Annotated in this window: 77 protein-coding genes and 1 pseudogene (1 of these 78 running past the window's edge); 39 read left to right on the top strand and 39 right to left on the bottom strand. The window is 40.5% G+C overall.

Annotated elements, in window-relative coordinates; all coding sequences use genetic code 11:
* The 3 genes from RI561_RS01965 to RI561_RS01955 form a co-directional block, all read left to right on the top strand.
* Window positions 1-356: transposase (locus RI561_RS01965; RefSeq protein ID WP_395078536.1), on the top strand; the 356-nt coding region annotated here is incomplete at its 5' end.
* 151 nt (window positions 357-507) lie between these two features.
* Window positions 508-2,370, top strand: coding sequence for a glycoside hydrolase family 13 protein (locus tag RI561_RS01960; RefSeq protein WP_395078535.1), 1,863 nt, complete (start codon window positions 508-510; stop codon window positions 2,368-2,370).
* A gap of 294 nt (window positions 2,371-2,664) precedes the next feature.
* Window positions 2,665-4,272 carry a peptide chain release factor 3 gene (locus RI561_RS01955; protein WP_395078534.1) on the top strand — a complete coding sequence of 536 codons (1,608 nt, stop codon included), beginning with the start codon at window positions 2,665-2,667 and terminating at the stop codon, window positions 4,270-4,272.
* 98 nt (window positions 4,273-4,370) lie between these two features.
* On the opposite strand, the gene RI561_RS01950 is transcribed toward RI561_RS01955, so the two are convergent.
* On the bottom strand, window positions 4,371-4,907 hold the full coding sequence (locus RI561_RS01950) for a gamma-glutamylcyclotransferase family protein (protein WP_395078533.1): 537 nt from the start codon (window positions 4,905-4,907) through the stop codon (window positions 4,371-4,373).
* A gap of 124 nt (window positions 4,908-5,031) precedes the next feature.
* On the opposite strand from RI561_RS01950, the gene dinB reads away from it, so the two are divergent.
* Window positions 5,032-6,117, top strand: coding sequence for a DNA polymerase IV (gene dinB, locus RI561_RS01945; protein WP_395078532.1), 1,086 nt, complete (start codon window positions 5,032-5,034; stop codon window positions 6,115-6,117).
* A 34-nt stretch (window positions 6,118-6,151) separates the two neighbouring features.
* On the opposite strand, the gene RI561_RS01940 is transcribed toward dinB, so the two are convergent.
* Window positions 6,152-6,559 (bottom strand): four helix bundle protein, encoded by a 408-nt coding sequence (locus tag RI561_RS01940; protein ID WP_395078531.1) that lies wholly within the window; start codon window positions 6,557-6,559, stop codon window positions 6,152-6,154.
* 168 nt (window positions 6,560-6,727) lie between these two features.
* Between RI561_RS01940 and RI561_RS01935 the strand changes: the two genes are divergently transcribed.
* The 3 genes from RI561_RS01935 (at window position 6,728) to ruvA (ending at window position 9,107) form a co-directional block, all read left to right on the top strand.
* Entirely contained in the window at window positions 6,728-7,564 is an 837-nt protein-coding gene (locus RI561_RS01935; RefSeq protein WP_395078530.1) for an enoyl-ACP reductase, read from the top strand.
* A 58-nt stretch (window positions 7,565-7,622) separates the two neighbouring features.
* A complete protein-coding gene (gene ruvC / locus RI561_RS01930; protein ID WP_395078529.1) occupies window positions 7,623-8,198 on the top strand; it encodes a crossover junction endodeoxyribonuclease RuvC in 576 nt (191 codons plus the stop codon).
* Window positions 8,199-8,510: 312 nt separating this feature from the next.
* Window positions 8,511-9,107 (top strand): Holliday junction branch migration protein RuvA, encoded by a 597-nt coding sequence (ruvA, locus tag RI561_RS01925; RefSeq protein WP_395078528.1) that lies wholly within the window; start codon window positions 8,511-8,513, stop codon window positions 9,105-9,107.
* A gap of 130 nt (window positions 9,108-9,237) precedes the next feature.
* On the opposite strand, the gene RI561_RS01920 is transcribed toward ruvA, so the two are convergent.
* Together RI561_RS01920 and RI561_RS01915 are read right to left on the bottom strand one after the other, a co-directional pair.
* Entirely contained in the window at window positions 9,238-9,702 is a 465-nt protein-coding gene (locus tag RI561_RS01920) for a PH domain-containing protein (protein ID WP_395078527.1), read from the bottom strand.
* A 116-nt stretch (window positions 9,703-9,818) separates the two neighbouring features.
* Entirely contained in the window at window positions 9,819-10,823 is a 1,005-nt protein-coding gene (locus tag RI561_RS01915; RefSeq protein WP_395078526.1) for a sugar phosphate nucleotidyltransferase, read from the bottom strand.
* Between the two features lie 218 nt (window positions 10,824-11,041).
* Between RI561_RS01915 and murF the strand changes: the two genes are divergently transcribed.
* Window positions 11,042-12,652, top strand: a complete 1,611-nt coding sequence (gene murF / locus RI561_RS01910) for a UDP-N-acetylmuramoyl-tripeptide--D-alanyl-D-alanine ligase (RefSeq protein WP_395078525.1) — start codon at window positions 11,042-11,044, stop codon at window positions 12,650-12,652.
* A gap of 50 nt (window positions 12,653-12,702) precedes the next feature.
* On the opposite strand, the gene RI561_RS01905 is transcribed toward murF, so the two are convergent.
* Complete coding sequence (locus RI561_RS01905) at window positions 12,703-13,929, bottom strand: FtsX-like permease family protein (RefSeq protein ID WP_395078524.1); 1,227 nt, start codon at window positions 13,927-13,929, stop codon at window positions 12,703-12,705.
* 104 nt (window positions 13,930-14,033) lie between these two features.
* On the opposite strand from RI561_RS01905, the gene glgB reads away from it, so the two are divergent.
* The 8 genes from glgB to rho all read left to right on the top strand — a co-directional run bounded on the left by glgB (window position 14,034) and on the right by rho (window position 24,811).
* A complete protein-coding gene (glgB, locus tag RI561_RS01900; protein WP_395078523.1) occupies window positions 14,034-16,235 on the top strand; it encodes a 1,4-alpha-glucan branching protein GlgB in 2,202 nt (733 codons plus the stop codon).
* A gap of 7 nt (window positions 16,236-16,242) precedes the next feature.
* A complete protein-coding gene (malQ, locus tag RI561_RS01895) occupies window positions 16,243-17,748 on the top strand; it encodes a 4-alpha-glucanotransferase (RefSeq protein ID WP_395078522.1) in 1,506 nt (501 codons plus the stop codon).
* Between the two features lie 74 nt (window positions 17,749-17,822).
* Window positions 17,823-18,635, top strand: coding sequence for a phosphosulfolactate synthase (locus RI561_RS01890; protein WP_395078521.1), 813 nt, complete (start codon window positions 17,823-17,825; stop codon window positions 18,633-18,635).
* Between the two features lie 29 nt (window positions 18,636-18,664).
* Window positions 18,665-19,468 (top strand): glycogen/starch synthase, encoded by an 804-nt coding sequence (locus tag RI561_RS01885; protein ID WP_395078520.1) that lies wholly within the window; start codon window positions 18,665-18,667, stop codon window positions 19,466-19,468.
* Between the two features lie 33 nt (window positions 19,469-19,501).
* On the top strand, window positions 19,502-20,722 hold the full coding sequence (locus tag RI561_RS01880) for a hypothetical protein (RefSeq protein ID WP_395078519.1): 1,221 nt from the start codon (window positions 19,502-19,504) through the stop codon (window positions 20,720-20,722).
* Window positions 20,709-22,025 (top strand): hypothetical protein, encoded by a 1,317-nt coding sequence (locus tag RI561_RS01875; protein WP_395078518.1) that lies wholly within the window; start codon window positions 20,709-20,711, stop codon window positions 22,023-22,025. The genes RI561_RS01880 and RI561_RS01875 overlap by 14 nt, the downstream gene beginning before the upstream one ends.
* A 76-nt stretch (window positions 22,026-22,101) precedes the next feature.
* Entirely contained in the window at window positions 22,102-23,436 is a 1,335-nt protein-coding gene (locus RI561_RS01870) for a tetratricopeptide repeat protein (RefSeq protein ID WP_395078517.1), read from the top strand.
* 169 nt (window positions 23,437-23,605) lie between these two features.
* Window positions 23,606-24,811, top strand: a complete 1,206-nt coding sequence (gene rho, locus RI561_RS01865; protein WP_395078516.1) for a transcription termination factor Rho — start codon at window positions 23,606-23,608, stop codon at window positions 24,809-24,811.
* A 29-nt stretch (window positions 24,812-24,840) separates the two neighbouring features.
* Here rho and RI561_RS01860 read toward each other — a convergent pair whose 3' ends face one another.
* The 7 genes from RI561_RS01860 to miaA all read right to left on the bottom strand — a co-directional run bounded on the left by RI561_RS01860 (window position 24,841) and on the right by miaA (window position 30,036).
* A complete protein-coding gene (locus RI561_RS01860) occupies window positions 24,841-26,574 on the bottom strand; it encodes an amidohydrolase family protein (protein ID WP_395078515.1) in 1,734 nt (577 codons plus the stop codon).
* Window positions 26,575-26,592: 18 nt separating this feature from the next.
* Complete coding sequence (locus RI561_RS01855; RefSeq protein ID WP_395078514.1) at window positions 26,593-26,913, bottom strand: rhodanese-like domain-containing protein; 321 nt, start codon at window positions 26,911-26,913, stop codon at window positions 26,593-26,595.
* A gap of 9 nt (window positions 26,914-26,922) precedes the next feature.
* Window positions 26,923-27,687: an LPS export ABC transporter ATP-binding protein gene (gene lptB / locus RI561_RS01850; protein WP_395078513.1), complete on the bottom strand. Its 765-nt coding sequence runs from the start codon at window positions 27,685-27,687 to the stop codon at window positions 26,923-26,925.
* A 7-nt stretch (window positions 27,688-27,694) separates the two neighbouring features.
* Window positions 27,695-28,393 carry a phosphoribosylformylglycinamidine synthase subunit PurQ gene (gene purQ, locus RI561_RS01845; protein ID WP_395078512.1) on the bottom strand — a complete coding sequence of 233 codons (699 nt, stop codon included), beginning with the start codon at window positions 28,391-28,393 and terminating at the stop codon, window positions 27,695-27,697.
* A 4-nt stretch (window positions 28,394-28,397) separates the two neighbouring features.
* On the bottom strand, window positions 28,398-28,691 hold the full coding sequence (locus RI561_RS01840; RefSeq protein WP_395078511.1) for an ATP-dependent Clp protease adaptor ClpS: 294 nt from the start codon (window positions 28,689-28,691) through the stop codon (window positions 28,398-28,400).
* Between the two features lie 39 nt (window positions 28,692-28,730).
* The gene (gene purS, locus RI561_RS01835; RefSeq protein WP_395078510.1) at window positions 28,731-28,976 is read right to left on the bottom strand and encodes a phosphoribosylformylglycinamidine synthase subunit PurS; all 246 of its coding nucleotides are present in this window, start codon (window positions 28,974-28,976) and stop codon (window positions 28,731-28,733) included.
* Window positions 28,977-29,127: 151 nt separating this feature from the next.
* Window positions 29,128-30,036, bottom strand: a complete 909-nt coding sequence (gene miaA, locus RI561_RS01830) for a tRNA (adenosine(37)-N6)-dimethylallyltransferase MiaA (RefSeq protein WP_395078509.1) — start codon at window positions 30,034-30,036, stop codon at window positions 29,128-29,130.
* 416 nt (window positions 30,037-30,452) lie between these two features.
* Between miaA and RI561_RS01825 the strand changes: the two genes are divergently transcribed.
* Window positions 30,453-31,430 carry a 6-bladed beta-propeller gene (locus tag RI561_RS01825; protein WP_395078508.1) on the top strand — a complete coding sequence of 326 codons (978 nt, stop codon included), beginning with the start codon at window positions 30,453-30,455 and terminating at the stop codon, window positions 31,428-31,430.
* Window positions 31,431-31,481: 51 nt separating this feature from the next.
* Here RI561_RS01825 and RI561_RS01820 read toward each other — a convergent pair whose 3' ends face one another.
* Window positions 31,482-32,555 (bottom strand): PorV/PorQ family protein, encoded by a 1,074-nt coding sequence (locus RI561_RS01820; RefSeq protein ID WP_395078507.1) that lies wholly within the window; start codon window positions 32,553-32,555, stop codon window positions 31,482-31,484.
* 190 nt (window positions 32,556-32,745) lie between these two features.
* Between RI561_RS01820 and dnaN the strand changes: the two genes are divergently transcribed.
* The 3 genes from dnaN (at window position 32,746) to RI561_RS01805 (ending at window position 35,567) form a co-directional block, all read left to right on the top strand.
* Window positions 32,746-33,861: a DNA polymerase III subunit beta gene (gene dnaN, locus RI561_RS01815; RefSeq protein WP_395078506.1), complete on the top strand. Its 1,116-nt coding sequence runs from the start codon at window positions 32,746-32,748 to the stop codon at window positions 33,859-33,861.
* Window positions 33,861-34,649, top strand: coding sequence for an S-adenosyl-l-methionine hydroxide adenosyltransferase family protein (locus RI561_RS01810; RefSeq protein WP_395078505.1), 789 nt, complete (start codon window positions 33,861-33,863; stop codon window positions 34,647-34,649). The genes dnaN and RI561_RS01810 overlap by 1 nt, the downstream gene beginning before the upstream one ends.
* 111 nt (window positions 34,650-34,760) lie before the next feature.
* Window positions 34,761-35,567, top strand: coding sequence for a class I SAM-dependent methyltransferase (locus tag RI561_RS01805; protein WP_395078504.1), 807 nt, complete (start codon window positions 34,761-34,763; stop codon window positions 35,565-35,567).
* An 83-nt stretch (window positions 35,568-35,650) separates the two neighbouring features.
* On the opposite strand, the gene argS is transcribed toward RI561_RS01805, so the two are convergent.
* The 3 genes from argS to RI561_RS01790 all read right to left on the bottom strand — a co-directional run bounded on the left by argS (window position 35,651) and on the right by RI561_RS01790 (window position 39,281).
* Entirely contained in the window at window positions 35,651-37,285 is a 1,635-nt protein-coding gene (argS, locus tag RI561_RS01800; RefSeq protein ID WP_395078503.1) for an arginine--tRNA ligase, read from the bottom strand.
* A 269-nt stretch (window positions 37,286-37,554) separates the two neighbouring features.
* Window positions 37,555-38,124, bottom strand: a complete 570-nt coding sequence (locus RI561_RS01795) for a DsbA family protein (RefSeq protein WP_395078502.1) — start codon at window positions 38,122-38,124, stop codon at window positions 37,555-37,557.
* 8 nt (window positions 38,125-38,132) lie between these two features.
* A complete protein-coding gene (locus RI561_RS01790) occupies window positions 38,133-39,281 on the bottom strand; it encodes an IscS subfamily cysteine desulfurase (RefSeq protein WP_395078501.1) in 1,149 nt (382 codons plus the stop codon).
* Window positions 39,282-39,546: 265 nt separating this feature from the next.
* Between RI561_RS01790 and nadC the strand changes: the two genes are divergently transcribed.
* From nadC to RI561_RS01745, 9 genes are all read left to right on the top strand, one after another.
* The gene (nadC, locus tag RI561_RS01785; RefSeq protein ID WP_395078500.1) at window positions 39,547-40,377 is read left to right on the top strand and encodes a carboxylating nicotinate-nucleotide diphosphorylase; all 831 of its coding nucleotides are present in this window, start codon (window positions 39,547-39,549) and stop codon (window positions 40,375-40,377) included.
* 91 nt (window positions 40,378-40,468) lie between these two features.
* A complete protein-coding gene (gene nadA / locus RI561_RS01780) occupies window positions 40,469-41,578 on the top strand; it encodes a quinolinate synthase NadA (protein WP_395078499.1) in 1,110 nt (369 codons plus the stop codon).
* A 145-nt stretch (window positions 41,579-41,723) separates the two neighbouring features.
* Window positions 41,724-43,460 (top strand): hypothetical protein, encoded by a 1,737-nt coding sequence (locus RI561_RS01775; protein WP_395078498.1) that lies wholly within the window; start codon window positions 41,724-41,726, stop codon window positions 43,458-43,460.
* A gap of 4 nt (window positions 43,461-43,464) precedes the next feature.
* Window positions 43,465-43,662, top strand: coding sequence for an HU family DNA-binding protein (locus RI561_RS01770; RefSeq protein ID WP_395078497.1), 198 nt, complete (start codon window positions 43,465-43,467; stop codon window positions 43,660-43,662).
* Between the two features lie 3 nt (window positions 43,663-43,665).
* Entirely contained in the window at window positions 43,666-45,432 is a 1,767-nt protein-coding gene (locus RI561_RS01765; protein ID WP_395078496.1) for an SPOR domain-containing protein, read from the top strand.
* Window positions 45,433-45,445: 13 nt separating this feature from the next.
* Window positions 45,446-46,153, top strand: coding sequence for a MotA/TolQ/ExbB proton channel family protein (locus tag RI561_RS01760; protein ID WP_395078495.1), 708 nt, complete (start codon window positions 45,446-45,448; stop codon window positions 46,151-46,153).
* 2 nt (window positions 46,154-46,155) lie between these two features.
* Window positions 46,156-46,569, top strand: coding sequence for an ExbD/TolR family protein (locus RI561_RS01755; RefSeq protein ID WP_395078494.1), 414 nt, complete (start codon window positions 46,156-46,158; stop codon window positions 46,567-46,569).
* Between the two features lie 6 nt (window positions 46,570-46,575).
* On the top strand, window positions 46,576-47,397 hold the full coding sequence (locus RI561_RS01750; RefSeq protein WP_395078493.1) for an energy transducer TonB: 822 nt from the start codon (window positions 46,576-46,578) through the stop codon (window positions 47,395-47,397).
* A 12-nt stretch (window positions 47,398-47,409) separates the two neighbouring features.
* On the top strand, window positions 47,410-48,825 hold the full coding sequence (locus RI561_RS01745; protein ID WP_395078492.1) for a S41 family peptidase: 1,416 nt from the start codon (window positions 47,410-47,412) through the stop codon (window positions 48,823-48,825).
* On the opposite strand, the gene RI561_RS01740 is transcribed toward RI561_RS01745, so the two are convergent.
* The 6 genes from RI561_RS01740 to RI561_RS01715 form a co-directional block, all read right to left on the bottom strand.
* On the bottom strand, window positions 48,822-49,817 hold the full coding sequence (locus tag RI561_RS01740; RefSeq protein WP_395078491.1) for a mechanosensitive ion channel family protein: 996 nt from the start codon (window positions 49,815-49,817) through the stop codon (window positions 48,822-48,824). The genes RI561_RS01745 and RI561_RS01740 overlap by 4 nt on opposite strands.
* 61 nt (window positions 49,818-49,878) lie before the next feature.
* Window positions 49,879-52,356, bottom strand: coding sequence for a glycogen/starch/alpha-glucan phosphorylase (locus RI561_RS01735; RefSeq protein ID WP_395078490.1), 2,478 nt, complete (start codon window positions 52,354-52,356; stop codon window positions 49,879-49,881).
* 117 nt (window positions 52,357-52,473) lie between these two features.
* Entirely contained in the window at window positions 52,474-53,346 is an 873-nt protein-coding gene (gene ispE / locus RI561_RS01730) for a 4-(cytidine 5'-diphospho)-2-C-methyl-D-erythritol kinase (protein WP_395078489.1), read from the bottom strand.
* On the bottom strand, window positions 53,339-54,754 hold the full coding sequence (locus RI561_RS01725) for a CCA tRNA nucleotidyltransferase (protein WP_395078488.1): 1,416 nt from the start codon (window positions 54,752-54,754) through the stop codon (window positions 53,339-53,341). The genes ispE and RI561_RS01725 overlap by 8 nt, the downstream gene beginning before the upstream one ends.
* Window positions 54,755-54,823: 69 nt before the next feature.
* Complete coding sequence (locus RI561_RS01720) at window positions 54,824-55,147, bottom strand: VOC family protein (protein WP_395078487.1); 324 nt, start codon at window positions 55,145-55,147, stop codon at window positions 54,824-54,826.
* A gap of 101 nt (window positions 55,148-55,248) precedes the next feature.
* The gene (locus RI561_RS01715) at window positions 55,249-56,133 is read right to left on the bottom strand and encodes a TlpA family protein disulfide reductase (protein ID WP_395078486.1); all 885 of its coding nucleotides are present in this window, start codon (window positions 56,131-56,133) and stop codon (window positions 55,249-55,251) included.
* Between the two features lie 472 nt (window positions 56,134-56,605).
* Here RI561_RS01715 and RI561_RS01710 point away from each other — a divergent pair, with 472 nt between their 5' ends.
* Window positions 56,606-57,442 carry a GIY-YIG nuclease family protein gene (locus tag RI561_RS01710; protein ID WP_395078485.1) on the top strand — a complete coding sequence of 279 codons (837 nt, stop codon included), beginning with the start codon at window positions 56,606-56,608 and terminating at the stop codon, window positions 57,440-57,442.
* A 404-nt stretch (window positions 57,443-57,846) separates the two neighbouring features.
* Here RI561_RS01710 and RI561_RS01705 read toward each other — a convergent pair whose 3' ends face one another.
* The 8 genes and pseudogenes from RI561_RS01705 to RI561_RS01670 form a co-directional block, all read right to left on the bottom strand.
* The gene (locus RI561_RS01705; protein ID WP_395078484.1) at window positions 57,847-58,500 is read right to left on the bottom strand and encodes a nitroreductase family protein; all 654 of its coding nucleotides are present in this window, start codon (window positions 58,498-58,500) and stop codon (window positions 57,847-57,849) included.
* A 652-nt stretch (window positions 58,501-59,152) separates the two neighbouring features.
* Window positions 59,153-59,803 (bottom strand): response regulator, encoded by a 651-nt coding sequence (locus RI561_RS01700; protein WP_395078483.1) that lies wholly within the window; start codon window positions 59,801-59,803, stop codon window positions 59,153-59,155.
* Window positions 59,804-59,812: 9 nt separating this feature from the next.
* Window positions 59,813-60,469 (bottom strand): sensor histidine kinase, encoded by a 657-nt coding sequence (locus RI561_RS01695; RefSeq protein ID WP_395078482.1) that lies wholly within the window; start codon window positions 60,467-60,469, stop codon window positions 59,813-59,815.
* A gap of 108 nt (window positions 60,470-60,577) precedes the next feature.
* Window positions 60,578-60,724 (bottom strand): annotated as a pseudogene (locus RI561_RS01690) (triple tyrosine motif-containing protein); the annotation flags it as partial.
* Between the two features lie 15 nt (window positions 60,725-60,739).
* Window positions 60,740-61,000 (bottom strand): hypothetical protein, encoded by a 261-nt coding sequence (locus RI561_RS01685; RefSeq protein ID WP_395078481.1) that lies wholly within the window; start codon window positions 60,998-61,000, stop codon window positions 60,740-60,742.
* A gap of 4 nt (window positions 61,001-61,004) precedes the next feature.
* Entirely contained in the window at window positions 61,005-62,798 is a 1,794-nt protein-coding gene (locus RI561_RS01680) for a two-component regulator propeller domain-containing protein (RefSeq protein ID WP_395078480.1), read from the bottom strand.
* Between the two features lie 92 nt (window positions 62,799-62,890).
* On the bottom strand, window positions 62,891-64,453 hold the full coding sequence (locus RI561_RS01675) for a glycerol-3-phosphate dehydrogenase/oxidase (RefSeq protein WP_395078479.1): 1,563 nt from the start codon (window positions 64,451-64,453) through the stop codon (window positions 62,891-62,893).
* A 71-nt stretch (window positions 64,454-64,524) separates the two neighbouring features.
* Complete coding sequence (locus RI561_RS01670; RefSeq protein ID WP_395078478.1) at window positions 64,525-65,406, bottom strand: patatin-like phospholipase family protein; 882 nt, start codon at window positions 65,404-65,406, stop codon at window positions 64,525-64,527.
* Window positions 65,407-65,501: 95 nt separating this feature from the next.
* Between RI561_RS01670 and RI561_RS01665 the strand changes: the two genes are divergently transcribed.
* The gene (locus RI561_RS01665) at window positions 65,502-66,113 is read left to right on the top strand and encodes a DUF3365 domain-containing protein (RefSeq protein WP_395078477.1); all 612 of its coding nucleotides are present in this window, start codon (window positions 65,502-65,504) and stop codon (window positions 66,111-66,113) included.
* Window positions 66,114-66,119: 6 nt separating this feature from the next.
* Here RI561_RS01665 and RI561_RS01660 read toward each other — a convergent pair whose 3' ends face one another.
* Both RI561_RS01660 and dtd read right to left on the bottom strand, forming a co-directional pair.
* On the bottom strand, window positions 66,120-67,013 hold the full coding sequence (locus RI561_RS01660; RefSeq protein WP_395078476.1) for a hypothetical protein: 894 nt from the start codon (window positions 67,011-67,013) through the stop codon (window positions 66,120-66,122).
* A 259-nt stretch (window positions 67,014-67,272) separates the two neighbouring features.
* Window positions 67,273-67,713, bottom strand: a complete 441-nt coding sequence (dtd, locus tag RI561_RS01655) for a D-aminoacyl-tRNA deacylase (protein ID WP_395078475.1) — start codon at window positions 67,711-67,713, stop codon at window positions 67,273-67,275.
* A gap of 537 nt (window positions 67,714-68,250) precedes the next feature.
* Between dtd and purM the strand changes: the two genes are divergently transcribed.
* The 3 genes from purM (at window position 68,251) to RI561_RS01640 (ending at window position 70,484) form a co-directional block, all read left to right on the top strand.
* A complete protein-coding gene (gene purM / locus RI561_RS01650) occupies window positions 68,251-69,258 on the top strand; it encodes a phosphoribosylformylglycinamidine cyclo-ligase (protein WP_395078474.1) in 1,008 nt (335 codons plus the stop codon).
* 166 nt (window positions 69,259-69,424) lie between these two features.
* Entirely contained in the window at window positions 69,425-69,631 is a 207-nt protein-coding gene (locus tag RI561_RS01645; RefSeq protein WP_395078473.1) for a hypothetical protein, read from the top strand.
* Window positions 69,632-69,869: 238 nt separating this feature from the next.
* Complete coding sequence (locus RI561_RS01640) at window positions 69,870-70,484, top strand: CPBP family intramembrane glutamic endopeptidase (protein ID WP_395078472.1); 615 nt, start codon at window positions 69,870-69,872, stop codon at window positions 70,482-70,484.
* A 55-nt stretch (window positions 70,485-70,539) separates the two neighbouring features.
* Here RI561_RS01640 and RI561_RS01635 read toward each other — a convergent pair whose 3' ends face one another.
* The 4 genes from RI561_RS01635 to RI561_RS01620 form a co-directional block, all read right to left on the bottom strand.
* Complete coding sequence (locus RI561_RS01635) at window positions 70,540-70,866, bottom strand: hypothetical protein (RefSeq protein WP_395078471.1); 327 nt, start codon at window positions 70,864-70,866, stop codon at window positions 70,540-70,542.
* 93 nt (window positions 70,867-70,959) lie between these two features.
* Window positions 70,960-71,172: a helix-turn-helix transcriptional regulator gene (locus tag RI561_RS01630; protein WP_395078470.1), complete on the bottom strand. Its 213-nt coding sequence runs from the start codon at window positions 71,170-71,172 to the stop codon at window positions 70,960-70,962.
* Window position 71,173: 1 nt separating this feature from the next.
* Window positions 71,174-71,620: a hypothetical protein gene (locus RI561_RS01625; RefSeq protein WP_395078469.1), complete on the bottom strand. Its 447-nt coding sequence runs from the start codon at window positions 71,618-71,620 to the stop codon at window positions 71,174-71,176.
* 103 nt (window positions 71,621-71,723) lie between these two features.
* Window positions 71,724-71,957: a DUF3820 family protein gene (locus RI561_RS01620; protein ID WP_395078468.1), complete on the bottom strand. Its 234-nt coding sequence runs from the start codon at window positions 71,955-71,957 to the stop codon at window positions 71,724-71,726.
* 191 nt (window positions 71,958-72,148) lie between these two features.
* Between RI561_RS01620 and RI561_RS01615 the strand changes: the two genes are divergently transcribed.
* Window positions 72,149-73,882, top strand: coding sequence for a carbon starvation protein A (locus RI561_RS01615; protein WP_395078467.1), 1,734 nt, complete (start codon window positions 72,149-72,151; stop codon window positions 73,880-73,882).
* Here RI561_RS01615 and RI561_RS01610 read toward each other — a convergent pair.
* The 3 genes from RI561_RS01610 to RI561_RS01600 form a co-directional block, all read right to left on the bottom strand.
* Window positions 73,867-75,558, bottom strand: coding sequence for a potassium channel family protein (locus tag RI561_RS01610; protein WP_395078466.1), 1,692 nt, complete (start codon window positions 75,556-75,558; stop codon window positions 73,867-73,869). The genes RI561_RS01615 and RI561_RS01610 overlap by 16 nt on opposite strands.
* Before the next feature lie 77 nt (window positions 75,559-75,635).
* Window positions 75,636-76,349 (bottom strand): NAD-binding protein, encoded by a 714-nt coding sequence (locus RI561_RS01605; protein ID WP_395078465.1) that lies wholly within the window; start codon window positions 76,347-76,349, stop codon window positions 75,636-75,638.
* Between the two features lie 11 nt (window positions 76,350-76,360).
* Window positions 76,361-78,220 (bottom strand): TrkH family potassium uptake protein, encoded by a 1,860-nt coding sequence (locus RI561_RS01600; RefSeq protein WP_395078464.1) that lies wholly within the window; start codon window positions 78,218-78,220, stop codon window positions 76,361-76,363.
* A gap of 106 nt (window positions 78,221-78,326) precedes the next feature.
* Between RI561_RS01600 and RI561_RS01595 the strand changes: the two genes are divergently transcribed.
* From RI561_RS01595 to RI561_RS01580, 4 genes are all read left to right on the top strand, one after another.
* The gene (locus RI561_RS01595) at window positions 78,327-78,587 is read left to right on the top strand and encodes a hypothetical protein (protein ID WP_395078463.1); all 261 of its coding nucleotides are present in this window, start codon (window positions 78,327-78,329) and stop codon (window positions 78,585-78,587) included.
* A gap of 151 nt (window positions 78,588-78,738) precedes the next feature.
* Complete coding sequence (locus RI561_RS01590; protein WP_395078462.1) at window positions 78,739-79,365, top strand: 2OG-Fe(II) oxygenase; 627 nt, start codon at window positions 78,739-78,741, stop codon at window positions 79,363-79,365.
* A 191-nt stretch (window positions 79,366-79,556) separates the two neighbouring features.
* A complete protein-coding gene (locus RI561_RS01585; protein WP_395078461.1) occupies window positions 79,557-80,234 on the top strand; it encodes a response regulator transcription factor in 678 nt (225 codons plus the stop codon).
* Window positions 80,231-80,982, top strand: the 5' portion of a protein-coding gene (locus RI561_RS01580) for a sensor histidine kinase (protein ID WP_395078460.1). 334 nt of this gene lie beyond the right edge of the window; 752 of the gene's 1,086 nt are visible here — the first part of the coding sequence; it begins with the start codon at window positions 80,231-80,233; the stop codon falls past the right edge of the window. The genes RI561_RS01585 and RI561_RS01580 overlap by 4 nt, the downstream gene beginning before the upstream one ends.

Genomic DNA, 80,982 nt, shown 5'->3' with positions numbered 1-80,982 from the left:
GGTGGCTGCATGAAGGGATCATAGAGGCACAGAAAGAACGGGTGAGGCAGAACCCGGAGAAGATAAAACTGCGTGGACAACTGGCCGAGCACCCCTTTGGGACCCTCAAACGAGCGATGGGAAGCGGTTATTTTTTAACCAAAGGGCTGGAGAAGGTTTCCGCTGAAATGAGCCTGAGCGTACTAGCCTACAATATGAAGCGAGTACTCAACATTATGGGCATCGAGAAGCTAATGGAGGTGGTAAAGGCTATGGAAAAATCTGTGTTGTTTTTTATGAGCTATTTTTGCCACCTATGGCAACAAAAATATACGGGACCTGACCCTAATGCCTCCATTACCATAAAATCTCTTTGATAAGGTTTTTACACAGGCTGACCCCGTTGGGAATGCCAGGCGGGACCTCCCGGTCCCAGTGAAAAACAAAGGACGCTGTAAGCATTTACATAAGAAAAAGTCTTGGCTGATCTTTATTATCCATCTCGTTGGAATTAAATTTAAGATCCCCATGAAAAGACTCTTCTCACTCGTTCTTGTACTTTTACTTTTGTCACCGGCTCTACAAGCTCAGCTGCCGGATGAAGTTCAGGTTATTGATCCCCCATTTTGGTGGGTTGAAATGCCGGTTAATGAACTTCAGCTTCAACTTTACGGAGATGAGCTGGGATTGTATCGTGCCACTACAGATTACCCCGGCGTCAAAATCACCAAACAATATGCCGTCGATTCTCCCAACTATTTATTTCTCTATTTTGATATATCGGATGAAGCTGAGGCCGGGGAAATGGAGATCACCCTTACCCATCACAATAAAGAAATTGTATTCAACTACGAGTTGAAAACCCGGGAATCCATGGAAGGTCGCAATCAAGGTTTTGATCCCTCTGATGTTATATACCTGATTATGCCCGACCGCTTTGACAACGGCGATCCCTCCAACGACACCATCGAGGGAATGCTGGAATCGGCTGACCGATCCGATCCCCAACGCCGGCAAGGTGGAGATATTCAGGGAGTGATTGATAACCTGGATTACATTGAAGATCTCGGCATGACCGCCATTTGGTTCACCCCTATGTTTGAAAATGATATGAGCATAGAATACGGTGCTTATCACGGATATGCCGCAACCGATCTCTATAAAGTGGATCGCCGTTTTGGCTCTAATGAATTGTACAAAGAACTGGTTTCCAAAGTTCAGGATCGCGGAATGAAAGTAATCATGGATATGATCCACAACCACATTGGGGATAACCACTGGTGGATGGATGACTTACCCACCAACGACTGGGTTTTTGATTTTGAAGAAGTTGGCCAAACGAATTTCCGAGGGGTCGTTCAATCCGATCCTTATGCTTCCGACTATGATTCTACCAAGCTCACCGATGGGTGGTTTGTACCCGAAATGCCGGACCTGAATCAAGACAATGAACTGCTGGCCGATTATCTCATTCAGAACACGCTTTGGTGGATTGAGTATTCCGGAATCGACGGGATTCGCATGGATACCTATGTCTATCCCGATCGCCATTATATGGCACGCTGGGCAAAAGAAGTCCTCGCAGCATATCCTGATTTCAATATCGTGGGGGAATCGTGGGTTGAAAATGTACCCGCTGAAGCTTTTTGGCAATATGATAAACCCGGAGTAGATGACGGTTACCAATCTCACTTGCCTAGCCTGACCGACTTCCAATTTGCCTTTGCCATACGGGATGCCTTCACCGAAGACTTTGGCTGGACCACCGGATTGAGTCAGCTTTATTATGTGTTATCTCAAGACTTTCTTTACTCCGACCCAATGGGCAATGTCATCTTTTTGGATAATCACGATATGAGCCGCTATTTCGAGCACATTGGCAAGGATGAGGACTACTTCAAAATGGCCTACGCCTTCCTGATGACCACACGCGGAATCCCACAGGTGTATTACGGAACCGAATTGATGATGGAACACGAATACCGAGGCGGCGATGATGAAGCCTGGCGACAAACCATGCCCGGCGGCTGGCCCGAAGACGAGCGAAGCGTGTTTACCGAAGAAGGTCGCACGGACAAAGAAAATGAGATTATTGAATATGTCACCAAACTAACCCAATGGCGCAAAGATGCCGTAGCAACACATGAAGGTGAGCTGGTGCACTTCATCCCTGAAAATAACACCTACGTATATTTCCGCCTCCATGAAGACCAAACCATCATGATAGCCATGAATGCGAATGAAGAAACCGTAACGTTAGATCGAGATCGCTTTGCGGAAATTCTGGATAATTTTGAAGTTGGGGTTGATGTGCTTTCCGGAGGGGAAATTAATGTTCAAAATGATTTTAAGGTACCCGGGAAAACGGCTGGTGTTTGGGAGTTGGAATAATCATCAATCCTGGTTACTAACCACACCGACCTGTGTGAAAAGTCGAAAACCTCATCCACGGAAACTCGCTCCTGACGCTCCGCGTCGGAGCGTACTTCGACTTCGAGCCCCGAATATCATTCATGCCGACACAGAGCGTTTGCACAAGGCTTAACTTCAACTTTGATCTCAGTTCAAAGATAAACGACTCAGCGAGTCGTTCTACGTTCACTTTTTCACCCCTTACTCTCCACTACAAACTTCACGAAAAAGGCTGTATCTTTAAGGCTTCAATCAAGCTGAACGAGACATTATATGAGCACGGCCACTGCCGAAACTGAAATTATTAAAGAGGCGAAAAAACGACGCACTTTCGCTATTATATCTCACCCCGATGCGGGTAAGACCACCCTCACTGAGAAACTATTGCTGTATGGTGGAGCGCTTCACGAGGCGGGGTCTATTCGTGCCCGTAAAGCTACTCGTCACGCCGCCTCCGACTGGATGTCGATTGAACAGGAACGTGGGATCTCCGTAACCTCCTCTGTGCTCCGATTCGAAAAAGACGGCATCAAATATAATTTACTGGACACTCCTGGTCACAAAGATTTTTCTGAAGATACACTCCGCACGCTCGTAGCTGCTGATAGCGGACTCATGGTTATCGACGTGGCCAAGGGCGTGGAGGAACAAACCGAGAAATTATTTGAAGTTTGTAAGCTCCGTGAAGTTCCGGTTATCACCTTTGTGAATAAGTGTGACCGCCCCGGTATGGAGCCGCTGGAAATCCTTAGTAATGTTGAAAGTAAATTGGGTATCGAGGCCGTCCCTGCAAGTTGGCCGATGGGCTATGGACAAAAATTTCAGGGCATTTATGATGCCATTGCCAAGAAGGTTCACATGTATCAAAAGACAGAGCACGGGGCTAAGAAGGCGGTAACAGAAGTGCTGGATCTGGAAGATGCGCTTGCAAAATCATCCATGTCTGATCAGGAAAAAGAAGCTTTTGAAGAAGAAGTGATGCTTATCGATGACATGTATGAGAATATGGACCGCGAAGCTTATGCTACCGGAAAAGTGACCCCGGTTTTCTTTGGTTCAGCCTTACACAACTTTGGCCTGGATGTATTTTTAAACTATTTCCACCAGTTGGCTCCACATCCGCAGCAGTATAGCACTCCTGATGGTGTGGCTCGCGATTTAAATGACAGTTTCTCTGGCTTTATTTTCAAGATGCAGGCCAACATGAATCCCGATCACCGTGATTGTGCGGCATTTATTCGTGTAGCATCCGGGAAGTTTGAACGGGGGCAACAGGTCACGATAGCCGGCATCGACAAAAAAGTGAAAATGTCTACTCCCCATACCCTCATGGGAGATGACCGACAGCTTATGGAAGAAGCCTATCCCGGTGACATCGTTTCGATCTTCAATCCCGGTTCATTCCGCATTGGAAGCACTATCTATGAATCGAATGAGATAAAGTTCGATGTGATCCCACTTTTTACACCTGAACATTTTCAAAAGGTGGCGACCAAAGATCCGTTCAAGCGAAAGCAATTACGGGAAGGATTGAGGCAGCTTTCTGAGGAAGGAGTGGTTCATGTTTTTGAAGTTCCACAAGGAGTGGGAAATGAATTACTGCTTGGAACCGTAGGAGTGCTTCAGTTTGAAGTAGTGGAGCATCGTATGTTAACAGAATATGGGGTAGAACTTATCAAAACACCGGTTTCTTATCACTGTGCCCGCTGGCTGCCCAACGATCGCGATGATGTGATTGAAAAGCTGGACTCAAGTTATTCAACCCACGTTACTAAAGACATGGAAGAAAACCCCATCGTGCTCTTTGATTCACAGTATGCATTAAGTCAGGGCGAAGATAAAGTAGGAGCCGAAAACCTATTCAAGTTTAAGCAAGGCTAATCTCCCTAAAGAAAGCCATTCATCAATGTGAATGTAATGGAAGACCCAACCTACAAACTTGCCTTAGATAAAATCTAAATGAAGTCCGGCTGACAGGCTTATTTTATATGACTGTCTACATTTTTTTCTTCCATAAGCTTTATGAGTCGCTGATTGGTAGCAACTCTTTTGGGATTAGAGTCTTTTTCGGATTGTATGCTCTTGAGGAATTCAACGTATTTATCAGGGAACTTCAAATGAAGACTACCCAAAACCACCAACTTTTTATACCAGTGAAAGGGCAGAGAAGTGTAATCAACATACTCCCTCATTCCTTCATAGTTGAAGCAAGGCACTTTACCCCCATTCTTCATTTCTATTTCGATTTGAGTTTTGTGATACCCGGCTCCCAACGACTCATATTTGTCAAGTAAATTTTCTTGTGATTTTGAAAGATCATAAACAGCTCCCCAAACAACGTTCTGAGGATCAGAAGAACTTTGGACGGTAGCTTTTCCGGAGCCATCGCCACCGAGTTTATGGAAATGAATTTCTGAGGAATGAAGCTTTCCCTTCCCCAAAAAATCAGCTTCCCCCAACCTGCTTTCTAATCGAATTTGATGAAGGTTTGAACCATAAGCAAAGTATAAATTCATTGATTGGTAATTAATTTCAATAGCTGTTTATCACATTATTTCAATGTGTTTCCAATTTCAAATGTTCCAAAAAGGATTTCGTTTTCCGGGTTTTTAATATGGTGTTATATGTGTAATTTATGTTATGAAATCAAATTTCCCCATACGCAAAATTATCCATGTTGATATGGATGCCTTTTATGCCGCTGTTGAGCAACGGGATAATCCGGATTTGCGGGGGAAACCGGTGATTGTGGGAGGATCGCCCAGTGGCCGTGGTGTTGTAGCTACTGCCAGTTATGAAGCACGTAAATTTGGAGTGCACTCGGCAATGCCTGCCTCTAAAGCCGTGCGACTTTGTCCTCATGGTATTTTTGTAAAAGCCCGCTTTGATGCCTATAAAAAAGCATCTCAACAAATCCGCGAAATCTTTTTCGAATATACCGACCTGGTTGAACCACTATCACTGGACGAAGCCTTTCTCGATGTCACCGAAAATCACAAAAATATTCCATCTGCCACCCTTATAGCTAAGGAAATTCGGGAAAAAATTTATGAAGAAACAAAACTGACGGCCTCAGCCGGTGTTGCTCATAACAAGTTCTTGGCGAAGGTGGCTTCGGATCTCAACAAACCAAACGGTCTCACCCTAATCACCCCTGAAAAAGCAGAGGCTTTCTTGGAAGAACTGCCTATAGAAGATTTTTATGGTGTGGGGAAGGCCACTCAAAAAAAGATGCACGCGGTTGGGATAAAATCAGGTGCAGATTTAAAGGAATGGACTGAAATTGATTTGGTGAAAGCCTTCGGGAAATCGGGCAGGTTCTATTATAGAATCGTTAGGGGAATTGACCACCGGGAAGTGAAGCCGCATCGGGTTCGGAAATCCTATGGGAAAGAGCGGACATTTTCTGAGGATATCGAGAGCCTGGAATGGATTCATAATTTCCTGGATGAGCTCGCTCAAACCATTGCCGAGGGGATGAAAAAGATCAATGCGGCCGGTAAAACCATCACCCTAAAAGTACGCTACGATGATTTTGACACCATCACCCGAAGTTATTCCCTTCCTCATTATACCAACCGCTATCGGGATATCACGGACGTAGTTCGGAAATTACTGGAAGAGACGGAGGTCGGAAAACGACCGGTGCGTTTGTTGGGAATTACGTTATCTAATCTAAACCTTAATGAAGAGAAGGTGTATGAACAACTTGAATTGGCATTTTAGTGATGAATGAAAGTTGAAAGTTGATAGGGCGACTTTAGCTGTTTTTACTCTTTAAGCGCTGATCGGATATCATTCTTTGTAATAATTTTATGATTGAAGTCAGTAATTTTATTCTCGAATAAGCACGTTCATAATTTATTGCATGTCTACTTTTAAAATACCAATCTCTTGCCTCCCTGGCTGATCCAAGTGAAATTTCATAAAACCGTGCTTTCTCCTTTTTTGATATTCTTGAATATCCTTCAATTATATTCGCACTTATTGATCCTACTGAACGATACAATTGGTCTGCCAATGCAAACCTCTTTAGTTGAATTATTTTTTCAGTGTCTTTCCAACAAGCATCTGATAAAAACAATCCTAGTCGATAGGCCTCCAATCTCCAAGATATATCTTCTTTCATTTCCTTTGGTACAATCTCTAACCATTTTTCATATTTCATATCCCTTAAGTTTATTTGTTTTTCATAAGTAAGAGGGGTTTCAAACCAATTCCTTACAAAAATCACCCTATCAACTTTCAACTATCACTTTATCCACACACAACTATCATTTTACCAAGATAATCGTGAATTTCCCACATACTATTTAACTATAAGAAATTGACAACTATGAGTGACGGTTACGGATTATTAAAAGGAAAAAAAGGAATTATTTTTGGCGCTTTAGACGAGCGCAGTATTGCTTGGAGAATTGCCCTGGCCTGCAAAAGGGAAGGAGCTGATTTTGTGCTCACCAATGCTCCGGTAGCTTTACGTCTTGGTGCCCTTGATGCTTTAGGCGAAGAAACAGGCGCTCCCATCATCCCTTGCGATGTCACCAAAGATGATGAGATCGAAGACTTGATGAATCAAACCAAAGAACATTTGGGCGGTGGCGTTGATTTTATTTTACATGCAGTCGGGATGTCGCCCAATGTGCGAAAGAAAAAGGAATACACCAACCTCAACTACAACTGGCTGCAACAAACACTGGATATTTCAGCTATTTCTTTACACCGTGTTCTTCACCACGCAGACAACATGAATATGCTGAATGACGGCGGAAGTGTGGTTGCCCTGTCTTACATTGGCGCACAACGCATATTTTCCAAGTACTCTGACATGAACGACGCCAAAGCTTTACTGGAAAGCATCGCCAGAAACTATGGAAGTCGATTGGCTGACCGGGGAATTCGGGTGAATACTGTTTCTCAGGCTCCCACCAAAACTTCAGCCGGAACTGGCATTAAAGGCTTTGATGGCATGTATACTTTTGCCGATATGATTGCTCCAATGGGTAATCCTTCAGCCGATGAATGCGCTGATTACTGCGTGACTTTATTTTCAGACCTTACCCGTAAAGTAACTATGCAAAATCTGTTTCACGATGGCGGATTTGTAAACTCCGGTATTTCTGAAGAGATGATTGATGATCTTGCTAAATTGTATTCAGAAGACGAAGATTAATTTATTTCAGACTTAGCCGGTCTTTTTTCAAGATTAGAATAAAATAAACCTAAATATTATGCCTGAAGTCATACTCGGTATTGATCCCGGCTCCCGAAATACCGGTTACGCCCTGTTGACGGAAGAAAACGGACAACTGATCGCTTTAAGATGTGATGTGATTCGCATGGCCGATATCGATGATCATTCCGAACGATTGCAGGTTATTTTTGATAAAGTATCAAGTATAATACGCTCCAATAACCCCACATCTTGCGCTGTTGAAACACCTATTTACGGCGTAGATCCCATGGCTATGCTAAAATTGGGAAGAGCGCAAGCAGCTGCTATGTTGGCTATCACCAATAATGGTTTATCTGTAGCAGAATACTATCCAAAGTCGGTAAAGAAATCTATTACCGGAAATGGTAATGCAAGCAAAAAGCAGGTGGCTTTTATGCTGAATAAAATGGTGAAACTGCCCGATGAAAAGTTATCAAATGATGCAACAGATGCCCTGGCGGTAGCATGGTGCCATTTAATGAAAGGCAAAGGAATCCCCGGTTCAGCCAAGAAGAAAACGCATCAAAATAATAAGAAAAGTGATTGGGCCAGTTTTGTTGCCGATAATCCCGATAGGGTAAAGGGGACGTAATTTGAGGCAGTGCACCGAAAAAAAATTCAATTTGGAGTGACATCCTCACGGGATTGGAAATCTAATTAGCTTGAGTTCGGAATAAAATAGTAATTTGTTGTCACCCTGAGCGATTAGCATTTTTAATAATGTTTCATTTGTATCCCGCGAAGGGTCCCAAAATTTGAGTTGGCTGATTAGTATTAAAGGTTGAGATCCTTCGCGTTTAACAAGTTTGCTTAGATAGTTTTTTAAAGCGCTCAGGATGACAACTTCAGAGAGCTTTTCTTTATCTCAAATTAATTATTGAAATAAGAATTAATTGCTGGAACTATGATCGCATTTTTAAAGGGTTTTATTGAAGAGAAAAAAGAAGGTGCTGTAATCCTTGATGTACAGGGGGTGGGCTATGAGGTCGAAATCTCATCCATCACCCAAGAACAACTGGAGAGCGCCGGTTCGGAAGTAAAACTGCTTATCTACCACCATATCACTGACAGCGATCAGCGACTGTTTGGATTCTTCTCTTCGGATGAAAAGGCACTATTTGAAAAACTTATCACCGTGAAGGGAGTAGGCCCCAAACTTGGACTTACTATTCTATCGGGGCTTCCCGCAGATCAACTTATTGGGGCAATTACCAATGAAGAACATGCTACATTATCGAAAGTGCCGGGTATCGGGAAGAAAACTTCACAGCGTATTATCGTAGAGCTAAAAGATAAACTGGCTGAATATGCCGCATCTGCCGGTGTTACTCCAACCAGTTCCGCTGACTCAAGTGTGACCGGTGAAGCTATCTCTGCGCTGGAATCGCTTGGCTTCAAGAAAAAAGAATCGGAGCAAGCGGTTATGAAAGCCCTCAAAGATACCGGCAGTGATGATGCTTCCATAGTTATCAAAAAGGCCCTGGCGAGTTTAAATAAATAGCACTTTTCCCGGTTTTAAGATTCAGTTGCCATTGTAAAAAGTGAGCGACTTAAGATGAGGTTCCAAAAAGTTATAGGGCAATTCTTATTACATTTTACTAAAAGCTAAGCTATAGGATGATTAGCTATCTTTATTTTTGAGTTTCTACTACTGCTTCAATAAAGGCTGCAGGATCGTCCGGGGAAATTACAATTTGCTCTGTTCCAACATCTAAGACTACCGTTCTTTTTGTATGAGTTGCATATGCTTTATACCGCCCCAAAATACTATTGCTGAAATTCCCGATATAACCGAAAAGCCCTCCTATGCCAAACCTTCTCAGTGAGCCCATCATGGCATTGGGCTTATTTTCGATGTTTGATATCTCAGACAAGCTTATGTCTGTAGACCAGCCAAGCCGCAGAATTTTAAGTTTTCCATCCTGAATGCTGTACCCATACACTCCAAATGCCGCACAACCAAGAACAATGCTCCATAGGAGTATTGCCACAAAAAGATTTGGTGTGGCATAATTCAGCACTGCAAAAAGTAATATTACACCACCGGTAATACCTCTTAACAACCAATCCCAAGGTGCTCTGAACTGATATCTCATAATTAGACCTACATGGTTTATAACATTCACTTCTAATGTATTCAAAGAATTTCACAACAAAAAAAGGCTTCGGAAAACCGAAGCCTTTGGACTAAATGTAAAATGTGGACTTAAAATTATTTTATGTCCAGTTTACTATGGTCACCAACATCAACCTTCCCTTTCACATTTTTCAGGGAAGTAAAAGCTCCAACCGTTGAACCGGAAATTTCAGAATCTAAAATCTCAGCATTATCCCGAATGATGGTATTTTCAACTTTGGAATTTTTGATTACCGAATCGTTTTCAATACTAACTTTGGGGCCTACTGTACTGTTTTCAATCTGAACACCTTCTCCTATATAAACAGGCGAAATAATGGTAGCATTGGGATATTTGCTTTCATCGGCTCCATCAAATTCTTTTTCGGTGATGATGCCGGTTGTTTCCAGCCACGCAGGCAGAGTTCCGCAATCCAACCACTCATCAACGGTTGCTGTTTTAAATATTTTGCCGTCTTTGATCATTTTATCGAGGGCATCTGTTAGGAAATACTCTCCACCCGGACCTTTCATATCATTTTCAAGCACCCACTCAATCTGCTTTTTAAAATAATTTCCATCCTTGAAGTAGTACACACCAATGATGGCCAGGTCAGATATAAATTCCTTTGGCTTCTCAACGAATCCGGTGATGGTATCGCCTTCATGTACAGCCACTCCAAATCGTGATGGGTCTTCCACCTTTTTTAACCAAATTACGCTATCTGCATCGCCCAACTCAAAAGGTTCCTGACTGTCAAAAATCGTATCTGCAAAAGCGATTATAACTTCGCCATCTAAGTGCTCTTTGGCCATAGCTACAGCATGAGCTGTGCCCAGAGCTTCTGCTTGCACCTCAAATAACGCCTTTGCATTATGACGCTCACTCATATCGCGCAGTGGCTGTTTGATGTCTTCTCCAAAATCCGGACCCAAAATATACACTACATCCGTGATATCTCGATCCAGTGTTCGGTTAAAAGTCTCAATAATTCTTTCTACAATCATAGTACCTGCTACAGGCAGTAGAGGCTTAGGAACTGTGTGCGAGTGCGGACGAACACGAGTACCCCGCCCGGCCATTGGGATAACTAATTTCATATATTTCTTTTCGTTTTTTTGAAACAATTTTATTGATTGTCTGGTGAATATAGCAAGGTTCTTTACCGATTTCGAATAGCAGTTAATTTCATAACTTATACTTTACACAGATCGCTTATAATTTTTAAATCCCACATAAATTGAACTGGTATTATTTGCTTCTCGACGGAGCTGCAATTTTATTTTGCCTAATAATGATTCGATACACATGGTATCGAATGCGCTTTTTCGTTCATATCTATCAACAGGTCGGCTACAAAAATAACTTGTTTTGGCAATGGCTTAAGGCTCACTGGGATGAAAAAGTGATTACCGGCAATATCTCATTGCTGATGGTTTTCATTTTCATTTTGATGCTGTTCAGCAACTGGATTTTTGATACCCTCACCTACACCTCCGTTAGCTTAATCGTTTTGCTTTCTTGCATATGGTGGTTTAGGGGCGTATCAAAGTACCGCCCAGAAAAAGTAAAAAAACCTCTTGTTTTTACTCCGCGAGTTCTTCGGCTGATGGTACCCTACACTATCCTTAATGTTTTTTTACCGCTCTATTTCACCTATACCAGTTTTACAGGATTTCTGCCTTTTATTGAACTGCCCCTACCTAACTACTTCAGCGGGTTACTCTCTTTTGATTTGATCTTACTGATTACAGGATGGGCTTTTGGAATCGCCTTACTCCCGTTTTTTATTTTGCTGGCAGGGCTCATAACTAAACCGGTTGAAAAGTACATTCAAAATGGATTTAAAAAACAAGCCCGAAAAAAGCTGGCCTCCATGCCCGACTTAAAGGTGATTGCTATCACTGGCAGCTATGGAAAAACCAGTACCAAGTTTATGATTCGTGACTTGCTAAAAGAGCGGTTTAATGTCTGCTCAACCCCCGGCAGCTATAACACCCCAATGGGCATTTGTAAAGTGATCAATAATGACCTTCAATCCCATCACCAAATACTTATACTTGAAATGGGAGCGCGTTATGAAGGCAACATTGAGGAACTTTGTGATATCGCCAACCCGGATGTTTCTGTAGTCACGAATGTAGGGGTTGCGCACCTGGAAACTTTTGGCTCCCGGGAAGTGATTGCCTATGAAAAAGGCACCCTGGTTCGGAGGCTCGAAGAAGGCGGTGTAGCCGTGTTGAATGCCGACGATATACGGGTCTCGAAAATGGGCGAACACCGGGATGATATTCAGCGAATCTTGGTTGGCTTAAACAATGGGAGTATTCGCGGTTCTAATGTTTCTTACAGCACGTCCGGCATGTCATTTAATGTTTCTATTGGGGATGTATCGGAAACCTTTGAAACAAAATTGCTCGGTGCTCATAATGCTCAAAACCTATTACTGGCGGTAGGTGTTGCTAATCATTTCGATATTCGTCTCAAAACCATGGCCCTTGCAGCTGCAAATATTGAACCTATTGAACACCGGTTAGAGCTTAAAAAAAGAGGGGAGCTCACCATTATAGATGATGCTTTTAACTCAAATCCAGTCGGGGCCAAGAATGCTGTTGAAATCTTGGCTCAATTTAATTCGGGGCAACGTATGATCATCACTCCGGGGATGATTGAGTTGGGAGATATTGAGGAGGAAGAAAACTTTAAATTTGGAAAAACTATTGCCAAAGCGAATCTTGATTTAGTGGTACTGGTAGGAGAGGAAAGAGCAAAACCTATTCTGGAAGGCATAAAATCAAAAGACTCGGCAGCACTTAATGTTCGTGTTGTAAACTCTCTGTTTGAGGCCAACGAGTTGGTGCAAAAGCACGCCCGGGAAGGAGATATCGTACTTTATGAAAACGACCTTCCGGATGTATATAATGAATAAGTAATGTTAAATGAACCCTTCATTTAACATTTAAAACTCAACATTAATACCTATTCATATCGTACGGCATCGGCGGGTTGAACCTGTCCGGCCCGGTGGGCAGGATACCAACTTGCCAGTATACAAAGACCCAAACTGGCTACTAAAATAATGGATACATCTAATGGACTTATCAGTACGGGATAAGCATCAATAATAAATGCTGATGATAGTTTTACAAAGCCGAATTTCATTTGAGCCCAGCTTAGGGCAAGGCCAAGAGTACCTCCAATTCCACATCCTATTAAGCCAATGTACAGTCCCTGTTTCCTGAAAATGGATTTAATACCTTTTCGGCTATATCCCATCGACATTAAAATGCCAATGTCTCTTTGTTTTTGAATGACAATCATTGTTAATGACCCAATAATATTCAGAACAGCTACTATCACAATCAGGATTAATACTAAAAATGATCCCCACTTTTCCAGGTACATCACATCATACAGCGGCTTCTGTAAATCGTACCAAGTCGAAATTTTGAAATCCGTTCCCAGAATGACCGAAAGCTTTTCTTTCACTTCCTCTGCCTGCTCATTGTTGGATAACTTTATATCCATTCCGGTGATTTCACCCCGAACCCTAAATAATCGTTTAGCCGCTTCAATGTCTACAAAAACTTTTGGCGAACCTGTTATCTGTTGTAAATAATAGGCCCCCCGTAAATCAAAACGGAAAGATTGAGGGACGGTAATTTGGGTGAGTGCATTTTTCATGCCGGCCGCACTTAGCAGGGCTAAATCATCTTCAACATTAAGGCGTAGTCGGTTTTTAAGATCTTCATGCACTATGATGCCTGGTGTTCTGTTGCGGACTGAGAGGTCGAAAACCCCTGTAGTCACACTTTCTTCAATATCAACAAGCTGAAAAAAGGAATCTCGCTCAACCCCCTTAACATCAACTACCTCATTTTGTGATCCTTCAATCGCCAATAATGCTTTTCCTTCTACATAGGGAGAGATAATTTGTACTTCCGGTAATGAACGAATCTGCGACATTATTTCTTCGTTTTGTGCGAATGTTTGAGCCCCGGAAGCCTCGATCCGCAAATCAGGGTCGTACGACAACAAAAAGCTTTTAATCACATCAAAAAAACCATTAAACACGGAAAGAACCACAATCAGCAGGGCCGTACCAATGGTAATGCCGGTAATACTGATAAAAGTTAGGGTAGAAATAAGGGAGATATGCTTGCGCGAAAACAAGTATCTCTTTGCAATAAAGCCGGAATTCTTCATGTACCTAAAATATAGAATCGTTGAATCGAAAGCACTTTAAATGGATACACAAAATTTTGTGAAATTTTAGTATCTTTATCGTCCTTTCAAATCCAAAAATGGTGATGAGTTTTACACTATCAAAAGAAACAATTGCTTCCATATCTGACGGGTCACATGGGGACCCTTTTTCAGTTTTAGGGTTACATGAAACAGACATAGATGACAAAAAGAAATTAGTCCTGCGAACATTTAGACCGGAAGCAAAATCCGTAACAGCCATAATTGGTAGTAAGAAGTATGAACTTGATCTGGTTTCCAAAGAAGGATTATTTGAAAAAGTATTTGCCCGCCGAAAGAACCGTTTTAACTACGAGCTACAAATTACGCCCCATAAAGGCGAGCCATTTACTATAAAAGATGCTTATCAATTTAATTCTCTTATCAGCGATTTTGATTTACAGCTTTGGGGTGAAGGCAATCATAACCAGGCTTATGAGTTCATGGGAGCTCATCCACGCGAGATTGAAGGCGTAAAAGGAACCCATTTTGTAGTTACGGCACCCAGCGCAACACGAGCCAGCGTGGTTGGTGAGTTTAACAGCTGGGATGGACGTGTTCACCGTATGCGAAAATTTCACGATCAGGGTATTTGGGAAATTTTTATTCCACATGTTCAGGAAGGGGATTATTATAAATATGAAATTATTACCCCGGTTCAGGATTCTCCTCTAAAAAAAGCTGACCCTTTTGCCTTTTATTCTGAATTGCGTCCGGGCACAGCTTCCATTGTAAAGGGTATTGATAACTATGCATGGGAAGATGCTGACTGGATTAAAAACAGACAGGAAAAACAAGGATACGATCAACCCATTTCAATTTATGAAATGCATCTGGGTTCCTGGAGACGTAAAGTTGGCGAAGAGCCCGGTTTTTTAAGTTATCGTGAAACGGCCGACCAGCTGGTGCCTTACTTAAAAAATTTGGGATATACTCACGTAGAACTAATGCCCATAGCCGAACATCCGTATGATCCCTCATGGGGATATCAGATTACCGGATATTATGCGCCCACCAGTCGCTTTGGTACCCCGGAAGATTTTATGTACTTCGTAGATCAATGTCATCAAGCCGGTATTGGGGTGATTGTGGATTGGGTACCTGCTCACTTTGCAAAAGACGAACATGGACTACGGCGTTTTGACGGAACCGGACTTTTTGAGCATGACGACCCCCGAAAGGGCGAACACAAAGATTGGGGAACTTGTATTTTTAATTTTGGGCGTACTGAAGTTCAAAATTTTCTCGTCTCAAACGCAATTTATTGGTGTGATAAATTTCATATAGATGGGCTTAGGGTTGATGCCGTAGCCTCGATGCTATACCTGGATTATTCCCGCGATGAAGGTGAATGGATTCCAAACAAGTATGGTGGTCGTGAAAACATCGAAGCCATCGACTTTTTAAGGAAATTCAACGATTCGGTACATCATCACTTTCCTGGAGTTATCACTTTTGCTGAAGAATCAACTTCCTGGGGAGGGGTATCCCGTCCTACAGAAACCGGGGGCTTAGGATTTGATTTTAAATGGAATATGGGGTGGATGAATGACACGTTAACCTATATTCAAAAAGATCCTATTTATAGAAAATATCATCAGGATCAGCTTACCTTTTCTCTGATATATGCTTTTTCAGAGCATTTTATGCTTCCGTTTTCTCATGATGAAGTGGTACATATGAAGGAATCTATGCTTTCAAAAATGCCCGGCGATGATTGGCAAAAGTTTGCGAATCTACGGCTCATTTATTTATACATGTACACCCATCCCGGAAAAAATTTACTTTTTATGGGATGCGAATTTGGACAGTGGTCAGAATGGGATGAATCACATTCTCTTGACTGGCATCTATTGGAATGGGAAACTCATCAAGGAGTACAACAACTTGTTAAAGATTTAAACTCGATAAACAACCGGGAAAAACCACTGCACGAAATTGATTTTGACTGGCGCGGCTTTGAATGGATTGATGCCAGTGATGCTGATAACAGTATTATTTCTTATATCCGCAGAGCCAGGGACCCGGAAGATTTTGTAGTTGTAATTCTGAATTTTACACCTAATGTTCACTACGGCTATAAGGTAGGCGTACCCCATGCAGGTGAATATGAAATTTTATTGAACAGCGATTCGGAATACTATGGTGGAAGTAATGCCGGAGATAGTAAAATTCATGCTGAATGGGGAGAGTGGCATAATCAAAAAGCCAATATCTCTGTTACCATACCTCCGCTGGCAGGGCTAATTTTAAAACCAAAGGAATAGATACTACATGCGCTTTCCACGTTCTTGCGGCTGTTTAGTTCACCCAACATCCTTTCCCGGTAAATATGGAATGGGAGATTTTGGGTTTGAGGCCCGAAAATTTATTGATTTTTTAGATCGAACAAATCAATCCATCTGGCAGGTTTTACCCCTTACCCCAACCGGATATGGAAACTCTCCCTATGCCAGTTATTCTGCTTTTGCGGGGAATGTATATCTAATCAGCCCAGACATCCTTCACAAAAAAGGGTTACTGACTCAGGATGAGATTGATGACATTCAATTACCCTATTCTACTGAAGCTGACTATGAAGCATCTTTTAAAAATAAAGATCGTGTGTACCAATTGGCCTTTAAGCGTTTTTTCGATTCCATAAAAAAAGAAGAAAAAGAAGCCTTCAATGCGTTCAAAAAGCAAAATAAACACTGGCTCGATGATTTTGTGCTTTTTATGGCCTGTTCTCTCTATTACAACAGGCAACCCTGGAATACCTGGGATGAAGACATAGCTCAGCGTAAACCGGAAGCACTTAAAAAATATCGGGAGAAATTTAAAGAACAGATTGAATATCAATACTGGCTTCAGTTTGAATTTAACAACCAGTGGATTGCCCTAAAAAATTATGCCAACCAAAAAGGTATTCGTGTAATTGGCGATATTCCTATTTTTGTTGACCATAACAGTGCTGATGTTTGGGCTAATCCCGAATATTTTGAAGTGGACGAAAAGGGAAACCGAATGTTAGTAGCCGGGGTACCACCTGATTATTTTAGTAAAACCGGCCAACTTTGGGGAAACCCTCTCTATAAATGGGATAAGCTTGAAGAGGATGGTTTCTCTTGGTGGGTAGATCGCTTCAAACAAATGTTTTACGCCTTTGATGCTATTCGTGTAGACCACTTCCGTGGTTTTAATGCTTACTGGGAAATTAAAGCCTCAGAAAAAACAGCTGAAAATGGACGCTGGGTTAAAGGTCCCGGTAAAAAACTTTTTGATACTATACTTGAACAATGCGGAGAACTGCCCATTATCGCGGAAGATCTAGGATTTATGACGGAAGGTGTTGAAAAACTGAGAGATAAATACAATTTTCCGGGCATGAAAATCATTCAATTTGCCTTCGACTCAGACTCTGCCAACGATTTCTTACCCCATAATTATACACCAAATAGCGTTGTCTACTCAGGCACCCACGATAATGACACCGCTATAGGGTGGTATAACTCAACCAACGAAACCGAACAACACAAAGCGCGCACATATACCCGCTCAAGTGGCGAAAATATTCACTGGGAATTCATCCGGCTGGGCATGCTTTCAGTAGCAGATCAGGCTATCTTCCCATTACAGGACTACATGGGTTTGGATGAGTCACACAGAATGAATATCCCCGGCACATCGTCGGGTAATTGGCTGTGGAGATACACTTACGAAATGTTCAAAAATGTAGATGAACAACACATTCAGCACCTTGTTGAAATAAGTAATCGTCAAATTCATAGAAATACATAACTCAATAAATGCTTGATTTCATATACAGACTGTGTTTTTGTATATTCCAAGCTTAGAATTTTTAACTGAAATATATGGCATTTACACTAAATCACTTACCTAAGCGAACTGATAAACCACGCAAAAGGGGGTTAACCCTTGCCTTAGATAAAGGATATAGCGTGCGGCAAGCTCAGGATTTCGTTGAATCCAGTTCCAACTATATAGACGTTGTAAAATTGGGTTGGGGAACAGCATATGTTACCCAAAACCTTGAAGAAAAAATTGAAGTCTATCAAAGTGCCGATATTCCGGTTTATTTTGGAGGCACTTTATTTGAAGCCTATGTACTCCGCGATCAGCTTGACGCCTATGTTCAGTTGATGAAAAACTACAACATACAGCATGTGGAAGTTTCCAACGGCACCATATGGTTATCCGATGAAAGGAAACAGGCGATCATTAAAGAACTGAGCCAAGAGTTTTACGTGTACTCCGAAGTTGGCAGTAAAAACCCTAACGATATCATTCCTCCCTACAAATGGGTTCGAATTATAGAAGAAGAACTTAAAGCCGGAGCACAAAAAGTTATTTGTGAAGCCCGCGAAAGTGGAACTGTTGGAGTATTTAGACCCAATGGCGAAGTTCGCTCCGGATTGATAGAAGAAATCACCGATCAAATATCACAAGACAAACTTATTTTTGAAGCCCCTCAAAAAGAGCAGCAGGTTTGGTTCATTCGGAAGTTTGGCAGTAATGTCAATCTTGGAAATATTGTACCAGCAGATGTAATTGCCGTTGAAACACTCCGGCTGGGCCTTAGAGGAGACACCCTTTTAGACTTTTACTCATTGGATGACGATGAGGATCTAAATAGTGTTATGAAAAATAATACAGCACCAAATTAAACCAGAGTAATCACTGAGAGCACATATCTATGAAAATTCTTTACGTTGCCGCAGAAATTTCCCCATTTGCACGCATGACTTATACAGCCGATTTACTTCGGTTTTTGCCTGCTTCACTTCAAGACAAAGGGTTTGAGATCCGCATCTTACTTCCCAAGTATGGATCCATTAATGACCGCAGAAATCGATTACATGAAGTAATTCGACTTTCCGGTATAGAGGTTAAAGTGGGGGATACAATCGAGACGATGAAAATTAAAGTGGCAAGTATCCCCAATGCTAAACTGCAGGTTTATTTCTTAGACAACGACACTTATTTCAAGAGAAAAGGACTATTCAGAAAACCAGATTCAGAAGAATTTTATGAAGATAACGATGAGCGGTTGGCATTCTACAATAAAGGAGTGCTCGAAACAGTTATTAAGCTCGGCTGGGAACCGGACATTATTCATTGTCACGACTGGCCGGCCGGATTGACTCCGCTTTTAGTGAAAACTTTATATAAAGATGAGAAGATTTTTCAGAATACTAAGATTGTGTACAATCTGCATCACCCTATTAACGAGGGAGATTCAGACTCTGCACGGGTATTAGAACTTCTCGGATTACCCGCTGATACTGATATCGACAATTTGACTGAGGAGGGCAAAGTTGATTTGCTCAAACTCGGGCTCAAATACAGTGATCATGTGGTTACGGGTAATTATCTAAAAGATGAATTCGATGATATCTTTGATGAACTGGGAATTAAGCCTGAGAAAATTCAAGGCTCCCCGGAAGATGTCTCCGATAAATTTGCCGAATATTATCGGACGATATCCGACGCTGAATAATAGATAGATAGAGAACATTTTAAATATATTTTAATGACCAGAAGAAATAAGGGCCTCACTTCCTTATACACGGCGCTATTTGCACTAATTTTAATTTTTAACGGCTGTGAAAACCCGGGGAGCGTTGGTGATGATTTCACAAACTCTCCTGTTGTTACCTTCGATACCTTAGAGGTTAAAAACACCTCTGTATTAAATTTTGAGGATGGGTACTCAGGAAATTTTCCTTTTATGGCAATGGGAAAATATAATGATCAAATATTTGGTGATATTGATGCCACAACTTTCGTTAGACCTATTAGAAACCCCAATATTCCTGATAGTTTAGAAATAGAGGGAAACAACTTTTCTATGAAGCTTGAAGTTGGACTTGACAGCGCTCAAACTTACGGAGACACACTCGGTACTGCCTCATTTTCAGTGTATGAGATTACCTCTCTTTGGAGAGGAACTTCACATCGGGTAAATGATGAATTAGATTACAATGAAGCAAATTTAATAGGTCAGTTCCAGGTTGGCAGTGAAAAAAACATCCTTATTGATCTTGCTGATTCATGGAAAGATAAGTATGCCTCATATTTAAATAACGAAGAAGACAATGCGGATTCTTTATACCAATATGAATTTCATGGTTTAGCCATTGTGCCGACGGGTAGCTCAGGCAAAATTGATTTCCCCAACGCTTCAGAAACTCGTTTTCTAATTTTGAATGAGGATCAAACTGATACTGCTTCTGTGCCTCTTAATAATTGGGCTTATAGCATAAATCGTTCTAATGTACCTCAAACCGAGGGTGCTTTCCCTTTACATACCACTATGGAAAGTGCCATGAGAATTGTTTTTCCTACAGAAGAGTTAAAACAGAAACATTCTTCCTCTAATATTATAAAATCAGAATTGATTTTTTATTCAGCTGAAGAAAATCTTCAAAACTCTTTGCCGGTTAATCATTACAGGCCTAATATAAACTTATTGGGTTTAAACCAGCGAACCGTCGACGATGATGTCTTTGAATATCAGCTTACCGACCCCGACTTTATTGCCCCCATTATTGAAGACAGTGCTTACTTTAAAGCACCTGTCAATACTTTCGTAAACAATGCTTTGTATGGCGAAGAAGAACAGAACGAAATGATTGTTGGGATAGGTTCAAGTTCAGGCATTCTCCGTTCAACTTTAATATTCAATTCTGAAGCACCTTCACATAAAAAACCAAAATTAATAATTACCTATATAGTGAATGAAGAAAATTAACATTCATAGCTTTTTAAGTTTAGCAATTGTAATCTCAATCTTTGCTGCATCATCAGTATTTGCACAAGACGACTCCAGCAGTAAAAGTAAAGGGGGGTCCTTTTACTCACTCTTTGGCCTTGGTTTCCCAACTGATAACAATACAGCCAGAGAGTTGGGTTTAGGTATTCCAGGTGTTTCATTAGATAACTCTCAATCAAATAGCTTATACAATCCGGCTCTGTGGGGGAAAAATGTGCTGACTACAACATCATCAGGTTTTTTGTTTTCGAAGTTTAATTCTTCGGACAATAATACTGCTAACGAAAACTCTTCTCTTCAAGCAAACTACCTACAATTAACGTTGCCTATTTATAGAGAAAAATTTGGTATATCAGCCTCTTTATACCCTGTAACACGCTCCAATTATCAGTTCACAAATACCACCAACACTATCGTAACTCCGGAAGACGACACTATAAACTACAGAACTGAAACAACCGGATCTGGTGGGGTAAACAAGTTAGAAATTGGTTTTGGCTGGACTATTAATAAAAACTTTGCCTTTGGTTATGCTCCGTCATTAGCATTTGTTTCTCAAAAAACAATAAATAATGCTTTTTTCGACCGAATTGACTACGGTAACACCACCATCAGTAATAAAATAACCGGTTCATCTTTTAGCCATCGTTTTGGAGCTTTGCTTTCATTTCAAAATATCATTAGCTCTGACGACAGAATTACTATTGGGTCTTCTTTTATTTTACCGGTAGAAATTTCTGTTGATGAAAAGATTGTAAGTACTAAACAAGTTAATGGCCGAGACCGCGAAGTGACACTCAACGAACAATCCGGATTAGGGGCTAAATTACCTGCTGAATGGACCGGTGGAGTTACATATTATCCTTCAAACCTTTTCAATATATCGTTAGAAGGTAAGTTACAAACGTGGAGCGAAGCTGAATCTTCCATAAACTCTAATACTCAATCTCTTGAACTATCAGATCGTACCAAATTAGGCCTTGGTGCTGAGTATCACCCCTACAAAACGAACTCAACGAGTTTTTTATCTAATTTCAGATATAGTGGTGGGGTTTCATTTGACTCGGGTCATCTGAGTTTTCAGGGAGATGATATTAATACCCTTTGGTTTTCTGCCGGTTTAGGAATAATTTCCCCCTTTTCTAATTCAACTATTGACATCAGTGCCCAATACGGATTACGTGGCACTACCTCTAATAACCTTGTTAGAGAAAAAATTTGGGCCCTTAACTTATCTGTTAACTTGACTGAACTCATGTTTTTCAGACCCAAATTGAATTAACAAAAACTATTAAAACATAATAAATCAATATTCTGCTGAGTTTTATAGACCAACAGGATTAATAATATCAAGACCGATGAAAAAAATAATAACGCTTTTGTGGATATTTTTTGTTAGCGTCCCCCTTGCTTTTGCTCAATTTGATGATTGCCAGGAAGAGCCGCCCAGTGGGTTAGGTCAATTACCTGCCTATTCTATTTTTCAAGAAAATTATAAAAACGGGGATTATGACTTAGCGCTTAAATATGGTAGGTGGATCATTTGTTCTAACCCTGAGACTATTGAAGGATATTCAGCATTTAAACTGAATACTCAGTACAACAGAATGATTAACATCTATTCTGAAATGGGACGCTCCAAAGAAGACCCTACCGAAAAAGCCGCTTATATAGATACTGCCCGAATTTTGATAAACCGGGCTTTAGACCTTTTTGGAGATGACCAGGAAGAAGAATTTGATCTTATCTTTAAACGAGGCCGTTTCTTCCAGCAAAATTACAACGAAATTGAAGATGGCCTTCAAAAAGCCTACTCAGATTATGAAACGCTTATTCATCTCAACCCTGAAAGAGCTACAACTATGGGCGATGGGTATTATTTACGTCAAGCTCTTAATAACGCTGTAAGGCAGGATAGAGTTGAAGATGCACAAGAGCTTATTGACTTAACTAAACCACATGCCAGTGGAGATATTTTAAATTTCATCGAGGAGAAACAACAGGAGATTCTCGGTTCTCCGGAAGAGCAAATTGCATACTTCTCTCCAATGGTCGAAGAAGACCCAAATGATATTGATGCATGGAAAGCACTCGAACAAGCTTATGAGGGCACCGGTGACCGTGAAAAGCTGAAGGAGGTAAAAGTTAAGCTCAATGAGCTTGAACCAACCTACGAAAGTGCTTTGGATTTAGGTGATTTAGCCAAGAGTAACGCCAACTATAATGAGGCTATAAAATATTACCAACAAGCATTGGATCGTGCTTCAGATGACTCTCAACGAGAAACTCTATATCTAAGCATGGCAGATATGTATATCAGTTCTGACAGATTAGAAACAGCCAGAGAGTATGTTCGAAGAGCAATAGAGATAGATCCAAACAATGGTACTTCTTATATAAAAATGGGTACCATCTACAGCGAAGCTATTACTAATTGTACAGAAGAATCCAGTTTAGAGCCCAAAGACAGAGTGGTATACTGGCTAATAATTGACTACTTGAATAAAGCCAAACAAGTTGACTCTTCTGTAACAAATACCGTGAACAGTCAGCTCTCATCTTATGAGGCGGTGACTCCATCTACAGAGGATAAGTTTTTAACACTAAATTTAGAAGATGGACAAGAAATTCAAATTGATGGCTCTCTTAAAGCTTGTTACAGCTGGATCAACGAAACAACAACCGTTCGCTAATTTGCTATCAATAAAAACATTTGTATCTTTTCTTATCCACTAATTATTTTAGATGCGGATAATTAATCCGCATCTTTTTTCTCTCCTCTCTCTTTTAATTCACAAACATTTCTGTTTTAACACTTCGATATTCAATCGGGAGAAGGATTTAACAACACGCATCAAGTACATGGCACGCAAAAAAAATTATAAAAAAAACAAGAATCGTAATAGCCGCAGTAAAGGGAATGTCTTTATTCCAAAGTTTCATTGGAAGAATAATCAAGGTGTTGCCGGACGGTATGCCGGAGTTCTTGAGATAAATGAAAAGGGGTGGGGCTTTATCCGGAAATTGGATTATGAGTTTTCCTACAACCCAAAAGATCCCTTTCTAAAACCTGAAGAAGTTAAAGATTTAGAACTCAGACCTGGTCTTGTATTGGAAGGAGAGTTTGAGGAGGATAATCAGGGGCATAAACATGTTTCTTCTGTTGAAATTGTAAATGGCCGGCCTGTTGAAGCCTGGACCAAATCAAGCCGTTTTGAAAGACAAACACCCATCATGCCTGTTGACTGGATAAAACTTGGGTTTAATGCCGATGATGTAGAGATGCGGGTTATGGATTTGGTGGCTCCCATTGGAAAGGGGCAACGCTCGCTTATCGTTGCACCTCCCCGAACCGGAAAAACTGTATTATTGAAAAAAATTGCCCGAACTCTTAAAGATAATTATGATGACATTCATGTAAGCGTATTACTTGTTGATGAGCGTCCTGAAGAGGTCACCGATTTTATCAGATCTACGCAGGCAGAAGTATTTGCCTCTTCAAACGACAAGCAAACACAAAGCCATATCAGAATTACTGAAATGGCTCTTGGTTATGCCAAACGGAAAGCCGAGATGGGTGAAGACTCCGTACTACTCATTGACTCACTTACGCGGTTAGGAAGAGCTTACAATGCCATTCAATCCAATAGCGGGCGCACGCTATCAGGTGGATTAGATATAAGGGCACTTGAAATTCCTAAGAAAATTTTTGGTTCAGCACGGAAAATTGAAGGCGGCGGCTCACTTACCATTATTGCAACTTGCCTGGTTGAAACAAACTCCAGAATGGATGATCTCATTTTTGAAGAGTTCAAAGGAACCGGAAATATGGAGTTGGTTTTGGACCGTGAGTTGGCTAACGACCGAATATATCCTGCTATAAATATTCAAGCTTCAGGTACCCGAAATGAGCACAAATTCATTACTGATTCTTTAGAGGAGCGAAATATGGTGAGAAGGTATCTTCTGAAAAAATCACCCAAAGAATCTATGCTTGGGCTTCTTAAGGTCCTAAAGAATACGGACAGCAACCAAGAGCTTCTAAACCAAATTGCTGCCCTGGCTTAATGATTTCCCTACGTCACTGATACCTTATTTTACTTTTCTAAGGATGAATTTTGAGGAGTCAGAGCCTTGCCTAATAAGGCATTGGTAAATTTTCCACCAGCATAAGCTTGTTCTCCATTAATGAAAACATGCCTAATACCTGTTGAATACTGATGTGGGTCAAAAAATGTTGATCTATCTTGAATGGTATTCATATCAAAAACCACGATATCAGCATAATATCCTTCCTCGATTAATCCTCTGTTTTGTATCCCCATTATTTGAGCGGGAAGTGATGTGGAGGACCTTATGGCATCAGGAACACTGATTGTTCCATCTGTCAAAGCAAATTTATGAATTTTACGTGTGAACGTGCCGTAATATCGTGCATGAATATCCGGGCCATCTTCAGGTAAAGTAATCATGCCATCGGTAGTGGTAGCCGTCCAGTCTGTTTTTGCAATAGCATCAAGGTCGTCTTGGTGCATAGAGAAGCTTCGAAGCCTTACGCCACCGGGTCTGTTTTTAAAGCCATCTTGTTGAAGTTTTAAAACCATCTCTACATTTGAGATCTTATGCATTTGGGACAACTCAGCAATATTTTTACCGATATAAGAAGAATCGGGATATTCGAAAACCACGATTCGTTCAGCCCCACCCCTGTATTTCATGGAGTGAGTAATATCTTTGTATAAGGTCTCTCTCAATTCTTCATCTTGTAGGGCTTCTTTTACCGGCAGACTGAAGTCGGGTTCCTCTTCTCTTTCTATTCCAAATTCATCAAAATCAAAGGCCCATCGGGGAATTAAAACGGTACTACCATCACTGCCACTGGTGTTGTAAGGATATTGATCTGCGTAAATCGGAACCCCTCTTTTCCTTGCCTGCTCAACCAATGATATTGCTGCCCCACTTCCTCCCCAATAATTTGATCCTCGGGACTTTAGGTGAGAAGCTACCACCGTAGCTCCGGTTTTCTCACCTATTTCTATGGTTTCTTCAACCGCATCTAAAAGCGTGGGTGGGTTGGGATTTTCATCACTTGGCAGCCAAAGCATTGGTGTTTTTGCTTCACTTCGTTGATGAGAAATATAAACGCCATTGTAAGGTACTATTTCTTTAACTAAAGCCACAACTTCCTCAGTATTACTCCATCGGCCGGGAACGTATTCAAGTCCGGCAGACATTCCAAAAGCACCTTCTTGCATCGCTTCCCTAACTTGATTCCTCATATCCATAATTTCGCTTTCAGTAGCCAATCGTCGATAATTTTCACCTAATGCTTTTCTGCGAATGGTATTATGGCCCACCAACAACCCGGTATTCACCCCAATTCCCATTGATTCAAGGTTTTCCAGCTGCTGATCAAAAGGTTCATCAACCGACCGTCCATCGTGATTGCCAATTATAGTAGTAATACCTTGCGAAATAAGATTAGGAGCTTGTCGCCTTCTCACATCATCAGAAGCAATACCACCCTCTAATGCAATAGGACCGTAGGCATGGGAATGAATATCAATAAATCCCGGAGAAACGTATAATCCTTTAAGGTCAATAACTTCTGAAGCTGAAGCACTTTCAAGATCACCTATACGGTCTATTTTTCCATCTTTTATTGCGATATCAGCTTTAAACCATGGGTTCCCTGTGCCGTCAAAAATGCGGCCGTTTTTCAGTATTACATCGTAAGAATTACTCTGTGCCAAAACCAATCCTCCCCAAGCAATAAATAAGGTTAACAGAAAAAGGATTTTCGCATTTATTTTTGGTGAGAAGGACGCCATGGTTTCATGTTTTTGATTTTAAATCACAGGCAAAGTAGGATCTATCTCTTTTGCCCAGCGTTTCATTCCGCCTTTTAAACTATATACATGCTTAAAGCCCGAGTTTTCAAGAATTTCAGTTGCATCTTGGCTTGTATTCCCTGAACGACACATCACAACCACTTCAGACTCTTTATGCTCTTCAATTTCATCTAAGCGACTTTCAAGATTTTCGTAAGGAATGTGTAAACCGTCAATATTAGATACCAAATACTCATGATGTTCCCGGACATCAAGTAAAAGAAATGATTCTTGGTTTTCCCTTTTTTCTTTTAGCTCATGAACTGTTATCAATTCCATAGGATTATTTTATTCTTCTGAAGTATATCGATCTAATTTAAATTGTTTTCCAAGATATAAACTCTTCGCTTTTTCATCTTCAGCTAAGCGATCGGCTGAGCCTTCCATCAAAATTCTTCCTTCAAACATAAGATACGCCCGGTCGGTAATTGCCAGTGTTTCATGTACATTGTGATCTGTAATAAGGATCCCAATATTCTGATGGCGTAGGCCGGATACTATTTCCTGTATATCTTCAACCGCTATAGGATCTACTCCGGCAAATGGTTCATCCAATAAGATAAATTTTGGATCGGTAACAAGGGCGCGGGCGATCTCGGTTCGCCGTCTTTCCCCCCCGGAAAGGCTATACCCTTTGCTATCAACTACCTTATGAAGCCCAAATTCTTCTACAAGCTTATCAACCCGACGATTAATTTCTTTTTGAGGCACGGTAAGAAATTGCAGTACCGATTCCAGGTTTTCACGTACCGTCAGGTTTCTGAAAACACTCGCCTCCTGCGCCAAATAACCAATTCCCATACGTGCTCTTTTATACATGGGCTCGCGAGTAAGATTTCTTTCATTAAGAAAGATTTTCCCGGCATTGGGCTTAACCAATCCAACCATCATATAAAAAGTCGTTGTTTTACCTGCCCCATTAGGACCAAGAAGCCCCACCACTTCTCCTTGTTTCACATTGATAGAAACATCATCTACAACCGTTCTTTTGCGATAACGCTTTACCAAGCCTTCGCTGTGCAGCTTAAGATCCGGTTGTGATTCTGTGCTCATAAAATAATCAGGCTATGGAAAGTGAATTCAGGATAGATTTAAAAATAGGCTTTCCATCTTCAGATCCAAGAATTTTTTCCATGGCTCGCTCGGGGTGCGGCATCATGCCCAGGACATTTCGTCCTTTATTGCAAATGCCAGCAATATGATCTACCGATCCGTTGAAGTTGGCTTCTTCTGTGAACTGACCATCTGCATCACAATAACGAAATAAGATTTGATCGTTATCCTGAAGTGATTTCAGCCCGTCTTCTTCAATAAAATAATTTCCTTCTCCGTGAGAGACCGGTATATCGAGCACCTGTCCTTTTTCTAATCCTGAGGTAAAAAGACTATCCGTTGATTCCGTTCGGATATATACATTTTTGCACACAAACTTTAGCTTCTCGTTGTGCATCATAGCCCCGGGAATGAGTCCTGCCTCAAGCAATATTTGAAATCCGTTGCAAATCCCCATCACAGGGCCTCCATTTTCGGCAAACTTTATGACTTCCTGCATTATGGGAGAAAAGCGAGCTATAGCACCTGACCTGAGATAATCACCATAAGAAAAGCCCCCCGGTACAATTAAAAAGTCGATTCCGGAAAGGTCGGTATCCTTATGCCATAAAAACTTGACTTCGGAATTCATTACGTGTTTCATGGCATGGTATGCGTCGTGATCGCAATTGGAGCCGGGGAATACTACTACGCCAAATGTGGCCATTTTTTTATCCTTTTATTTCAGTAACCAGTTGAATTTCTTTTAGCACACTGTCGATTTTCAGGCACTCTTCGAACTCGCCCTCATGAACAAGTGCTTTGCCTTCGTTATGCACCTTCCAGGTTTTGTCTTCCGCTTCCGAAAGGCTGCATCCGGTAGCTTTCATGAGCTGTGAAATCACCTCATCAAAAGTATGGATGTCGTCGTCATAAAGAATAAGTCGCCACGGCGTATTTACCGATTCCTCAACTTCTTCTTCAGTCTTTGTTTCTGTGAGTTCTTCTGTTTCCGACTCAGACATCACGAGCACGTCGATATGTTGAGTATTGGAAACCATGGATCAAGATTCGATTGTTATTTCGAAATCTTCCATAACTTCATTCGCCAGCAGTTGCGCACAGGCTGACTCTACAATTTCTTTGGCGGCATTTTCATCTTTGGCATCCACATCAAGTTCAATAAATTTACCGATGCGAACCTGCTGAACTTCATTTAGTCCAAGGTTTTGCAAGGCATGATGAGCCGCTTTTCCTTTAGGGTCCAAAATTGATGGACGGAGCGTTACATTTACTTTCGCTTTGTACATATTCAGGCTTGTTTAAAGTGAGTGCCAAAGTTAAGCTTTCTGCGACTTAGCTGCTAACTTCTCTTTAAGAATACAGGAGTCAGGACTCAGGATTCAGATTTTTTCTGAGTACTAAATCCTGAGTCCTGACTCCTTTTTGGTTTCTAATTCTTCAGTTCAATCTATTTAATACTTTTTCCTTCATTTCCTCAGCACTCATCTTATCCGCCTCCAGCCAGTTAATAAACTCCCAACGCTTATACCAAGTAATTTGCCGTTTTGCATAACGCCGGGTACTTGTTTTGATTTTTTCAACCGCCTTTTCCAGTGTCCATTCCCCATCCAGGTATTTGATAATCTCTTTGTACCCAACCGTATTCAATGATTGAAGTTCCTTTGAATGCCCGGCTTCTAAAATAGCTTTCAGTTCCTCCACCAAACCGGATTCAATCATGTTGTCCACCCGGCGATTGATACGATCATATAGTATTGGCCTTGGCCACTTTAGCCCAAAGACCATGGTGTTCTCATCCGGTTGAATTTCACCTTGCTGATGGAAGCTGCTAAAAGGCTTCCCGGTTTGCATCCACACATCCAGGGCCCGAATAATTCGTTGTCGGTTCATTCCATCCATATTGTCAGCATATTCCGGATCAACTTCTTCCAGCTTTTGGTACAGGGATTTTAATCCTTCTTCCTTAATCTGTATCTCAAGTTGTACGATGTTTTGCTCATCCGCTTCCGGCATTTCGTTAAATGGTTGTATCAAGCTTTGAATATGAAGGGTACTTCCGCCGGCATAAATCACATGCTCAGATTCTTGGAGAATGTCCTTTTCCCACTTCGCCGCCCGCCTTTGAAAGGCCATTGCATTATCTTCTTCCTCTAATTCAAGCAAAGAAATGTTGTAGTGCGCAACTCGGGTTAAGTCTTCTTGAGAAGGCTTTGCCGTCCCTATATCAATATGCTTGTAACATTGGCGGGAATCTGCGGAAATGATTGCGGTATTCAGCTGTTCAGCAAGCTGAATGGCAAGCTCGGTTTTTCCGGATGCGGTAGGGCCTAAAATGATGATGCGCAAAATACTGTGATTTTAAATTTATATTAGTATAAGACAGAAAATTTACTATTAAATTAATAATTATTTGCTTTTAACTATATATATATATTGTTTTTGTTAACAATAATTAACTAATGAGGTACAGTATGAAATTTTTAATTTTAAGTTTAGGGTTTCTGTTTATGGGGTCTGTCGATTCAAAAATAACAGTAGAGAACACAACATGTATGGTAGATCCTTGTGTCGAGCTTGTGGATAATTGTAGAAATACCGCAACAGAGGCATATATCAGCGGGGATTATACATACGCAGTATATATAATGTTCTATGATAGTATTTGTCCAAATGCAGGATTAGAATGCATCTTTGATACAATGTAATCCCTTAAAACAATAAAGTAAGCAACGATTTGTTGCTTACTTTTTAATTCTTCTGTAATGCGATTATTAATACTGATCATTTTTGGTTTACTAGTTCAAGATATTAGTCCAAATCAGGAATACAAATTCTATAATGAATATCCTCTCAATGACTTAAACCGAACAAAATTTAATCAAATCATTGACTTTAAAATTTTAAAAGAAAATATTTTTATTTCAGATTTTAAAGGATCTAAAATTTACAAGTTCTCTCTTGATGGTCAGCTACTTAACAGTAGTGGGTCTCAAGGAAGAGGCCCTGGGGAATTTGAATATGGGCCAAGACATCTTTCCTCAAATAATGGTTTTCTTTATGTATCAACAATGATGCCTTTTTTTCAGATCTATGATTTTGATTTAAACTACATTGAAAATAAAAGGATTATAGAATTTGCTTCAAATATTTATGGATTACATACTGATTCTGATAATCTAATAATTGTACCGACTCAATTTTACGAAGAAAATATATTTACCTATAATACTAAAAGTGAAGAAATAGATAGCATCTTTCTTGACTTTGAAATAGCTCCTGGGCTTTTATCAAAGTATGATGTATTTAAATTTGAAAAGAAATGGCTCTTTGCTTGGGAGTTTCAAAACCGATTTGAGCTCTATGATTCTACCTTTTCTAAAGTTAACTCATTTAAACTTCCTAATATACCAGAGAAGGCAGATGGGAAATATTCTGATTATCCGGTGATCCCCAAAGAGGCAAATAGCTATCAAGCTAAAGTGTTTACTAAAGGATCTTTTTTCCCTTTTGGCACATTCTTTACTTCATTTACAAAACTTGACGAAGAAAATTTTTTGGTTCAATTTGGTGTACAAACAGGTGGTGATAAACAAGCTGTAATTGTTGATTTAAAAGGTAATTTAAAGCAACAATTAGAATTACCCGAAAAAGGAACCATTATCTTAGGTTACCATAACAATATACTGTATATGCAAGAGAGGAAAAGCCAATCTATTATTGCTTATGAATTCAGAAATTAATCTTTTCTATTTAAAATTTGCCTTGAGTATGGGGGACGGCTAAAAAACTATCTAAAAATCAAACCGAAGAGAAATACGGTGGGTAAAACCTAAATCACTGGAAGCACCAGCAAAACTGGTGAACCCGTAATCAAGCACGAATGAAGAGAGTTGTAATCCCATACCTAAGGTTGGTGAAACTGAAAAGCCTGAAATAGGATCTGTTATAAAGTCCGTAACACCGGCTCTCAATGCAACCACGTCTTTGTAATTTGCCTCTGCTCCCAAATGGGGTTCAATACTCATTTCTCCTACATTTATGTAATACGCCCGACGGTTTTCAAATAAAAGATCTACATCCGCCGCTGCGCTTACCACAAAATCTGTATTCACCTTAAATAGCTTAGATGCTCCAAGTTTTACCGAGGGAAGTACATATTCATTTTGTCCCGTAGGCAATGTGGCTCCCAAGCTGTCGAACTGTGCTTCATAATCTCCAAAAGCAGACTCATTCACATCCCACATTTTTTGCATGGTGGTAATATCGTGAATGGTCAATCCAACATCAGCAAACTCGGTTTTAACCTTCACTCCAACATCAAGACTGTAGCCCCAAGCCTGGGCAAAAGGCCCTAATTTATGGTGAATGATTTTAGCTGAAGCGCCATACGAAATTCGCTCATTTTGCTGCCTCGCATAAGAAAAGAATACCGCCATGTCGGCTGCGCTAAATCGGGTTATATAATCTTCTACATTTCCTTTAGGAGCATCTCTCTCCCGATCCCAGGCATTTAAGGTGTTGGCAATATTATCAACTCCCTGTCGAAAAAAGCTAATCGACACAACTCCATCCTGTGTTTTTAGCGGCAAGGCAGCTGCTCCATAATCATACCCAACAATGCCACTGAAACGCTCAGAATGCATATACATGATTTGTGGCGTTTGAACTTCAGCAAGACCGGCCACATTCCAATAGGCAGCGGTTACATCATTGGCGAGGGCAACATGGGCACTTCCCATTCCCAGGGCTCGAGCTCCGCTTCCGGTTCTTAGAAAATCATTCCCATACTTAGCCTGAGCCGATTGTGCATTGCTTAAAAGCGGAAATGAGGAAAAGAATAAAAGCGCTAATAGAAGGCGGTTCATCAAAAATTGCTAAAATAAATATTACAAGTTACTGTAGCGCTTAAACGATATATAAGGAGACTTATTGAGGTTGAAAATTGCACTTTCTGCGGTTGCAGAGAGACCCAGTATTTCTTAGTATAAGCACACTCCAATGAAAGGGCAACTTTGGGAAAAATTAAGCCCTTTAACCATTTTAAATAAAACGTTTATGAAATTTTCTGTATCGAGTAATGAATTGAACAAAGGACTTTCGGCCGTTATTGGAGCCGTCCCCTCCAAAGCAACTCTTCCCATTCTGGAAACCATCCTTTTTGAGAGTGAAGATGGGAAATTAAAACTCACTGCCACCGACCTTGAAATATCTATCATTGAATATATCAACGCAGATATTGAAGAAGACGGAGCAGTAGCGATACCTGCCCGCCGCTTGCTGGAGACGCTCAGACAACTTCCCAACATTCCCGTATTTTTTGATGTGGATGAACGAAAGAACATCAATTTCCGCACCGATAAAGGTTCATATAAGCTGGTAGGAGATGATGCGGATGAATTCCCTGAGGTTCCTAACCTGGATGAAGGAACAACTATCAGTACTACCACGGAATTGATGAATAACGCTATCCATAAAACACTATTCGCTGTTTCGAGTGATGATTTACGGCCTGCTATGATGGGGGTTTACTTTCAGCTTGGCACCGATGAAAGTAAGTTTGTGGCAACGGATGGTCACCGCCTGGTTAAATATACCAACCGGGAAATTAAAGCCGATACAGATGTAAATTTCATCGTTCCCGATAAAGCTTTAAATCTCATCCAAAAAACGATTGATGGGGAAACTTGCGATCTCACCGTTACGGAAGATCATGCCCGCTTCAAGAGTGAGAGCACTATTGTAATAACCCGACTTATTAACGAGCAGTATCCAAATTATGATTCGGTTATTCCGCGAGACAACGACAAGTTCCTAACCATCAGTAAAGACCAAATGCTTTCCACGGTTAAGCGGGTAGCTATTTTCTCAAGTTCTACTACGCGACAAATCCGTCTCCAGCTTGGATCCGATAAACTCACCATTCGCGCTGAAGATCTTGATATGAGCAGCGAAGCTAAAGAAACCATTGGCTGTGAATATTCTGATGAGGAAATGGAAATCGGCTTTAACGCTAAATATCTCGGTGATGTGTTAAGTAATATTGACGATGATGAAGTAACGTTTGAATTTTCATCTCCAAATCGTGCCGGTATAGTCAAGCCATCTGAAGAAGGCGAACATGAAGACATCTTGATGCTTGTGATGCCGGTTATGCTCAACAGCTATGCTTGATGAGTCAAATAATTACTCTTACAACTGATTTTGGTTTACAAGACTATTATGTAAGTGCCATGAAAGCGGTGATGTTGGGTATATCGCCCGATGTCCGCTTCGTTGATATTTCTCACGAAATCCCCCCTCAGGACATCATGGCCGGGGCTTGGGTAATCCGAAACACCGCTTTTCTTTATCCCCCCGGAACGGTCCATTTAGTGGTTGTTGATCCCGGTGTTGGGACTTCACGAAATCCCGTGGCTCTGAAGATCAAAGACCAATATTTTGTGGGGCCGGATAACGGAATCTTCTCTTTGTTCTTCAATGAATTTGAGTACGAAGCCTGTAAGTTGAGTAATCCTGAATTTTGGCGGAAAGGAGTCTCCAATACCTTTCACGGGCGTGATATTTTTGCGCCGGTTTCAGCCCACCTCAGTAATGGAGTTTCTTTAACGGAAATTGGCGAACCTATTGATGAACTGGTTACCTACCATTGGGCAGTGCCTATTGCCGATAAAGATGGGTTGCAGGGCTGGGTGGTTCATATCGACCGCTTTGGTAATCTTATCACCAATATTTCCGAAGAACTCATCGAAAAACAGCTGGAAAAAAAGAACGTCAAAATCTATGTCGGCAATACTATGTTGAACAAAATTGTCTCAACTTTTGGGGATGTGGAGGAAGGAGAACCTGCCGCATTCATCGGCAGTTCAGGCATGCTGGAAATTGGCATTAATAAAGGAAATGCCGGACGGATGTTAAGTGTTGATAAGGGAGCACAAATCTCTATTGTTTTGCAAAAGTAATTTTTGTCGAGTAACTCTGCTCTAAAGCAGTTCATTTGCTTAAACTTTCCAAAGAATTAGCCCTGTAACACAATACAAATCTAAGCGTACCCCTTTAAAAAATGGTTCACTATGAAATTAGAATTACGTTCTCCTATTGACGAGCGCGCTGGAATCCACGTTCCGGATGAAGTGGCAAACCTTGAGATGCCTTTTAACGGAACGGTTGGCTCCAAAGAGGGCGATGAGTACCAGGTTAAGAACAACATCATCGACTTGTTGGGCAAAGAACCTGAATTTACCTCCATAGCTCAAAGCACCAATCATTGGAAAATTACCGCAGCCATTTATGAAGATCTATGGCGAAAACGATCGCTATCCTTACTTTCCGGTGAAGAGTTCCCCATCGAAAAAGAACACGAATTACTTATCGACTGGACCGCTCCAAAAGCAGATGGCTGGTATCTGGACCTGGGATGCTCCACAGCACTCTATGGTCGCGCACTCAAAGCTGCACAGAAAAAAGCTAATATTGTAGCACTCGATTTTTCTTCTCAAATGCTGGAAGAAGCCCGCCTCAAAGCGGAAGCCGATGAAACCAATATGTACTTCCTCCGGGCCGATGGTCGCGAACTTCCGTTCTTCTCCAAAACCTTTGATGGCGTCGTAATGGGAGGGACACTGAATGAACTCACCGAAGAGCTTAAAGTACTTTACGAAGCCAAACGTGTGCTAAAAGAGGACGGGGTCTTTTTTATGATGCACCTCATCAAATCCGATGCCTGGTACGGTCGCTTGCTTCAGGAGTCTGCAACTTTTGGGGGTATCAACTTTTGGACGGTAGATGAAAGCAATAAGCTTTTCAATCAAGCCGGGTTTGAAGTGGAAGATCAGTTGGTTAAAGGCATTGTTTGCTTCACGAAATTAACACCGGCGTAGCCGGAATGATAAATTTTAAATGTTGAATGTTAAATGCGGAGGCCACCCCATTTAACATTTAGCACTTACACATTTAAAATTATCTACATTTGCTCCGGGGCTGTAATCCCTAAAATACCCAATCCATTTCTGAGAACTTGTGCTACCGCTTTAGCCAACGTCGTTCGGGCCTGAACCAGTTTTTCATCTTCCCCTAAGATTCTGCAATCATGATAGAAAGCAGTGAATGCAGAGGCCAAGTCATTCAAGAAAGTAATCACGTGATGGGGTTCCCGAAGTCGGGCTGCACTTGCGATGGTTTCAGGGAATTTCAGCATGGTTTTGATCAGTGTGATTTCACTTGGATGGGTAAGCAAGCTCAGATCAATATCTTTCGAGAAATCGTATTCATCTTCTACCTTTCGCAAAATACTGGAGATACGTGCGTGGGCATATTGCAGGTAAAACACCGGGTTTTTTTCGCCGGCTTCTTTGGCTTGTGCAATATCAAATTCCAAGTGTGTGTTGGGGGAGCGCATCAGGAAGAAGAAACGGGTGACGTCAGCACCTACTTCATCCATCAAATCATCTAATGTTACAAAATTCGCTTTTCGTGTACTCATTTTGAACGGCTTTCCATCTTTCACTAAAGTCACAAACTGGTACACCACTACATCTACTTTTTCCGGATTGTAACCAAGTGATTTAATGCCATTCAGCACATCAGGATATGTGGCAATATGGTCGGCTCCAAATACATCCACACATAGATCGAAACCGCGATCCAGTTTGTTGGCGTGGTAGGCAATATCAGGTAGACGATAGGTAGGCTCACCGGTACTTTTTACCAGAACCGTATCTTTGTCTTTGTCTTTGTCGAATTCGGTGGTCTTAAACCACACGGCGCCGTCTTTGTCATATACCAGATCTTTATCTCTCAGCTTTTGGATGGTCTCTTCAATTTTACCGTCGTCATACAAGCTCTGCTCGTTGAAATAAGAATCCATTTCGATCTTCATCCGCTCCAGCGTACTGCTTATATCTGCAAAAATCTCTTCTTCAGCTTTTTCTTTGAAAGGTGTTTCATCTTCTGCTTCAACAAGTTCGTCGCCTATTTCATCAACCAAAGACTGTGCTATATCGCTTATATATCCACCTTCATATCCACCTTCGGGAAATTCTCCCTCTTTGCCCAACAGCTCAAGATATCGGGCGCGCACACTTTCACCCAAAACGCGCATTTGTCGGCCGGCATCGTTGAAGTAATATTCGCGTTCCACTTCAGCACCGGTCCATTCAAAAAGTCGGGCTACGGTATCTCCTAAAACAGCATTTCGGCCGTGACCCACAGTTAAAGGCCCGGTGGGATTCGCACTTACAAATTCTACAAGCACCCGTTTTCCTTCATAGGAAGAAGACTTCCCAAAATCAGCTCCCAAACTCAATATTTTACCGAGTTCATCGAACAGATACTCCTCAGTAAAACGGAAATTAATGAATCCCGGTCCGGCTATCTCAACGGAAGAAATTTTCTTTTCATCATAATCTAAACCACCCACAATTTTTTGAGCAATAGCTCGGGGATTATTTTTCAACGGACGTGCCAGCGTCATCGCTATGTTGGAGGAGGCGTCTCCGTGTTCCGGTTGTTTGGGATCTTCAATTTGAATATCGGGCCGCTCATCTAAATCAAACTGCTTGAGCGATTCACCAATGATTTCAACTAAATATTGTTTCATGGAAATAATAGGTTTTCAAATTCACCCCAAAGATAAGGGAAAAGAATCTCGAATATTGAATATGGAATAAGGATTTTTTGAGGGAGGGCTATCAAAGCACAAAGTCACTAAATTTCAAAAAATCCAAAGTGATTCTTTGTGATTTCGTACCTTGATGGCAAATTGACTGTGGAAACAGAATCTGGATTGAGGGTTGAGCAAATCAGGGTACAAAAAAGCCACTAAACCTTTCCAGATTAAATGGCTTACAAATATAAAAAAGTGGTCCGTTACTCTTGCTCCATCATGCCATCGATGATAGACTTAAACTGCTCAAATGTGCGTGGATTTTGTTCCAGCTTTGTTCCATTGATATAAAATGTTGGGGTGGAATTTACATTTAAATCCAAGCCCTCACGCTTATCAGCCATTACAATCCGCTGCATATCCGCTGAGTTCATATCGTTTTGAAATTGTTCAACATCTAAATCAAGTTCACGGGCATATCCTATAAACATCGCCTCAGCGTTTCCACGAGCCCACTGTTCTTGCCCTTCAAAAATGAGATCGTGCATTTCCTGGAATTTACCCTGAGCCCGGGCGGCCTCAGCTGCTCTTGCTGCAACTTGTGCGTGTGGATGTATATTCAGCGGAAAGTGTTTGTATATTATTGCGACATCATCACCATACGCTTCCTTAATCTGTTCTTCTATGCTCACATAATACTTACAGGCCGGGCATTGAAAGTCACTGTACTTAATAATTGTGACCTCAGGCTCAGTTTCCTCTGTCTCTTGTGCCATCAGTGGCATGCTAAATAGCGCAACTAAAAAAGTGAGTAAAAATAATCCTCGTTTCATCTTATATCCTATTCTCTGTATTGATTTACTTTATCAAAATGTCTTTCCAAGATACCATTCATTTTCTGAATTATCTGTGGAATTTGTTCTTCGGAGTTTTCTTTTCCAAAGGATAAACGTATAAACTCCCTCGCTTCTTGTCCATCTTTTCCGATTGCTGTCATTGTTTTATTTGGTTTGTCGGAACCTACCTGACAAGCACTTCCGGTTGAAATCGCCAATCCGGCATGATTGCTTTCCAGCATCAAAAACTGCCCTTCCATTCCCGGAAACCGCAGCCCTAAAATATTGGGGACGGATCGTTTTGGATGTTCAATTATTTCATGGTCAAAAGGAAGTCTTTCTAATTCTGCTATCAGTTTTTTCCGGAATGATGCAATTCGTTCTTGCTCACTGGAAGCGTTTTGGTTTATCTTTTTTGCCGCCGTAGCAAATGCCGCTATTGATGGTACATCCGCCGTGCCGGGCTTGAATTTCTTTTGATTGTCGGAGTCGGGAAATACCGGTTTCCAGTTTACTTTGGGATTCATCCAAACAGCCCCGATTCCTTTGGGGCCATAAATTTTATGTCCTGAAATAGAAATCGAATCCACATTCAGCAATTGAACATTCAGCGGAATACGCCCATAACTTTGCACACAATCGCTATGTAAAAGAATCTTCTTGGAATGAAGGAATTCCCCAATGGTTTCTAAATCCTGAATAGTCCCTATTTCCGAATTCACGTGCTGAATGGAAGCCAAGGCAGTATCATCCCGAACAAGCGACTTTAATTCATCAACATCAACCCGTCCATATTTATCTACCGAAACTACAGACACTTCATATCCTTCTTGCTCAAGCTTAATAAAAATATTCCGAACTGAGGAGTGTTCAATAGGCGTGGTGATTATATGCTTGCCCTCACAAGCTTTCAGTAAAGAATAGATTGCGAGAAAACTGGATTCTGAGGCTCCTGAGGTAAAAAATATATCTTTTGGCCGTGCATTTAGCGTAGAAGCTATCGTTTTTTTGGAAGCCTCGAGAATTTGTTCTGCACCCGAACCTTTGTCATGCATACTGCTGGCGTTACCAAAATAATTTTTAGCCACTTTTTGATACACTTCAAGTGCTTCATCACTGATAGAGGTAGTTGCGGCATGGTCCAGATATATCATTGAAAAACTCTAAAAAAAGGGTTAAAAACGGTATCTTGTTTTCTGTGTGATAGTTGTCACTCTGAGCGCCCAAAGGTTTTGATTGACCTCTCATGCTTAACGCGAAGAGTCTCAATAATTGATGCATCATAGATTGTTAAATCTTTGAAGTCCTTAGTGAAATACAATTTATTAAATATTTCTGACAGAGCGTTCTGGATGACAATCTTCATAGTTAATCACTCTTCACCCGAAAAATAGACAAATAATTCCCGCTAATCACCTTATGAATCAACTTGAGCTAACGGAACTTCTGAAAAAAGCTTTTGCCGAAGATATTGGCATGGGCGACCTTACTACCAATGCTATTTTTCCTGATTCAAAGCTCGGAAAAGGTACTTATACCGCTAAAGCCGATGGAATTGTGGCCGGACTTCAAATCATCAGAACCGGCTACACACTATTAGACCCGGACGCTAAGGTAACATTTCATAAGCAGGATGGAGATACGGTAAAAAGAGGAGATACCATTGCCGAAGTTAAAGCCTCGGTACGGGCACTCTTAACGGGCGAACGTGTAATTTTAAATTTGATTCAGCACTTGGGTGGAATTGCTACGGCTACCCAAGAAGTCATTATCCTGCTGAATGACGATTCCATTTCTGTCACCGATACCCGAAAAACATTGCCGGGACTGCGTTCACTCCAAAAATATGCGGTTCGTTCTGGAGGGGGATCAAACCATCGATTTCGTTTGGATGATGGGGTAATGATCAAAGACAATCATATAAAAGCGGCCGGGAGTATCACTAAAGCCGTTGAAAGAGTGCGAGCTGAAATCGGACATATGGTAAAAATAGAAGTGGAGACCGAATCTAAACATCAAGTACAGGAAGCAATAAAAGCAGGCGTTGACGTTATTATGCTGGATAATCGTACTCCTGATGAGGTGAAAGAACTTACCGCCATAATCCCGGATAATATTATTGTTGAGGTTTCTGGGGGCATCACTCCGGATACTATAAACGGATATAAAGACTGCGGAGCTGATGTCATTTCACTGGGATGGCTCACACACTCCGTTAAGGCTCTTGATATCAGTTTTAACCTAAAATAATTCTTGCGCCTTGGGAAACGATTTCTTCAATATAATTCTTACCTTTACTGGGCTGAAACCATACAATTTTTGACTACGCAATATTTGCATTATGGAAGTTTTAGACATTCTGGAAATTGACTCAGAAGTAACATTGCCTGACCGCTACAATCAGCTCTCCACTCAAGAGATGGAAGATCGTATCAGGGAGATAAAAGCAAAATTTGGTGAGCGGTTATTTATCCCGGGACATCATTATCAAAAGGATGAAGTCATCCAATTTGCAGATGTCCGTGGCGATTCTCTAAAACTTGCCCAAATCTGTACCGCTAAACCGGAGGCGGACTTCATCCCGTTTTGCGGCGTGCATTTTATGGCAGAAACAGCAGATATGTTAACTCGTCCTGACCAAAAGGTGATTTTACCGGATATGCGTGCCGGTTGTTCTATGGCGGATATGGCGGATATTGATCAAACGGAATCCGGCTGGGAAGTCATGCAGGAAGTTTTTGGGGATACCATTCTGCCCCTCACCTATGTGAACTCAACGGCATCTATCAAAGGCTTTGTTGGAAAACATGGGGGTGCTACCGTTACATCCTCCAACGCCAAGAAAATGCTGGAATGGGCCTTCACCCAAAAAGAGCGTATTTTGTTTTTACCGGATCAACACCTTGGCCGAAATACCGCTTACGACCTTGGAATCCCTTTGGAACAAATGGCCGTTTGGGCCCCGATTGAAGAAGAGTTTGAATACGAAGGTGATTTTGACGATGTAAAAGTTATTCTCTGGAAAGGACATTGTTCGGTTCATGAGAAGTTTAACGTGAAGCATATCGAGAACCTTCGCAAGCAAGAACCGGATATGAATATTTTGGTTCACCCCGAATGTACTTTTGATGTCGTACAAGCTTCCGATTACGATGGCTCTACCAGTTTCATCATCAATACCATTGAAAGTGCCGACCCCGGAACCAAATGGGCTATTGGAACAGAAATGAATCTCGTTAACCGCTTAGCACAGGAAAACCCGGATAAGAAAATCGTTTCTTTAAATCCTTTTATGTGCCCATGCCTGACGATGAATCGAATTGATTTATCTCATTTATTGTGGTCTCTCGAAAAACTGGAACAGGGTGAAGTAGTAAATCAAATCACCGTACCTGAAGAGGTTGCTGAACATGCCGTTTTGGCCCTGAACCGAATGCTGGATCGTTCTTAATTTTTTTACAGTTCGGTATCTGTAAAAAATGCACATCAAATCCTTGTGTAGCAGGAACATAGTCCTATACTTTCCGGTACATATTTTTCGTTAGGCACCCTTAAACCTTCAGTCATTTTTTAGTACCTTCAGGAAACGCAACTCCATGATGAATCAAAGACTTTTAGTATTTCTTCTTTTTTTGTTGGCAGCCCCCATGGTTGCTACCGCTCAAGATGGTCAGGCTGCAGATAATTCTCTTTTGCCTGAAATTAACCCGCAGGATATTGAGATTCGAAGTGAGTTTCAGGCTCGCTTTCCCGGATTAAGACGACAACCTATTCTTGGTTTCAATCCTAAGCCACGCGTATATCAAATTGATCCAAATCGCATGCCTTTCCTGGAAACCCGAGAAGAGGCTGTAGCTGATATTTCCATTACGCAATTGGGACGTCCTGAACCGCCCGCTCGATACTTTCTTTCCATCCCGGCCCGAACTAATGCATACCTGCGGGCCGGCTTTGGAAGTTATTTAACGCCAGAAGTAAACGGATATGGTTTCTTCGAACCAAATGAAAAAAGTATTTTTTCTGCTAATTTGAATTACCGTGGTTCAGACGGGCACCTTCCTGACCAAAAAAGTGGTTTTCATTTCCTCGATTTAAACACCCAATACCATCAACAAACAAATGATAAATGGTCTTTTTCTTTTAATGCCGGTGCTTTCAGTGATCAACTTTATATGTATGATCTTGCAGGAACAAACGGCGTCCCGGAAAAAGTAAACCAAGGAGCTTCTGCTGAGGTTATCATTAGAAAAAGCAATAATGCTTTCAATGGCATGGAATTTACTCTTGGCGGATCCCTTTTTGATGCGGATCTAAAAATTAGCCCTCCCGGAGCAGGGGCCGGCAATGTTGCTGAAAACATGTACTACTCCAGCATATCCTACTATTGGCCCGGTAAGCGCATGTATGAGACTTTCGATATAACGGCTGAAATTTCAGGGGCTCACTACAACACCAATATTTTTAAGAATACTTTCGGAAACGGTCCTTCAGGTGCTGGGCGTGACTGGATTGATAGTCAACTTTCTGTTACTTATGAACTTTTACTCAATCTTCAAACCCGAATTAAAGGAAAGGTTGGAGTAGCCTACGCCAATGACCCTATTTCTGAAACCTTTTATTTTGCCCCTGACATTGAGATAAAACATAATTTGAACGAAGCTCTTTCAGTTTCAGGTAATATCTACGCAAAACCGGTAAGAACAACTTTTCAAGATCATCAGCAATACAACCCATTTATAAGATCATTTAATCAACTTCTGCGCTCATATAATGTAGACGTAAATGCTGAAGTTAATTATCAACTCATTGAAGGAAACCGAATATTTGGTGGTATGGGGTACCAAAGCATTGACAACTATAGTTACTATCAACGCGTTAGAGCTTTTCACCCGATTAATGATCCCTATGATTACTACCGTATTGTTTACGAAGATGCCAATATCTTCGAGATTTACGGCGGAGCAAGCCATCAATTAGTTCCCTCAAAATTTTGGGCAGATGCGAAAGTTTACGTTCGCAGTCCTAAGTTGAAGGGTGGAGGAACCATCCCCTATGAAGAAAAACTGGGGCTTGAAGCTGCGGTTCACTTCAAACCTATTCAGGATTTAAAAATCAGCGGCTGGGGAGAATACATAGGAAAAAGAGAATCTCCTGAAACTAACAGTGATTTAGGGGCTTTTTTACTGCTGAATTTTGGCACAGAATATCAAATTAATGACACATTTGGTGTTTATGCCAAACTGTTAAATATTATGGATCAGCAATATGAAATTTGGAATGGCTACACCGAACGTCCATTCCAAATATTTGGAGGGTTAACCGTTAAATTCTAAGATTATGACAGACGAATTTTTAGAAGCACTGGAAATAGTGATTCGAGATCAAATCATTATGAAAAATTCTGTGGAGATTAAAGGACTCGGTACATTTAAACCGGTTCATCACAATCAAAAGCAAGAAAAAAGAGCGGATGGTACTAATATGATGATCCCTCCAAAAGATACTCTTGAATTTACAGCTGAGAAAAAGGGGTAAGTCATGCATATCGATCATTCTAAACTTGTTGAACTTTTAACAGAAGCCTCGGGGCTTGATGAAGAACAAGTCAAAACACAGCTGAGTGAATTAATTGATGAAATTCATGATGCTATCGGTGAAGGGGATGCCTATGAAGTTGATGGGCTTGGGGTTTTTAGTGGCATTGGAGATAACATTGTATTCATGCCTTCCGATGACCTTGCCACAGAAATTAATTACAAATACGCCGGAATGGAGCCCATAGAACTTGATGATGCTCCTAAAGAGGAAAAAGACGAATCGGTTGAACAAGAAGCTCAGGAAGACGACGAAGATCCCTTTTCAGGAATATTGGATGATACTGAGGAGCCTGATGCAGATTCTTCTATTGAAGAAGAATCCTCTGAGGATGTCGAAGAATTTGCTGATGCCGAAAATGAAGACTCCATCCCTGAAGAAGTGGAAGAAACGCTGGAAGAAAAGCCCGGCTTTGATGACGTTCCCTATGATCCTGAAAAACCGGAAGAGGAAAAAGACAAGCCATTTTTCTCCGGGCTTTTAGATGATATTGACGAACCGGAGCCTACCGAAGAATCTTCTTCAGAAGAACAAGTTGACAGAGCTGAAGCACAAGAACTTGAAGCTGATGTGGCAACAGAACCTGATTCCCCGGAGCAAGAGTCTTCAGATAAAGAGGATGACTTTCTGGCTATTTTTGATGAAGACGCTGATTTAGAACCCGAAGAAGAACAGGATGAAATTGAGTCAGCTGATTTAGAAGAAAAAACGGAAGAAACAGAAACAGTTGAGGAAGGGCAAACTGAAGATCTTGAGCCTGAAGTAGAGCAAGAAGTTGACGAACAGGAAGAGCCTGAGCCGGTTGAAGAAAAAGTTACTGACGAGGATGAAATAGATTCTGAAGAGGAAATCGATTCCGAAGAAGATGAAGATCCCTTTGAAGCATTAGCGGGAGAAGACGAGGACGATGAGCCGGTTCCAGAATCCATTATGGAAGAGCTTGAAGAGAAGCCTGAAGAAGAAGCTGATGAGGACGAACCCATTCCTGTAATTACTAACTTGGCTTCTGAAGATGCAAAAAAGAAAAAAGAAAAAGCAGAGTCTACAACTAAACAGCCAACCTCATCTCCTGCTGCTAACACATCTTCTCCGCCCGTCATGCTTTGGGTACTTCTCATAATCGTTGTGTTAGCGGGAGGTACCTATGGATTAGGCTATTTTGGAGTTATAAATATTCCGGGTATTACCCCTGAGGAAAGTACCACCACAGTCGCATCTGCTGATTCGCCACAACAGCCGGCTACACAGGAAACGGACGCGGAACCCGAGGTTGAAGAGGACGCAACAGAGACTGGAACCGAAGCTGATACTCAGGATCCTCAACAAGAAGAACCTGAACAATCTGAGGAACAACCACCGATTAGTGAACCTCAACAAGAACAACAACAAACAGAAGCTGATCAGGCACAAACTCAGGCTCCGGAAAATCAACCTACATATGGTTTGAATGGAAATCCGGTTTCTGCGGCAAATGACGGATATACTATTGTTCTTTACTCATTAAGTAATCAAGCCAATGCCCAAGAAGCGCACAATGAACTTAGTGAACAAGGCTACAGAGCACTGCTTGCGGAAATTCCATCTCAACAATATGGAACACTTTGGCGCGTAAGCTTAGGACAGTTCGAAACTATGCGCGATGCGGCTATTGCCGTTGAAAACATGGACGAAGACTTTTTAGAAAATTATTTCATAACCAAAATTCAATAAACAGATCATCTACATGTACCCATTGCTGATATTTTTGCAGGACACCACTGCCGTTGATTCCCTGATGGCTATGCAGGAAGAAACCACCTCATTTTTTGATTTAATGCTTGAGGGCGGAGTTTTAATGATTCCCATTTTCGCTCTTTTTATAATCGGAATGTACGTTATCGTTGAGCGATGGCGTGCCCTGAATCGCTCTCATGTTGAACCGGAAAAGTTTTTAGGGACTATAGAGGGCATGCTAAAATCCGGCAAAGGCGGAGCAAGCGAAGCCATGCGTTATTGCGATGAATTTGATAAACCTATTTCAAGAATTATTAAAGCCGGTATAAAAAGGTTGGGACGCCCCATACGCGATATTGAAGACGCCATCGACAATGCCGGGAAAAAGGAAATCTTTTTTCTCGAAAAACGAATGAACTGGCTGGCTACTATAGCAGGTGTGGCTCCCCTTTTGGGCTTTACCGGAACGGTAACCGGTATGATTGAAGCATTTATGGATATTCAGTCTTTACAGGGAAATGTAAATCCAAGCGTGCTGGCCGGTGGTATTTGGGAGGCTTTAATTACTACCGCAGCCGGTTTGATTGTTGGCCTGATAGCTTATGGATTTTATAATTTTCTGCTCGGTAAAATTAACCGCTCTATCTTTGAGCTTGAAAATGCCACGGCAGATTTTCTTGACCTATTACAATCACCCGCCAAAAAAGAGAATAAATAATCATGGCACGAGATTTCAGAAAAGGAGATAAACGCTTACCGCCTCTTTCGCTGTTTTCACAGTCGTCACTGACTGATATTGTATTGTTGTTGCTTATTTTCTTCCTGCTTACCTCTTCCTTTGTTACCAATTTTGGTATCCGGGTGGAAGTACCGAGAGCGGAAAGCAGTGCAGCTACAGAATCGCAATTTATTTCGGTGGCTGTAACTAAAACCGGAGAGTTTTATGTGGATGGTGAACTTACTGCCCGGGGTTCCTTAGCTTCTGCCATAAGAAACGCCCGAAATAATAAACCCCAGAGTACCGTTGTACTTAGGGCCGATAAAGATGCCAAAGTTGATGATGCCGTACGTGTTATGAACGTAAGCAGGGCTTTAAACCTAAGAATAATAATGGCTACGGAACAAGGATCCTAACCAATTATGGGACGTTATAAATTCACAGAGAATGATCGTTTTGCACTTAAAGTTACTCTAAGTGTGAATACCATTCTTCTAATACTTTCTCTTCTTTATACATTCGATATGAATGCGAACGTACGTCCGTCTTATATTGAAGTAGAGTTTGGAGAATATAAAACCGGGCAGCTTGCTGAATATTCTGAGGTACAAAATGAAGAAGTTGCCCAACGCCCCAATCATTCTGAAACGGAACCGGAAGAACCCGTAGAAGAAGTTCCCGAGCCTGAAGTAACACCACAAACTACTACTGAGGAAGAAACCAAGCCTGTTGATTTGCCGGACCAAGTTGAAGAAATTCAAGAAGAAGAAGTAACTACTCCGGAAACGGACAAAATTGATCCCACTCAGCAAGAAACGGACCCACAAGAGGAAGAAGTTGAAGTCCCTCCTGTTGCCCAAGAAAATGAAACCGTAACAGAGGGAGCGCAAGAAAGCGGAGATGAAGAAGGGGCCCGTGGCGACATGAATTCTGATCAGGGTATCGGTAATGATGAAGATAAAACCTCGCCCTACGAATTAAGCTGGGAAGGCGATATCGACCGATCTCCAATGGTTCAGCTACTTCCCGAAAATTCAGCAAATACAGAGGCCGTAATCACCGTTCGTTTTGAAGTACGGCCTGATGGTACCGTCGGAAGAATCATTCCGCTCAAAAAAATGAACCCTGAGTTGGAAAGAGAAGTTATGAGTACACTAAGAACCTGGCGTTTTTCCAGGTTACCAAGCGGAGTTCCTCAACAAGCCCAGTGGGGAACCATTACATTCCGTTTTGTCTTTGACTAAAATTGTATTCTTATGATTAAAAGATCTGCAATATTACTAATTGTTATAATGTCAGGTATCGCCCTGTCACTGACTTCCTGTAAAAAGGATAATCCCACCAATGATAATGAAGAGGGAATTTATGCCGATATCAATAGTTGGATCCAGGCCAACATGGGTTTCTATTATTTCTGGAATGAGTTTGTGCCCGATGAAGTAAATGAAAGCCAGGTTCCGGAAACTTACTTTGGTAATATGTTAGAGCCCTCTGATAACTTTTCTTACATACGCGATGATGCTGAAGCATTGCTTGACGAGTTGAGTGGCTCCTCGGTTACTGCAGGGTTTTCTCCTGCCTTTAGACGCTTTTTGGATACAGATGAGGTTTTTATTATTATTGAATTTGTATATCCAAATTCTCCAGCTGCCGAAGCTGGTATGAATCGAGGTGATATGATCACAAAAATAAACGGATTTACTTTAACCCTCGACAACTATATCGATCTTTTTTATGAAGAAGGGGAAGTTAGTTATACCCTCCGTAGTTATGACCCTGAAGAAGGTCTGTCAGATGAAGAAATAAATATCGAGCTAACTAAGCAGGAAGTCTCTACCGACCCTGTATTATACACCGATATTATTGAGCGCGATGGCAGCAAAATCGGATATTTATTTTACACCCGTTTTCTTGCAGGAGAAAATGATCAATTCATACAGCGCGTGGACGAAGTGCTAAATGAATTCCAAAATGAGGGGGTTACAGAACTTATCATTGATCTTAGATACAACCCCGGTGGCACCATAAATGCAGCTGAGAACCTTGCAAATTCCATTGCACCACCCTCCGTTACATCCAATGAAGAAGTTTTTGTGCGCTATGAGTACAATGAAGAGTTAGAAGAATTCTATATTGAAAATGACGGGATGGATTCAGAAAATTTAGTGGCTCGGTTTTCAGATGATCCGCTTAATCTCAATTTAGATCGAGCCTTTTTCCTTACTACCTCCAGTTCTGCTTCAGCTAGTGAATTGCTCATCAATGGATTAGAGCCCTACATGGATGTAGTTTCTATAGGTGAGAATACCTTCGGTAAATTTTATGGCTCATTTGTTTTAACCGGACTCAATGCCACCCCTTCTCATGAATATGCAATTGTGCCGGTTACACTAAAATATGCCAATGCCAATGGTGTGACAGATTTTAGAAATGGGTTGAGCCCTGATTATGAGGCTGTTGAAGACCTTTTAGCTTATCGACCCATAGGAGATACTTCTGACCCGTTACTTGCAAAAGCCCTGGAAATTATTACGGGTGAAGAGGGGCCGCCCGCAAAACTTCTATTCGAACTTCCTTATGAAAAATTACCTGATCCGGTAGAACTTAAAAGAGGAAATATATTTACCGATAGGCCCATGACTTTTCCTAAGCCTCATAACAAACCAAATTAGTCTGAATCTGATTTAGGCTTCCCTTTAACCGGAAGATCTACTGAAGAACGTACGTGCAAGTCTCTTTGGGGAAATGGTATTTCGATATTGTATGATGCAAACTTGCGAACGATAGCCTGATTCAGTTCATTTTGTACTGCATATCTTTTCTTTACATCGGGTACCCAAACAAACAGTTTCATGTTCCAGGAAGAATCACCAAAACTTCGAAGCTGAACTTCATACTTCGGGGTTCTTAAGACATTGTCGCTTTCCTCAGCCACTTCGCTTAATGCCTTTAGTACTTTATCAAGATCAGATGAATAGGAGACCCCCACATCAATACTTAAACGATAGGTCGGATCTCCGTGTGAAAAGTTGATTACGTCTTTAGAAACAAATTCCGAATTCGGCACAATGATCGAAATGTTATCAAGGGTTTTTACTTTCGTCGAGCGGATATTTATTTCCTCCACATCTCCCTCAATATTATTTACTGACACTCTATCTCCAACACTTATCGGGCGCTCAAAAAGCACGATCAATCCCGAGATAAAGTTAGAGGTCACATTCTGCAGGCCAAAACCAATACCAACAGAGAGGAAACCAAAAATAACGGCCAACCCGGTCAGGTTAATTCCGAGAAACTGGAAAGAGATAAAAATTCCTATTACCACAATAACGTATTGTGTCATCCGGGCAAGGGTGTAACACAAGCCACTGTCATGGATAAATCCCGGTAAAATTCGATTATTTAAAAGCCTTTTGACGAAGGCCGCAAATAATGAAAAGCCCACGATCAGCAGTATGAAAACAACTAATTTTAAGAAAGTAACAGGAGAGTCCTGTAATGTAAAAAGCTGAACTTGCAATAAATCCCATAGATATTGAAATATCTCCGAGATGGAATAGCCTGTAGGATTTGGCATCACCAGGGAAGAATCCGTGGAAATCATAGAGCTGTCCGGGGCTAAGGAATCAACCTGCGATGTAGGAAGTTGAGTTTGTTTCATAGGGTTAAGATAATGGATAATCCTAAACTTCTATCCATTTTACCGCGAAAATATATTTTCATTATTCCTTCACTTCTATCTTGTCCGCCTGCCAAATTTCATCATTATAATCATTGATCGTACGGTCACTTGAAAATTTACCGATATTGGCCGCATTGATAATTGCTTTACGATTCCACTCATCCTGATCTTTAAATAAGGCAGAAACTTCTTCCTGCTTATTAACATACGCTTCAAAATCAGCCATCACCATAAAATAGTCACCTTCATGGAGGAGGGCATTTATGATCGGCTCAAACAAAGATTTATCTCCATCGCTGAAATAGCCGTCACGAATCTGATCTACGGCCTGCTTTAATTCCTTATTGGCGTTATAGTAATCCCAGGGATTATAACCTTCGAGCCTTAGCTGATCTATTTCTTCTTCCTCAAGACCAAAGATGAAAATGTTTTCATCGCCCACTTCTTCCTTGATCTCTACATTGGCGCCATCCAAAGTACCGATAGTCAGTGCTCCATTGAGGGCAAACTTCATATTGCCGGTTCCTGAAGCTTCCATCCCTGCCGTGGAAATTTGTTCCGACAGGTTAGCTGCAGGTATCAGCTTCTCTGCAAGAGTTACGCTATAGTTTTGCAGGAACACACATTTTAACTTTTGATTTACTTCCGGGTCATTATTTACTACTTCGGCAATACTGTTGATTAACTTAATATGAAGTTTGGCCATGGTATAACCCGGAGCTGCTTTCCCGGCAAATATCACTGTTCTTGGCGTTATATCCAGGTCGGGATTTTCTTTGAGCCGGTTATATAAGGTGACCACATGCAAGGCCGCCATCAGCTGACGCTTATATTCATGGATTCGCTTAATCTGAATATCAAACATGGAGGTTGGCTCTACTTCCAGGTCGTTATGCTCTTGAATATATTCCGCCAACCGCTTTTTATTCTCGAGTTTAATTTCCGCAAATTTCTCACGGAATTTCTCATCATCAGCATACTCGTTGATTTTTTTCAACTCATCCAGGTTCGTAATCCAGTCATCTCCGATTTTATCTGATATTAAATCTGAAAACTCGGGGTTACATTGCTTAAGCCACCGCCGTGGAGTTATTCCATTGGTTTTATTGGTGAATTTATCCTGATACATTTCCGCAAAGTCTTTGAACATCGATTCTTTTAGTAAACGTGAATGCATGGCTGCTACTCCATTTACTTTTCGAGCTCCTACAATCCCCAAATGAGCCATATGCACAACGGGATGCTCACCTTCACTTACAATACTCATGCGGCTTTGGCGCGCCTTGTCATCTCCGAGGTCTACCTTTACTTTATTTAAAAAGCGCCGGTTAATCTCATATATAATATTCAAATGCCGTGGCAGCAAATTTCGGAGCAGGGAAACCGGCCACTTTTCAAGTGCTTCCGGCAGTAAGGTATGATTAGTGTAGGCCATGGTTTCTACCGTGATATCCCAGGCTTTATCCCAATCCATATGCTCCTCATCCAGTAGATAACGCATCAATTCAGGAATGGCCAAATTTGGGTGGGTATCGTTACACTGAATTGATACTTTTTCTGGAAACTTGGTGAAATCGCTCGACTGTTTTTTGAACCGCCGTATGATATCCTGCATGGAAGCCGAAACAAGGAAGTACTCTTGCTTTAGCCGCAATTCCTGCCCCACAAACACCTTATCGTTGGGGTACAGTACACGTGATATATTTTGTTCCAACTGGTTGTCCCGAACCGCATCAATATACTGTCCTTGGTTAAAGCTCTTAAGGTCAATGGCGGAAGAAGACTCAGCCTTCCACAACCGTAGATAATTTACAATCCCATTATCATAACCGGGTATGGGGGTATCATACGCCACCGCTTTTACCCGATGCGTATTTTCCCAAGAATAATGGGTATCTCCCTTACTGGTTTTTACTATGTTCTGATTTCCATAGAATTCAACCGGGTATTGAACTTTAGGTCGAACGGTATCCCACGGGTTGCCATATTTCAACCACAAATCAGGCCGCTCAATTTGATACCCATCCTGAATTTTTTGGTAGAATATTCCATAGTCATACCGAATGCCATGACCAATAGCCGGAATTCCAAGCGTTGCCATCGAATCTAAAAAACAAGCAGCAAGCCTTCCAAGCCCGCCGTTTCCAAGTCCTGCATCCCATTCCTGATCCCGGATATCCTCATACGATAAATCAAGTTCGCCTAATGCTTCGGCTACTAAGTCCCGAACATTTAAGTTGACCAGCATATTATCCAGCAACCGGCCAATCAGATATTCCATAGATAAATAGTACACCCTTTTGGCATTCACCTCATAATAATGCTGTTGCGTTTTCAGGAGCCGGTCATTAAGCCGGTCCATTATTGTTAAGGCAACACTTTGGTATTGATCCCACTTGGTAGTGGAGTACTCATCTTTGGCGAGGGTGTGACGCAGGTGTTGTTTAATATCTTCCCGAAGTGAATCCTTGTCCATGCCGGACCGGATGCTCTTATTTATTGTTTTTTCTTTACTCATAATACTTTTCTCTAATCTAAATAGTTCCTTTAGAAGGATAGTTGAGAGTTGATAGGGTGATTTTGTCCTGATCAAATCTCAGGCAAAATCAACTATCACTTTATCAACTCTCAACTATTAATCCTCTTTTAAATAAATTCCTTGGTCTGGCTTAAAATCAGGCTTGGTTAGGTTGGCCGGAAATCCAAGTTTATGAAACGATTCGTACGCATTAATTGCAACAAAATCCTGCTCAAAAACCCCAAAAACACTGGAACCGCTTCCACTCATACTGGCATACTCTGCTCCGAATTCATAGAATTGATCTTTAATGTTACCAACTAAATGGTGCCTTGGAAATACCGACTTCTCCAAATCATTCATCAGCAAGTAGCGCCATTCGTCCGGTTCTTCCTCAAGCAGTACTTTTTTTAGTGAAAATTCCGGCTCAGACTGTGGCTCACAAAATCGATAGGCTTCTTCAGTGCTGCTTTCAATATTTGGGAATACGGTTACAATCCATGCATTGGGCTGAAGTTCAATAGGCTCAATATCATGGCCTATACCGGTTACAAAAGCTGATTTTCCCTTAATAAAAAATGGGACATCTGCTCCGAGTTTTTTGCCAAGATTTACCAAATCATCTTCTGACAACCCAAGGTTAGCTATTTTATTCATCATTCGGAGAGTGGTGGCGGCATTACTGCTCCCTCCACCCAAGCCGGCTCCGGCAGGTATGTTTTTTTCTACCTTGATGTTAAACTCATCTTTTAAACCCGCTTCTTCCTGAAGCAATTTTACTGCTTTTACAATCAGGTTTGATTCATCTACGGGAATTTTAGGATCACTCATTTCCAAATGCATTCGTCCTGGCTTCACTTCAAACCGATCATTCCATTCAATAAAACAAAACCCTGATTCTATGGTGTGATAGCCATTTTCAAGCTTCTCGAGCACGTTTAACCCGAGATTAATTTTTGCATGTGAATTTGATATCCAAAAATTACTCATTGTCTAAAAACTCATCTTTGTGTTTCATCATATACTCAAACGCAGCGTCGTGATCGTTGGGAATATCTCCGTTTAGAATGGCCTCTTTTACCGCATCTTTCACATCGCCAACCGTCCTTGATGGCTCTATATTAAGTGCTTCCATGATTTCATCTCCGGAAAGCGGATTTTTCCAATTTCGAATGCGGTCCTTTTCTTCCACCTCTTTAAGCCGCTGTTCTACATAATCAAAATTCTTTTGATAACGCTCCTTCTTGTATTCATTTTTGGTGGTAACATCTGCACGACACAGCTTCATTAAATCATCAATGTCATCTCCTGCTTCATAGATCAACCGGCGGATGGCGGAATCTGAAACTTCATCTGATACAAGTGCGATGGGGCGGAGGTGAAGTCGCACCAGTTTACGAACATATCGCATGCGTTCATCCAGCGGAAGCCCCAACCGTCGAAATATTTTCTTGGTCCATTTTGCCCCCAATGCATCATGTCCATGAAAAGTCCAGCCTGCTTTAGGGTGAAATCGTTGCGTAGGAGGCTTAGCGATGTCGTGCATAATGGCCGCCCAGCGTAACCAAAGGTCGGCCCCGAGTTCAATTACATTATCAAGCACCTTTAAGGTATGCCAGAAATTATCTTTATGGCGAACGCCTTCTACCTCTTTTACCCCATGAAGATTATGCATTTCCGGGAAAAACTCTTTCAACAACCCGGTTTTAAATAACATGGTGAAACCAAGGGAGGGATGATCGCTCATAATGATCTTATTGAGCTCATCAATAATGCGTTCTTTGGAAATAATACTGATCCGGCCCGACATCTCCGTGATTGCGTCAAAGCTTTTCTCTTCAATCCTGAAATCAAGTTGGGAGGCAAAGCGAATGGCTCGCATCATCCGCAGAGGATCATCACTAAAGGTTTGATGAGGATCAATCGGGGTTTTTATATTCTCATTTTTTAAATCCTCCATTCCATTGAATGGATCAACGAGTTCACCGTAATTCTCCTTATTGAGCGACCATGAAAGAGCATTGATCGTCAGATCTCTTCGCAATTGATCGTCTTCCAGTGTGCCGTCTTCCACAATAGGTTTGCGAGAGTTTTTGCGATAGCTTTCTTTTCGGGCCCCCACAAATTCCAGCTCCAGGTTTCCGATTTTCACCTGTGCCGTTCCAAATTGTTTGTACACCGCCAAAGAAGAATCCTTCATACGGTCAGAAACTTCCCGGGCTAATTCAATCCCGGAGCCTACCGTCACAAAGTCGATATCAATATCGTCGTTCTTTAATCGGTTGAGGTAATAATCCCGGACGTATCCACCCACTACATAAACAGGTGCATCCAGCTTTTCTGCTGCCTCACTGATTATGGTAAATACGTCTTGGTGGTTTTGGGGTATGTTTTTCATGTGTTCCAAAGCACCGCAAAGATAGGAATGTTAACGGTGGCTTTCAGATACTAAACCGGATAAATTTTACTAATCTTTTGGCTTTTTAAATTCCATGAATTCCACCGGTGCTCCATTCACTTTGATAAACGCTACGGTTAAACCCTCACTGGGTGAATTCGGTTCAATGATAACCTCCTCTCCTGCCAGGGCTTGTTCCAGGTTATCTACTTCGAAAGCAACATGCGGTATAGTTTTGACGATTTCCGGATACGGAGCGTCTTCCCAATATCGCTGCCACTGAATGCCAAAGGCATTGCTTTCGTGATCAGAGACAGTCATCTTCAAATGTGGAAGATCAATTTCTTCCTCAAAAGAGTCTTTCGTTGGTATTCCGATATGATGAAATTTCATAGGTTTTCTGTTTTTTATACTGACTCTGGCCGTAGGCAAATGGACGCTCTTCGTATTCTCTTAATGATAATTATAAAGCCCTTCTTATTTAAATTGCTTAATTATTGAACCGTTTCTTCAAATGCTTTCTGTGCCGTTTCAAGTGAGGCAAAGGCCTTATATCGTCCGTCCGGATTGACAACAAAATGCAGCGGCAATGAACTGATATTCAATGCCCTTCGGGTTTCGTTAACGGTTTTTGAAATCAGCTGTAATCCCTCCGGATTATGCTTTTCTAAGAACGTTCGCCACTTTTCTTCCTCTTCATCAATGGAAAGATCAACAAAAGCCACATCCTGATTATGCCTATAAGCTGCTTTAAGAGAGTCGAGCTGGGGCTTTTTTTCTATACATGGAATACACCAAGTGGCCCAAAGAGCCACAAAGTAGGTTTTCCCTTTAATGGTATTCAAATTATATGGTTCGTCTTTTTCATCATACACAACATGGGCGGGGACTGTTTGCAGACCTCCATCAGAAAAACTCCACAGAACAGTCGCATTTACCAATTCCCCCTCTAAGTTTCTTCCAAATCCCTCATTCTCCATAATTAGAGGCTGACTGAGCAAAAAGTAGATGAAGATTCCGGCTACAGATAAAGTTGAAATAGCTTTTAGCCTTTTTCCGGTTTCTTTACGTGAAATTATGATCGCAAATGTGCCCACCCCAAATAGTATGAGTATAAATGGGAAGTAGAAGTAGTTGAAGAGATCAAAAATTATAAATGGGATAAAGAGTAGCGGCAGGAATTTTACAGGTGTTTCCTGGTTGATCTTTCCGCTTGCATACAGGGCCGCAAAGCATAGCCCTACAGGAATCCACTTCAATATATTAGCTTGGTGAATATTGAGTGGATTAGGGAATAGGAAAAAGTAAAAGCCGCCTCCTAAAATTATTATAGATGATAAAATTCCTGCCAAAAGTCTTAAGCCGTTTCTTTTAAACATGGTTTGATACCTATTTTGCTACATTGAAGCCCCTTACCCATCTTTTTATAAGCGGCCTGTTTTACTAATAAATTGGAGCTTAATAATTTAGACACGATATAACAAAGATAAAGTAAGCTGAAGTTTCCCTCTTTTAAAAATTATCTCTTCGTTAACTACACTGTCTAAGTTGAGACTATTCAGTAAGAATAAACGTAAGAGAGCAATTGTTTTGATCAAAAAAAGATGTGGATAATTTTACGCATTAAATGTTGCTACAAAAACTCTAAGTCACAATGGATCACAAAGAAATAACTATAAGGACCTATTCTAACTTGTGCACTTGGTAATATTTAGTGGGTTTATGACTTCATGACCGAACTAAATAACAATTTGATTTTCAAATAACATATAATCAGTTCCCCATTGGATATTGATTCTCCCTTTGCCCTATTTTAGAAATTGTTGTTAGCAATCTTAGAAATTTTATTCCGTGACTTTAGACCTGTTTGAACCGGCCGCACTTACCCAAAAGCAACGGGTAAATTCTGCAATGGGAGAGGAGCTTCCACCTCACCATCCCGGCGTGTACACCATGTACGATCGGCATGACCAGGTTTTATATATTGGCAAGACCAAAGACTTGCAACAGCGCATCACCTCATACCGCTATACAAAATCTAAAAAGTCACAGCGGATGATCGCACACCTTGAGCGTATTTCTTATGAAGTATGCAACACGGAAACGGATGCTATTCTCTTGGAAAACCTGCTGATTCGTTCGCTGCGCCCGCCATTCAATCACGCCAACAAAAAGCCAGAAACCTATTACTACATATCCACGGCCCGAAGGGGTAATCATCGGGAATTCAGGCTTTCCATGCGTGTGCCGGAAGATTATCCAAATGTGTATGGTTGTTTTAAAGGACACCTGAAAACACGGAAGGGACTGGGGGCAATGCTCAAATTATTGTACCTGCTAAACCGGCCGGTGAAAAGTGCTGCTTACCTGCCGAATCAACTCTTGAACCGGATCACTCCTCAAAAATTTAAGCTTCGGCTGGATACTCAAACCGGCGTTCTGGTGGATAATTTTTTGCGTGGATCTTCAGGATTGCTTGCGGATGAACTTGAAGCACATGTAATGGATATCAAATTCAAAGATCGGTTCACTGAAAATTATTTCGATAATGAGCTTGAGCAGCTTCGTATGTTTTACACGCTTGGGCCAAATCGTAATTTCCGCATGAAGAAAGAACTGGGGTTGGAATCAGTGCTCATCAATCAAGATGAAATTGATGATTTGATGGCAGTGATGAAACGAAAGTAGCAAGCATTCATATGTTCCGACGCAGAGCGATCGGAACAAGGTGGCGGGGATGATCCAGTGAGGCCTTGGGTGTTGGTTATTGGGTAGTCGGTAATGGGTATTGGTTATTGAATATTCATCATTGGATATTCTCACTAACCACCCTCGCTCCTGACGCTCTGCGTCGGAGCGAATTACTAAGCTAAAATTCAACCCAATCCATATAATCCCCAAGTTCTCCTCTCTTATCTGCATTTTTACCGGTTAGAAAATGGCTTGAAACAATCTCTGAGTGAAGTAACCTCGAAGCGTCCGAAGGACCTGCGAGCGTTACGGGCAATAAAGCTGAAAAGGCGAACGCTGCGAGGACCTACGGACGCTCGAAGGTTCTCTGGTCTACCCTTCCAACCAGTAAATGCGTTATTTTAGTCTATCTTAACCCAATCCATAAAGTCCTCAAGCTCTCCTCTTTGATCTGCATTTTTGCCGGTTTTGGTATGAGCTGATTCGGGAATATCCGCTGGAAAAATAAAAATAGCTCCGAGCAGAATCTCATGTTTGGGGATCCCTAAAAAGTCGAGCACTTTGGGTTTCCGCAAGCAGCCCCCCGACGACCAATATGCATTAAGGCCACGATCGGTAGCCGCCAGCAGCAGGTTTTGGATGGCCGCACCGGTGGCCGCAATGTGCTCCATATTTTTCACGTTGGGGTGAAATTTTCGGCCCGGCCTTCGGTTGCGTTCCGGTAGCCAGGTTCCGAGGATCAATGCATCAGCGGCAGCCAGCATTTGCTTTATCCCATCACTGGATTTCATGGGCCTTTCATCTTTCAGGGCTTCCAATAACTCTCGGCAATTGAAGCCGTCAATGGCATGGAACCGCCAGGGTTCAGCACCGGACAGCTTCTCGGATCGTTGCTTTTCAGGGCTGGTATAATGGAAGGGGGCCTGCCCGGCTAACTCAATCAACTGCTCAATGGTTCTTTTGAATTCATCTCCCTTGGTCACCGGCAGAGGATTTTGTGGATCCACGCGTACTTTCAAGGTTTTGCGGGTGCGAATAGACTGGTCAGTGTGCATGAGATGGAGACGGATTGAAGTTTTTTAAGAAGATAAGAAATTGGGGCTGTTTTTTTACAGAGGTTCCCAAGAGTTGTCACCCTGAGCAGGAAATGAATCAGGGAGGACAAAGCAGTAGTACGCGAAGGGTATCAAAACCTGCTCTGGCAAGTAGTATTAACGATTGAGATCCCTCGTGATTCACGGCTTTGCCTTCCAAGGCTTGGAATGCACTCGGGATGACAAGCCAAAAATATAATATCCCTAAGAGTTGTCTCCCTGAGCGGGAATGAGTTGGACAGGGTGAGTTGTATTACGCGAAGGGTCTCAATGTCCGTACTGACTGCCATGTATAACATTGAGATTCCTCGTGTTCTACCTGGTTGCCCTTTGCTGTTTAACGGGCACTCGGAATGACAACTTTTTGGGTGATATCAACCTCCTCTAATTATCACCCTTTTAATGGGGGAGGGAATAATTTTCATTGCCTATTTTCAATTATATTTTCGCAGCGGGTTTTAAGCCTGTAAGCAAACTTGTATCACTGTTTGAATATTCATCATTCGCCCATCATTTTGATATGATATAGACCGATTTGTGATATACGATCTGCGGAATTATCGGCTAATTTTGAAGGAGGGTTGGGCAGGAAATTTTTCCTCGGGCTTATAAATTATAGTTTTGTGCTATGTTCTACCGCATACTTAAGAAGAGCATGTGTGCCGGTCAGCTTGAGCTTGTTACACATATTGTTGCGGTGATTTTGAACGGTCTTGATGCTAATATTCAGGTCATCGGCAATATCCTGATTGGTCTTCATTTCGGCTAAAAGTTTAAGAATAGTTAGTTCAGATGAAGTTAAGAGATTTATTCCTTCGTTGTCGGAAGCGGGCTCCATCAATTTGGTATTTCGGTTCACTAAAAAGTCAGAAATGGCGGGACTTAGATAATGCTTTCCTTTTATAACTGCTTTAAGACAATCTAAAATATCGGATACCGTATTTTCTTTCAGCACATAACCTTTGACCCCAATATCCATGGCTTTATTGAAAATTGATTCGTCTTTATACATGGTTAAAAATATGATTTCTATCTTAATGCTTTCCTTATGAACTTTTTGAGCGACTTCAAATCCTGTCATGCCCGGCATTTCGATATCAAGAATAGCGATATCAGGTTTTTGTTCCCTGATAATTTCTAATGCGCTTTCACCTTCGTCGGTCTCAATGATACTGTACTTTCCCTGTTTCTCAATCACTTGCCGCAGCCCATTTCTAATGAGTACATGATCATCAGCCAGCAATAAGGTTTTCTTAATATCCATAACTTGATATTACTTCGGAATTATGATTTTGATGGTGGTTCCCTGCCCATGGCTTGATGCCATAGTTATTGTTCCTCCAAGCGTTCCAATTCTTTCTTTCATTCCCGAAAATCCTAAACCCTGATCATATTTTTCGTTTGTCATATCGAATCCTTTTCCATCATCCCAAATGGTTGCTTTTACGTCAGTTTCAGACTTTCTGATCATAACTGATGCTTCTTTAGCCTTTGAATGCTTTTGGATATTATTGGTAGCTTCCTGAATCACCCGATAGAAATTGATCTCCTTATTTTCAGGAAAAGTCTCATCTATATCGTCAATATGGTAACTCCATTCAATTTTGGATGTTCGCTGCAATTGATCGCAAAGATTTTCAATAGCTTCTGTTAATCCGAATTTTTCTAAATGAACCGGGCGTAAGTTATGGGAAATATTGCGAACATCTCTTATTGATACCACGGAACTTTGCATAATCTCATCAAGTTGTTTTCGGGTTTCTTCAGGATCATCGGCTTGCTGTTGTGCTAATTCGGCTCTGTTCTTTATCACCAAAATCTGCTGGCCTAATCCATCATGCAGTTCGGAAGCTATGCGCCGGCGTTCTTGCTCCTGTGATTCAATGAGTTTTTCCGTAAATCTTTTTTTCCGTTCATTTTCTTTCTTCAAATTATTAACTCTTACATAATAAATAGTTGGCCCGATACTGACAAAAAGAATGATAAGTAACGTATATAACCAGGGTTTTTGCCAGAAAGGGGGAACCACCGTAATAGCTAATGATGCGCCTTCTTCGTTCCATATTCCATCACCATTACTTGCTATAACCTGAAACGTATATTCGCCCGGTGGGATACTTGAAAAGATGGCTTCACGACTTCCACCAACTTCAATCCAGTCGTTATTAAGCCCGGTAATTTTATGCTTAAACTCGACTTTTTAGGGATCCGTGAAATTTAATGCGGTGTATTGTATCTGAAGATAAGGGGTATTGTAGGGAATGGTAATATTTTCTTCACCTGTATAAACAGCTTCATTTGATCTAACATTTTCAATATATACCGGGGGAGATACTTCATTAACGTCAGCCTTCGTGGAAGAGACGACCGCAACTCCATCAACGGTTGGAAAATATATTTTCCCAAAAGAATCCATAAAAGCACTGGGCTGGAATCCTCCATTGGTTTCAGATGAATTCATTCCATCACCGGTTCCATAGGAGTATGCCCGCAACTTCAATTTTTCCAGCAATAACTGCATCTAAATCTGATTTACTGACGCGGGATATTCCCCTGTTACTGCCCATCCAGAAATACCCGTTTTCATCCTCAATAATATGAGATACGATATTATCAAAAAGTCCCTGGGCGGTTGTTACATTATCAATATTTCCATCTTTCAACCGAAAAATACCATGTCCATAAGTTCCAACCCACATAACACCTTCATCATCTTTATGAATAGCTCTTACGTAAGGCTGCTGAATTATTGGACTATCATCTTCTGAAACCAATAAATCAACTTTATATACTGTATCATCTTTAATTTTGTTTAACCCTTGACCCGTTCCTGCCCACATGGTTCCATCTTCATCCTCGAAAAGAATTCGTGCATCGTTATAGTAGAGGCCGTCTTCTGTGGTAAAGCGCCGGATTATGCCTTCATTATAAATGACTAAAAAGTCGGAGGTGGCAATCCACATATTTCCTTTGCTGTCTTCCGTGATGGCAAATATTTCTGCTGATGAGAAACCTTCTTCTACACCTAAAAATGTACCCGGTTCATCCAGAGATTCAGTCACATAAACCCCCCTTGCCCCAAACCAAAAACGCCCTTGTGAATCCTCATACATTGACCAAAAACAACCATTTTCAGCTATAAAATCATCCTTCGGGATACTCAATTGCCCGTCTTTCCAGTGATATATGCCCCCGCAGTTGGTTGAAAATAGAGCCGAACCATCTTTTAACTGCATCAGAGCTAACATTTTTTCATTTTGCAATCCATCTTCTTCATCAATCATGGTAATGATGGATTTATTCAGTTTAAAAAGCCCGTCGGCTGCCGTACCAATCCAATAATTTCCTTCGTTATCTTCTAATATTTGTTGAAAACGGATGTCCCCGGAATCCTCAAAAGGTTGAAATCTTTCAAAGTTTGTTCCATTCCAAATTGATAAAGCACCAAAAACCTGGGCATATAAATTTCCTTTTTTGTCTTTTTTAAAATCAATAAAATTATCGGAGGGTAACCCGTTACTGCCATTGAAAAAAGTTATTTCTTCATTTTCATACTTGATAATACCATCACTCATGGTGCCTATAAATAAGGTTCCTGACCCTTCCGGAAATTCAGTACTGTTCAGCAGTGAACTGCCGACATAGTTTTTGAAATTTTTAACTACAACAACGGAATCACCTATAGTTTTGTAAAGATTTTCATCATTTACCAGCCATACCCCTCCGGCTTCTTCTTTTGCCTGTTGGGTCAATTTCGGGTCGGCACTTACAGGAACTTCAATGAAATCCTCGCCACTATACCTGTACACTTTTCCAAAAATGGTGGCCCAAAGCACGTCATTTTCATCTTCTTTCATTTCTCGTGGTGATTCTCTTATTGAGCCCTCATTGAAAATGTAGGCTTTAAAAACTCCATCTTTTAATCTTAATAAACCGTTCTCAGTTGTTACCCAAAGGACTCCTTTTCTGTCTTCATAAATTTTGATAATCCGGTCATAGTGCATATTGGGAGAGTTGGACCGGTTGAAAGTGGTGAAATTTAGCCCATCAAACCGAACTAATCCCCCGTTGGTTGCAATCCAAATGTAGCCATCCTGTGATTGAAGAATATCATTAACTGTGCTTTGGGGAAGACCATCTTCCATCCCGAAATGGGTGACCACATAGTTCTCTTCTCCTATTTCCTGAGAAAAGGCGAATTGAATAAAAAGCAGGGGAATTAATCCCCCTATAATCCATATAAATAACCAACGTATCATGAAGCTTAGATACGCTAAGAACCCCAGAAAATCAACTTATCGGGTGAGTCTTAATCTATTATTAATTCCCGTTATCCCGCCGGATTTTTAGTTCAGTCCAAAATGTAATTTTTTGCTACCTGCTTATACTCCTTTACTTCTTGTTCCACCCAACTTTCATCTTTCCCAAATTCGGCGGCTATCAATCGTCCCACTTCCGGTGCCATTTCTACGCTGGCTTTGGCGTCCAAAAGCAATGCCCGGGTTCGGCGGGCCAGTACATCTTCAATGGTTTGTGCCAGTTCATTACGCACTGCCCATACCACTTCGGCCTTCAGGTAGGGGAGATTTGGATGTAATTTCTCTCCCAACTCCGGGTTTTCGTCAATCAATTTATTTAGGGCTACTTTGTCGGAGCCGTACACAAAAAGATGATCTTCCCGGTCTACGTTTTTAAGCCAACCGTGAATTCGCAATTCTTTGGTTGGGGTTTCTTTAACATCGAGACCTGCAACCATAGCGGCCTGGTCTACCGTATCTTCGGCCATCTTACGATAGGTTGTCCACTTTCCGCCCGCAATAGTGACCAAACCTGATTCTGAAACTTGTATATGATGACTTCTTGAAATCTCGGAGGTATCTTTCACATCGGCGGGTTTTACTAAAGGTCGAATTCCGGCAAATACACTTTTCACATCTGCTCGCTCCGGATCTTTGCTTAGATATTGAGCTGCGTGCCTCAACACAAATTCTATTTCTTCTTCAAGAGCCACCGGTTCCAGGGTTGCTTTATCTACAGGGGTATCAGTGGTTCCTACAATTACTTTATCGTGCCATGGAACGGCAAAAAGTACGCGGCCGTCTTCGGTGTGGGGAACCATAATCGCTGAATCGCCTGGTAAGAATTCCTTATCTAATACTAAATGAATTCCCTGTGCATATTGAATGATTTTGGTGTGCCCTTCCTCATCCATTTCCAAAACTTCATCGGTAAATATTCCTGTGGCATTGATTACAACACGGGAATTGATTTCGTAATCTTTCCCATCTAACATATCACGGACTTTAACGCCTTCCACAAGTCCTTGACTGTTTTTTTCCAGTCCTGTCACTTTCATATAATTTAGTGGAAAACCTCCTTCATCATGCATGGTTTGTGCCAAATTGATGGAAAGGCGGGAATCATCAAACTGACCATCATAATATATTACGCCACCCCGAAGTCCTTCCGGTTCCAGGGTTGGTATCTTCTCTAAGGTTTTTTCTTTAGAAAGGTTTTTTGATTTATTGATACCTAATTTTCCGGCCAGCGCATCATACACCTTCATCCCAACACCATAAAAAGGACCGTTCCACCATTCATAACTGGGTACTATAAAAGACTGATGACTTACCAAATGCGGCGCATTTTGCATTAGCAATCCACGCTCTCTCAAAGCTTCAATAACTAAGGAAACGTCCCCTTGCTGCAAATATCGTACACCGCCATGCACCAGTTTTGTACTTCGGCTGGAGGTACCTTTCGAAAAATCATGCATTTCGAGTAACAGTGTCTTGTAGCCCCTTGCTGCTGCATCCACACCGACTCCCAATCCGGTTGCCCCACCGCCAATTACGACTACATCCCAGTAGTCATTAAAGTTTTTGATGTGATCAAGAAATTCTGCTCTTTTCATATCGGTATAAATTAAATGTTGATCAGTTAATTGTATAATGGTTATTCGGTGATACTAATTCCTAATAACCATTAACTAATAGCACCCTTGCAGGCTTCTTTGCCTATTTCATATACGCGCTCTCCCTGATCAAAATCAAATACACCGCATGCATTTCGGGGAATTTCGATGAGATGATCGGGCTTATACATTTCGACCGTCAATTCTGTAAGTCGGTCTTGGGTAAAACTGAAGGTACTGTCCATCAGCTCGATCAGTGAAAACGATCCTTCCTCCGCCGGTAGTTCAGCTTTGGGCTTCGTTTTTCTTTTTGCTTTAATGGCATCCGGCAACAACTTATCGAACCATTTTTGCATTTCTTCCATCTTATCCGGCTCTGGTGCTTTATCATATTTTGGATCAGGACGCCCATTCAAATTTACAGCTACAATCATGGCTCCTTCTTCTTTTTTTACCAAATTGATGGGCAGTGGATTCAGCACCCCGCCGTCAACAAGTACTTTCCCGTCTTCAACTACCGGAACAAAAAAACCGGGAATAGAAACCGAAGCTCTAAGTGCTTTATACAAATCTCCTTTTTTAAAATGGACTTCTTTGTGGTGGCGCATATCTGTAGCTACAGCTGTGAATGGAATGGAGAAATCCTCAATCTTTTCCTCCCCGGTCACCTCAAGATGCTTAGCAAAAAGTTTTTCACCCTTTACAAATCCTTGTTTGGCAAAAGTGAAATCCAACAAGTCAAATACATCTCTTTTGGAAAGACTTAGAATCCATTTTTTATACTCGGGAAGATGTCCGGCTGCATAAATTCCACCAACAACCGCTCCCATGGAACAACCTATTACTTCAATAATTTCATAGCCGGCTTTTTCCAATTCCTCTATTACAGCGATATGTGCAATCCCTCGTGAACCGCCACTGCCAAGTACTAAGTGGACTTTTTTATTTGGCATATTTCAATAAATATATTTCTTACTTATTACTACATCATTTGAACTATCGAAATGTATTACCATTTTAATACAAATTATAAATGAATTCATTCTGTATGAATATTTATCTCAGATTTACAATTTCTATTTCAGTACTCGTTTTACTGGCTTTCTTTGGATGCAAAAATTCCAATAATAAATTATCTAAAAAATTAAGCAGTGAAGAATTTTCATCATACGAAAGTACAGGAAGCAAATTAGCTACTTCTACACAAAAGGTTTTAGCATCCAATTTAGTTGTAGCTATTGAAGAAAATGGTGTCTCCGAAGCTATTGAGTTTTGTAATATACAGGCGATACCTCTTACAGATAGTATGTCAGTTGAATTAGAAGCACATATTAAAAGAGTTACCGATCAACCAAGGAACCCAAACAATTTGGCAAATGAATCAGAAATGGAATACATCCAATCTGCCAAAACAACTCTTCAAAATGGTCAAGATGTTACCCCGTCGGTGAGACAAACCAATGGTACCGTAACCGGTTACTATCCTATTATTACTAATCAACTTTGTATGCAATGTCACGGAAATGAAGGATCTCAAATCAATGATGAAACATTGACAAAGATCAAAGAACTTTATCCCAATGATAAAGCCACCGGTTATGAGGTTGGTCAGTTACGTGGAATATGGGTTGTAGAAATGAAAAAAGATTCGCTTCAATAACATAGGCTAATTTGACAATATAGATAGAATCGAATCTTTTATGTCAGTCAGGCTTTCAACCGTTTGAAAAGCACTAATGTTTTCTCCTAATACAAAAAGAGGAACTTTATTCCGGGTATGAGTTTTTGTTGATAGATTTTCGAGGTTGCCATGATCGCTGGTAATGACCAATACATCCTTACTACTTTTGTGATTTATTATATGTAACAGAAATTCATCCAGTGGTTCGAGTGCTTTTCTTGCATATTGGTGATTTTGACTGTGGCCGGCTTTATCGGTGAGATAATATTCATATAGTATCAAATCGTAATCTGAAACTAGATTTAATAACCTTTCACCAGCTTCTTTTGGGCTGATTTCTGGAATATCGATCCCTAATTTTTCTCCCCAGGCTTTTTGGGTAATTTCTGCCGTTAATGCTTTTTCGTTAAGTACATCTTCCGTAGTATTTAATTTCAAGCCGGTACTCTTTGTCATCAGTGTAGTACATGTCCAACGATTTTTCTTTTCTGATTTTTCAAAGAAAATGGGGGGATAGGCATTAATAAAATAGGGTTTCTTGCCTTTATCTTTGACTGCATGAAAAATGCTTTCTTTTTTTAAAAAAGGCTTAATTCCTGAATGTGGGTATGGACCAAAATGCTTACCAATTTCTTTGGAAGTATTCCGACCGGTAAATAGTGCCGTTTGACCAGTTCCGCTTTGGGGTAATCCTTCTACGCCGAGATTTGCATCTATGGGTTTGAATAGATGGTTTTCCTCTATCACCGGTTTGGCTTTTGAGTTAAAAGGTCCACCTGTTAAGATTTCAAATGACTCATATCGGTTTATTGAAAAAGGATTGAATGAACTATTTTCTCCAAGTCCAATACCATCAATAAAAATGAAAATAACTGACATTAATTTTTATTTAGCTCAAAATTTAAAACTTCTTAGCGTCCGATACGTCTTACTAGCGTTTGGAAAAAAACCTTTTTATTAAACCGAACGCTTCGAGGATCTTTAGACGCCCGAAGGTTCTAATATCATATTTTAAAAATATACTAACACATCTATATCTATCTGACCAATAAACAGTCTGATGGATTTTCTTTAATTTCAGTTTGAATTAAATAAATAGTCGGACGGGCTTTGAGCCGTCTGACCAAGAGGTCTATTCTTACTTTTCTAATATAATAGTTACCGGTCCGTCGTTTTCCAGTTTTACATTCATCATGGCTCCAAATTTTCCGGTTTGAATATCAAGATCCGTATTGGCTTTGAACCACTCTATCATGTCTTCATACATGGGCTCTGCTTTTTCCGGTTGGGCAGCTTCAATGAAACTGGGACGGGTGCCTTTATCTGAATTAGCATACAAGGTAAATTGAGACACTAATAAAATTCCACCGCCTACATCCTGTACGGACAGATTCATTTTACCATCCTCATCTTCAAAAATTCGAAGCTTGGATATTTTATTACAAATCCATTCCATTTGTTCTTTGGTATCATCTTTATGAATTCCAATTAACACCAAAAACCCTTGATCGATGGCACCTATAATTTCATTTTCGACGGTTACTGAAGAAGATTTAACGCGCTGAATGACTGCTTTCATAAACTGTGGATATGTGGATTACTGTGTGGATTACTCATTGATAAAAATTGGATAACTCAAAACGGTTAAAATTGTCAACAGGTTTCAACAATAAAATTACTCTATCAACAATTCAAAAGAATAACTTTTAGTGTTAATGACTTTCCTGCTGTTTTTATGTCCGAAATATATAACAGTGTGGATAAATAAATTATAATCCCTTTAAAGTATTGATTTTTAAGGGTGAGTTATAAACAAAACTATCCACATGTTTTTAGCATCCGATAAATAAATCGGGATAAAAAAGTTATCCACTTATCCACACTCTCTACTATTACTATTAAATTATATAAATCTCATTTTTGTTATCTCTTAGGTGTGGAAAAGTGTTGGAAAAAGTTTCCAAAACACTCTTGTAAAGATTCTATATTTGTGTGTTGTTAGTGAGGAGTGATAGTTGAAAATTGATAGGGTGATTTTTTAGTTAATAATGATTAACAGGTTCAATTAAGCATTTAGTGTTTTAGATATTTAGTGCAAAATAAAATCAGCGATCGCATGAGTGATGAAAAGCAATTTACATACAAAGATTCCGGTGTTGATATCAAAGCCGGGGAAGAAATGGTGGAATCTATCAAGGGTGTGGTAAAGGATACCCATGGGCCGGAGGTGTTACATAACATTGGAGGGTTTGGTGGATTTTTTAAACCTGATTTCGGTTCCTATGAAAACCCAGTTTTTGTAAGCTCTGTAGACGGTGTTGGCACTAAATTGATTGTAGCCTTTAAAGCCGGTAAATATGATACGGTTGGACAAGATCTTGTCAATCATTGTGTGAACGATATTGCCGTATGCGGTGCCAAACCGTTGTTCTTCCTCGATTATTTTTCCACCGGAAAATTAGAGCAGCATGTTGGGGTTGATGTGGTAAAAGGATTTGCTAAGGCTTGTAAAGAAAATGGGGTTGCACTGATTGGAGGAGAGACCGCAGAGATGCCGGATATTTATGATGAAGGAGAATTTGACCTTGCCGGAACCATCGTTGGCATTGTGGATGAAGATAAAGTTATAAACGGCTCTGACATCCAAAAAGGAGATGTGTTGCTGGGATTCAAAAGCTCCGGATTACATACCAACGGTTATTCTTTAGCCCGAAAAGTGCTGTTCAGTAAGCACAAAGTAGAGAACTACGTTGAAGAACTGGGTAGCACGGTTGGGGATGAATTGCTGAAAGTCCACCGTTCTTATTTATCGTTGATCACCAAGTTAAAAGAAATACCCGGTATAAATGGATTTTCCCACATCACGGGAGGCGGAATTGTGGGTAACACCAAGCGAATCCTCCCAAAAGGAATGAAACTCGATATTAATTGGGATGCCTGGGAGCGACCACCCGTCTATAAAATGATCAAGGAAATCGGAAACGTACCCGAAGACGATATGCAGGCTACTTTTAATTTAGGTATTGGATTAATTGCTGTGGTTTCTGAAAGTGAGGTGGATGTTGTTAAGAAAAAGGCTGAGGAGTTGGGGGAAGAGGTTTTTGAGGTTGGTTTTGTTGTGTAATGTTAAATTCTAAATGATGAATTTTGAATTTAATGCATTTCTGTTTTAATCCCGTTCATATTTTGTGGGGAATACCAAAAGGATTTGACAAACCGGCAGTTTTAATTACTGCTTACCGACCTGATCCGGAAAGGTGGTATAAAGATTATTTAAACAGAGTTTAGTCATGAAGAAAAAAACAAAATATACTCACTCAGGTAATTATGTAGCTGAAGTTGAAGTAGATTTAATTACAACGGAAAACGAATGGTCTCCATATTTAAGCCTGGAAGAAGCTAAGAAGCTTGATAATGTTAGAGAAGCACTTAATAAAAATGATTTAAAGAAAGCTTCTGAATATGGAAAAGTGTACAAAATGGAGCCAGTACATTAAATAAATTTAAGGCTCGAACCAACTTCTCTTTTTAATCATGATTTACCTCGTTTTTGCGATTACCAAGATTAATAATTCTCAGAAAACCATGTCAATCCTTTACTCCTGATAATCATGGTTCTTATGATTAGATATAGAATCAGCAACTACTAGCCCAATCCGTCTCATCTGCTTTCCATTCAATAATAGCTACAAATACCCATTTTTAGCTTACCGATCCTCCCCTTATTTTAGTTTCATGAATGAAAATGAAATTCAGCCCAAAGAAGACGAAAATAGTAATGAGTTTCCAAACCTGACTACAGGTAAACTTCTTATCCTATCCGTTGTATCTGCCAATATCTATGTATTTTTTTCATTTTTAATTATCCGCTATTGGCATGAAGGAGATTTGAGTGATGTCTTGGAGAGTAGCTTTACTTTTTGGAATCAAGCAGGAATAGGAGTGGGAATTGGATGCCTTGCAGCGGGAATCATTTATAGTGCCATCAGGTGGACCCCTATTAATGATGTTCTCTCAGATTTTTCAATTTTTGAAGCTCTTTCAAAAACAAAATTTTCACTTTTTGACAGGATTCAGATTTCCCTATTTGCAGGAGGAGGAGAAGAACTTTTATTTAGGGGAGCCATTCAACCACTTTTAGGTAATACCGTTACTTCCATCATATTTATTGGAATTCACGGGTATTTCAAATTTAAAAGTCCGAAGCATATTCTTTTTGGTGGGTTGATGTTTGGATTGAGTTTTATGCTTGGTTTGCTGTATGAACACATTGGATTGATGGCAGCGATGTGTGCTCATGCCGTTTATGATTTAATTATGCTACAAGTTGTTCAAACATATCTTAAATAAAAAAGCCGATCAAATGAATGACCGGCCTTTTTGAAATTAGATGTTGAGTAAATTTTTAGAAATCAAATTCAGGTATTTCACCAACTTCAACGGTAAATATACCGTCGCTATTTGGTTCGCTGGTTTCGCCTAAAACTTCTCCATCACTTAAAAGTGTAAGAGTTATATCCGGACTATCACTTCCAATTGGAGATGCAGATAATTGATATCCTATAAAGTCTCCATCTACTAAATCTCCCTCAGCACTTCCGGAGGAAGAAATAGTAACCTGACCTATAGTCTCAAATGTACCCCCATCGGAGGAGCAGGCTGACATGAATAAGCCAAGTATGCATACTGTGATTATTGATTTTAGTTTTTCTCTTAACGTAAATTTATACATGATTGATGAATTTTTTTAAAATTAGATGTACCCTTTAAGGCACAAGTAACATAAAAATTATGACTTAGAATTTTAAATAAAGATTATCATCACTTATGATTGATATTGAAAAACCTCTTCCAATGGTTTATCAAATACCTTAGCTATTTTAAAAGCCAGCTCTAAAGAAGGAGAATATTTTGCTGCTTCAATAGCATTAATGGTCTGACGCGTTACCCCCACTTTGTCAGCTAACTCCGCTTGTGTCATCTCTCCATGATTAAAACGAAGCTTTCTGATATTGTTAATGATTTTGGTTTCATCCATATCAATAAATTTTACGATAGTGATAAATCATGGTTGTTCTCTTGATAATACTTGAACTAAAAAGCACCAGAAATAAAGCATGAAAAATCATATTAGGCTGCCCAATTAATTCATAAGCACTTCCTTGTTCGCTAAATAAATTGGATAAGAAAACCTGAATAAGAATTACAACAATTGAAAAGCTTAAAAAACCGTAAGCATTTTTAAGACCCTTTGCTTCTATTTTTTCATCCCGCTCATCTTTTATCACTTTATTCTTGTATTCACTGATACCAATTAATAGCTCAATAGCCAATGCAATCCAGAATACATTGAAAAATATTTTTGTAAAATGATCGGAGTAGTCAGGAATAATATCGGGCCAGCCAAAAACCATTAGTACATAGAAGAAAACTACGGAAAGAGAAAACCCAATAGAGGTCCAGGATAAAATTTCTTGTTTAGACATAATCTTATGTAATTAGTTAAGTGTCAAAACTTCTTTACGTGATGTATAAAATATGTTACACTTTAGTCCAAAAAAATTCTTGTATAGTTGGTCTGTTTTCAAATTAGTAACGCGAATTCCTGTGTTTCTTAATGATAGGCTTCAAAATATCATCCAACCCATTGGTTTTAATTTCGAACATAGTAGCCAGGTATTGTCCCAATTGTCCATTTGGCCAGCCCTGTCTCGAAAACCACTCCAAATAATGAACCGGTAGGTTAGTGATATACCGATCTTTGTATTGACCAAAGGGCATTTTGGCTTGTACAAGTTTTATGAGAAAGTTTGGATCATGCATAAACGTACATCAGATCGCTGATCCGATAGGTTTTTAATGGTTTGGGTAGGTCAAATTATAGGTATTCTTTGTTTTTCAAAACCCATCTTAATTAGAGTTAGTATGGTACAAGAAACTTGCATCACAAAATGAAAAATAGTAATTAATGCGCAGTTTATTGGAAACCATCAATATTAAAATGGAATAAATTCATGCAAGCAAGTTGGATCGCAGCACTTTCGCTTTTCTTATTCTTTATCGGGTATAGATACTATTCCAAATTTCTTGCTGAAAAGATATACCGGCTTAACCCGGATTACATGACGCCGGCCCATGAATTTAAAGATGACGTAGACTATGTTCCTGCCAATAAATTTGTACTGCTTGGGCATCATTTTACTTCTATAGCGGGAGCCGCTCCCATCGTAGGTCCGGCAATAGCAGTATACTGGGGTTGGCTTCCGGCAATGCTTTGGGTGGTCTTAGGAACCATATTTGCTGCCGGGGTTCATGATTTTGGAACCATGGTGTTATCGGTTCGGCATAAAGGACAATCGGTAGGAACTTTGGCCAATCAGTTAGTAGGCCATCGTGCAAAACTGCTTTTTCTTTTTATCATTTTGATCCTGGTTTTAATGGTCAATGCGGTTTTTGCATGGGTGATATCAAATCTTTTTATCAACTTCCCGGCTACGGTGCTTTCCATTTTTATTCAAATTCCACTGGCTATTTGGATAGGTATCAGAGCCTATCGAAAGTCAGGAAATATGGTAGTTCCGTCTGTTATTGTTTTATTCCTGATGTATTTCACCGCCATAATTGCCAGTTATGTTCCGGTACTTCAAATTGATTTGGTACAGTATTTTGGAGGAGCGGAAAATATTCTTCTGTTTGGATTATCGGGAATTGAAATGGCCTTCTTTGTGTGGATCGCTGTTTTAATGATCTATGTGTATTTCGCATCCACACTTCCCGTTTGGAAATTGCTTCAACCTCGGGATTTAATTAACGCTTACCAGTTGGTGTTGGGGTTGGGAATTTTATACCTGGGATTATTCATCAGTAGCCCGGAAATCACGGCTCCAACAACAAATACTGAGGCTACCGATGTAAGTTGGTTTCCACTTCTCTTTATAACTATTGCTTGTGGGGCTATATCAGGTTTTCATGGATTGGTTTCTTCGGGTACCACCGCCAAACAGCTGGATAAAGAAACGGATGCCCGTTTTGTAGGATATTTAGGAGCGATTGGAGAAGGATCTTTGGCACTGATAACTATAGTTGCGGTGGTCACCTATTTCAATTCCTCCGGTGAATTTATGGATGTTTATCATTCCTTTTCTGAGGCCGGCTCGGTTGGGTTGAATATTTTTGTGGAAGGAGCCGCTCAGCTTGCCACAGCTTTACTCATTCCGCTTGAAGCTGCTAAAACTATCATTGCAGTTATTGTGATTAGCTTTGCAGCAACAACGTTGGATACTTCGGTTCGCTTAATGCGCTATATCCTTAATGAACTTGGGGAAGAATATAAGATCAAACCCCTGACAAAAGTCCATACTTCTACATTGATTGCAGTGGGAGCAAGTGCGGCGCTGGTGTTACTACCGGAAGGCCCGCGAGGACTGGGTTCGGGAGGCTATTTGTTATGGCCATTGTTTGGAACCTCCAATCAGTTATTAGCGGGAATAAGTTTGTTGTTGGTTACTATTTGGCTGAAGCGACAGGGGCGTTCTATTGTCTACACGTTAATTCCAATGGTGTTTTTAATGATCATGACCCTTTGGGCTATGGTGGAACAAGTGATATTCGACTGGTCGGGATGGGGAACCAATGATTCTAATATGCTGCTATTTATCTTTGGGGCTATCATTCTTGGTTTTACCATTTGGATTATTTTAGAAGCGGTATTCTTAGTCAAAAAAGAAAAGCATCAATCTGACTTGTAATACTCGATGAATTTCTGCTCGTCTTCAGATTGTCCGATCAAAATGATCTCACTGTTATCCGGAATTGGTTTGTTGGGCTCCGGGTTGATATCCTGTTCTCCTTCCACTTGGTAAGCAATCACATTACAACCGGTTTTGTTTCGGATATCAGCTTGAATAAGTGATTTACCAATGAGCTTTTCGGGAGTATCGAGACTAAATACATTGAGGCCCTGGGCAATCATTACAATATCATTTTCCTCAAAAATATTGAAGATGGCATTAGCACCCATAGAAGCATAACTCATTACAAAATCGGCCCCGGCTCGGTGAAGGGTATTTACATTTCGCTCTAAAGTCGATCGGGCAACAATATGAATATTAGGTCTTAAACTGCGGCAGTAAATGGTGAGATAAATGTTTACATCATCCTGGTTTGTAGTGATGATGACGTTAGGAGCGTTATCAATCCCGGCTTTTTTGAGGGTTTCGAGGTCAGCTGCATCACCTAAAATATAGTTTTCGTCATCTTTTATTCTATCTGGATTCTTGTCTATAATTTTGAATGGAATGTTTCTTTTTTCTAAATGAAGGGCGGTAGCTCTGCCGACTCTACCAGCACCAATAATAATATTTGGTTGGTCACTTGTACCGTAGATACCTATTAGTTCATCATACTTTCTCAACTGTTCCACTGTGCCGGCAAGTACCAAAACACTGTGATTATGAATTTCAACTTCAGGATGGGCACTTTCGAAATTTCCTCGTTCCCAAACTCCAACTCCATTAATTCCAAGATCTTCACGGATGCGACTTTCCTGAAGGGTTTTACCCACCAATGGGGTAGCATAAGTAGTTGCCTCAGCTATCACTAATTCTCCAAATCTGCCTACAGTATGAATTCGGGCATCTTGTCCCAATGTTCTTCGGGCTAATGCTCTTCCCAGGATATTTCCCATATGCAATACATGATTGCTGCCCGCTAATTTTAAAAGGTCAATCGAATCATAAGAATTAGCTGTTGAAATTATTTTAACTTCATTGGATAGCTCCCGAATAGTGTGCGCCACATTAGAATTGGACATATCAGTACCACCGGTAACAACAAGTGCCGCTTGTTCAATGTCCATTTTTCTATAAGTTTCAGGATCATCCGGTTCCCCAAGCATCACCCGATATCCCTGATCATATAGTTCAAGAGCTTGCTCCAGTTCATTAACTAACAATACATATTCGTGGCCATACTGATCAAGTTTTTGAATGAGTGCTTTGGAAACAGCGTCAAAGCTGGTGATGATGATATGATCTTTAGTGTCTTTTGGGAGTTCTCTGGGAGCACGCGCACGATGTTGGGCTTCCATCCATGGGGCATAGAAAAATTCGATAAAAGTGAACGGAAGCATAATCAGCAGGGAAAGCACACCTGAAATCAACACAAATACAGAAAAAATGCGCCCCAGGTCAGAAGTAAAAGTGATATCCCCAAATCCAAGGGTGGTCATAGTGGTGAGGGTCCAGTAGAATCCGGTGATCCAGGAATGTTTTTGCCCTTCAAATTCCATGATCTCATGAAAAAGGATTCCATAAACGACAATCATAGCAAAAAGAATAAACACAAAACGAATAAGGCGCTTTATGTTAATCTTGGTATTCCGGTTGGAAATAAAATAGCTAATCTGTGAGGTGAAAAATTTCATAGGGAGACTGTTAAATGTGGAACGGTCATTTTTGATGAATTATAAATACAAATCAGATAGATCTTATCGCTTTACGATCAATTGGTTTCCAATAGTTTATCTAATGACTTTTGTCTACCCATGATGATAATTCTGTCGGTCTTTCGTATCATTGTTAAGGGATCAATAACGCCCAAAACTTCATAATAGTAATCATCTTCCGACTGGTATAAGCTATTAGAATCGTCTCTTTTCCTTTGTCTTTTAATAGTAATGATACTCATATCATAACGCTCTCTTATTTTCAGCTCTTTTATAGAATACCCGACCATTCCCTTAGGAGCATCAATTTCAAATATGCCTATATCTCCACTTAATTTGAAAAAGTCACTTATTGAAGTACTTACCAGGGATGTCGCCATGCGTTTACCTTCGTCTTTTTCCGGATGAACCACTTCCTTAATGCCAATCTTATTAAGAATAGTTTCCTGAGTCTCGTTTGAAGCTCGTGAAATAATACGGCTTACTCCTTCTTTTAGCAGTTCCATGCTTATCAAAACAACGGGCTCAAAAGCCTCACCAATGGCTACAATAACCACATCTGCTTCGCAAACACCATGCTCTTTAAGCAGAACTGGATCAGTTGCATCAAACTGTACGGCATGAGAAACATATTTTTTTATTTCTTCAACCCGGTCGTAATCATTATCTACAGCTAAGATGTAAGCTCCTTCTTCTGCTAACGATTTGGCCAAAGAAAATCCGTATTCCCCAAGCCCTATTACACAAAATTGATCTTTCGTTGTTGCCATAATAATTCCTGTTAAGCTACAATTACACTTTCAGATGGATATTGATATTTACTGGCCGTCCTGCGTTTAGCAAATGCCAGTGCAAGGGTTACGATTCCTACCCGGCCAATAAACATAGAAACAATAATAATGGATTTCCCGGCATCGGTAAGTTCTCCTGTTATTCCTCGGGAAAGGCCAACGGTTGCAAATGCTGAGAACTGTTCAAATAAGATATCTATAAAAGGTTGATCTTCAGTTATCGTTAATAGAAAAGTAAAAAAGAATAAGCAAACGGCGGCAAGTACAAATACCGTCATCGCAGTAAACACAGTGTCTTTTGATATTTTCTTTTTTGCAAATTCGACATCTTTTTTCCCGATAATGGTGCTCCAAACCGATAGTAACAATACAGATACCGTTGTGGTTTTCAAACCGCCAGCCGTTGAAGCCGGTGATGCACCTATGATCATTAAGGTCAGAAAAACAAGAGTGGTACTAACTCCAAGGCTACCGATGTCAAGAGTATTAAAGCCAGCCGTACGTGTTGTAATGCTCTGAAATAGTGAGAGCATTATTTTATCCGAAGTTTGATATCCGGCGAGTACGCCATTCCACTCTAACACCAAAACTGCTAAGGTTCCAACGGTAATTAAAAATCCGGTAGCATATAGAACCAATTTAGTATGAATAGAAAACTGCCAGTTTCTAAGCCGGTGATGCGGATTGCCTTTTAAGAGTTCCCAGAGAGTTGTAAAACCAAGTCCACCCGTTACAATTAAAATCATGGTGGTGATATTAATTCCATAATTTAAGGCATTTACTTGGTCGGCCAGACTATTTGTAAACACAGAAAATCCGGCATTACAGAAAGCGGAAACGGCATGAAATATCGAGAAAAACAGTCTTTTTGAATTATCATCAAACAAGTCGGGCCAGCTTAAATAATATCCAAGTGCTCCAACGGCTTCAATCAAAAGGGTAATTACCACAATCCGTCTTATAGTTTGGAAAGTTTCACTGGTTCGGGTTTCACCAATAGAGCCTTTTAATAAATTCATTTGGCCAACCCCTAAGCCTGAACTGACAAACAGAGCAAATAAAGTAGCAATGGTGAGAAGACCCAAACCACCAATTTGTATTAAAATTAATACAACGATTTGACCATACAGTGTTAAATGCGTGGCGGTATCCACAACAATTAGGCCGGTCACACATACCGCACTGGTAGAGGTAAACAATGCATCTATGAAATTTAAACCCAAGCCGTCAACGGTGGCACTTGGTGTCATCAATAGAATCGTGCCAAAGGCAATGACTGATAGAAAGCTGCCGGCCACCACTTGTGTTGGTTTTCTTTTCAAAGAAAGAATAATGGGTGCTGCGCGAATACCCCGTTCAATGATGAGAAGGATGAGGTAAATCTTGGTGGCTAAAATGAGAACAGGCCATATATTATTTACACCAAAAAGGGATTCCACATAAATAACAAAACTCTCTCCGCCTATTAAATAACTTAAACCAATAAGCAGCAGAGATATAATAAGTAATGCCTCAAAAAACCTATTTCGGATAAGTTGAATTCTTTTGGAAGTCAGCAGAACCCGCAAGAAGAAGGATAGAACAAATCCCGAAATGATGATTAGCTCGAGATAGTTATTCCAGGTTTTGTAAGGTTCTTCCAGCTGAAAACCTTCAGCGGCAATCAGGCTAGCAATAGCTAAAAGCACCAAAAGAAAGTTGAACCCATGAATGTAGGGCTCTACAACTTTATTCAGGTCATATAATTCAACTTCAACACTCTGGAATCGATTACGAAAATCCTTTCGGAAGTTTTTCAGCCAGACTAAAAAGGTGAAATACGCCCGTTTCCATTGTTCTGGTAATTTCATCTGACGAATATATCAAGAATTATGGTCCATTTTAATCAAATAATTTAAGCACATATAAAATTCATTAATAAAAAGTATATTTAAACGAATCAAAGAATAGAGAGTAATGAAATTCTTAGGATCATATCGAGGAGCAGCACTTTTTAAAGATATTGAAGACCTTAATGCACCGGAAGAAGAGGTTTTCACAAAAAAGGTTATATCTGAGGGAGTCCACCCGGAAATAAGCAATTTAAAGGTGGAGTTATCTGCTGTTGGAGATAGCTGGAAAGAGGCCAAAAAGAAAGTTATTCAGAAAATTGATAAATACCTTGATGAGCATAACTTACAAGAATTTGATTTCGATAAACTGGATTTGAAGGAATGAGCCAATGGATTTTGGAAATAATCCATTTAATGAGATCCTCTAATAATAACCTTATTTGACACTGAGAGTGCCTTTTAAGCTATTCTTTTCGTTTTGAAAACATTATAACTTTATTCTGACTCAAGAGAAATTAACAGCTTACCTAAATGCTATGAATGATTCTGAAGACCAATGGCTGGAGTGGATGGATCGGCTTGCCGACGATGATTATGTAATCGTAGATGATTTTATCAGTGAGGAGCTGTTTAGTTTAATCATGGAGTTCTTTCATCAAAAAGAAGTTTCAAATGAACTGAAGAAAGCAGGTATTGGAACCCAAAAAGATTTCCAGGTAAAAGCAGAAATTCGCGGTGATTTCATTTATTGGCTGGATAAAGACCGAGACACCGCACTATCACCTTTCTTTCAACTGATGGATGAACTGACTCAAAAACTGAAGCAATTTTGTTATTTGAGTTTGTCTGGTTCAGAATTTCATATAGCTAAATATCCCGTAGGATCTTATTACAACCGGCACTTGGATCAATTCAGTGAAAGCACTAACCGTCAGATAACCGTGCTTATTTATCTCAATAAAAATTGGCAGAAAGGTGATGGCGGAGAGTTAGTCATATATAAAGACGGTCAAGAAATCATGGTGGAACCTGTAGCCAAACGACTGCTTCTTTTTAAAAGCGCTGTAATAGAACATGAAGTGTTGACTACGAATATTCCCCGGTACAGTTTAACAGGTTGGCTGTTGCAGCAACCGTCCGGTATCGGGTATCTACTCAGTTGATCACAGATTTGTGGGATTTTCAGGTTCCAGAGATTTAATTTTCACAAAGTGAAAATTGATTCAACCTTTAAATCTAAAAATCCCACAAATCTGTGATCCCGTAACAATTTCTTAATGGCTACAAATTTTCTATTAATACAGTACATTAGTACCATTGTATATCCGCAAATCATCATATAAATCCTGGAACCGTGGCTAACAAAACAATACTTGTAGTAGATGACGAAAAAGATCTTTTAGATTTAATTGAATACAATCTTAAGAAAGAAGGCTTTGATGTTCTCAAAGCAGAGAATGGAAAAGAAGGAATTCAAATAGCTAAGGAACATAATCCGGATTTGGTGTTAATGGATATAATGATGCCAAAAATGGATGGAATGGAAGCTGTTGAAAAGATGCGCTCTGATGATCAGCTAAAATCAATTCCCATTATTTTCTTGACGGCACGAAGTGATGAGAAAACGGAGGTTGAAGGGTTGAACAAAGGCGGAGATGACTACATTACCAAACCGATTAGCACGACCAAACTAATTTCCAGGATTAAAGCTGTAATGCGCCGTTTTGATGAGACCGAAGAAGAAGTGAATCGTTTGGACGTTCATGACCTTTCAATTGATAAAGACCGTTACATTGTAAAACGGGGAGAAGAAGAATTTCAACTTCCCCGAAAAGAATTCGAGTTGTTGTATTATTTAGCAAGTCGTAAGGGTAAAGTGAGAGATCGGCAAACACTGCTGAATAAAGTTTGGGGCGACAATATTTATGTGGTAGATCGTACGGTAGATGTACACGTTCGAAAGATTAGAGAGAAATTAGGCAACCACTACATTGAAACTGTGAAGGGAGTTGGTTATCGTTTTAAAGAATGAGTAAAAAGAACAGAAAAAAGAAAAAGGGTTTATATAGATTTGGCCTCCGCATAGGTTTTATAACATCAGCAATAAGTGCTGTTGTACTATTCTTGGTAATGATGTTTGGGTACAATTTTACCCCCAAAGAAGCCGGCATCCTGAGCTTAATGTTGGCAGGCGTTGTTTTTCTTACCGTCTATGCTGTTACTTATTATAATTCATACAAAAGGCTAAAAACCATTGAGAAACTTTTTAAAAATATAGCTCGCAAAAGGTTCATGGAGTATGAAGATGTAACAACAGATCACCATGATGAGGTTGATTACCTGGTTAAGCAAGGGATAAAGTCGAGCCGCACAGTGGAGCGTGAAATACAGCGGTTAAACAGAATCGAGAACTACCGAAAAGAGTTTATTGGGGATATTTCTCATGAACTGAAAACACCCATCTTTGCTATCCAGGGGTTTATTGAAACATTGCTGAATGGAGCCCTTGAAGATGAGGAAGTAAATCGTGATTTCCTGAAGAAAGCCATGCGCAACGTAAATCGGCTTATTTATTTGACAAAGGATTTGATGGAAATTTCAAAGCTTGAAACCGGGGAACTGAAATCAGAAATTGAAGAGATTTACTTGTACGAAGTTCTGAATGATATCATTGAAAGTTTGAACTATAAGGCAGAAAAAGAAAATATAGAGCTTGTTATAAACGACTTTGATAAAAACATTCAAGTAAAAGCTGATAAAAATCAAGTAAAACAAGTACT

It is taken from the genome of Gracilimonas sp. (assembly GCF_031581265.1).
Lineage (GTDB): Bacteria > Bacteroidota > Rhodothermia > Balneolales > Balneolaceae > Gracilimonas.
The sequence above is the reverse complement of the archived record's forward strand: the minus strand, read 5'-3'. Positions and strand labels throughout refer to the sequence as shown.

Coding starts and splice junctions, on each gene's coding strand:
- RI561_RS01870 (WP_395078517.1), top strand. CDS start 22,102: ATGAAAAAAATAATAACGCTTTTGTGGATATTTTTTGTTAGCGTCCCC.
- purS (WP_395078510.1), bottom strand. CDS start 28,976: ATGTACAAAGCGAAAGTAAATGTAACGCTCCGTCCATCAATTTTGGAC.
- RI561_RS01625 (WP_395078469.1), bottom strand. CDS start 71,620: ATGTCTAAACAAGAAATTTTATCCTGGACCTCTATTGGGTTTTCTCTT.
- RI561_RS01880 (WP_395078519.1), top strand. CDS start 19,502: ATGACCAGAAGAAATAAGGGCCTCACTTCCTTATACACGGCGCTATTT.
- RI561_RS01855 (WP_395078514.1), bottom strand. CDS start 26,913: ATGGAATTGATAACAGTTCATGAGCTAAAAGAAAAAAGGGAAAACCAA.
- RI561_RS01615 (WP_395078467.1), top strand. CDS start 72,149: ATGCAAGCAAGTTGGATCGCAGCACTTTCGCTTTTCTTATTCTTTATC.
- RI561_RS01950 (WP_395078533.1), bottom strand. CDS start 4,907: ATGAATTTATACTTTGCTTATGGTTCAAACCTTCATCAAATTCGATTA.
- RI561_RS01935 (WP_395078530.1), top strand. CDS start 6,728: ATGAGTGACGGTTACGGATTATTAAAAGGAAAAAAAGGAATTATTTTT.
- nadC (WP_395078500.1), top strand. CDS start 39,547: ATGAATCAACTTGAGCTAACGGAACTTCTGAAAAAAGCTTTTGCCGAA.
- RI561_RS01635 (WP_395078471.1), bottom strand. CDS start 70,866: ATGTATAAATTTACGTTAAGAGAAAAACTAAAATCAATAATCACAGTA.
- RI561_RS01890 (WP_395078521.1), top strand. CDS start 17,823: ATGGCATTTACACTAAATCACTTACCTAAGCGAACTGATAAACCACGC.
- RI561_RS01875 (WP_395078518.1), top strand. CDS start 20,709: ATGAAGAAAATTAACATTCATAGCTTTTTAAGTTTAGCAATTGTAATC.
- RI561_RS01700 (WP_395078483.1), bottom strand. CDS start 59,803: ATGGATATTAAGAAAACCTTATTGCTGGCTGATGATCATGTACTCATT.
- lptB (WP_395078513.1), bottom strand. CDS start 27,687: ATGAGCACAGAATCACAACCGGATCTTAAGCTGCACAGCGAAGGCTTG.
- RI561_RS01885 (WP_395078520.1), top strand. CDS start 18,665: ATGAAAATTCTTTACGTTGCCGCAGAAATTTCCCCATTTGCACGCATG.
- RI561_RS01685 (WP_395078481.1), bottom strand. CDS start 61,000: ATGAATTCATCTGAAACCAATGGAGGATTCCAGCCCAGTGCTTTTATG.
- RI561_RS01840 (WP_395078511.1), bottom strand. CDS start 28,691: ATGTCTGAGTCGGAAACAGAAGAACTCACAGAAACAAAGACTGAAGAA.
- glgB (WP_395078523.1), top strand. CDS start 14,034: ATGAGTTTTACACTATCAAAAGAAACAATTGCTTCCATATCTGACGGG.
- nadA (WP_395078499.1), top strand. CDS start 40,469: ATGGAAGTTTTAGACATTCTGGAAATTGACTCAGAAGTAACATTGCCT.
- RI561_RS01745 (WP_395078492.1), top strand. CDS start 47,410: ATGATTAAAAGATCTGCAATATTACTAATTGTTATAATGTCAGGTATC.
- RI561_RS01725 (WP_395078488.1), bottom strand. CDS start 54,754: ATGAAAAACATACCCCAAAACCACCAAGACGTATTTACCATAATCAGT.
- ruvA (WP_395078528.1), top strand. CDS start 8,511: ATGATCGCATTTTTAAAGGGTTTTATTGAAGAGAAAAAAGAAGGTGCT.
- RI561_RS01915 (WP_395078526.1), bottom strand. CDS start 10,823: ATGAAATTAGTTATCCCAATGGCCGGGCGGGGTACTCGTGTTCGTCCG.
- RI561_RS01600 (WP_395078464.1), bottom strand. CDS start 78,220: ATGAAATTACCAGAACAATGGAAACGGGCGTATTTCACCTTTTTAGTC.
- RI561_RS01825 (WP_395078508.1), top strand. CDS start 30,453: ATGCGATTATTAATACTGATCATTTTTGGTTTACTAGTTCAAGATATT.
- ruvC (WP_395078529.1), top strand. CDS start 7,623: ATGCCTGAAGTCATACTCGGTATTGATCCCGGCTCCCGAAATACCGGT.
- RI561_RS01645 (WP_395078473.1), top strand. CDS start 69,425: ATGAAGAAAAAAACAAAATATACTCACTCAGGTAATTATGTAGCTGAA.
- RI561_RS01820 (WP_395078507.1), bottom strand. CDS start 32,555: ATGAACCGCCTTCTATTAGCGCTTTTATTCTTTTCCTCATTTCCGCTT.
- RI561_RS01775 (WP_395078498.1), top strand. CDS start 41,724: ATGATGAATCAAAGACTTTTAGTATTTCTTCTTTTTTTGTTGGCAGCC.
- RI561_RS01955 (WP_395078534.1), top strand. CDS start 2,665: ATGAGCACGGCCACTGCCGAAACTGAAATTATTAAAGAGGCGAAAAAA.
- RI561_RS01590 (WP_395078462.1), top strand. CDS start 78,739: ATGAATGATTCTGAAGACCAATGGCTGGAGTGGATGGATCGGCTTGCC.
- RI561_RS01605 (WP_395078465.1), bottom strand. CDS start 76,349: ATGGCAACAACGAAAGATCAATTTTGTGTAATAGGGCTTGGGGAATAC.
- argS (WP_395078503.1), bottom strand. CDS start 37,285: ATGAAACAATATTTAGTTGAAATCATTGGTGAATCGCTCAAGCAGTTT.
- purM (WP_395078474.1), top strand. CDS start 68,251: ATGAGTGATGAAAAGCAATTTACATACAAAGATTCCGGTGTTGATATC.
- dnaN (WP_395078506.1), top strand. CDS start 32,746: ATGAAATTTTCTGTATCGAGTAATGAATTGAACAAAGGACTTTCGGCC.
- RI561_RS01640 (WP_395078472.1), top strand. CDS start 69,870: ATGAATGAAAATGAAATTCAGCCCAAAGAAGACGAAAATAGTAATGAG.
- RI561_RS01765 (WP_395078496.1), top strand. CDS start 43,666: ATGCATATCGATCATTCTAAACTTGTTGAACTTTTAACAGAAGCCTCG.
- RI561_RS01705 (WP_395078484.1), bottom strand. CDS start 58,500: ATGCACACTGACCAGTCTATTCGCACCCGCAAAACCTTGAAAGTACGC.
- RI561_RS01750 (WP_395078493.1), top strand. CDS start 46,576: ATGGGACGTTATAAATTCACAGAGAATGATCGTTTTGCACTTAAAGTT.
- RI561_RS01770 (WP_395078497.1), top strand. CDS start 43,465: ATGACAGACGAATTTTTAGAAGCACTGGAAATAGTGATTCGAGATCAA.
- RI561_RS01940 (WP_395078531.1), bottom strand. CDS start 6,559: ATGAAATATGAAAAATGGTTAGAGATTGTACCAAAGGAAATGAAAGAA.
- RI561_RS01595 (WP_395078463.1), top strand. CDS start 78,327: ATGAAATTCTTAGGATCATATCGAGGAGCAGCACTTTTTAAAGATATT.
- RI561_RS01760 (WP_395078495.1), top strand. CDS start 45,446: ATGTACCCATTGCTGATATTTTTGCAGGACACCACTGCCGTTGATTCC.
- RI561_RS01610 (WP_395078466.1), bottom strand. CDS start 75,558: ATGAAATTTTTCACCTCACAGATTAGCTATTTTATTTCCAACCGGAAT.
- dtd (WP_395078475.1), bottom strand. CDS start 67,713: ATGAAAGCAGTCATTCAGCGCGTTAAATCTTCTTCAGTAACCGTCGAA.
- RI561_RS01795 (WP_395078502.1), bottom strand. CDS start 38,124: ATGAAACGAGGATTATTTTTACTCACTTTTTTAGTTGCGCTATTTAGC.
- ispE (WP_395078489.1), bottom strand. CDS start 53,346: ATGAGTAATTTTTGGATATCAAATTCACATGCAAAAATTAATCTCGGG.
- RI561_RS01805 (WP_395078504.1), top strand. CDS start 34,761: ATGAAATTAGAATTACGTTCTCCTATTGACGAGCGCGCTGGAATCCAC.
- purQ (WP_395078512.1), bottom strand. CDS start 28,393: ATGGCCACATTTGGCGTAGTAGTATTCCCCGGCTCCAATTGCGATCAC.
- RI561_RS01960 (WP_395078535.1), top strand. CDS start 508: ATGAAAAGACTCTTCTCACTCGTTCTTGTACTTTTACTTTTGTCACCG.
- dinB (WP_395078532.1), top strand. CDS start 5,032: ATGAAATCAAATTTCCCCATACGCAAAATTATCCATGTTGATATGGAT.
- RI561_RS01715 (WP_395078486.1), bottom strand. CDS start 56,133: ATGTTTAAAAGAAACGGCTTAAGACTTTTGGCAGGAATTTTATCATCT.
- RI561_RS01665 (WP_395078477.1), top strand. CDS start 65,502: ATGAATATTTATCTCAGATTTACAATTTCTATTTCAGTACTCGTTTTA.
- RI561_RS01755 (WP_395078494.1), top strand. CDS start 46,156: ATGGCACGAGATTTCAGAAAAGGAGATAAACGCTTACCGCCTCTTTCG.
- RI561_RS01790 (WP_395078501.1), bottom strand. CDS start 39,281: ATGATATATCTGGACCATGCCGCAACTACCTCTATCAGTGATGAAGCA.
- RI561_RS01860 (WP_395078515.1), bottom strand. CDS start 26,574: ATGGCGTCCTTCTCACCAAAAATAAATGCGAAAATCCTTTTTCTGTTA.
- RI561_RS01735 (WP_395078490.1), bottom strand. CDS start 52,356: ATGAGTAAAGAAAAAACAATAAATAAGAGCATCCGGTCCGGCATGGAC.
- rho (WP_395078516.1), top strand. CDS start 23,606: ATGGCACGCAAAAAAAATTATAAAAAAAACAAGAATCGTAATAGCCGC.
- RI561_RS01720 (WP_395078487.1), bottom strand. CDS start 55,147: ATGAAATTTCATCATATCGGAATACCAACGAAAGACTCTTTTGAGGAA.
- malQ (WP_395078522.1), top strand. CDS start 16,243: ATGCGCTTTCCACGTTCTTGCGGCTGTTTAGTTCACCCAACATCCTTT.
- RI561_RS01670 (WP_395078478.1), bottom strand. CDS start 65,406: ATGCCAAATAAAAAAGTCCACTTAGTACTTGGCAGTGGCGGTTCACGA.
- RI561_RS01620 (WP_395078468.1), bottom strand. CDS start 71,957: ATGCATGATCCAAACTTTCTCATAAAACTTGTACAAGCCAAAATGCCC.
- RI561_RS01810 (WP_395078505.1), top strand. CDS start 33,861: ATGAGTCAAATAATTACTCTTACAACTGATTTTGGTTTACAAGACTAT.
- RI561_RS01675 (WP_395078479.1), bottom strand. CDS start 64,453: ATGAAAAGAGCAGAATTTCTTGATCACATCAAAAACTTTAATGACTAC.
- RI561_RS01680 (WP_395078480.1), bottom strand. CDS start 62,798: ATGATACGTTGGTTATTTATATGGATTATAGGGGGATTAATTCCCCTG.
- RI561_RS01660 (WP_395078476.1), bottom strand. CDS start 67,013: ATGTCAGTTATTTTCATTTTTATTGATGGTATTGGACTTGGAGAAAAT.
- murF (WP_395078525.1), top strand. CDS start 11,042: ATGCGCTTTTTCGTTCATATCTATCAACAGGTCGGCTACAAAAATAAC.
- RI561_RS01630 (WP_395078470.1), bottom strand. CDS start 71,172: ATGGATGAAACCAAAATCATTAACAATATCAGAAAGCTTCGTTTTAAT.
- RI561_RS01905 (WP_395078524.1), bottom strand. CDS start 13,929: ATGAAGAATTCCGGCTTTATTGCAAAGAGATACTTGTTTTCGCGCAAG.
- RI561_RS01740 (WP_395078491.1), bottom strand. CDS start 49,817: ATGAAACAAACTCAACTTCCTACATCGCAGGTTGATTCCTTAGCCCCG.
- RI561_RS01920 (WP_395078527.1), bottom strand. CDS start 9,702: ATGAGATATCAGTTCAGAGCACCTTGGGATTGGTTGTTAAGAGGTATT.